Source organism: Kitasatospora sp. NPDC022785 (genome assembly GCF_055561295.1).
The window spans coordinates 1-110233 of sequence record NZ_JBVHHB010000005.1; the positions used below are offsets into that span (position 1 = coordinate 1).

Sequence of the window (110233 nt, forward strand, 5' to 3'; positions counted from 1 at the left end):
CCTTCAACCGCGACCCCAAGTAACCGCCGTGACAGCGCGGGCCGCGTCCCGCAACCCGCTCCGCCCCAGGGCGGCGTACTCCGACACCGCGTCGGTGTACGCCGCCCCGTCGGCGTCCGGGGGGAAGAGTCTCCAGGGGCAGGGCGTCCCGGGGATGAGTGTCCGGGGAGTGGTGTCCCGTCGTACGGGTGATCCAGTGGCCGGCGGGGATTTGGGCAGGTGTTCGAGTCAATGGGCCTATCTCATATGACTGTTCCCGTTCGTCGGTGGAGATCGTTGCGCAGGGGTAATGCTGAGCCGACCGGGTGGCGGGTGCTGAGAGGACCGCGGTGTGCTTCGCCGTGCCGGTCGGCCTCCTCGACACGTCCAGAAAGGCTCGCCCGGTGACTCAGCCGTTCGAACTGCCCTCCTTCTACGTGCCGCACCCGGCACGCCTCAACCCCCATCTGGAGGAGGCCCGCACCCACTCCACCGCGTGGGCCCGTGAGATGGGGATGCTGGAGGGCTCGGGGATCTGGGACCAGGCCGACCTGGAGGCGCACGACTACGGCCTGCTCTGCGCGTACACCCACCCGGACGCCTCCGCCGAGGCGCTGTCGCTGGTCACCGACTGGTACGTGTGGGTCTTCTTCTTCGACGACCACTTCCTGGAGATCTACAAGCGCACCAACGACCGTGAGGGCGGCAAGGCCTACCTGGACCGGCTGCCGCTGTTCATGCCGGCGGACCCGTCCACACCGATGCCCGAGCCCACCAACCCGGTCGAGGCGGGGCTGGCGGACCTCTGGCGGCGGACCGTGCCGACGATGGGCGAGGACTGGCGGATCCGGTTCGCCGAGAGCACCCGCAACCTGCTCAACGAGTCGCTCTGGGAGCTCGCCAACATCAACGCGGGCCGGATCGCCAACCCGGTCGAGTACATCGAGATGCGCCGCAAGGTCGGCGGCGCGCCGTGGTCCGCCGGGCTGATCGAGTACGCGGCCAACGCCGAGGTGCCGCAGGAGGTTTCGGGCTCGCGGCCGCTGCGGGTGCTGATGGACGCCTTCTCGGATGGCGTCCACCTGCGCAACGACATCTTCTCCTACCAGCGCGAGGTCGAGGACGAGGGCGAGCTGAGCAACGGCATCCTCGTACTGGAGACCTTCCTCGGCTGCTCGACCCAGGAGGCCGCCGAGGCCGTCAACGACCTTCTCACCTCGCGGCTCCAGCAGTTCGAGAACACCGTGTTCACCGAACTCCCGGCGCTGTTCGCCGAAACCGGGCTGGACCCGGCGGGCTGCGCCAAGGTGCTGGCCTACGTCAAGGGCCTCCAGGACTGGCAGTCCGGCGGCCACGAGTGGCACATGCGGTCCAGCCGGTACATGAACGACGGCGGGGCGGCCGCCAAGACGGCCGAGAGCAACTGGTGGGACCCGTACGCGATCGGCGGGGTCGGAACGTCCGCGCTGGACGTGCTCCGGCCCGGCCCGGAGCGTGCATTCCCGGGCGGGCTCGGCGAGTTGGGATCGCTGAGCGGCGCGTTCGGGATCAACACGCTGGACGGTACGCCCGGGTCGCCGGGCGGCGTCGACCCGGCGGTGCGGCGGGCCCGCTCGCACAGCCACGTGCCGTTCCAGCGCGTCGGACCTTCCCAACTGCCTGAGTTCAAACTCCCTTTCAGCGTCGACCTGAGCAGGCACCTGGACACTTCGCGGCGCAACACGCTCGCGTGGGCCGAGAAGATGGGCATGCTGGAGGCGCAGCCGGGCCTGGCCCACTCGGACATCTGGACGGCCGAGAAGGTCGCCGACTACGACTTCCCGCTCTGCTCGGCCGGAATCCACCCGGACGCCACCGCCGACCAACTCGACCTCACCTCGGCATGGTTGACCTGGGGCACCTACGGCGACGACTACTACCCGGTGGTGTTCGGGCGCTCCCGCGACCTGGCCGGCGCCAAGCTCCTGACCGCACGCTTCTCCGAGTTCATGCCGGTCGACGGCGGCCCGGCGCCGGAGCCGGTGAACGCCCTGGAGCGCGGCCTCGCCGACCTGTGGGAGCGGACCGCCGGGCCGATGGCCGCCGACGCCCGGCGGAAGTTCCGCACGGCCGTCGAGGACATGGTGGAGAGCTGGGTCTGGGAGCTCAACAACCAGGCGCAGCACCGGATCCCCGACCCGGTCGACTACATCGAGATGCGCCGCAAGACCTTCGGCTCCGACCTCACCATGAGCCTCTGCCGGCTGGCCCACGACCAGTCCGTCCCGCCCGGGATCTACGAGAGCGGGCCGATGCGCTCGCTGGAGAACGCGGCCGCCGACTACGCGTGCATGATGAACGACCTGTTCTCGTACCAGAAGGAGGTCGAGTACGAGGGCGAGGTGCACAACGCGGTGCTGGTCGTGCAGAACTTCTTCAACTGCGACTACCCGGCCGCCGTCCGCATCGTCGACGACCTGATGCACTCGCGGGTGCAGCAGTTCCAGCACGTGGTGCAGAACGAGTTCCCGGTGCTGTACGACGACTTCGAGCTGGGGCCGGAGGGCCGGGCGCTGCTGGACGGGTACGTCAAGGAGCTGGAGAACTGGCTCGCGGGCATCCTGATCTGGCACCGGGGCTGCAAGCGGTACACGGAGGACGACCTGAAGCGGCACTTCGGGCGGGAGGGGCTCTCGCCTGGGCCCGCCGTGGCGGAGGCGGCGGCGTTGGGGCCGAAGGGCCTGGGGACGTCGGGGGCGCGCGTTGCGGTGGCGGCGGCACCGGCGGGTGGGGGCGTCGGGGCGGGTGTCCCCGCGGGCGTCCCCGCGGGCGTCGGTGCGGGTGTCGGTGTGGCCGAGGCGGCGCCGCGGCCGGGGCTGGTCCCGTCCGGGCCGGCCGGCTTCGGGACGGCGGGGGCGCGGGTGCCGTTCACCGCGGCCGTTCCGGCTGGTCCGGCCGCTTCCGCCGTTCCGGGTATTCCGGGTGTTCCCGGTGTTCCCGGCGGTGCGGTGGGTGCGGCCGGGTAGCGGCTGCTCGCTCCGGGACGGCCCGCCGGTGGGTGCACCGGCGGGCCGTCGCCATCGGCGAGGTGACCCAGGCGTAGCTCGGGGCGCGGCCGGGCGGGGGACTGGCTACTGTGGCGAATCGGGGCAAAACGTCACCAATGCCACAAGAAGAGGTGCAGAGACATGGCCGCGCTACCCGAGGGCACACCCTGCTGGGCCGACGCGATGTTCGCCGACCTGGACGGCGCCAAGGCGTTCTACGGCGACGTGCTCGGCTGGACCTTCGGCGAGAGTTCGTCGGAGTTCGGCAACTACACGACGGCGTACTCCGACGGCAAGGCGGTCGCCGCCGTCGTGCCGCCGATGCCGGGCGAGGACGCGCCGCCGTCCGCCTGGTGCCTGTACTTCGCCTCGCCCGACGCCGCCGCCACCGCGGAGGGCATCCGCGCCAACGGCGGTGAGGTCCTGATGGGCCCGATGCAGGTCGGCGACTTCGGCACCATGGTGATCGGCAAGGACCCGGGCGGCGTCACCTTCGGCGTCTGGCAGGCCGGCAGCCACAAGGGCTTCGAGAAGCAGGGCGCGCCCGGTGCGTACACCTGGGCAGAGGTGCTCACCCGCGAGCCCGGCAAGGCGGACGGGTTCTTCCCCGCCGTCTTCCCGTTCACCGTCAAGAAGATGGACACCGACGAGGTGGACTACAAGATCTTCCACGTCGACGGCCAGCCCGTCATCGGCCGGATGAAGATGGGCCCGGAGGACCTCCCGCCCGAGGCGCCGTCCTACGTCAGCGTGTTCTTCGCCGTGGGTGACTGCGACGCGACCGTCGCCAAGATCACCGAGCGCGGCGGACAGGTGTACGCCGGTCCGATGGACAGCCCGTTCGGCCGGTTCGCGGCGGTCGGCGACCCGCAGGGCGCGGCCTTCGGCATCATCGACCTCGGCACGACGTCCGGGGACATGCCCGTCCTGGCGGACATCTGATGCGCGGGGTGGCCCGGTGAGCAGCGAGCGGACCGACCTGCTGGAGACGCTGGACAAGCACCGCGGCTTCCTGCGCTACACCGTCCGCGACCTCACCGACGAGCAGGCCGCCCGGCGCACCACCGTGAGTGCGCTGTGCCTGGGCGGCCTGATCAAACACGTCATGGGTGTCGAGAGCCGGTGGATGCGGTTCGCGACCGGCGGTGCGGAGGCGATGCGGAGCGAGCCCGTCGACTGGGAGGGCCAGTTCCGGATGGCGGACGGCGAGACGCTGGCCTCGCTGCTCGCCGCCTACGAGCGGGTGGCGCACGAGACCGACGAGCTGATCTCAACCCTGCCCGACCTGGACCTCGCCCACCCGCTGCCGGAGGCGCCGTGGTTCGAACCGGGCGCGAGCTGGTCGGTACGGCGGGTCCTGCTGCACATCATCGCGGAGACGGCGCAGCACGCCGGGCACGCGGACATCATCCGGGAGTCGCTGGACGGGGCGAAGACGATGGGGTGAGGGGCCGGCTCCGGCGTTGGCTCCGGGGCCGGCTGTCGGGCTCCCGGGGCCGGCGCTCGGGCCCGGCCGCAGGGGCCGGCGCTCGGGCGGCGAGCCCTCAAGGGCGGTTGTCCCGGGTGAGCCCTCTCACGCGAGCTGGAGACCGAGCAGCTCGTGCAGAGCCCGGTCGCCGTCCGCCGTCACCCGCAGGGCCCGGCCTGAACCGATCCGCTCCACCCAGGCCCGGTCCAGCGCCGTCCGGCACAGTGCAGCACCGAGCGCCCCGCCGAGGTGGGTGCGGCGCTCCGTCCAGTCCAGGCAGCCGCGCACCACCGGGCGGCCGCCGCCGTGCCCCGCCCGGGCGGGCAGCTCGATGCCGGCGCCGGCCAGCCACTCCCGCCCGCGCTCGGTGACGGCGAGCCCGGCGTCGTCCGCCACCAGGCCACGGGCCAGCGCGGCGTCGGTGACGGCCACGCCGAGGCGGCCGGCCAGATGGTCGTAGCAGGTCCGGGCGCGGGCCTCGGCGCTCAGCCGGGTGGACTCGCGCAGATTGCGCGGGGCCCTGGCGGGGGCCGTCGCGGTGGCCGCGGTCTCCGCGAAGACGGTGAGGTCCTCGATCAGCGCCGCCGCCTCCGGGCCGGCCAGCCGGACGTACCGGTGGCGCCCCTGGCGCTCCTCGGCCAGCAGGCCGCCGGCGATCAGGCGGGACAGGTGCTCGCTGGCCGTGGACGGCGCGACACCGGCGTGCCGGGCCAGCTCGCCGGCGGTCCAGGCCCGGCCGTCGAGCAGGGCGGTGCAGAAGGCGGCGCGGGTCGGGTCGGCGAGCAGTCCGGCGAGCTGGGCGAGTGGCATGGGTCCATGGTGCCCCGGGCACGGTTCGGCCGGGGCCGAAACGTTCCGCTCCTACCGTGGCGTGCATGAGCACCCCGAGTACCTCCGAGCCTGCCGAGACCTCCGAGCCTGCCGAGACCTCCGAGGCCTCCGAACAGGCCACTGATCGTGGCTTCGAGCGGCACTCCGCGCGGGCCGCCACCGTGGTCGCGCGGGCCCGCGTCGCCGAGTCGGCGTACCACGCGGGCCCGGTGGGCGACCTGCGCCCCGTTGCGGAAGAGGTCGGGCCGTGACTCCGTTCGCCGCGCTCCACCACCGCCCCGGCGAGCCGCTGCTGCTCCCCAACGCCTGGGACCACGCCTCCGCCGCCGCCCTCGCCGAGCAGGGCTTCGCCGCGATCGGCACCACCAGCCTCGGCGTGGCCGCGGCCGCCGGTCTGCCCGACGGCGCCGCCGCCACCCGCCGGGAGACCGTCCGGCTCGCCCGCCGGCTCGGGCGCGGGCGGTTCCTGCTCACGGTCGACGTCGAGTCCGGATTCTCCGACGATCCAGCCGAAGTAGCCGATCTGGCAGCAGAGTTGGCTTCGTTCGGGGTGGCCGGAGTCAACCTGGAGGACGGCCGTGCGGACGGGACGCTCGCGCCCGTCGCCGTGCATGCCGCGAAGGTCGCGGCCGTGAAGGCCGCCGCCCCCGACCTCTTCGTCAACGCCCGCACCGACACCCACTGGCTCGGGACCGCCGACCCCGGGCGGGAGACCGTCCGGCGTCTCGCCGCCTACCAACAGGCGGGCGCGGACGGCGTGTTCGTCCCGGGGCTGGCCGACCCGGCGGCCATCGAGGCGCTGGTCGGGCGGCTCCGCGTCCCGCTCAACATCCTCCACGGCCCGGCCGGCCTGCCGCTGAGCCGGCTCGCGGACCTCGGCGTCGCCCGGGTCAGCCTCGGGTCGCTGCTCTACCGGGCGGCGCTGGCCGCCGCCGTGCAGACGGCGGTGGCCGTCCGGGAGGGCGGGGCCGGACCCGTGGCGGGCGCGGTGCCGGCGTACGCGGCGGTCGCGGCGCTGCACCTCGACGACGCCGCGGGAGGGGGTGCGAGCGGCATCTGACGAGCCAATAGCTAAACCATCGACATATCCCAATGATTGACCTATGCTCCCGATCATGGGAAACCGTCAACTACAGGAGCCGACCAGGCTCGTGCTCACCGCGCTGGCCGACGCCCCGCGGCACGGCTACGCCATCGTCCAAGAGGTTCTGGCCATCTCCGGCGGCCGGACCAAGCTCCTCACCGGCACCCTCTACACCGCGCTGGACCGGCTCCTCCAGCAGGGGCTGATCCGGATCGACCACGAGGAGGTCGTCGCCGGGCGGCTGCGTCGCACCTTCGCCCTCACCGAGGACGGCCGCGGGGTGCTGGCCGAGGAGACGGAACGCCTGCGCGCCGGGGTCGTCGAGGCCGAGCGCCGGCTCGCCCTCGGCCGCCGCCCCGGCCTCCAGGCGAGCTTCATGCGGCTCGCGCCGGCCGGGGGTGCGGCATGAGCGCCTCCTCCCCCCACCTCGGCACGCCCACCCGGCTCCCGCTGCTCGGCCTCTACCCCGCCAAGTACCGGGCCGCGAACGGCGAGGAGATCGTCGCCGTCCTCGCCGAGTCCCTCCAGGGCGCCGACCGCCGCACGGTGCTGCGCGAATGGGCCACCGTCGCCGCGCACGCCGTCCGGCTGCGCACCCGGCTCAGCTCCAGCGACCCGGCCGGCCGGTTCCTCGCCGGCGCCGCACCGTTCCTGCTGGCCGGCGGGGCGGGCCTGGCCATGGTCCACCTCCTGCTCGGGCTCTTCCTGCCCGACCAGTTCGGCGACGAGGGCCACCCCGCCGCCCGGGTCGCGGTGGGGGCGGCGCAGACCGTTCCGTGGATCCTCGCCCTGGTCTCCGCGGGATCCGGCCGCTGGGGAGCGGCCCGGCTCCTCGTCCTGGCCGGCACCCTCGTGCGGACCGCGGCCGCCGCGGCCTTCTTCGCCCACGAGAGCCTGGCGCTGTTCCAGTACCTCCCCCTGGCCGGCTTCTGGCTCCTCCTCGGCGCGCTGCTCCTCGCCCCGCCGGACGGCATCGACGTCACCCGTCGTGCCCGCTCCGAGATGGTGGCCACCGCGCTCGCACTCGCCCTGCCGATGGGCGCGATCGCCGTCATCTGGCCCTGGCCGGAGGAGGGCCTGGCTGTCGACCACGTCTTCTCGGACGCCAACCGCACCCTGCTGGACGTGTCCACCGCCTGGCCGGCCGTGGTGATGAGCATCGCCCTGCTGCTCAACCTCGCCCGCCGCGACACCGACCGCGTCCGCGCCGCCGGAGTCGCGCTGGCCGTCCTGCCCTGGACGGTCATGCTGGCACCGCCCTACTACTGGCGGCCGCCGTTCAGCGGGCCCGACCTGCTGCGCAACCTGCTCGTCGTGGTCGGCCTGCTGGTCCTCACCGCCACCGTGGCCGCCACCCGTCACCGGGTCGCCGCCTCGACGGACCCGGTCGAACCGGCCTGATTGTTTCCACGGCCCGGCCGTTGCGCCGGTCCGACCGTGCCGGCGGCCTGGCCGTTGCGCTGGTCCGACCGTGCCGGCGGCCCGGCCGTGCCGGCGGCCTCCCCGCTCCCGGGCCTCGGCCCGAGCGGGAGGCCGGTGGTGTTCCGGCGGCTGCCAGGTGGCGGCGTCAGTGGGCAGCGCGCTCGTCGGTGCCGGGGATCTTGGCGGTGCTGAGGGCGATGCGGTTCCAGGTGTTGATGGTGAGGATCATGGCCAGCAGGCGGGCCAGTTCCTCCTCCGTGAAGTGGGCGGCGGCGAGGGCGTAGACGTCGTCCGGGACACCGCCCTGGCCGATGAGCGTGACGGCCTCGGTGAGGGCGAGGGCGGCGCGTTCCTGCGCGGTGAAGAAGTGGCCGGCGTCCTTCCAGACGGCGATCATGTGCAGCCGCTCCTCGCTCTCGCCGGCCTTGCGGGCGTCCGAGGTGTGCAGGTGGAGGCAGTAGGCGCAGCCGTTGAGCTGCGAGGCGCGGATCTGCACCAGCTCGACGAGGGCCGGGTCGAGGCCCTCGCGGGCGGCGGCGTCGAAGCCGATCAGGGCCTTGAAGGCCTTCGGGGCTGCGGTGGCGAAGTTGATGCGGGGGTTCGTCATGACCACGAATCTATGGGCTGACAGACCGGTGGAAAAGGGCATTTCCAGGGTGGAAGCATGGGTCAATTCCGCGTGAGGGTGAGGAGTTGCTCGTCCGGGCCGAGCGTCCGGCCGCGGGCGAAGGCGGCGTCGAAACCGCCGGCGCCGAGGCGCTCGCGGGCCCGCTCGGCGGCGCGGTCCACGTCGACGCGCTCGGCCCGGGGGAGCGGGGAGCCGACGGAGCCGGGGAGGGCGGCGGCCGTGCCGAGCAGGGCGGCGGCCTCGTAGTCCCCGGCGATCTCGGCGAGTGCGCCGAACTGCTCGGAGGCCTTCAACTGGCCCCAGCGGTCGCCGAGTTCGGCGTAGAGAGCGGCACTCCGGGCGGCGTTGCGGCGCAGCTCCTCGAGATCGCCCCGGTAGAGGGCCAGGGTGGCGCGGGTGCTGAACGCGGCGGTCCACTTCGTCCACGACTCCCTGAACGCGGGCGGGACGGCGTTCGAGGTGGTGGACTTGGCGCTCGGCCCCTTCGCGCCGTAGTCAGCGTCCGGTATCCCCGTGATCCCGCGATCCCACGGTCCCGTAGTGAGAAGCCGGCTCGCGAACCGCCGCCTGGAGCAGCCCGTAGCGGTAGTCCGTACGGGCGAGGGCCCCGACTGGGTGAGCAGTCGGGGCCCTCGTGGGGTGTTCTCGACCGGCGGCACAAAGGCCCTGGGGATCGGCTGTCGTCCTCGCACCGGTGGGCTGCCGGTGGATCGCCGACAGTCGTGACCCATGGTCAGTCGAACAGCCGCGCGCTGTCGCCCCCGAGCCACTTGTCGCTCACGATGGTGTCAGGGGGAACGACCTCCGGATAGCGGTCCGCGAGGTATTCCTGCTGGACCTCCTCGCCGGTCCTTCGATCCGCGACGGTCTTGACGCCGCTCAGCTTCATCTTTTTCAGGGTCCCGATGGACTCCCCCAGGATGAGGGCGTTGAACGCCTTGATCGCCTGAGCGGATTGCTGAACGCTGTCACGACTGACGATCCCGCGGTTCACGTTGATCATCGTGTTGGTGTACATGGCGCGCGGGTCCCGTCCGACGAATTCACGGCTGGCGTCACCGATGCTGTCGAAGAACAGGTCTGCCGCGCGCTCCGGCCAGCATTCGGTGATGATCCTGAAGGCGACAATCAGCCCCGTGGCGCTGGAATGGCACTGCTTTCCTTTGCTCACCAGTCGGAGGATCCGCTCCTCCTCGATGGGCCATTCGCCGACCAGCTGCTGCAACTGGTCGGCGGTGAGGCGCCCACTGGTCCAGCGCGTCCAGTGGACGCCGGCGGTACGGTTGGAGAGGATCTTCAGCGCCGCCCCGTAGACGTTGGCATTGCTCTGCTTCATGTCGGTGATCTGTGCGACGAAGTCGCCCGCGGTGCGGATGCGGCCGCCGTCGATTGCGGCGAAGGTTTCCGGGTCGAGGTTATACGTGACCTGCGCGATGACGGTCATACCGGTCTCGATGAGTGCGGCGGCGCGGTGCTGACCGTCGATGAGGCAGCCGTGTGAGTCGAGGGCGAATCCCTGATGCGTCGTGCGGAACTGTCCACCGCGCAGAATGCTCTTGAATTTGTCGATGTTGGACCGCTTCAGGGGGACGCGATTGCACGTCCTCTTCTCCATCCATCCTGAGCACTTTTCGGGCGTTACCTCGATGATCTCACTGTAAACGGGCAGATTCTTGCCAAGGTCCCTGGTCACGGCGCCGTCCCTCGAATGTGCATGCCGAAGCTCCTGCAGTCCCGCGGATCGCGCGCCTCTCTGCGCGTCCCACTCCGGGCACGTTAGGAGGAGGAGGTGTGGCTGGCGGCGGATGTCGCAACTTGGCCAGCATTTGATCATTTGGTCATAAGAGCCGACGTCTCTGGCCCGGCTTTCGACCGGATCTCTCTCGCGATGCCGGCCGTGCGGCGGGCCCGCGCATGCTCGCCCCGAAGCCGTCGAGGACCAAGGCGCTGGGCCGTCCGGTGTGCGGCGGTGTCCTTCTCGGACGGTGGTCCAGGACCGGTACCGACTCCAGGGTCACGGTGCTCGCTGTATCGAGCGAGGCGAGGTCCTTCCAGGTCAGGGGCGTTGGCGTCGACCGAGCGGCGGGAGCTCGATCGAGGCGACCGCGATGCTCGAGGGGCCGGCCTCGGTCAGGCGGCCGAGGCGCTCGTCCGGCGAGACGATCGGACATCTTTCCAAGACTGAAGGATATTCAGAGGATCGCTCGACCTTCCTAGAGTTGAGGACATCAGAAGCCGACCCGGCAGCGGGCCGGACGATCCGGAAGGAAGAACTCCCATGCGCGCAGTCATCCAGAAGTCCTTCGGCGGCCCCGAGGTCCTCGAGACGGTCGAGACCGAGCGTCCCGCCCCGCTCGGCGGCGAGGTGCTCGTCCGGGTGCACGCCAGCGGGGTCAACCCGGTTGACCTGGCAGTCCGTTCGGGTGCGTACCCGCTGCTCGGCGAGCCGCCCTACGGGGTCGGCTGGGACATCTCCGGTGTGGTCGAGGAGGTCGGCCCCGGGGCGCGGTTCAAGGTGGGTGACGAGGTGTTCGGAATGCCCTTCTTCCCCCGCGCCGCCACCGGATACGCCGACTACGTCGCCGTGCCGTCCCGGCAGGTGGCCCGCAAGCCCGCCACGCTCGACCACGTGCAGGCCGCCGCCATCCCGCTGGCCGCCCTCACCGCCTGGCAGGGTCTGGTCGACGCGGCGCAACTGTCCGAGGGGCAGCGGGTGTTGATCCACCGCGCGGCCGGCGGTGTCGGCCACTTCGCGGTCCAGATCGCGAAGGCCCGCGGCGCCCACGTCATCGCTCTCGCCAGCGAGCCCAAGCACGAGTTCCTGCGCGGCCTGGGCGCCGACGAGGTCATCGACTACCGGACCGTCGACTACACCGAGGTGGTGCGCGACGTCGACGTCGTCTTCGACTCGTCCTCCGAGGGGACCCGCGCCCTGTCGGTGCTGCGGCCCGGCGGCACCCTGGTCAGCATCATGGAGCACTTCAGGCTGGACCTGGCGGCCGAGATCGAGGCGGCCGGGCGGAAGTTCGCGGGCGTCTCGGTCGAGCCCGACTACGCCTCGCTGGAGGCGATCGCCGCCCTCGTCGACGCCGGCCGGATCCGTCCGCACGTCGCCGAGACCTTCCCGCTCGACGACGCAGCCAAGGCCCACGAGCTGGTCGGCTCGGGGAGGGTGCAGGGCAAGGTCGTCCTCACCGTCGCCTGAACGGGACGGGGATGGACGGGAGCGGTGCCGGACGGGATCCGACGGGGGTGGGTCCCGTCCGGCGCCGGACAGCGGTGGGGGAGTGGCGTGACGGGGGTGGGTGAGTGGCGGGGCGGGGGCAGGGTCCTAGGGTAGGGCCGAGAACGGTGAACGGGGGGAATGCCATGGACATCCTGACCGAGGCGCTCGGCTCCATGAGGACCGGACACCCCACGTCCGTCCGTACCGAGGGCCGCGCCCCCTGGGGGCTGCGTCTGCCCCCGGTCGCGGGCGCCGGCTTCCACGTCGTGCTGCACGGCACGTGCTGGCTGATCCCGCTCGGGTGCGCCTCCAGCCAGGAGCCGATCGCCCTCAGCCCCGGCGACGTGGTCTTCCTACGGGACGGCAGCGGCCACGTCCTCGCCGACCACCCCGCGACGCCCGCCGAGCCGGAACGGCCCGACCAGTACCGGCCGAGCACCCCGATCGGCACGGTCACCCTCGGCGGTGACGGCCCCCGGACCAGCCTGCTCTGCGGCAACTACCACCTGGACCAGGGGCGCCCGCACCCGCTGGTGCGCAACCTGCCCGAGGTCATCCACCTGGCCACCGGGCAGGGACGGCACCCCGAGCTGACCGCCGCCGTCCAACTCCTCGGCGCCGAACTGGAGAACCCCCGGCTCGGATCGACCGGGATCGTCCCCGCGCTGATCGACTCGCTGCTGCTGTACATCCTGCGCGCCTGGTTCGAGGACCAGCCCACCGTGACCGCCGTCGGCTGGGCCGCCGCCCTCAGCGACTGCGCCGTCGCCCCGGCCCTGGCCGCCATCCACGAGACCCCCTCGACCCCGTGGACCGTCGAGTCGCTGGCAGGCCGGGTCGGCCTCTCCCGCGCCGCCTTCGCCCGCCGCTTCACCAACCTCGTCGGCGAACCGCCGATGGCCTACCTCACCCGCTGGCGCCTCACCACCGCCGCCCGGCTCCTCCGTGAGTCCGAGGCCCCGCTCACCTCCATCGCCACCCAGGCCGGCTACGGCTCCGAGTACGCCTTCGCCAAGGCCTTCAAGCGCGAGTACGGACAGGCCCCCGGCGGCTACCGCCGCGACACCCGCGACACCCGCGTGGCCTGACCGGCCTGGGCCACGTCGTCCTCACCGTCGGCCTCGTCCTCTTCTTCACCCTGCTCGGCAAGCGCCTCAAGGCGACGGAGCCGGCCGCGGTCGACAAGGTCTGAGCAGCAGCCGGCGCCGCTCGCGGAGCGCCGGAGGCCCCGGCCGCCTGAGCTGCCGGGGCCGCCCAGGGTCACGGGACGCCGGCCGGCTCCGCCGCCACCGGCAGGGCCTTGAGCCGGCTGACGGGGGAGAGGACCAGCCCGATCACGACGAGGGCGGAGGCCGCGGCCGCCACGGTCAGCGCGTTCTCCGCACCGATCCGGCCGGCGAGCACGCCGGCGGACAGGCCGCCGAGGGCGCCACCGCCGAACAGCAGGGTCCGGAACGCCGCCGTCATCCGTCCCATCATCGCCTGCGGGGTGAGGGCCTGGCGCAGGCTGACGATGATGACCCCGGCCACGCCCAGCCCCAGGTACGTGGTGAAGAAGGACAGCACGAACATCGTGATCACCACCGGCCGGGGCCCGGCGGCGACGGCGATCAGAGTGGGCCCGAGCAGCAGCGCCGACTGGGCGATCAGATAGACCCGGCCGAGCGGGAACCGCGCGATGACCCTGCGGGAGACGAGCGCGCCGATCAGCCCGCCCACGGAGGCCGTCGCGAAGACCGCGCCGAGCGTGGCCGAGCCGAGGTGGAGGTCGTTGGTGCCGTGCAGCAGGAACATGGTCCAGACGGTGACCATGGAGAAGTTGCAGCAGAAGCCGACGAGCGCCAGGGCCCGCAGGACGCCGTCGCGCATCACCCAGCCCAGCCCGTCCCGGAGTTCGCGCACCAGGTGCCGGTCCGCGGCCGGCTCGGGGCGCGGCTCGGGGGTGCGGATCAGCAGCAGCGACACGAGGGACAGCGCGTACGAGCAGGCGTCCACGACCAGGGCCACGGGTGCGGTGAGCGCCGACACCAGGAGCCCCGCGAGCCCGGGCCCGGCAACGTCGGCGGCGGAGGAACTGGTGCCCATCCGGGCACTGGCCTCCACGTAGTGCTCGGGCTTGCGCACCAGCACCGGCACGTACGACATCCAGCTCACGTCGTAGGCCACCGACGCGATGCCGACGGCGCAGGCGATCACCAGCAGGACGGTCAGGTCGAGGGCGTGCCACCAGTACAGCAGCGGGACCAGCGCGACGAGGACCAGCCGGACGAGGTTGGCGCCGACCATGACGGGCCGGCGCCGCACCCGGTCGGTCCAGACCCCGATCAGCAGGGCCAGCCCGAGGTACGGGACGAGCTGCAGGAAGCGCAGCAGCCCGACCTGCTCGTCGGTGGCGTGGAAGGCGCGGATCGCCGTCAGCGGCAGGGCGAGGTTGGTGACCTGGGTGCCGAGCAGCGAGACCGTCTCGCCGAGCCAGAACTTGAGGAAGTCGCCGTTGCGCCACAGGCTCTCGGGTGGCGCCGGCGCCGGCGCAGGATCAGCGGTGGCGGTGGCGGTGGCGGTGGCGGTGGCGGTGGCGGTGGCGGTGGTGTCGGGGCCGGGGTCGGGGGCGCTGCCGGCCGGAGTGGGTCCGGCCGAAGTCGCGGTCATCGGGCTCCTCCCGCCAGCTCGGCGACCGTGCCGGCCACCGCGTCGACCTCGTCCTCGGTGTTGTAGTAGTGCGGCGACAGCCGCAGGCACCACTCCACGTCCTTGTCGGCGAAGTCGAACTGCGCGAACTCCCGGAAGCTCAGCGCCGAGTTGATCCCGCGCGCGTCCATCGCCGCCTTGAACGGCCGCGGCTGCCACCCGTCGATCGCGAAGGTGACCAGTGCGGCGGGGGTCGGACCACCGTCGAGCACCCGGACGCCGGGCAGCCCGGCCAGGTGCGAGCGCAGCCGCCCGGCCAGGGCGGGGGTGCGCCAGGAGATGGGCTCGATCCCCACCCGCAGTGCGTAGCGGACGGCGGCCGCGCAGCCGAGCACGGTGGCGTAGGGGAACTCCCACTCCTCGAAGCGGGCCGCGGTGTCGACCGCCCGGTAGGTGTCGGGACCGGTCCAGCGGGCGCCGTACATGTCGATGAACAGCGGCTCGTAGCCGGCCGCGAGCACCCGGTCGGAGACGTACAGGAAGCCCGAACCGCGCGGTCCGCGCAGGAACTTGCGACAGGTCGCGGTGAGCAGGTCACAGCCGATCCGCTCGACGTCGATCGGGTACTGGCCGACCGACTGGCAGGCGTCGACCAGGTACAGCAGGTCGAGTTCGCGGCAGTGGCGGCCGATCTCGGCCACCGGTTGGACCAGGCCGGAGTTGGTCGGCACATGGGTGACGGCGACCAGCCGAGGGCGTCGGGCGCGCATCAGCGCGGCCATCGCCTCGACGTCGACGCCGCTGCCGTCCGGGCGGTCGGGCGCGTGGACGACCTCCACGCCGTGGCGCCGGCGCAGTGCGAGGAAGGCGATCTGGTTGGAGATGAAGTCGTTGCGCGTGGTGAGGACGACGTCGCCGGGGCGGAAGTCGATCGCGGACAGGGCCTTGGTGTAGGCGTGGGTGGCGCTGCCGGCGAAGGCGATGTTGCCGGGCCGGGCGTTGATGAGCTCGGCGACCGAGGCGTGGAAGTCGGCGACCTCGGCGGCCCGGGCCGCCGAGGCCTCGTAGCCGCCGATGGCGGCCTCAAGGCTCAGGTGGTCGAGCATCGCGCTGAGGACCGGACGGGCCATCAGGCCGCAGCCTGCGTTGTTGAAGTGGATCACCGAGTCGCAGCCGGGGGTGTCGGCCCGCAGGGCGGCGATGTCGAGGAGCGGTTCCGTCGCTGGCGCGAAAGCGCTATCCTGGTTCTTCATGTCTGACGGTAGCAGTACTGAGACCTTGGTGGCGATCCTCCGGGCGGAGATCGCCGCACTCACCCCGGGCGACCGGCTACCCAGCAGCCGCGACCTGATCGCCCGTCACGGGGTCGGACCGGTCACCGTGTCCCGTGCGATCGCGCTGCTCGCCGCCGAGGGAGTGGTGGTCACCCGCCCCGGCAGCGGCACCTACGTCGCCGCCCGTAGAACGCCCCGCGGCGACACCGCGCCGGACACCTCCTGGCAGTCCGTCGCACTGGCCGGCCGCGACCACGATCCCGGCGCCGATCCCGGCGCCGAGTCGTCCGTGGCCGACGGAGCGTCAGAGCCTCTGCCCGCCGGGACCATCACGCTCTCCGGCGGCTACCTGCACGAGAACCTCCAGCCCACCCGCGCGCTCGGCGCCGCCCTCGCACGCGCCGCCCGCCGGCCCGACGCCTGGCACCGCGCCCCTGCGGCCGGCCTGGCGCCCCTGCGCGCGATCTTCGCGCGGCAGGCCGGCAGTGGCGTGAGCCCCGAGGACGTACTGGTCACCGGCGGTGGCCAGGGCGCGCTCTCCATGCTGTTCCGCGCCGTCGCCGCGCCCGGCAGCCCGGTGCTGGTCGAGTCGCCCACCTACCCCGGGGCGCTCGCCGCCGCCCGCGCCGCCGGTCTGCGTCCGGTACCCGTCCCGATCGACGACGACGGGGTCCGGCCCGACCTGCTGGCCGACGCCTTCGCCATGACCGGAGCCCGGCTGTTCTACTGCCAGCCGACCTTCCACAACCCCACCGGCGCCGTGCTCGCCACCGAACGCCGCCACCAGGTCGTGGACGTGGCCCGGGCCGCCGGAGCGTTCCTGATCGAGGACGACTTCGCCCGCCACCTCGGCCACGGCCGCCCGGTGCCGCGCCCCCTCGTCGCCGACGACCGCGACGGCACCGTCGTCCACCTGACCTCGCTGACCAAGCCGGCCTCACCCAGCCTGCGGATCGGCGCCCTGATCGCCCGCGGCCCCGTGATGCGGCGCCTGCAGGGGATGCGACTGGTCGACGACTTCTTCATCGCCCGCCCGCTCCAGGAGGCGGCCGTCGAACTGCTCAGCACCCCCGCCTGGGACCGCCACCTGCGGGCCCTGGCCACCGCGCTGCGCGAGCGCTGCACCGTCCTGGCCGACGCGCTCGCCCGCGAACTCCCCGACTGGACCCTCGCCCGCATCCCGGCCGGCGGCCTCCACCTCTGGCTCCGGCTCCCGCCCGCGCTCACCGACACCGCAGTCGCCGAAGCCGCCCGCGCCCACGGGGTCTCCGTCAACGCCGGCCGACGCCACTTCCCCGCCGAAGCACCCGCCGCCCACCTGCGCCTCGGCTTCGCCGCCGCCGCCGACCCCGCCGACCTCGCCACCGCCGCCCGCCGCCTCGCGACGGCCGCCCACACCCTCGCCCCCTGCGGGTGAGCCGCCTGCGGGCCGGCCACCGTTGTCGGCCGCTTCCGGTATCAATGGGCGCGGAAGCGGTCACCGGCCACGGCCGGGGCGGAACAGACGCAACAGGGGGCGGGGAAGCGAGTGACCGATCAGGAGGTGTTCGTGCTGGGTGACGACCTGCACGCCCTGGAGCCGACCGCGTTCGAGACGGAGGCGGAGTTCCAGGAGTTGCTCGCGCGCCACCCGCGGGTGCTGGACTTCGGTGCGCTGGCCGACGGCCGGCCGCTGCGTCTGGTGCTGGTGGCACGGGAGATGGGTGTCCCGACCAGCGCGGACGGCGGCCCGGCGTACCGGCTGGACCACCTCTTCGTCGACGCCGACGGCGTCCCGACGCTGGTGGAGGTCAAGCGCGCGAGCGATACGCGCATCCGGCGCGAGGTGGTGGGCCAGATGCTGGACTACGCGGCGAACGGCGCGCGGTACTGGCCCGGCGCGCTGCTCCGGCGCTCCTTCGAGGAGACCTGCCGGGCGGACGGCCGGGAGCCGGACGACGCGTACCGGGACCTGCTCGGCGACCGCTCCCCGGAGGAGTTCTGGACGACCGTCGAGGAACGGCTGGCCGCCGGGCAGATGCGGCTGCTGTTCGTCGCGGACCGGATCCCGCTGGAGCTGAGGGCGATCGTCGAGTTCCTCAACAGGCAGCTGCGGCAGACCGATGTGTACGCGGTCGAACTGACCCAGTACGGCGGCGGCGGAGACCTCCGCGTCCTCGTCCCGCGCATCCACGGCGAGGTCGCCACGGCGGCGAAGTCGCCCTCCCGCCGCGGCATCACGCAGCGGACCACGCGTGCCGACATGGACGCGGCGATACGGGCCCGACTCGCCCCGGGGCCACGGCGGATCGCGGCCGCACTGCTCGACCACGCCGCGGCCAACGGCCGCCTGGAGGGCGGCACGGCCAAGTACCCGAGCATGTCCGTCTACTATCCCGCCGCCGGCCGGCAGGTGCCGGTCTGGACGCTCTCCCTGTACGACGGCCCCGCGAAGGAGGACCTCGCCTTCAGCTTCGGATCGATCACCCACCACCTCGGCGCCGACCGCGCGGCCGCCTTCGCGGCGTCCCTGCCGGCCGTCCCCGGTCTGGCCGAGAAGCTGGAGGCGCAGCGGGGGAAGGGCTACAAGGGCTGGCCGTCGGCACCCCTGGCCGCCCTGGCGGCCCACGACGGAGCCGTCGAGGGGATTCTGGCCGCGATCCAGCAGCTCATGGACGCTCCGGAGGCGTCCTGACGAGACCGGTCAGGAACGCGCCCCACCCGCCTCGGGTGACCGGCCGTCATCGGCGCTGATGCGCACAGGACGCGGACGTGCGAAGGATCGGGCATCTCGACGGGGCCGTCCATCGAGGTCCGGACCTCGATGGACGGCCGGCGCGCGGTATGGCGGCCCGGAAGCCGGGGAAGGAGCCCCGGCGACGGAGGCCCGGGCATGCTCAGTGCTCGGTGGGTCGAGTGGCCGCGCTCCGCAGTGCGTCGAGCAGTCTGTGCAGCGCGGGTTGGGCGGATGACGGCTCCCGCACCGCTGCGTAGATCGCCCGCACCGGCTCCGGATTGCGGACCTCGCGCACGACTACGGCGGGATGGCGGTTGCCCAGTCCCATCTCCGGAATCAGGCTCACCCCGAGCCCGGCGGCGACGAATCCCTGTGCAGTGGCGTAGTCCCCGCTCTCGACGACGAAGTCCGGGCTGAAGCCGGCCGAGCCGCAGGCCTCCAGAACGGGGTCCAGACAGGGGCCCGGCTGGTCGCTGCCGACCCACGGCTCATCGGCGAGGTCGGTCAGGTCGAGCTCATGCTTCGCGGCAAGCCGGTGACCCGCGGGCAGGACGGCGACATACCTGTCGTCGGCCAGGTGCACGAACCGGATGCCGTCGACGGACACCTTGTCCCGTGGCCGGACCACGAGGGCCATGTCGGCCCGACGCTCCTTCACCTCCACCAGTGAATCCTCGGGATCACTCAGTCTGAGTTCGATCTGAACACCGGGCTGCTCGCGGCGGAGCGCTGCCACGGCGGGGGCCACCATCGTCGCCCCCGCCGAGGCGAAGTACCGGACCACCACCCGGCCCGTCCGCCCGGCCCGCAGCTCGGCGAGCGCGGTCTCCGCCTCGGCGACGTGTCTGCCGATGACGGCCGCGTACGCGGTGAGCAGCCGCCCGGCCTCCGTGGGCCGCACGCCCCGCCCGGTCCGCTCCAGCAGCCCGATCCCCGCCTCCTTCTCCAGCGCTGCCATCTGCTGGCTGACGGCGGAAGGCGTGTACCCGAGATTCCGCGCTGCCGCGGTGACCGATCCACTGGTGACCACAGCCCTCAGCACCTGCATACGCCGCATATCAAGCATGTAGAACAGCTTAACTCTGCATCCAGATCTTTTCGCTTGTCTTACGACGACCGGCGGGGCACCGTACGGGAAGGAACAACCCACCAGGAGGCGGACAGTGCTCAGCGGCTCACGCGGAACCCCCCTACGCATGGCCGTCCTGGCCCTGCTGTGGGGATCGGGCTTCCTCTGGATCAAACTCTCCCTGGCCGGCGGCCTGTCCCCGCTCCACATCACCGTCATCCGCTGCGCGCTGGGAGCGGGAGTGCTGCTGGTCCTGGCCCGCCCCGGCGTCCGGGGCCTCCCACGCGACCGCAGGACCTGGAGTCACCTCGTGGTGGCCGCCTTCTTCTGCAACGTCCTGCCGTTCTTCCTCTTCGGTATCGGCGAACAGAGCGTCGACTCGGGCGTGGCCGGCGTGCTGAACGCCACAACTCCCTTGTGGTCCTTGGCCATCGGGGTCGCGCTCGGCACGGAGCGCGGTATCCGTCCGGTCCGCCTCATCGGCCTCCTGCTCGGCTTCGCAGGTACGGTGCTCATCTTCGCCCCGTGGCAGAAGGCCGGCCTGACCGGCTGGGGCGTGCCGGCCCTGCTCGCCGCAGCCCTCAGCTACGCGGTGGCCTTCGCCTACATGGCCCGACACCTCATCGGCCGCCGGACCGCCCCGCTCGCCCTCTCGGCGGCCCAACTCCTCGCTGCGACAGGCCTGACCACCCTTGCCCTTCCCGCAGGCACCACGACCCCGTCCGCCCCCACCCTCACCGCGGTGGCCGCCGTCGCCATCCTCGGAGTCTTCGGCACGGGCATCACGTTCCACCTCAACTCCCGGCTCATCGCCGACGAGGGCCCCACCACCGCGGCGACCGTCGGCTATCTGCTGCCGGTGGTCTCGGTGGCCCTGGGCGCGATCGTCCTCCACGAACAGGTGAGCCTGCGCGTCATGACCGGCATGGCCCTGGTGCTCGTCGGCGTCGGGATGACGCGCACTCGGAAGTCCGGCCACGCCCGGTCCGGCGCCGAAGTGCCGCAGCAGAGCGCCGGCTCGGGCATCCGATGAAATCGACGACGCATGCCGATCACCCCGGCGGAAAGCCGACCGCCGATACGACCCCCGACTCGTAAGCGGCGATCACCAGCCGGGCGAGGTCGCGGGGACGAGGCATCGAGACCAGCACCCCAGGCCGGGATCAGGACCCTGCAGCCGTGCCCTTCGCTGTCCGCTCTGTCCGGTCATCGGGATGATGATCCGGTGCGCGACCATCCCGAGCGGCGCGCCGACGATCCCGCCGACCGCCCCGAGCGCGGCCACGGACGTCACCACCATGGCGATCACCTGGCGCGGCGTCATGCCGATCGACTTGAGCATCCCCAGGTCCTTGCGCTGCTCGCGGGTATTGAGGAGCACCGTGTCGAACACACCGAGGCTGGAGACGGTGATCAGCATCAGGGTGAGCGTCGACACCACGCTGATGACCCGCGCAGCGCCGGGATGAGCGCGGACAGCGCGACGAGTACCGGCATCCCGATCAGCACGACCGGATAGACCCACGTCGGGACGATCGCCTTGTCGATGACAAGATCGTTGCCGAAGAACGCCTGGTGCACCTCGAACGCCCAGATCGCCGAGGCGACGTTCATCAGCGGCGCGACCGTCAAGGCGTACGTGACGCGGCTGCCGGCGAAGCTCGATGCCCGCGACCGCGTCCACCCCGTCATCATCGCCTACGAGCACGGCCTGGTGTCGCCGACCGGATAGGTCCCGATGTCACGGCGAAGACGCCGCCCGAACCCAGAATCCCAACGGAGACCATGGAACGACGAAGGCCCGGACCGTCGGAACGGTCCGGGCCTTCTGCCGGCGGAGGATACGAGATTCGAACTCGACTTTTGCCGAGATTTGACCTGCGGCGATGCGGCAGATTTGGACAAAGGTGGAGGATCTGCATGTCAGTCGATGCCCGTTCGTGCCCCTGTGTGCGCCGCTGTGCTGACACGTCAGCACAGATGATCATGATTGCCTCAGGTCAGATTGAACGCTTCTCGCTGCGGCTGGCCGTTACAGCTAGTAGCGGTCGAGAGCTTCTCCACGGGGCGCGGGCTCGGCGTCCGTCGGCCCGGACGGCGCGCGTCGGGGCCTGAGAGCCATCTCGCCGGCCGCGCCTCGCGCGGTATGGGCTCGGCGAACAGGTGCGCGGGGTCGAATTTCCCAGTGAGGCGGAGCCGTGGAACAACGCCTCTAAACCACTCGCCCGGCCTTGCTCCCCTGACCTGGGGTATCAAGGCCGGGCGACACTCGGTAGGCAGACGGAGAAGCCCCCATCCGATCGGGTGGGGGCTTCTGTTTGGTCGGGCCGGGCGAGGTGCGGTCGGGCGAAGTCTTAGCGCGGCCGGGATGGAACCTGGAGCAGCTGTTGCACAGCAGATGCGCAGTTGGGGCAGGCGAACACGGACCATCCGGGCCCGCTGGCCCGCTCGATGGCGCCGACGACGGTCACGGCCGGGCCGGTGGTGTGGCACATGCGGCAGGCCGGCGGGATGCTTGCAGCTTTGGGTGCGGGGTTGTTCATCAGGCCACCGCTCCCGCGAGGGTGTGCGGTACGCCGCTCGTTACGGTGTCGAGCCAGTGAACCGGGTCCGGCAGGTCTAGCGCCGTGGCGAACGCTGCTGCTCGACGGTTTCGCTGGCGGGCGGCCTTGTCGGCGGCCTGCCGGGTGTAGGCGATGACGTGGGGTCGGATTGGCTCCCACCTTGGCATGAGCGTCCGTGCGACCACGTGCAGGGGGATCGGCTGCCGGATGCCGGAGCACAGGGGCAGGGTGTTCGCGGGACGCTGTGGGGTGCACTCGTCCCGGTCCCACGGCGCTCGGCGCTGTCCCACCAGGACGGGGCGGATCGGCTCGGGCTTGGGCTTTGGCGAGGGGCTGATCAGCGTGAGGGTCCGCCGGCGGACCGGGGACCAAGCTGAAGGCTTTGCCCGGCGGCCGTTACCTGGGGCGAGGAACAGTCGGAGTCGGGTCAGGATGCGGGCGATAAGCTCGATCACGTCGTAGCTCTCCAGAAGCTAGGGCCATGCCCCGGGACGTTGGCGCGTCGCCGGGGTCTTCTCATCTGTGACGGTAGCGACCCTGTATACCCCTGTCTATACCTAGCTGTGTACAGCGGGCTCTATGTGTGGTCCGGTGCTGCTGTGTACGGTTCCTGCGTGATTGAGTACGACCCCACTCGGCCCAAGTGGCAGCAGATCGCCGACGAGCTGCGGAAGCAGATCGAAAGCGGTGAGCTCGCCGAGAGCGCGCTGATTTCTGAGGTCAAGCTCGAACGAGAGTTCGGCGTGGCCCGCACGACGATCCGTAAGGCAACCGCCAAACTGCGGGACGAGAAGCTGATCATTACGACGCCTGGGATGGGCAGTTTCGTAGCCCCACGCACGGAGCAGGAGTAGCCCCTACCGGCGGTGCTGTGCCCGGTAGGGGCGTTCCCGGTCAGGGCAGTTGCGTCAGGAGTCGTCCGGACGTTCCCGGCGCTGGTAGGAACGGCTCAGCAGCAGCCGGGTGTACTCGGCTGCTTCGGGCGTGAGCTCGTCGTAGTAGGCGATCGGGTCCCCCTTGTACACCGTGTCCGCGGCGCAGCCGGCGCACCATTCCTTGCCGGTGTCGAGGTCCCGGATTGCTGGCTTGGCTCGCTTGCACCAGAAGCACTTGCCAACGAGCAGGGTCGCGGCGAGACATTCGGTACACCAGTCCTGCCGGCTCTCACGATCGTAGAAGCGCGGGCCCTCGGCGCCGCACCGATGGCAGGCTCGACGGTGCCGGCCGCGGGCGACGGACGACGGGTTGTCGGTCAGCGTCGCACTCCCAGCACTGCGAGCTGCTGGTGCATGTGGATCGGTGCGCCGGCCTGCTCGGTGTCGAGAGAGTCGAGGAATGCGCGGAGTGTGGTCCGGGCGTCCTCGACGATCCGCTCGATCGGGTGTGAGCTCAGCGCAGGTGGAAGCGCCGCGCGCAGTTCGGACCATTCGGCGGCCTGGTCGACGAGTTGCTTCAGCACCCAATGCCGAGTGAGTAGCTGCACGCCGAAGGTGATGTGCAGGGAGTGCTCGTCGCGCCCGGTGGCGCCGAAGTGGACCCAACCTCGGGGGATGTAGAGCACGTGGCCGGCGCTGAGAGTGATCGTGTCGGCGTTGTTGCGGACCTGGTCGAGCTGCTCCGAGGTGAATCCGACGGCGGTCCACCGGTGGCGGTCGAGGGGGTCCTCGACGATGGGTGGGTGCAGTCGCCATGTCTTCGAGCCCTCGACCTGAGCGAGCAGTACGTGATGCGTGTCCCAGTGGGGGCCGTAGCCGGTGGAGTCGGGCGGCGTCAGGTACACGTTCGCAGTGATCGGGTGGCCGAGCTCGGACGCGAGCTGGCGGGAAGCTTCGCGAAGTGGCGGCCAAGTGAGGTGTAGGCCGTTCAGCACGAGTGTGTCAGTGGGGTGGTCGGCGTCCGGTTGCGTGGGAGTGGGCGCACCCTGCCGCACCATGCCGAGTTCAATCGGCCGCAGTGTGGTGTCCGCGACGATGCGCCGAGCATCGTCGCGGTTGAACATCTCCGCGAGCCTGTCGCGGTCGACCGCGTAAGTGGTGGGCGCATCGGGCCATTGGGCGAGGAAACGCGACGGGTCCTCAACAAGCCTACTCAGGACGGACATTCGTTCTCCAGACGTGTCGGGCGGCCGGCTCCCCGCGGCTGCGCGCCGCCGCGGGGAGCCGGGAGGTTACCGGGCTATCAGGCGATCAGGTGGTCGAACTCGCCGGCCTTGGCGCCCTCGACGAATGCCTGCAGCTTGGTCCGCGTGGCGATCAGCGGCACCTGCGCCGGGTCGGTGGTGATGCCGATCGCGATCCGCCCCTCGGGGGTGACGGCGAGCCCGATGCTGTCGTCCAGCTGCTGCTTGTTGGAGCGGCTCGACTTGATCCAGTCGAGCCCGGGCAGCGACTCGGGGTTGTAGTTCGGGACGGAAACAGCGGTCATCTGTTCTCTCCGTTCGTGATCTGGTCGCGTGCAGGTACGCCCGCTGACCGGGGTGGTGGTGCCGTCCGGCCGGTGGCCGGTCGGGTGGTGCGAGGTGGTGCCGGTGCGCTTTCGGAGAGGTCGCAGCCGACACCGGTCCGCCCGTCGCTGTGCCTACAGGGTGACGTCGGGCGGAGTCTTAGGGGTGGGGCGATCGCGTCTGGGCCGTATCCGCAGATCGGCGTGAACGGTCTTGCCGAGCGGTTCTGGCGTCACGCCCCAGTGGCCGCCAGTGAGGCTGTGAACCAGGTGTATGCCGCGTCCGGAGGGAGCATCCGAGCCAGCGGTGATCAGGACCGGCAGTGATCGCGAGCCATCCCGGACCAGGATGCGAACGACCTCGTCGGTCATCAGGCGAACCGCTACACCCATCCGGAGCTGACAGCCGGTCTTGACTGCGTTCGTCGCAAGCTCGGACACAATCAGCTCGGCTGAGTCGACCAGGCTAGACAGGCCCCATTCCGTGAGCTTGTCACGGACGAGGCGCCGTGCCTCACTCACGGATTCGGGCTTGTAAGGCAGGAATGCCGTCGCCGGGGCCGGGGTGGTTGGCTCTGCAACGACGGTTGCTGTCGTCGCTCGCACAGGGTGAGAGAACCGTGCCGCCGCGGGGGTTCGCGGGTGCCGTTGTGGCGTTGCGCGAGTGACGGTCATGGATCCTCCGGCATCGACGGGGTAGGCCGCGCCGTCCTGACGGGGGGTACAGGGCGGCGCGGCATCCAACGTGCCGCCCGGTGGCTCCCGACAGCACCGGTTCAACGGCCCTTCGTCCGGGCGGCTCGACCAGTGAACGACCGTCAGGGATGGTTGTGTCAGGAAGAGTTCGCCCTCGTGTACTCGTCGACCACCAGAAAACTTGACCATCTCATTGCACAGCCCCCTGCACGGCAGGTGATCGCGGGGCTACGGTCGGCTCATGGGTGACAATGCCGCACTCCGCCGTCACATGGACGATCTCGGCCTCACGCAGGCCGAGTTAGTGCGATTGGTGAACGATGCGATCCAGGAGCTCACGGGGAAGCCGGGCACGGTATCAGAGCGAACGGTCTATAACTGGCTGACAGGCAAGACCCGTTGGCCGCCAGCAAAGATCCGCGCGGCGCTCCGGGCAGTATTCGGGTGTACAGGTCCAGACCTCGGATTCATCCCGCCGGCCAAGGCCAGCCCCACACCCCCGGAGATGCCTGTGAAGCGCCGCAGCTTCATCACCGCCCTTGGCGGCACAGCCCTTGCCACCACGGCCCTCCCCGCAGCCGCGCGGCACCGGGTCGGCACCGCTGATATTGAGCGGCTCAATACCCGCTTCGCTGACGTGGTCGCCAGTGACCACCGTCACGGCGGGCGGGCCAGCATTGAAGCTCAAGCCGCGGTACTTGCCGATGAAGCCTTGGATCTCCAACAGAGCGGTTCGGTGGGCCAGCGGGTCCGTTCCGGCCTCTACGCCTGCGCAGCGGCGTTCATGTCCAGTGCGATGTGGGCAGCGATCGACGGACGTCGCTTTGACGCCGCACTGCAGCATCACCAGAAAGCCGCCGCACTGGCGGCCATGTCTGGTGACTCGGCCATCCAGTTCAGAATCTGGTCCCATGCGGGCAGCCTGTATCGCCACATGGGCCGTCCCGCCGACGCCCTCGCCGCGAACGATGTGGCCCGCGGGTTGCCAATTAGCCGCCGAGATCCGCTGTTCGCCTCTCTCGGACATGCGAGGCATGCGGCCATCCTCGGCCTGACTGGCGACGCTAACGCTGTTCAGCGTCTCGTCGGCCGTGCCCAGGACGCGCTAGACCGTGCAGACCCGCAGACGTCACGGCCAGTCTGGATAACCGCACACTACGACCAAGCCGAGCTGGAATCGCTCGCTCTTGCCGCGCATCTGGCGCTCGGCCGACACGCCGATGCTGAGGCGCACGCACATCGAAGCTTGGCCCTGCTCCGGCCTCACATGCAGCGCAGCCGCGCAATTACCAGCGCACGACTTGCTCGGGCTCAGCTTGGCCAAGGGGACGTTGAACCGGCGGTTGCCACCGCCGTGGGCATCCCGGCCAACCTGACTGTCCACCCTCGTGTTGCAGGGATGCTCGAACGGTTCGGCACCCAGCTCCACGCCCTTGCCCCGGAAAGCGGGCACACACAAGTGTGGGAGGACTACTCCCGCGATGCTCGGAGGACCACCGCATGACCGAAATCGAGCTGCGCCATTACCGCAAGTTGGATCAGCCGGCGCGACAGACGCTCATCGACTTGTATGCCGATGTTCGCGCGCCGCTTCTCCACCTGCCGAACTACGCCGTGGCCACGTTCGCCGAGCGCCTCGACCGACACGCGAGCGAGCCAGGTTTCGAGGTCGTAGTCGCCTATGACCAGGACCAGCCAGCCGGATACGCCTACGGCAACACCATCGAAGGCGGCGACCGCTGGTGGACTCGCATGGCCAAACCGCTGCCCGCTGAGATCACCGCTACCCCCGCGCTCGCGTTGAAGGAGATTGGTGTCCGCATCCCGTGGCGCGGTACCGGTCTCGCTCGCCGCATACATGATTGCCTGGTCGCCGGCCGCACAGAGAAGCACGTGACGTTGATGGTCAACCCTGCTGCCGGTGACGGCAAGGTGTTGGCCCTGTACGAGTCGTGGGGGTACGAGGCGATCAACGAGGTACGGCCGTCACCAGAAGCGCCGCCCCTGATTGCGATGCTTCGCAACCTGCCGTAAGCCTGCGGGCTGGTTAACGACGAAGGCGCCCCCGTACCGGCCACAGGCCGGTACGGGGGCGCAGTTTTGTCTACGGGGGGTCGAGGTGGCGGGCGGTTCGTTGGTCGACGCGGTCGACGGCGTCGCGCAGGCTTCCGCCCGAGTTGGGGTGTAGCTCGTGCTGCACGGCGGCGAGCTTGTGCTCGATCTGGTCGAGTCGGGTCATGACGCCGGCCCGCCCGGGGACGCCCGGGCGGTCGGCGGTGCCTTGCCAGTCGTCGACGAAGTCCTCGACGCGTTGCGCGAGCCGGCGAGCGGAACGGGTAGTGCGCCAGAGCAGGCCGGCCGCGCCGGCGACGGTGACGACGGCGCCGCACCACAGCAGGACGGCGTCGAGGCTGGCGGCGCCGGTCGTCGGGTCGCTCACTCGATGGTGCCCTCGTCCGTCGGGGTGCGCAGCCACGCGGGCAGCAGCCGCTCGACGACGGGAAGCGCCATCAGTCGAGTGATCGCGCCGGCGACGGTGAGCGCGACGGCGACGCCGGGCAGGGCGTGCGGGATGCCGGCGGTGTCGACGAGCAGGGGGAGAGCGGCGAGCAGACCGAGCAGGGTCTGCAGGCCGGTGCGGATGGTGCGCCGGGTGGCGTCGGTCATGGTGAGAGTCCTCTCGGTGGTGATCAGGTGAGGGGCGCGGTCCATGCCGCGGCCCAAGTGGCGGGCCCGATGATCGAGTCCGTGTCGAGCCCCTTCTCGGACTGGAAGGCGTGGGCGACGCCGGCGGCCTGTGGGCCGAAAATCCCGTCGACGTCGATCGACCAGCCGCGGGCGCGCATTCGCTGCTGCCACTGGCGGACGTCGTCGCCGCGCATGTACGGGGAGCGCAGCGAGATGTACCTGCCGGGCCACGACGGGTAGTCCGCGGCCGGCGGCGGGGTCGGCTGCGCGGGGGTCGGCTTGCCGAGCAGCTCGGCGGCGCGGGCGAGGATCGCGCCGCGCTGGGCCTTGCGGATCTCGCCGGGGCAGTCGGGGTGCCCACCCCATGCGGCGCCGCCGGCGCCGTGGAAGGTGAGGCCGCGCTCGGTGGTGGAGTCGATGACCTGCAGGGGCCAGGCCCACAGGCTGGCGCCCCACGCGTAGATGCGGGCGACGCCCTCGATCTGCTGGGCGGTGAGCGGCTCGGACGGGTATCCCTCAGTCTCGACGCTGGCGTACGCGCGGTTGCCGGCGCCCTGCGCCCACGCGCGGTCGTTGCCGGTGTCGACGTACTGCTCGATGCGGCCGGACTTGCTCACCCAGAAGTCCGAACTTGCCTCGGACTCCTCGTCGTCGAACCAGCCGTACGGCGAGTTGTTGCCGGCCTGTACGTGCAGGACGAGGCCGCGCTGCTCGGTGCGGCCGTTGGGGGTGCGGTTGCGGACGGAGCGCCAGACGGCGCCGGGCATGCGTGCCACGGTGGTTGTCTCCAGACATGCGAAAGCCCCGGCCGGGTCGGCACGGGGCGGCGGAAGTGGGGGCGGGGTGGCTTACCGGACGGTGAAGCCGTGCCGGGTGCCGAGCTCGGTCAGGGAGGCGCGGCCGGGGATGCCGTCGGCGCCGGCCCCGGAGTAGCCGAGCCGGCGCTGCCACGCGGCGTAGGCCGCCACCGTGCGGGAGCCGAACGAGCCGTCGCCGGCGTAGCTGTCGAGCAGCCCCTCGTCGGCGAGCGCGGCCTCGACCGGGCGCACCGCGGCCGGGTAGGTGGTGCCGCCCTGCGGCAGGTCGGGATCGCGCTGCGCCGCGGCGATCAGCTCGTCGAGGTCGACGACCGTCTGCTCGCCCGGCAGAGTGCCGCCGAGCAGGCGCCGCAGTGACTGCTCACCGGGCACCCCGTCGGCGTCGCTGCCGGTGTAGCCGAGCTGCTGCTGCCACTCGGCGTAGTTGAGGGTGTCGGGGTCGCGCCAGTCCTCATCCGGCCCGACCGCGTAGTGCGAGCCGTGGCCGGCCGCGACGAGCGCCTCGCCGACCTGCCGCACATGTGGGCCGTGCGCGCCGTAGCCGTACTCAAGGCCGGCGATCGTCACGCGGTAGCGGGCCGGGGTCGCCGGCTGCTCCGGCGCGGGGGACGGCTGCGGGTCCGGGGCGGGCGTGGTGCCGGTGGCCCGGGCCACGATCGCGGGGAACACGACGTCGCGCCACTGCTCGATTCGGGCCGGCCCGGGGCAGGCGGTGCCAGACGTCGACCACGCCCGGAACAGGCCGTGATACCCGTACCCGGGGTCATCCGGGGTGCGGCAGATCCGCAGCGGGATGCCGTGCTCGCGGTGGAGCCACACGCCGAGCTGCACGATCTGCTCGACCTGCGCCGGCGTCCACGGGTCCGAGTGATCGGTGTTGCTCGCGGACTCCAGCGACACGGCGCCGGTGCCATCGCTGCGGCGGTTGGCCGCGGCATTGGCGTCGGCTCGCGTCTCGGTGCCGATGAACTGCGCGAGCGATCCGTCGAAACCGACCGCGAAGTGACTTTCGAGGTTGGTCGAGTCGCGCCAGTACTCGAACACGCGGCCCGGGGACCAGGGGGCGGCGATCGAGTGCACGATGAACTGCGTTGGGGCGATGGCCGGTTGCTGGTCGCTCTCGGGCTGCAGCTCCATGCGCTGTGCGGCGGGATACCAGGACAAGGGGTTTCCTCCGGGCATGCGAGAGCCCCGGGGCCGGCCGGCCGCGGGGCGTGAACGTGGTTGCTGTGGTGGTGGGTTAGGACTGAACGCCAACGGCGCCGACCGGGCAGGCGTAGACGGTGCCGCCTCCACCGGTGCGCCATGCCTTGATCTCGACCGTCACCACGCTGGCGAAGTCTCCGGGGCAGGGTGCGGCGCCGTCGCTCCAGTGGAACCACGCGCCGTCGCCGATGTTGTGGGCTTCCCCCCACGGCGAGCCGTTGACGTAGACCTGTACGACGCCGGTCGTGCCCTGGTCGGCCGCGGCGAAGCCGGATACGACGAGCTTCGGGTGATACCGGATGTGTGCGGCGGTCCACATGCTGTCGGGGCTGCCGCTGTCGGTCGTGGCGTACCGGTCGAGCTTGTAGGCGGGGTAGAACGGCGAGTGCAGGTAAGGGACGGCCAGGCCGCCGGCGACCCGGTCCTCGGTGAAGATGGTGTTGCCGCGGCTGTCGTCGATGGTGATGCCTTGCGGCATGGTGCCATCGGATGCCATCGACAGGGCCAGTGACCCATCCTCGCGGCTGATCAGTACGCCGTACTGGCCGCTACCGTCGGCGTGCGCGGGGGAGATACCGCCGATGTACACGAGGTCTTTTCCCGAAGGGGTCTGAACGGTGAGGGTTCCGCCCTCTCCGATGACGACCTGTCCGTGCTGGATCTTGTCGAGTGCCGGCCGGGTCTGTGCGCGGCCGGATAGCTCGCGCACCTGGCGTTCGAGCGTGCGGATTCGGTCGAGCAGGTCCTGCGGGATCGCTGCCATCAGGCGGCCTCCAGGGTGAGTTTTGCGGTTTCGGGTCGGCCGCGTTCGGGCGGTGAGATGGCGATGCCGACGATGCGGTATCGCGCGGTCATGCCTTCGGGCCACCACAGATCGGTGATCCGCAGACGCACGGCGGCGCCGAGCATGGCGGGGCTGATCTGTCCGTCGAGCCGCACCGTGATCTCGGGGATGGTGAGCGGCCGGAGGCGGGCGGCGGCGTCCGCCCGGGCGTGCGCGTCGAGGGTGGTCTGCTGCTCGACGGTCTGATAGTCCGAGCTTCCGTCGAGGCGCGGCCAGCCGGCCTCGATGTCCGCTGTGTTGGTGATGTGCTCGGACATGAGCGGTGACGAGTTCGCGGTCTGGTTGCGGTTGGTCGAGGCGCCCCTCGACTGCCAACTGTTCGCCTGCCCGGTGGCGTCGACGGCCCACGTGTAGGACTCGATCGGGCCGGGCCGGGTGAGAACGATCTCGCGGGCGCCCGCGGTGATGCGGGGGTATCCGAGCTGCAACTGCTTGATCCGGCGGCCGGTGTCCGAGTCACGGTACGAGCCGATGCGCCACTCGAACCCGTTCTCGACCCTGGACAGGGCGTCGATGATGTCCCGGACGTACGGGAGATCGAACCGGGAATAGAACCGGTCACGGGTCACACCCGAGACGTCGGTGCCGGCCTCGATGCCGATGTCGCCGCCGGGCTGCTCGGCAACGTAGGCGAGCAGGTTCCGCACGATGTCGAACTGATCGACGCCGGTCGCCTGTTGGCTGTCGTAGAGCATCCGGCGGTTGAGGTAGCTGTCCCAGGTGGCGGCCTGCAGGCTGAGCGCGAGATACCCGCGGGCGTCGCTCGCCAGGCTGGTTGTCCACAGGATGCCGCCCCACCAGATGTCGCCGCCGCGCTCCACCCACAGCGCGGTGCGCCCCGGTACGAGGGACGCGCGGGCCCGGGCGGCGAGCTCGGCCGTGACGATCCGCACCGTGCCCTGCAGGGCACCGGTTTTGCCGATGTAGTCGTCGAGGCTCACGCCCCACAGCGGCAGGACATCGAGCAGCTGATCGGACCGCAGATCGCAGATCAGCACCCGGTACGGGGTGTGCGCGCTCATATGGACTCGTACGAGAGCTGCACGCGCATGGTCGAGTTGCCGTTGCCCCAGTAGTAGCCGGCGCCGCCGGGGCTGACCCATCCGAGATCGGACTGCCGGTAGGCGAAGACTGTCGCCGCTGTGCCGGAGCGCTCAACCACGGGGACGAGCGACTTCCATGCGTTCCCGCCACCGTCGATGTATCGGCCGGTTCCCTGCCACCCCCACGGGGCGCTACTCGGGTTGGCCGCGGTGAACGGTAGCGACACGGTGATGCTGCCGGTGCCGAGCGAGCCGCCGGTGCCCCAGTTCAGCCACGCGACGACGTCGACCCGCTTTCCGATCCGGCAGTACCGGCCGCCAAAGGTGGACGCGCCAAGCACGTCCAGGCCGCTCCACGTGGGGGTATACGACTTCCAGCCGCCAAGTGGAATCCACGCCGAGCCGTCCCAGCGGTCGAGCCCTGTCGCGCTGTCGCGCCACTGACCGACGTACCCGCCAGTGAACGAGAGCGCCGGCGCGATGCCCCCGATGCCGGACGGGTAGTCGACCCACTTCGAGCCGCTCCACCGCTCCAAGCGGCCGTTGTTGTCGCGCCACTGCCCGACGTAGGCGCCCGGATCGGTGGACTTGTCCGGGCGGATGCCACCGGCGGACACGGTGTAGGTCCGCACGTCGGTAACGGCGGTCGCCCAGGTGATGCCGCCCGTTCCGGCCGACGCGCCGACCGGCACGCGCACCTGCCACAGCGGCAGCGAGCAGGCCGGCGCCGCGGGCGCGACCGGTGCCGACGCCGGGGTGCCCGGGATGATCTCGACCGCGGCCAGCGTCTGGCCGGAAGTGTCGAACAGCTGGTCATAGACCCGGAGCACGACGAGGTCGATCCGGTCGTACTGTGTGTGTCCGGGCGCGAACGTGAGCGACTCGGGGGCGGTGACCGTGACCGGGTAGGCCCCCTGCAGGGTGCTGCCCTGCACGACGGCCCGGCCGATGCCGAGCTGCGCCTGCATGGCGGCGGTGCCGGTGAGGCTGAGGGGGTCGCCGCCGGGAATGACGCCGGGGGCGGTGGTGGCTGGGCCGGCGGGGGTCATGGTGCCGATGGGAGCGGCGCGGGTGTCGGCCCGGGTCTGTCCGGCCGGCGGGAGCCAGGCGGCGCGCACGGTCATGCGGTTCTCTCCTCCTACCAGTAGGCGTGTCGCCAGCGCAGGACGGCGCGGGCGGCGGGATCGGGCATGGACTCGGCGGCGCCGCGGAACGCGAACGAGCTCTCGCCTGGCGGGATGACGAGCAGCTGCTCGGGCGCCGAGAGCGGCGTCGCGGTGTAGATCCGGGAGGCACCGGCCAGGGTGACCGTGCCGGCCGCGGCGTCGACGAGCAGCTCGTCGCCGGCGCCGAGCTCGATGTCGTAGGCCCAGGTCCGGCCAGTGCGCACGCAGGTAACCGAGGGGCTCACTACGGGCCCACGGATGGCCAGGACGGCAGGGGCGGGTGCGTCGCCGGCGTTGACGGCGGTAAGGGTGCCGGTCGAGCTGGCCGTGCCCCAGTCCAGCGCGAGCAGACTCTCGCCGTACGGGCTCGGCACGGTCAGAGTCGAGCCGCCGATCGGCACTGTCGCCGGCGTTGGGATGGCCTCCCATTCCATGATCGGCCGCACGTAGACGGCGCCGGCCGGCGCGGTCGCCGTTACCTGACTGCTGCTCTGGCCGTACGACGTCGACAGGTAGTCGCCGCCGGCGTTTGCCCACTCGACATTGACCGTGGCGCCGGCCGGTAGCTGCAGCGCCCGGAAGGTCACGGCGTCGCCGGGCCGGACGGGGAAGGCAGTGTTCCCGCCGGCCGGACCGACCCACGCGACTTGTGCAGGGTCGTTGCTGCTCGCTGCGGTCACTGTCACCGTGGCGGCGCCGGCCGCGGTGCCCAGGGTGAGCCCCTGCAGCGCCCACCATGCGGTGAGCGGCGGCTGTCCGGCGGCCTGCGCCTGCGGCAGCACCTGCACCGGGGCGGATGGGTTCACGTGCCAGTCGAGGCCGGCCTCATCCCGCGGCAGGCCACTCTCGGCACTCTGCTCGACGAGCGAGTACCTGCGAGGGTCGGACGCCTCGAACAGCAGCGCAGCGCCCGCGATCGTCCCCGTGCGGTATCCCTTCCCGACCGGGACAGCTCGACGCAGACAGCGCGCCCACACCACGAGCGGCCCACGGTCGTCGAGGTGGACGACGAGCGGCTGCTCGGCGTCCATCGACGACGCGCCCGCGCCGAACCACCGCACGGTCTCGCCGAGTTGAGAAACGGGTGCCCGGATGGTGATGCCCTCGACGGTGATCGTCCGGGGCTGCGCCCAGAGCTCACCGGGGTAAGCGCCGTGCCCGGCCGGCCGGTTGACCGTGCCGGAGTCGAGCGGTGGTGAGTCTTCCCACCCGGTGAGCGAGCGCCACCGGTGGGCGGTGCCCGGGCCGAGCAGCAGCTGCTCGCCGAACTGGATGTGCCCGGGGAGGGTGACGCGGTCGCCGGCCGCCATGGTCACCCCCTTCGCTTGAGCTCCCAGCCGAGTGCCGCGGCCGTCTGGTCCGGCGACATGCCGCCGGCGTGGAAGTTGTCGATGTGCAGCAGCGGCCCGGCCGGGCCGAACTGCCCTGTTCCGCCGCTCCCGTAGGCGCCGGCGGTGGCCGGCACGGGCGCAGGAGCGACGCGCACCGCGGCAGTCAAAGCCGGGGTGTCGGGGACGTCGACGAGATCGCGCATGGTGCGGGCGAGCGCGGGCTGCCCGCCCTCGATGCCGCTCACGATGCCGGCGGGAATCCAGCGGCCGATATCGCGCGCCATGACGCGCGACGGCGAATGGATGCCGAGCGCCTTAGCGATCGGCCCGGGAATCAAATTCTTGGCCCAGCCCATCAGGGTGTCTTTCAGCCATGAGCCCATGGACTTGATTCCCTCCCACAGGCCGCGCACGACGTCGCGCCCCTTGTCGAGCAGGAGAGAGCCCAGGTTTCCGATTCCGTCCGCTATGCGGCCCGGGAGTCCGCGGACATAGTCGATCAGGCCCGTTGCCTTATCGACCACGCCGGATTTGATCGAGTCCCAATGCTTGATGATCAAGCCGACCAAAGTCCAGTTGAGGAAGAAGTCGACGAGTCGCTGCGGGATTGCCTTTACGAAATCCACGACAGCATTCCACGCGGTTGACGCCCCGTTCTTGATTGAGTCCCAATGCTTGATCAGGAGTCCGGGCAGCGTGAAATTCATGAAGATGTCGACGAGGAATCCGGCGACGGCCTTGATCTTGGACCAGATCCAATCCCAGGCGGCGGCCGTCGCGTTGCGGATCGTGTCCCAGTTGGCCACGACGAGCGCGACCAGGGCGACCACGGCGGCGATGATCCAGCCGACCGGGCCCATGGCGAGCACCCACGCGGCAGCCATCCGGGCGGCCTGCAGCAGGCTCTGTGTGCCCATGAGCACCCACGACGCGACGACTCGCACCGCGGCGGCGCCGGCCGCGACACCCTGCGACACCCAGCCGGCCAAGATGCCGACGTTGGTCGCGAGGAAGGTAGCGCCAGAGCGGATCGCGGCGGCCGACTGAGCAGCCCAGCCCGTGACGGTGGTCGCTGTCGTGGTGGCGGCCTGTACCGCCAGCGATACCAGGGTCGGCAGCATAACTGCCGTGATGACGCCGGCCGCGATCGAGAACGCCGTGCTGTGCTCGCGCACAAACCCTGTCGCCGTGCCGATCTTGCTGCCGAGCGTGCCGACCCAATCCGCGGCCACGAGTAGCGCGGGCACGACCTTGGAGCCGAGCACCTCGACGAGCCCCTGCTGCAGTCCGCGAGTGAACTCGGTAAGGCGGGTGCTCGCGTTGTCGCGCATCGTGTCGCCGGCCTTCGCGGCTGCCCCGTCGACGGCGCCCAGACCGGCGACCGCGGACGACGGGTCCATCGAGAAAAGAGCTTTCGACAGGTCCTCGGCCTGAGTTCCCAGAAGCGCGAAAGACAGCTTCGAGCGTTCCGTCGGATCTTTGACCAGCCGCAGTCGATCCATGATCTGATCAAGCGCAGCGTTCGCCGCCGGCCCGCCCTTGTTGAAAGCCGCGGCCATCGCATCGGCATTCAGCCCAAGCGACTTGAGGCCGTCGGCGGCGCTCCCATCCTTAACTCGGATGTTGAGTTCCTTGAACGCATCGGCGACGATATCCGCATCGCGCGCACCGGCCTGCAAACCCTGCTGAATAAGGCCCATGGCTTGCTTGCCGTCAATGCCGAGGTCCCGAAATTGGGTCGGATATTCGTTTAGGGTGTCGAGCAAATCCTCGGCCTTATTGGCGCCGAGCTGCGTGCCGCGCACGAGAATGTCGAATGCCTCGTCGGCATTCTTCGCCATTCCCGTTTTGAGCATCTGGCCGACAGCATTCGCGGTCGGGCCGACGTCCTCGCCCATGATGTCGGCGACCTGCTGCAGCCGACCACCAACCTTGGTCAGCTGCTCGGACGTTGCATCGGCCGGTACGAGCCCCTGCTGCCAAAGCCCCTTCAATGCGTCGTTGGCGGCCTCTACAGAGTCCGTGTAGCCCTTGGAGTACAGGGCGCCGGCGGCCTTGCCGAGCTCGGCGGCCTGCTGCGGCGACGCGCCGACCTTGGCGGCGAGTAGGTCGTTCTGCTTGTCCTGGTCGATGGCCTCGTGCAGACCGGCCATGACGGCGGCGCCGATCGCGCCGCCGATCAACGCGCCCTTGACCTTGCCGAGCGCGTCGGCGATGCCGGCGCCGGCCTTGTCGGCGCCGTGCTCGGCCTCGTCGGCGAGCGAGTCGCCGAGCTCGCGCCCGGCCTGCCGGCCGCCGCGCCGGGCCTCGTCCTCGACGACCTGCGCGGTACGGCGGATGCCGGCCTCGACACGGTGCAGGCCCTGCTCGGCGCCGGAGTCGTCGACGTCGATTACGGCGAGCAGCTCGCCGACGGTGAGCGCCAAGAGTGCTCACCCCCTCGGCCGGCCTACCGTTCGGTGGGTAGTCCGGTGATCGCTGCGATATCTGAGGGGTCCTCGACGACACGGGGCGTGCGGGCCCAGAGCTCACGGAACCGCGAGTGTTCGTCGAGCCCGCCGAGCAGCACCACGAACCGCCGCTCGGAGAGGGCGGCGACCTGCTCGGCGGTGAGGTGGTACGTGCGAGCGAGATCGGACTCGACCGCAGCCCAGTGCGTCAGGACGGCCGACCAGAGCCCGGCCGCCCCTTGCCCTTCTTCGTGCGCCGCGCCGCCCGGTTCGGAGCCGGCGCCGGGGCTTTTCCCTCGGCCTTCGCGGCAGACTGCTCGTCGTGGAGCTCGGCCGCCCGCTGCATGCTGACGCTGCCGGGCCGGCGGACGTTGGCGGCAGCATAGATCAGCACGATGCCGAGCTGCCGGTCGGTCATGCCGCGCTCGGCCCAGTGATCGAGGGCATCCTCGCCCACCAGGGTGCGCAGGATCGTCCGGATGTCGTTCGGGTTCTCCGAGTGCTGCAGGCGCTCCATCTGCAGCGTGAACAGCAGCGGCAGTGCGTCGGGCAGGCGATACTCGCGCCCGTACAGGCGTAGGACGGAGCCGGGCCGGGCAGTCTGCTCGGCGAAGAACGCATCGAAGTCTGCGACGTCGACGTGCTCGACCTGGTCGTGCTCCTCGACGTCGAGCTGCTCGTCGGGGTAGGTCACGAGCCACCCCCGGCCGGCGGGGTCACGGCCGCGGTGGTGGGCTTGCCGCACCGGGTGATCGTGGCCGACCAACTCGTCTTCTCAGTGGTTCCGCCTCCCTGCTCGCCGGGGGTCACGGTGGCATCCCACACAACCCACGTGGTCTGTGTCCGATGCCGCCAGCGCACCGGGTTACGGGAGTCAACGCCGAGCCGGTACGCCCACACGGCGTCGATGTACGCCTGCCCGGCGTCCTGCTTGCCGGCCTTGTCTGCGGCGTACCTCGACTCAAGCTCGATGGTCGCGCCGCGCTGCATGACGTCCTGCTCGAAGAAGCCTTCCGAGTCGAAACTCGTCGTGTCCTCCGTCTCCTCGTTCTCGCCCGGATTGTGCGAGAAGCTTGTCAGCAGGCCGATACGCAGCCATGTTTCGGTGCTGGCGCTGATGTCCTGCACCTCGAACAGCCAGCCGCGCGCATCGATCGGCCGGGGTGTGGTTGCGGTGGGCACAAGTCACCTCCTAGGTAGGGCGGTTGGCGGGTGCCTCGATGTCGAGGCGGTAGTTCGTGGTGTGCTCGTGCCGGCCGGTGGCGTCGACGCCGAGCGGATAGGGGGTCTGCTGCGCGACGCACAGCACGAGCCATGTGTCGTCGGGGAGTTCGATGCCGGCGAGCCCGTGCAGAGCGGCATAGATCGCCTCTGCGCGGGCCCGGGAGACACGGGGATCGGCGGTACCGCGCACCCGGACCTGCAGGGCACGCTCGTCCCAGGGGTTGAGCGGGTCGGGCTCGCCGGCGCCGTACAGGGAGAGCTGCACCGCTCGGTCGGGCGCCGGCGGCATGGTCTCGATGAACGTGTCGCCGCGGGTGCCGGTGGGGTCGTAGGTGAGCAGGCCGGCGGCCTGCAGGTAGCGGGCGAGGCCGTCGAGTAGGTCAGCCACGCAGCGCCCGCCGGACTGCCGCGGCGATGATCTGCTCGACCGTCCCGGCCTCTTCGACGAGAGGGCGTTCGAGGTATTTCGCGCTCCGGCCGGCGTCGTGTCGGGCGGTCATGTCCTCGTGCACCCTGGCCGCATACGGGGTGTCGTACGACACGGCGGCGGTGAGCTGCTCCTCGTCGACGGATGCGACGCCGGAGCGTTCGAGGGTGCCCTCTTCGATGGGCACGAGCTCGCGCGACCGCTGCAGCACGTGCTCAGCCGCGGCAAGCAGCCCCCGGGCAGCGCCGGCGCGCTCGGCCTGCAGGACGGCGTCGCCGGTCCACGTGATCCGGCCGCGGCGGGGGGTCATTCGCACATCACCTCCGTGTGGGCGGGCACGGGTAGGCCCGGGGCGTCGATGGGTGAGATAGAGATCGGGGTCGTGATGCGGCCGGACGGCAGGGTGATCCGGGAGCCGGCCGGCACTGCGGTGTCGGGGTCGAGCACAAGCTGCGCCAAGCTGACGACCTGCCGGCCGTCCGCGGCCCGTACGAGCCGCACGGACTCGGCGACCAGGGCCGGCACGTCGACCAGCGGTGGGCCGTAGACGGGCCCGTACGCCGAGTCCCCGAGGTATGGCTCGACCGTGATGCGGTGGCGCAGCAGCCACCCCGGTACGCGCCTCACCACGGGTGCACACCGTGCCCGGTCAGGCCGGCCCGCTGCAGCGCGCGGCGGGCCCGCGGCGCCAAGTCGACGGCGCCGCCGGCCGGGCCGGGGCTGCTCGCCGACAGGCTGATCGAGCCGGCCGACACGCTCGACCAGCGCGCAGACGCGCCGGTGCCGTCCTCACCCGCGGCGAGCTGATACTCGACCTGCGCACAGACGGCGTCGGCGAGCGCAGCCGCGTGCACGGGATCGGCCGGGGCGCCGGTGGAGTCGACCGGATAGCAGGCGGTGAGCAGCGCGGCGTCGACGTCCTCGGCCGCTCGGGCGAGCAGCCGCTCGGCGTCCGACGGCGCCGGCCGGCCGAGCCACGCGGCGAGCTGCTCCGGGGCAGCGTACGTGCCCACGGTCACCCCCTCTACTTGGCGCGGGCGGTGCGCCCCTTGGACGCGGAAGGGGCCGGCGAGCTCTCGCCCGCCGGCCCCGTGCCGGTGTCCTCGCTGCCTGTGCCGGCCGGGTCGTCGTCGAGCTGCTCGACCTCGTAGCCGTGGCGCCGGAAGTACAGCAGCGCCCCCTCGTCGGGGTCGGTGGCGGTGGCGCGGCCGGCGGCGAAGTGGACGCCGGCGATCGACTCGTCGTCCGCGGTCGGCGCGGTGATCGAGTACCGCATCACTGCACCTTGATGTTGCGCAGGACCGCGCCGGCACGGGTGGCCTTGAGGGCGACCGCCACCGGGCCGAGCTCGACCTCACCAGTCTTGACGGCGCCACTCGTCGAGAAGTCGGGCAGCCACTGCCGCACGATCGCGTTGCCGGTCGTGCTGACGCCGTGGAAACCGTCGAGGCCCAGCCGGACCGCGTACAGGTCGGTAAGGCCCGTGATCGCGGCACCGGGGCCGGCGCCGTCAACGTCGCGGGACTCGATCGGGATCACGGGGTTGGAGCTGCCGGCGACCGCGCCCAGGTCGACGAACGGGACGCCGTTGTAGCTCTCGATCGTCTGCCCGAACGCGTTCTCGGTGCGGCTGTAGTAGCCGGCCCGACGCGCCAGGCTGCGCACGCGGGCAATGGTCTTCTTGTTGCCGAGCAGGCCCGACGGGGTGCCGTCGAGCAGCCCAAGGAACTCGTCGAGGACGTCGAGCGCGGCGTGAATCTTGCCCTGATCGGTGCCGAGCGTGGCGCCGGTCCAGTCGAGGGACGCGCCGGCGCCCATCTCGGTGGAGCTTCCGGCGAGCGCGCGGTCGAGGCCGTCGAAACCGGCCTCAGCGCCCGGGGTCGCGATCCGCTTGCCGTTGATCACCTGGTCGGAGAAGAACGCGTTCGCGCTCTTGATCGTCTGGTCCATCTGGAACGCGACTTCCGCCGTGGCGGCGGGGCCCAGGTTGGCGAGCGTGCGGTCGATCTCGAAGCTACCGCCGAGCGGCGACAGGTCGACCGTGTATCGCTGCCGCTTGGCCTGCTGCTTGGGGTACTCGGTGCCGATCGGGCGGAACTGCGCGCCGCGCTCGGCCACGAGCCGCGTGTATCCGTAGGTGAGAGTCGCGCCGCCACCAGCGGGGTTCACGACGTTGTCGAAGCTGAGGTTGTCGAGCAGCCAACTCGACTTCCGGAACTCGTCGATCACCTGCATGTCGACGTCGTCCTGCGCGTTGAGCCGCGCGTCGGCCAGGGTGATAGCCATAAGGCGGGTGCCTCCTTACTTGGTGAGCCGGGCCGAGATCGCTTCGAGCAGCGACGCCGGCTGTGGTCGGGTGGTGGGGGCGCCGCGGAACTCGCCGCCGGACCGGGCCGGCGCGGTGGTGGCGCGGTAGAGCTCGGGGTCGCTCTCGACAGCGGCCGTGATCGCGGCCTGCAGCGCCGTGTCGAACTGCGCGTCGCCCGGATCGAGGGCCGACAGCGCGGCGACGAACGCCCGGGAGTTGAGCAGCCGGTCGGGTCGGGCGCCGGCGGCCTCGGCCGCCTTGTGCGCGGCGAGCTCGACCCGCGCGGCGCGCAGCTGCTCGCCCAGGTCGGCGAGCTGCCGGTCACGGTCGGCCACGGCGGCGGCGAGCTGCGCCGGATCGGACTCGTCACCCGCGCCGGCGTCCGGGTTGATCGCCTTGTTGATCGCGTCGAGGGCGGCCTGCAGCTGGTCGCGCTGCTCGGCCGCCTCGGTGGCCTGGCGCTGTGCGTCGGCGAGCTGCTCCGGGGTCGGGCCCGGCGCGGCCGGCGGGGCGGTGGGCGGGTTGGTCGGGGGCTGCGCCGGCGGGGCGGCGGGGTCGCCGGCCGGCGGGGCGGACGGGGCGGGGGCGCCCGGGTGCGGGCCACCCTCACCAGAGCCGCCCAGGACGGGCCAGATGGGGCGGCCGTCGCGGCGCAGGCCGATCGCCTGCAGGCTGGTGTACGGGTGCGTCGGAAGCGCCTTTGCGGGCATGGCGGTTGAGTCCTCCGGGGTGTCGGGCATACGAAAGGGCCCGCTCCCGGGTGGGGTGCGGGCCTGCATGTAGCTGATGCGGCAAGTGGGTTGGACTGCCGTTGATGATGTACCGATGTGCGAGCAGCTACTCAGGGGCGGAAGCTGGAAGAGCAGGGCCTATGCGGCTGTATCTGCCTGGGAGGTGTCTTGGTATGCAAGTGCCCATCGAAAGGGTGAGGCCCGGGATGCGTATTGGCCTTACACAAGTGGTCACGAGAGTGGAGCAGGTCGGCCCCGATGAATACGAACTGGAGACGCACATAGGTGAACTTCAGAGCAGCTTCGGGATGCCGCCCGCGACGCGGACCTACCCCCGAGGCAAGCTGATCTCAATCGAGGATGAGAGGGATTAGCGCCACGGAAGCGACTTAGCTCTCCTCACTGATCAGCCTGGGATCGCTGCCTAGTCGGTAGCCGCGTAGCCACGCGGCCCGCAGAAGATCCTCGCGGTCGTATGGGCACACCGTGATCCGCTGCCCATCCTGGGCGGCGTCGCGGCCTGCTGCCGCGGCGCGCACGGCGTCGCCTCGGAATCCCATGGCACCCCCTGTCAGAAGCGGTTGCGGACGTCGGCGCCCGTCTTGCGGGCGGTGTCGGCGGCGGCCGAGCGAACGCCGGTGAGCTGCTCGGTGTACTCGGCGAGCGTGGTCCGGGGGGACACATCGGCCCAATACCATTTGAGCTCCTCGGACGCCCGGGCGTAGGCGACGTGCGACGGCCCGCTGAACAGCGAGAGGGGGTCGACTCCGTCGCGCTCGGCCTTCTTGGTGAGCAGGTAGCCGCGGCAGTGTTCCTCAGCGTCGAGCCACTGCTGATAGACGTACTCGTCGTACATCTGCCGCACCTGCTCGCGGCTGAATGCGCTGCGGTTGCCGGCCTCCCTCCACTCCCGTTTGGTGAGCCATCGTTCGGCCGCTGGGAGCCGGTCCCATGGGTGTTCGTCGGGCGCCTGGTCGATCCATGACCAGTCGTCCATCCGGGAGCCCGGGCGCAGCGCGTCGTCGAGGGCGGCCCGGTTGGCGAGCTGCGCCTCGACGCCGTGCCCGGTCGCCGGGGCGGGCGGCGTGATGGGGTATCGGCGGTCGAGCTCGTCGGCGATGCGCGCGGCCCCGTCGGGGTCGGTGTAGCGCATTGCCCAGCCGAGCACGTCGTCGGCCACGGCGGACAGGTCGTCGCGCAGCCGGCTGCCGGGGAACACGTCGGCGAGCAGTTGCCGGCGGTCGGCTTCCGCGGCCAGGGCGGCGAGCTCGTCGCCGGTGGCGTGCCGGGCCCGTTCGGCGAGCTGCCGCTCGGACATGGTGATCAGGTCGCGGCGGGCGCCGGGCAGGGCGGCGTCGATGTCGCGCCGGTCCAGCTCGGCCGCGATCCGGAGCACGCCGCGGTCGTCGAGCAGCGGCAGCGCGCGGGCGAGCTCGTCGTCGCCGAACTCGACGAGGTTCTCTGCGAGCCGGCCGCCGGGCCGGATGCGGTCGAGCAGCTGCTGCTCGTCGCGCCGGGTGGCTTCGGCCTCGATGCGGGCGCGGTCGCGCTCGTCGAGGGTGCCGTGCCGCATGGCGGCGCCGAGCTGCTCGTCGCTCATCTCGGCCGGTGTCCGGTGGTCGCCGGCTCGCACCTTCGCGGCCTCGACCGCATCCGGGTCGAGCGGCCGGCGGGGCTCGGGCAGGTTGCCGGCCCCGGGCTGCTCCCGGTACCGGAGTCGTTTCAGGTCGGGGTGGGCGGCGAGATGCTCGCGCATCCGGCCCTGCCAGTCGCGCACCCGCTGCTCGGCGATCTGCCGGGCTTCGGGGGTCATGGCGCCGGCGGCGCGGTTCTTGTACTTGCGGATCTGCCGTTCGATCGCGCGCTGCCTCTGGCCGGCCTCGTAGCCGGTGCCGTCCGAGCGCATCGGCGGCCGGATCGACGTCACGCCAGGGGTGTACGCGCTGAGAGAGTGCCGGCAGTTGGGGTGCTGGAAGCCTGCTTTGCGGGCCTCTTCGACGCTGCCGGCGACCCACACGCGCAGCATGCGGCCGTCGTCAGTGGCGTGCTCGACCTCGACCTCGTGGCGCCCGTCAGGGCCGGACAGGGTCAGCAACTTGCCCTCCCACTTGCGGCACAGCGGGCACTCGCGGGGGGCGTTGGACACGATGACCAGGTCGACGCCGGCGGCCTGTAGCCGGTCGGTTTGGCCGGCGACAGCGGCCCGGCCGACGGCGGTCCGCACGGCCATCTCTGCATAGCTCGTCATCTGCCAGGCACGGCCGGATCGGTCTACGAAGCTCTTGAGTCCGCGGTCGGCGAACCGTTCCATGGCGCGGGCGGCGGCCTGGCGGCGGGTGTCGATGCCGAGCAGGGGAGTAGCGGCGACCTCGGAGACGACCTGTCGGTATCCGTCCTCGACGCCGCGCAGGATGCCGCGATGGGTGGCGGTGACGAGCTCGATCGTCTCGGCGGCGAGCCGGTCGACGGCGCGGCCGGCCGGCGTCGACTCCGCGATGCGCGCGGCGTCGACGTCGGCCAGGGCGCCGAGCTCGGCCAGGCCCGTACGAGCGCCCCGGTTGAAAGCTTCGGCAACCAGGTCGTGTACCTCGGTCGTCATGGCGGTGCCGAGCGCGTCGACGACGCCCTGCGCCGCGCGACGCAGCGGCTGCACGCCGGCGAGCTTCTGCACTGCCCACCCGGGGGCCTCGAATCCGTCGGTGAGCTGCCGCGCGACGATGCCGAGTAGGCGCTGCTCGGCATCGGCGTACAGGTCGCGCACACGGTCGGCGAGATCCTCGGCCATCCACGGGGACACCGGCACGCGATCACCCCCCGACGGCCAACGGCGTTGTCAGCGCGGCCCGATACGGTCGGGCCATGACGAATGCGCCTGCCGAGTTCAAGCTCGGACAGATCGGTACTCGCCCGGAGATCTGCGCCGTCTACGGAGGTAGCCGGAACAGTGGCGGGATCGTGCCCTCTGTCGAGCCGAAGAACATCACTCTGTTCTCCGATCACGAGGTCGGGGTTGTTTTCGGGTACCACGACGGATGGCTCGCCGAAGAGGACGAGTTCGGGCCGATCTTCGAATACACGGGCGCGGGTAAGAAGGGACACCAGACCTTCACCGGCAAGTACGGCGGCAACAACGCTGCTGTCCGGGACCACGTTGCGGCCGGACGTCGCCTGCACCTGTTCGTGGCGGTGGACACCGTGCCGGGCACCGGTACCAAGCGGCACCGGTACGTCGGCGAGTTCACCCTCGACACGGCAAAGCCCTACGTCGTCCGTGAATCCCTCGACGAGGACAAGCAGCCGCGCCGTGCGATCGTTTTCCGGCTGCGCCCGGTCGGCACCGTGCAGCGCGTCGCCGAAGACGAGATCCCGGCGGCGACGGTCACCGGCGGGAAGCTCGTAGCCGCGGCCATCACCGTGTGCAAGCTCATCGAGCCGGAGAAGAACACGAAGAAGAAGGCCAAGCGGTCCGCCGTGCCGGAAGTCGAGGCGCAGCGCCGTGAGGCGGACCTCAGCGACGCGTTCGAGGCGTACCTCACCGCGCAGCAGCACATTGTCGGCCGCTTCCAGATCAAGATCAAGGGTCGGACGTCGATCCTGCTCACGGACCTGTACGACGAGACCGACCACGTGCTGTACGAGCTCAAGGGCACCAACACCCGTGAGGCGGTTCGCATGGCGCTCGGCCAGCTGCTCGACTACGGCCGGTATGTGAAGACTGACGGGCACCCCGAGATGCCGCGGCGCGTAGTGCTCCTGCCTTCTCTGCCCGATGAGGACCTGCAGGAGCTGCTGGCCGATCACGGGATCGGCATCGCGTACCAGGACGGCGACACGTTCATCGGTGTGCCGCCGTCCCTCAGCTGACGAACGCCGGGACCGGGTCGGGCATGCCCTGTCCGGTCTCGGCGTGGATGCGTTGGACCTCGGCCGCGACGGCGTCGGCGTCCCAATCCGGGTGCACGGTGCGGACTTTGGTCTCGGTGCTGATCGCCTGCGCCTGCGCCAACAGGGACAGGGTCTGAGCGGTCGACGTCGGGTCTTCGGCCACGGCCGGCCCGAAAGCGACCGCCGGCCGCTCCGCGGTGAGGGTAGAGAAGCCGAGCGCGCGGTCGAGTTGCAGGAGTGCCTCGGTGATATCCGCCAACGCGGGTGAGGCGTAACGGACTTTGGCTTTGCGGGTCACCATGCTGTCGTGCGCGCGGGCCTCGACTTCGGTCGCGGTCGCGGCCGGCCCGCCGTCGAGTCCGAACGTGGACGGGCTGTAGCCGGCGGCCTCGACGATCTGCCGCACCAGGGCATCGCTGGTCGCCTTGTGTTCCTCGACCCGGATCGCGAATTGGTTCATGGTGATGCCGGCGCCGGTCTCGGTCGGCGGGATGTCCAGCGTTGCCCAGACTTCCCGATCCTCGTCGAACGCTGCTCCGAGTCCGGGGCCGCGGTCGCGCAGGTATCCGGCGGGGACGATGAGTCGGGCGCGGGCGAGCCGGATGTCGCGCATCCAGCTCGACCACGTCTCGTCGAGGGCGTCGCACAGATCGCGGGCCGGGCCCTGCAGGTCGGAGCGGCCGAGCGGCGAGCCCCGGTGAACGCGGTTCGGGCCGATGTTCGGCCAGTAGGCCGCGGTCAACTGGGGGATGCCGGTCTCGACCGCGCCGGACGGGCCGAGCGAGTCGACCACGGCGGCCGTGGTCGGGTGCTCGGTGAGCGGCACGGCCCGGCCAAGATTGTCGGCGGTGCCCAGGTACAGGCCGTGCTCGATCCGGCCGCGCTCGTGCCGCTCCAGCCGGCGCAGCACGGTCGCGCCGGTGCGCTCCAGTTCCTCCCAGAAGGTGACGGCGACCATGCGGCCGTATCGGAATTCGGGCAGCGCGGCATCGGCGTGCACAGAGGTGAGCAGCGGGCGGGGGCCGAGCTCGGCATCCCACGCGGCGACCAGGTACACCCCGCCGAGCGCGGCGGACACCTCTGCGGACTCCAACAGCACGCGGTCGGCGTGCTCGTCGAGCAGGTCGTCGAGGCGGCCCTGCAGGGCGGTGTCGGACACGGTCAGCCGCGGGGACTCGCTGAACAGCAGCGCGGCACTCTTGCGGGCGACGTCGGCCGGCATGGGGATGTGCAGCCGGTTCTCGCGCTGGCCCGGGGCCGGCGTCCGGTCGCGTCCCCACAGCCGGCGCCGCCCGTCGCTGCGCTGCGCCTGGTTGCGGTAGACGGTGGCGAGCTGCTTCGGGTCGCCGGAGTACCACGCGTCATCGACGGCCATCTCGGCGAGTGCGGGCGCCCACTGCCGGGGTGGCCACGGTGTCCCGTTGTCAGGCAGCGGCATCGGTTGTCACCTCCGGTCGCGGTAGTAGGTGGCGCCACTCGTGCGCGGTGGAGTGGACGGCGTACCGCAGCGCGTCGCAGCTGTGATCCCCGCGCTTGAGTGGGCGGTCTTCGCCGGCCGCCGCGGCGGCGGCATCCCACACGTAGTCGGGCAGCTCGCCGAGCAGGCCGGCACACGAGCGGTGGACGCGCAGCAGGCCGGCGCCGAACGCGGTCGCCACCGACCGGATGCCGTCGAGTACTTCGTTCTTGGCCCGGGTCACCCCGGGGTGCCCGTCCTCCCACAGCTGCGCCATCATCGACGCCGCGCTCGGGTCGAGGAACGTCCACTCCGGTTCGACGCCGAGCCCGCCGAGCCACCCCTGCAGGGCGGCCGAGTACTGCGCATCGGTCATCTGCCGGCGCCGGGCACGGGAGTCGTATCGCCACTCTGCGCAGGCGTAGAGCAGACCGTCATCGCCGAGCCCGAGCAGGATCGCCGACAGCGGGTTCGTGGTGCCGTAGTCGATGCCCACCCAGTAGCGGGACATCGGCGGCAGCTCGTCGACGACGTGCAGCTGCTCGTCGAACATGTCGTAGATCGAGCCCTCGGCCACGACCCACGCGCCGTCGATCATCCGCCGGCGCCATAGCCCGACGTACTCGGCCGACAGGGACGCGACGTAGGCCGGCGACAAGCTCGGGTTGTCGGCGAGCTTGAAGTGCCAGGCACGCAGATCAAGTTCGGCTGCGCGGTCGAGGTAGCCGACCTTGAGCCAGTGGGCCGGCGAGTCGGGGTTCGTGGTCGCCAGCAGCCGCGCGCCGTCCACGCTGAGGCGGGCGAGCAGCTGCACCCAGAACGGCTCGGGCAGCAGCGTCGCCTCGTCCACGTACGCCAACGCGGCCGTCAGACCTCGCAGGCGCCCCTCGGCCCGGGCGTCCGCCGCGCCGATCAGGTGGACGGTGCGGCCGAGCACGGTCGCCGTGGTGGCGCCGCGGGTGTGCCGGATCTGAGCCGCGACCGGACCGAACAGCGCAGCGTCGCAGAGGGGTTCGAGCACGTTGCGCTCGATCGTCTGCAGCGACCTGCCGCAGACGATGATCAGGCCGGACGGCGGCGCCTCAGCAACGGCCAGCAGGAACGCGAGCAACGACGCGACGGTCTTCCCGCTGCGCACCGCGCCGTGCCAGATGTTGATGCGGGCCTGCGCTCGGGCGACGCTGCGCAGCTGTTTGCGGGACAGGGGGAGGGCGGAGAGCACGCCTCACCCCCCGTCCGCGGCCCCCTCGTCCTCGTCGGACGCGAAGGCGTCGCGCAGGCCGCGGGCAAGGTCGGTCAGCATCGACCGCACCTCGTGCCCGGACGTGCCGGCGTCGATCTCGGCGAGCCGTGCCGCGCTGGTCAGATATCCGCCGATGGCCTGCGAGTGGTGGCGCTCGTCCGCGGCCGGCGGGTCGTCCGAGACGACGTCGACCGTGTCGCCGGTCGGCAGCAGCTCGACGCGCACGTACGTGCCGGCCTCGATCCGGTCGAGGTTCGCCGCGGCCCGCCGGTACAGGCGGGCCGTCAGGTCACGGCGCAGCGCGGCGAGATCCTCCTGCCGGGCCGCGGTCGCCGGCGCCACCCGGGCGCCGCCGGTGAACGCGAGCCCGAGCTCGGCCGCGATCTTCGACACGGTCGAGCTGCTGCGTCCGATCTCGGCGGCGATGGTGTTGCGGGACAGGCCGTCGGCGTGCAGGCGGCGGACCTGGTCGCGGTCGTCGTCACTGATGGGCTCGCGCATTGGGGTTCACCTCCCAGCATTGGGCACAGGGTCATGGCATGGGTGCGCCCATAAGCGTTGCTTTGGTCACGGCTGCTGATCTCAAGCCGAATTAGCGGTGATTTCGTCTCCTACAATTCGCGCGCCTTGGGTGTCAGACTCGTTGCCGGAGCGGCGCCGCCCGTTACTTGCGAAGGCTAGGAAGGGTGCTCTGTGGGTGACTTGGAACGCAAGCGGGCTGATGAGCTGCCTGCTGCGCGATGGGGGCCGGCCGATGTGATCGAACTGACCCGATCTTCTCTGGCGGCGGGTGTCATGGTTGTCATCCTGATCAGGCATCCACAACTGGATGCCGCAGCGATGACACTTCTCGGCACGGGGTTCGCTGCGATCGCTGTGCCCGTACGGCGTGCTGGCGGTCGGCGGTAACAACAACGGTCCGCCACCGGGGGGAGGGTGGCGGACCGTCAGTCTTGGTGTTCCGGGCACGCCGGAAGCGCCTCCAACTCTAGGTCACGGAAAGGTAACGGCGCAAGCCCTGTTGGGCTTCCTCTGTCGATGCGCCCAGCGGTGGGTGTTGACGCCGCGCAAGGGTGAAAGCCTTACCGCCAGATTCCGTGGTCGGCTAGGCGGCCGGCGTCTCCGACAAGTGGCCTGCGCATGTATTTCCGACGAGATCGCTATTCTTTCCGTCCGGGCATGTCGTGTTGCGCCAGATGGTGCCCTTGATCGAGGCGCCATGAATATCTGCCCCTGTAAGGTCGGCGCCCGTGAGGTCTGCGCCATCTAGCTTCACGTTTTTCAGTTCGGCGTCTCGCAAACTTGCATTGACTAATTTAGCTCCGGCCAGATTTGCGGATTCAGGCTTTTCGGCGGGGGGATTTGACGCCCACGCAAACGCGACAATGCCGCCTGCCGCAAAGAATGTGGCGATCAGGAGTGGTCGGAGTGAGCTCTTAAACTGCCCCTGTAGAACCTGGGTTTGGGCCATGGCTTCGATGTCCATGGCTCGACTATTGACGTCGGAGAGCTCGGACTTTAGCTGCGTCCTTGCTGCGGCGTCATCCGGTGAATCGCTGAGTGCGTTCAGCTTCTCGTCCGCTGCCCGTCGAACGGCAATGAGATCATCTGGGTCGCTGAAGCCTTGAAGATAGATGTCTTGCCCCTTGAAGAAATCTACCGCCGGAATCAGATTCTTCTTTCTATCCTTCCCCTGTTTCCCCCACTCGTTCGCCAGCTCTTGGATCGTAACCGATACTGGCAGTAGCAGGCCGACAGCGATCCAAATCGTGCACACCACGGCAATGAGCCCAACGGTGGCTCCGCCGATTGCAAACCAGAGTCGACCGCCATTGCTTAGCCTGCCAATGTTTGATAGCTGACTTCCTGCGATCAGGGCTGCGCCGACTGCGGCGGAGCTGGCAACTAGCCATTTGGCGGCATCCCTAATCGCCTTGTTCGCCGGCTGTAGGTTCTCGTCGGCGGACGGCTCTCTGGGTGGAATGTCAACGTTTCCCATTAGTGGCTCGGTCGGATCGCTACTCTCGGCGGAAGGTTCTGAATGTGGAGCGAAACATTTCCGCTCTCCCACCGATTTCGCCGACTTCCTACCTTTCCCACTGCTTGGCTGCGGTCAAGGATTTTGACGTCGGGCTCATCGAAATGTTGGGCGATATTTCGACTCTCCCCCATGGTCAGGACAGAATCTTCGTCGGCGGTGGGTCCGCTCTCGATTTGGCTGATTCGGTAGGGAACGGTGAGCTCGCTACCCTCGATCGATGCTCTCGCAATTGGGATAACGAACTGATCGGTCGATTCTTCCGATTTCACCTGAGCAAAGATCGCGTCCTCGCCCTGTGCGTGGATTGCGGCCAGTTGACCTACCGTCTTCCCGTCCTTGGATTTCACAATAATGGCCTGATCTGAGGTGAGCTGCGAAATCTTCATGGTGGTCTTGGTCTCCGGCTTCAAGAACGGGCATGGGAGAGTACTGGCCACTTCATTTTGAGCGAGGTGCAGAAGTTTGGCAGCATGGCGGAGCCGTTTGGGTGTGTCTTCTCCTAGGCGGCGCACGACGCGCAGCGCGGGAGCTTGAATCACTGCGCGTTCAACTCTCATTAAGTGCAAAGACAAGACTGAGCAACTCTGCCACGCCCCATACACGTTGCCTGCGATCGTCGAGCGGCACGGGTGCCGAGCAGGCCGGCCCGGTGCTGCAGGTGACCCATGGGACGTCGTTCGGCTGGGTGTGCAGGGTGAGCTCGCCGGCGCACCACGGGCACGGCCGGCCCTCGATCACCTGCTCGCGAGGGTCGAGCTGCAGGGCGCCGAGCACGACCCGCTCGGCCTGGCCGGCGACGAGTACGGCCTCGCGCTGCAGGTGCTCGGGCAGCAGGCCGAACAGCGCTGGCCCGCGGGTCCGGTCGCCGCGCGGCTCGGGTTCAGTGTCCTCGTCGAGCAGCCGGCCCTCGACGAACAGCGCGGCCCAGTGCAGGCCGTGCCGGCGGCTTCCGGGGTCACTCGGGCTGCGGTAGGTCCAGCGGCGGGGGTCGCCGGCGTCGACCTCGTCGAGCGCCCACACCGCGGGCCGGCCCGGGCTGGACATGCGGCGCCGGCCGATCGGCCGCTGCACCGCGGCGGCGAGCGTGTCGGCGCAGTCGAACAGCAGCCCCTCGACGCGCACCGCGGCGTCGAGCGCGGTCAGGTTCGCCGGGGCCGGGTACTGGCGCAGGGTGAGCGGAACCCGGTCGGCGACGAGCAGCTCCACCTCGTCGGCAGCCTGGCGGGCAAGGTGGGTGGAGAGCTGCGCAGGCGGCCACGCGGGGGCCGGCGGGGTTTCGATCGCGACGAGCAGAGCGCCCCAGTGTTCGCGCACGGTGCGCAGCTGCTCGACCGCTCGACGGATGTGGGCGGATGGGTACACGGTGTCTCCCCCAAAGGTGTTGCAGTGATGGTGAGCTGGTGGGCCCGGCGCCCCTCTCGCGGTAGGGGGCGCCCGGGCTGGTCTAGGTGCCCGGCTGCTGTGCCCCCGTGGGGGCGGGGAGGCGGGCGGCGGCGCGGGCGAGCGCCCACCCGTCGACGAGCTCGGCGGCGAGCAGGGCCTCGTACGCTGCTCCGTCCGACTCGACGGCCGCGTGCCGGCCGTCGTCGAGGGTGTCGAGGCGGGCATGCAGGCGCGCGAGCTCGACCTCGGCGAGCCGGCCGCGCTGCGCCCGGGCGAGGGCCCGCTGCAGGGCGCGCAGCCGCTGATGCGCGATGCGCCGCAGCCGGCCGTGCATCCGGGACCACTCGTTGCACCACTCCCGGTACACGGACAGGTCGACGAGTCCCGCGCGCAGCAGCTCGGCCTCGGCCGGCAGCAGGGCGCCACGCTCGGCGCGGGCGACCAGGTGCAGCAGCTGCTCGACGTCCGGCCGTGCGCCGGCGGCCGGGGCGCTCACTGCTCACCCCGGGGGGCGACCAGGTAGGAGACGACGAGCAGTCCGTGCTCGTCGAGGCGCAGCTCGGCGTCGGCCGCGGCACGGCCCGCGGTGCGTAGCTCGGAGCGGACCAGGTCGAGCAGCTCGGCAGCGTCGGGCAGGGATACGGGGACGTCGAGCACGCGCTCGGCACGGGTCACGGAGACGAGACGACGGGGAGGGACGGACACGGGTTGTGACCTTTCGGAAGGGTGGGCGCGGACACCCGCGCGCGCATGGGGGGCGCATCGACCGGTCGCGGCGGGGAAATCACCGAATTCCCTTACCGTGAGCGACAGTTCGGGCCCTCGGGCTGCCTCCGTTGCGTGGCACGGGCGGCTGCATAATGAGGGCCTCGACGGCGGCGAGTTCGCGCTGCCGCTCTGCGAGCAGCAGCTCGGCTGCTTCGACCCGGGACGGGTGAGCGGTCGCCCGGCGGTGCCACGTACCGGCCCGATCCGGCCCGGTGTGCGTCCTGCGCCGGCACGGCTCTCCGGCCGGCGCCCGACACCACTCGCACACCACAGCCAGAGCATCCGCACGCCCAGCCCGTGCAGCAGCCTCCCGTGCCGCTCGCACCGGCCGGAACGGCGCGAGCTGCTCGGCCGCCCCGGCGGGCAGTGCGCGGCCGGCCGCGAGTCGGCCGGCGAGTGACGGGTGCGGCCCGCCGGTCAACTGCCGCGAGCTGCTCGGCGCGGCCTGCCCCGTGGCAACCGCGTGCCGCTGCGCCCGGATCGCAGCCTGGTACGCCTCGACGTTGTCGGGGTCGACGGCCGGCCGCGGGTCGGTGTGCCGGGCGAGCAGGGCCCGGCGGTGGGCGGCCCATTTGCGGGTGATGTCGACGGGCAGGATCGGATAGGGCGAGCCCGTGATGTGGGCGCGCGCGACGGCGGCGGCGTCCCACCTGTCGGGGGCGGTCGCGGGCACTTCGCGCAGCAGGTCGGCCCAGTTGGCGAGTTGGCCGGCGGCCTCGGCGGGGTCGAGCTGGGCGGCCCGGGGGTCGAGCCGCCCGACGTAGGCGAGCAGGGCGGCGCACTCGTCGGGGGTCACGCGCTGTCCTCCTGGTTGCTGGTGTTCATCTGGTCGAGGGCGGCCTGCAGTGCGGCGGCGTGCTGCTCGGCACGGGTTGGTCGGTGACCGGTGGGCGGTACGGCCTGCAGGTGGCGCTCGGCCGGGGGCTGCTCGGGCCTCTCCCGGTTGATCCACTGCTGCCAGTCGAGCCGCCACTGCTGCACGGTCCGCGCGGGCCCGGTAGCCCGGTGGGTCCGCCATTTGGCGGTGGCGTGGTCGATGCCGTCGAGGCCGAGCCGCTGTAGGTGGCCGGACGCCGCGGCCCAAGCGAGCAGCGCGTCGTCGGGTTCCCAGGTGGCGGCGAGAGCGCAGAGAGAGCTCGCCGCGGGTGCGCCGTTACGACCTGCACTCTCTCTACTACCCCCGCCACTCTCACCGGGTCGGGTCGGGTCGGGCCGGGACCACCCGGACGCGCCCGCCCCGTCCGGCCCGGACGCGGGCCCGTGGCCTGCGCTTTCGCCGAAATCGGGGGGTGGTTCCGGATCGAAATCGTCCGCGGGGGCGCCCGGATCGTCGTCGAACGGCGGCGGATCGGCCGGCGAATCGCGCTTCGATCGCTGCGAGTTGCGCCCGCGCCGCTTGCGGTCGGCCTCCCGTTGCCGCACCCCTTCGACGCTCGCGCGGGTCGGGTTGTAGCGCAGGAAGTCGTGCATCAGGAACTCACCCGCGGCCACCGGCGGGCAGCGCGGGCAGGTGTGCCCTGGCTCGTGCCACAGGCCGGCCCGCACGAGTCGCGCGGTCTGAGGCCCGGTGCCGAACAGCCCGGCGACCACACTGGGGATGCGTCCCTCGGTCAGATGCTGGGCGGTGTAGGCGCCGCAGCGCAGCCACAGGCCGAGCGCGGCATTCCCGGCCTTGAGCAGCTTCGGGTGCGAGTAGGCGGTGTCATCAACCTTGAACCACGTCACGGCAGTTCTCCCTCGGTGGTAGCGGAATGGATGGCGGTTCGGGGCGGTGGGCGACCGCGGCGGGCGAGTGTGAGTCGCAGCGCGGCCCGCATGGGTACGGGCGAGCAGGCCGGCCGCACGGGGTGCGGCCGGCCGCGCAGCTTCCGCTCACGAGGTGATGTCGAGTCCGTCGAGCTGCCCGGGTCCCGGGGTGGGGCGGGCCTCGACGACCGGCCGCGCCGCCGGCCGGCGGCGCGGCCGAGCAGGCTCGACCGTGGTCGGGTACGGGTGGGCGGTGCCGTCGACAGCGAGCTGCAGCGGCGCCTCGACGACGCCCTCGACGGCGGTCGTGCCGCTCACGCGACCGCCCTCGACGACTCGCCGGTGCTGGCATGGCGGCGACCGATGCGCGCGATCAGGTCGAGGTACCACTGCGGCTCGCCAGCGGCCTGCGCTGCCCGCCATGCATGCCGCACGCCGTCGACGTCATCGGCAGCGACAGCGGCAGCCAGGAACAGCGGGCGCGACCGCGGCAGCGCATGCACGCTCACGTGTCGCACTCCAGTTCGATAGGGCGGCGGCCGGCGACCGTGCACGCCGCAAGCTGCTGCAGCTGCTCGCCAAGCTCGACCGCGGCCCGGTAGGACAGATCGGCGGCGAGCAAACCGTCGCCGGCCGGCAGCACGTCGACGAGCTCGGCCCGCCGGCGCCGGACGACCGCAGCACGCCGGCGCCGGTGAATCCAACACAGCAGCGCGGCCCGCACTCCAGCACGGGCACGCCCGCGGGAGGCGTCGAGCGCGGCGCCGGCCCAATCGAGGCGGTAGTCGCTCCCGTCAGGGTCAAGGGCCCGGGCCCGGTGATGGGTGGCCGCGGCGGCGAGCTCACGCAGCCGCTCGGCGACGAGCTGCTCGTCAGCCGCGAACGCGAGCGCGACCAGGTCGAGCAGCCGCTCGGCCCCGTCGGTCACATCGAGACGCACCGTGTACCCGTCCGGGTGTAGCGTCGCGCGGATCACCTGAGCCTCACATACAGGCGCAGACGGCCGTCGGTCTCCGGGTAGGTCTTGGAGACTCGCGCGATCGAAACGGACGGGTCCGCCCGGAGGATGGCGAGTACGGCGTCGATGAGCGCGGGATCGGCAATGATCCGCAGGTGCCCTGCGCGGGGCTTGTTCATCGAGCACCCCGCGGAACGAGGTTGGCCGGGCCGCAGGCGGGGCGGGCCGCCGGCAACACCTGGTGCATGGCCCGGATTGCTTCGAGGTGTTCAGGACCGAATCGGACGTACTTGCCGTACTTCTCGTGGGGAATCCGGTTGATGTTCCGGCGCAGCCACGTCTCGGGCAGGGATAGAGCTTCTGCGGCGCCGGCGTAGTCGTGCAGGAGGGTCATGCGCGCTCCTTCGCGTCAGTTCATGTCGCTTCCGTTCTGCTTCGTGACGCTACATCTGCGCATTCGCGAACGCGAATGATTTCTGCGTCCGCTGGCGACAGGGCGCCCGGGCCCGCGTCGAGCCTGGGTTGGCGTGTTCGCGCAATGTTGGCCCGCACCGATATGGGATTGCGGGTTTCTGGCTGTTAGCCTCGTTCGCGAACGCGGCAGGGCGTTGTCTAGGCCCCACCGTCAGTACTTTGGCGCCGCGCATGGCGCCGAAGGAAGCGTGCGAAGGGAACCGGGGATGTCCGAGAGCTCAGCGGGCAGTGATGCCCTTACGCAGATGGTGCGCGCCGCGCTAGACCGGCCTGGCATGTCCTATCAAACCCTTGCAGCCATCGCGATTGATCCGCAGAGCGGCGAGGGTGTAGGCGCCACCTGGCTGCACAAGCTGGTGAAGGGCAACGTGGCCCGCGCACCGGAAGCGCGGGTCCTTCGGGCCCTGGCCGCTGGGCTCAAGCTTCCGCTGTCAGAGGTCCAGCGGGCGGCGGCCGAGCAGTGGCTGCAGTACACCAGTACCGAGCTGTCGGGACTCCCGGAAGACGTGCGGGTCATCCTCGGTCACCTGGAGGGCATGGCACCGGAGGACCTGTCCCGCGCGCGGGCCGTGATCGAGGCGCTGACCGCAGGGGCGAACGGCTCTTCGTCGGATGCGTCCTAGTTAGTCCCTATACACGCCTCTCACAAGATCGGATCATCCTCGCCCCAACCGCTACTCGGGCGTAGGGTCGAACAAGCTTTTGGGCAGGTGGGTGCAGCAACGGGGGCCGACCTTGTGCTGCTCGAAAGAGGGGGTTGCGTGGACAGTGTCACCCACGAGCTGGCGGAACTCGACGAGGGCGTTCCGGTCATGCTGGTGGTGCTTTGCGGCACGCTCGTGCTCGTGGGAGACCCGCGCGTCGTGTCGGCTGATCACCTGGCGCGGCACACGGCGGACGTTCAGGCATGGATGGCCGGCGCTGAAGTCGACGCCAACCGGGCCGCGGATGTGCTGGCCGGTCAGATCGAGTGCCTGATCAAGGGTGAGTCCCTCGCACTGCCTGCTAGGTAAGTCGGCGGACGAGTGCCCCCGGACCGATCACGGGTCCGGGGGCACTGTGCTGCCAGGGATCAGGCCGCCGCGGCGACCTCCTCGCGGGCCAGCAGGACGTCAGCCGGGGCGCCGGCCTGAGTCAGGGTGAACGCATGGTCGACGGCGGCGATCACCTCGTCGTCGAGAATGTCGAGCAGATGCCCGTACCGGTCGACGGTCGTCTGAATCGACTCGTGGCCCAACCGCGCCTGGATCGCCGGAAGGGGAATCCGGGCGGCGATCATCCATGAGGCGTGAGTGTGCCGGAGGTCGTGAGCGCGCGGGGTCTTGGTCAGCCCCTCGTCCTGGGCTTTCGCGATGGCGGGCAACCACCGCTGGCGGCGGAACGTCGCCGGCAGCCACGCGCCCCCCTCGGGCGCCGGAAACAGCAGGTCTTCCGTGGCCTTGCCCCGGGCCGCACGCTGGACAATTGCGCTGAGCCGGGGCGTCAGCACGATGGTGCGCCGCGACCTCTTGGTCTTCGGTGGCCCCATGTACCGCTTGCCGTGCTCGTCGAGCTTCCATGTCCGCTGAATCCGCACCGCGGGGCGGCCGTTGCGGCGAACTATGTCCCGCTTCTGCAGGGCGGTCAGCTCGCCCCACCGCATTCCGGTCCCGACCGCGAGTTCGACGATGTCGGCAGCGTCGGCCTTCAGGTGCTTATGGACGAGGGCGTACTCCCAGTGCTCCAGGAAGCACATTTCGTCGCTGTCGGTGTCGTCCGGGCGCGGCAGCCGGGTGCCCACGCAGGGATTGGTCGCGCGCTTCTCGCCCAGCACGGCCGCCTGCAGGATGCTCGACAGCAAGCCGTGGTTGTCCCGGACTGTCTTGGCCCGGTACTTGCGGCGCTTGCGCGCGTCCTTGGGCGGATACGGCCCCCACCGGCCCGCCTCCAGATCGTTGACCCACAGTTTGATGGCGTCGCCGGTGATGGACTCCGGCCCGTCGGCGACCGAGAAGTCCCGGAACCACGGGACCATGTTGCACTCGATCATCTGCCGGTACTTCGCCTTAGTGCCGCCCTGAACGCCGGTCAGCAGTTCGACGAAGTTGAGCGCGTACGCCTCGAACATCGTGTCGGGGGCGGTCTCGGGCTCGGCCGCCTGCTCCTCGACGAACCCGCGGCCCTTGACCCACCCGGGCGGCCACTGCTCGCCGTGCCCCTTCACGAGGTCACGGAAGCGTTCGGAGCTCTTGAGGTCGTCGAACTTCTCGGACTCCTGCTTGCCTGTCCGGGCGCCGCCGTCACGCCAGGTAACCGTGTACGTGGTGCCACCGTCTTTGCGTTCGCGAACGCGAATGGATGCCATGTGGCGACCGTATCCCGATCCGTGCTGACACGGTGCTGCAATTTCACCTGGGCAAACACAAGGGGCTGACCCGTTTTCACAGGTCAGCCCCTTGGTGGTGCTGGCGGAGGATACGAGATTCGAACTCGTGAGGGTTTTATCCCAACACGCTTTCCAAGCGTGCGCCCTAGGCCTCTAGGCGAATCCTCCGTGGGAGAGCTTAGTACATGTTCAGGGGTGGTCGCGACCACGTATCTCGTAGGCGAGGGCGGGGTGTGACCTGCGGATCGGGATGGTGGAGGTGGGGGTGGGGATCGGGTACTGTTGGGGGCAGCCCCTCGTGTGGCGTCATCTTTCTGAACTCCCCCAGGGCCGGAAGGCAGCAAGGGTAGGAGAGCTCTGGCGGGTGCGCGAGGGGTCTTTGCGTTCCCGGGGCCCGGTGGCCCGGTTGAGGGGCGACGCGTTTGTCGGCCCGTCCCGATATCGTCGGTGGTGTGTCCCTAGCCCTGTACCGCCGCTATCGCCCCGAGACTTTCGCCGAGGTCATCGGGCAGGAGCACGTGACCGCTCCGCTCCAGCAGGCCCTGCGCAACAACAGGGTCAACCACGCGTACCTGTTCAGCGGCCCGCGAGGCTGCGGGAAGACGACGAGCGCGCGCATCCTGGCCCGCTGCCTGAACTGTGAGCAGGGGCCGACGCCGACCCCGTGCGGGGAGTGCCAGTCCTGCCGGGACTTGGCGACGGGCGGGCCCGGGTCGATCGACGTGATCGAGATCGACGCCGCGTCGCACGGTGGTGTGGACGACGCGCGTGAGCTGCGGGAGCGGGCCTTCTTCGCGCCGGTGCACAGCCGGTACAAGATCTTCATCCTGGACGAGGCGCACATGGTGACCTCGGCCGGCTTCAACGCGCTGCTGAAGGTGGTGGAGGAGCCGCCGGAGCACCTCAAGTTCATCTTCGCGACCACGGAGCCGGAGAAGGTGATCGGGACGATCCGCTCCCGCACGCACCACTATCCGTTCCGGCTGGTGCCGCCGGGGACGCTGCGCGACTATCTGGCGGAGGTCTGCGGGCGGGAGCAGATCCAGGTGGAGGACTCCGTCTTCCCGCTGGTGGTGCGCGCCGGTGCCGGGTCGGTGCGTGACTCGATGTCGGTGATGGACCAGCTGCTCGCCGGCGCCGGCGAGGGCGGTGTGACGTACCAGATGGCGACCGCGCTGCTCGGGTACACCGACTCGGCGCTGCTGGACGAGGTGGTGGACGCCTTCGCCGCGCACGACGGGGCGACGGTGTTCCAGGTGATCGACCGGGTGGTCGAGGGCGGGCACGATCCGCGCCGGTTCGTGACGGACCTGCTGGAGCGCCTGCGGGACTTGGTGATCCTGGCCACCGTGCCGGACGCCGGGGAGAAGGGGCTGATCGACGCCCCGGCCGACCGGGTCGCGATCATGCAGGCCCAGGCGGACGTCTTCGGGGCGGCCGAGCTGAGCCGGGCGGCGGACATCGTCAACACCGGGCTGACCGAGATGCGGGGGAACGCGGCCCCGCGGCTCCAGCTGGAGCTGATCTGCGCCCGGGTGATGCTCCCTGGCGCGTACAGCGACGAGCTGTCGTTGCAGGCGCGGCTGGACAAGCTGGAGCGCCGGGCCTCGGCCGGGGGCTTCGCGGCTCCGGCGGCCGGGCAGATGGCGCCGATGGCACCGATGGCACCCGCAGCGCCGATGGCACCCGTGACGCCCATGCCGGCGATGCCCGCGGCGCCCGTGCAGGGCGCCCCGGTGCCGGTTGAGGCCGCACAGCCCGCACAGCCGGCACCGGTCGTGCAGGCCGCACCGATGCAGGCACCCCCCGTCCAGCCCGCGCCGGCCCCGGCCGGGCCCGCGCCCGGCGCGTGGCCGATTCCGCGCAGCTTCCCGCCGGCCGGTGGCGCGCCCGCGCCCGCCCAGCCGGCGCCCGTGCAGACCCCGCCGCAGCCGATGCCCGCGCCCGTCCAGGCCCCCACCCCCGTCCAGGCCCCCGCGCCCACGGCGGCCCCGGCAGCGGCCCCGGCCGGCGGGCAGCCGTCGGGTGCCGCACAGCAGGGCGCCGCACAGATCCGGCAGATGTGGCCGCAGATTCTGGAGGCGGTGAAGAACCGCCGCCGCTTCACCTGGATCCTGCTCAGCCAGAACGGTCAGGTGGCCGGGTTCGACGGCAGCGTGCTCCAGGTGTCGTTCATCAACGCGGGCGCCCGGGACAGCTTCGTCGGCAGCAACAGCGACGACGTGCTGCGCCAGGCGCTGTCGGACGCGCTCGGTGTGGACTGGCGGATCGAGTGCATCGTCGACCCGTCGGGCGGCTCGTCCGGCGGGGTCGCAGGTGGCGGAGGCGGCACCGCCCCGGCGGCCGGCGGCAACTTCGGCGGCGGTGGCGGTGGCGGTGGCGGCGGTTGGGGTGCACCCCCGGCGCGTCCGGCGGCGTCCGCGCCCCCGATGCAGGCTTCCGCACCGGCGTCCGTCCCGTCTCCCGCGCCCGCACCCGTGGCCGCACCACCGTCGGCACCGGTCGCAGCGGCCGCCCCGACGGCGCCGGCTCCGCCCGTGCAGGCCCGGCCGGCCGCGCCCGCCGCTCCGGCGGTCGCCCTGGAGGACGACATCCCGGAGGAGGACGATCCGGACCTCAAGGAGGAGACGTTCTCCGGCCAGGAGCTGATCATCCGCGAGCTGGGGGCGACGGTCCTGGAGGAGATCCGCCACAGCGGCGGCTGACGGGCGGGCACCACGTAGGCTCGTGGCGAAGACGTCGGACGACAACGTCGGGCGACGACGCAGACGAAACCCGAACGCAAGGGAGTGAGCCGTGTTCCCCGGTGGTGGCCAGCCCAACATGCAGCAGCTGCTCAAGCAGGCGCAGAAGATGCAGCAGGACCTCGCCAAGGCCCAGCAGGAGCTCGCCGAGACGCACGTGAACGGTTCGGCGGGCGGCGGCCTGGTCGAGGCCACGGTGACCGGTGCCGGTGAGCTGGTGGCGCTGACCATCGCCCCGGCGGCCGTCGACCCGGACGACACCGAGACCCTGGCCGACCTGATCCTGGCGGCGGTCCGGGACGCGAACCAGTCCGCGCAGAAGATGCAGGCCGAGCGGATGGGCCCGCTGACCCAGGGCCTGGGCGGCGGCATCCCGGGCCTGCCGTTCTGACCTGCGGAACTTCCCCGAGCGGTCGGGAAAGTCCGAGGTCATGATGGTCTGAAGGTCAGACGATAGACCTGTGTGATTTATGCGGGAGTAGGGCGTCGGGCGGTGCGCCCGGCGCCCGATTCGTTGGATGATGGCACCGGAGTACCCCGCGCGGGTGCCCCACCGACCGGCCGAGACCGACCAACCCGACGGAAGGCGCGACGTGTACGAGGGCGTGGTTCAGGACCTGATCGACGAACTGGGCAGGCTGCCCGGCGTCGGGCCCAAGAGCGCGCAGCGGATCGCCTTCCACGTCCTGCAGGCCGACCCCACCGACGTGCGCCGGCTGGCGCACGCGTTGCTGGAGGTCAAGGACAAGGTCCGGTTCTGCGCGGTCTGCGGCAATGTCGCGGAGGCCGAGCAGTGCCGCGTCTGCCTCGACCCGCGCCGCGACCTCGCGGTGATCTGCGTGGTCGAGGAGCCCAAGGACGTCGTCGCCATCGAGCGCACCCGCGAGTTCCGCGGCCGCTACCACGTGCTGGGCGGCGCGATCAGCCCCATCGAGGGCGTCGGCCCGGACGACCTGCGGATCCGCGAGCTGCTGGCGCGCCTCGCGGACGGCACGGTCACCGAGCTGATCCTGGCCACCGACCCCAACCTGGAGGGGGAGGCGACCGCCACCTATCTGGCCCGGCTCTGCAAGCCGATGGGCCTGAAGGTGACCCGGCTGGCGAGCGGTCTGCCCGTCGGCGGGGATCTGGAGTACGCGGACGAGGTCACCCTCGGTCGCGCCTTCGAAGGGAGACGACTGCTCGATGTCTGACCGGACGCTCAACCAGCAGCCCCACACGCCCCACCAGGGCGGCCCCCACCAGGCCGGCCCGCACCCGGCCGACCCGCAGCAGGACCGGCACGCCCCGCACATCCACGCGCACGGCTCGGAGCCGGACGACTTCGCGGTGCAGATCGCGGACTCGGTGGAGAGCTTCGTGCTCGCCGTCACCGAGGTCGCCAAGGGCGACGAGCCCGGCAGCGCGGTCTCGCTGCTCCTCCTGGAGGTCTCGCAGCTGCTGCTGGCCGGCGGCCGGCTCGGCGCCATCGAGGACGTCGTCCCCGAGGACCGGTTCGAGCCCGACGCCGGGCCGGAGCCGGACGGTGAGCAGCTGCGGGAGCGGCTGGCCGAGCTGCTGGCGCCGATCGACGTCTACCACGAGGTCTTCGACCCGTACGGGCCGCCGGAGAAGCCGAACGCGTTCCGGATCTCGGACGACCTGGCCGGCGTGGTCAGCGAGCTCCAGCACGGGCTCACCCACTACCGCGAGGGGCGGGTCAGCGAGGCGCTCTGGTGGTGGCAGTTCTCGTACCTCTCCAACTGGGGCACGACCTGCTCGGCGGTGCTCCGGGCGCTGCAGTCGCTGATCGCCCACGTCCGGCTGGACAGCCCGATCGGGGCGGTGCCGGACGGTGCGGACACCGACGACGACGGGCTCACCGACGAGCAGCTGGAGCAGCAGGCCGGTGACCTGATGGCCGCCGAGCTCGGTCTCGGACGGTAGGGCCGCGGCAGGGGAGGGCGGGCTGTGACGCACGTCTCAGGCTCCGGGGCCGGAAGGGAAAACCCCGGGGTCGCGTCCGTTCGTCCGCCGATTCTCCGGGGCCGCCCCGGATGCCCCGCAGACCTGCCGGTGTCCGGTCCCGTACCGCCGCCCACCTGCTGAAACGGGCGTCTCATCATATGGAAAGCGACAGTCGCGGCACCCCTGCTCGGTAGACTGGCGCGGACCGCACAACCCCCGCCACCCGGGGGTGCGGGGGCCCCGGGCCCCCGGAAACGACACAAGTCGAGGAGCGCACGTGGGCCTTGTCGTGCAGAAGTACGGCGGCTCATCCGTTGCGGATGCCGAGGGCATCAAGCGCGTGGCCCGTCGAATCGTTGACGCCAAGAAGGCCGGCCATGAGGTCGTCGTCGTGGTGTCCGCGATGGGCGACACGACGGACGAGCTCATCGAACTCGCGGAGCAGGTGTCACCCATCCCTGCCGGCCGTGAGTTCGACATGCTGCTGACCGCTGGAGAGCGCATCTCCATGGCCCTGCTGGCCATGGCGATCAAATCCCTGGGGCACGAGGCCCAGTCCTTCACGGGCAGCCAGGCCGGTGTCATCACCGACTCCGTCCACAACAAGGCGCGCATCATCGACGTGACGCCGGGCCGCATCCGCACCGCCCTGGACGAGGGCAACATCGCGATCGTGGCCGGCTTCCAGGGCGTCTCGCAGACGAGCAAGGACATCACCACGCTCGGCCGCGGCGGCTCGGACACCACCGCCGTCGCCCTCGCCGCGGCGCTCAGGGCCGAGGTGTGCGAGATCTACACCGACGTGGACGGCGTCTTCACCGCCGACCCGCGTGTGGTGAAGAAGGCTCGCAAGATCGACTGGATCGCGTACGAGGACATGCTGGAGCTGGCCTCGTCGGGTTCCAAGGTGCTGCTCGACCGCTGCGTGGAGTACGCGCGGCGCTACAACATCCCGATTCACGTACGCTCGTCCTTCTCGGGCCTTCCCGGGACGATCGTCAGCAACGACAACCCGAACAAGCCCGAAGGGGGCGAGATGGAGCAGGCCATCATCTCCGGAGTCGCCCACGACACGTCCGAGGCCAAGGTCACGGTCGTCGGCGTGCCGGACAAGCCGGGCGAGGCGGCGCGCATCTTCCGCGCCATCGCCGACGCCGAGGTCAACATCGACATGGTGGTGCAGAACGTCTCCGCCGCGTCGACCGGCCTGACCGACATCTCCTTCACCCTGCCGAAGAGCGAGGGCCAGAAGGCCATCGACGCGCTCGGCCGGGTCAAGGAGGGCATCGGCTACGAGTCGCTGCGCTACGACGACGCGATCGGCAAGATCTCCCTGGTCGGCGCCGGCATGCGCTCCAACCCGGGTGTCACCGCGACCTTCTTCGAGGCGCTCTCCGAGGCCGGCGTCAACATCGAGCTGATCTCCACCTCGGAGATCCGGATCTCGGTCGTCACCCGTGCCGACGACGTCAACGAGGCCGTGCGCGCCGTCCACAGCGCCTTCGGGCTGGACAGCGAGTCGGACGAAGCGGTCGTCTACGGCGGCACCGGGCGATGACCCGGCGGCCGAACCTCGCCGTCGTCGGCGCCACCGGCGCGGTCGGCGAGGTACTGCTCGGCCTGCTCTCACTCCGTCAGGACATCTGGGGCGAGGTGCGCCTCGTCGCCTCCCCGCGCTCGGCCGGCCGCAAGCCGGTCGTGCGCGGGGAGCCCGTCGAGGTCCTCCCGCTCGCCGAGGAGGTCTTCGACGGGATCGACGTCGCCCTCTTCGACGTACCCGACGAGGTCTCCGCGCGCTGGGCGCCGATCGCGGCCGCCAAGGGCGTCGTGGTGGTCGACAACTCCGCGGTGTTCCGGATGGACGACGCCGTCCCGCTGGTCGTCCCCGAGGTCAACGCCGCCGCGGCCCGGATGCGCCCGCGCGGCATCGTCGCCGGCCCCAACTGCACCACCCTCACGATGATCGCGGCGCTCGGCGCGCTGCACGCCGAGTACGGGCTCAGCGAACTCGTCGTCGCCTCCTACCAGGCCGCCTCCGGCGAAGGCCGGGCCGGCGTGGATACGCTGCGCGAGCAGGTCGGGCTGGTCGCCGGCACCGAGGTGGGCGAGCACACCGGCGACCTCCGCGCGGTGATCGCCGACAACGGCCCGTTCGCCGCCCCGCTCGCGCTCAACGCGGTGCCGTGGAGCGGCTCGCTGATGGACGGCGGCTGGTCGTCCGACGAGCTGAAGATCCGTGACGAGTCGCGCAAGATCCTCGGCCTGGCGGGCCTCAAGGTCTCCGCGACCTGCGTCCGCATCCCGGTGGTGCGCACCCATGCGCTCGCCGTGCACGCCGTCTTCGAGCGCGAGGTCACCCAGGAGCACGCCCAGGAGCTGCTCCGGGACGCCCCCGGTGTGGTGCTCTACGACGACCCGGAGGCGGGCGAGTTCCCCACTCCCAACGACGTGGTCGGGACGGACCCGGTCTGGGTCGGCAGGGTCCGCCGGTCGCTGGACGACCCCGCCGCGCTGGACCTCTTCCTCTGCGGTGACAACCTGCGCAAGGGGGCGGCGCTCAACGCCCTGCAGATCGCCGAACTGGTCGCGGGCGAGCTGCCCGGCTGAGGTCGCCGCCGGCGTTCGCGCTGACGTTGCGTCGGCCCTTCCGTCCGACGCTTCGTCCGGTCTTCCGCCCTGGCGCTCTCGGCCGGTGTTTCGTCCGGGTTTGGGGTGGACCGGCCGAAGCTGTCCGGACGGGCCGACCCAGTATCCGGACAGCCCGCTCACGGAATCCGCCCGAATCCCCTGGAGGCGGCTTCGGCCCATGGGCGAGAATGTCCCGTGGGCTGGGCAACCATGACAGGGGATCGAGTGTCCAACGGGCGTGGCGAACGTGATGGTGGGAGCAGGGGCGGGCATCTCGGCAACGGCCGCGGTGACGTTCCCTCCGCGCGCCCAGTGGCCTGCGGATAGGCCGGAAGATAGCCAGATGACGGCGGTCGCACCCGGCCCGGCGGACTCCGGTGCCGGTACCAGCGCGGGCACCAGCGAGGATCTGCTCACCGAGACCTATCAGGCCCACTACCGTTCGCTGCTCCGGTTGGCGGCGTTGCTCCTCGACGACCTCTCGACGTGTGAGGACGTGGTCCAGGAGGCGTTCATCCGGGTCCACGCGGCCCGGCGCCGGGTTCGCGAGCCCGAGAAGACGCTCGCCTATCTGCGGCAGACCGTCGTCAACCTGTCCCGCTCCACTCTGCGGCGCCGGATCCTCGGCCTGAGGCTGCTGCCGAAGCCCATGCCTGACATGGCCAGTGCAGAAGAAGGCGCCTACGATGCGCTGGAGCGCGATCAGTTGAAGGCCGCGCTACGGGGTCTGCAACGCCGTCAGCGGGAGGTTCTGGTGCTGCGTTACTTCGTGGACATGACGGAGGCGCAGGTCGCGGAGACCCTGGGCATCTCGCTCGGTTCGGTCAAGGCGTACGGCTCGCGGGGGCTGGCCGCGCTGCGGGTCCAGATGGAGGCCGGGCATGGCTGACGACAGGGGAGGCCTGCTCGGCGCGGGCGGGCCGAACCCGGGCGGGCCCGGCGCGGACGGGCTGAACGCCGAGGAGCGGCTGGTCCGCGAACTGATGCAACGCGCGGTGTCCGATCTCCAGCCCGACCCGGGCGGACTGCACCACATCCGCCGCGCCGTACCCCGCCGGCGGGCCGCCGTACGCGGAGCCTGGACCGGCGCCGCCGCACTGGCGCTCGCCTTCGCCATCGCGCTGCCCACCCTGCACGACACCGACCACCTGGACCTCTCCGGCGGCCCCGGCTCGCCCGGCGCCCAGGGGGGGACGACCTCCGCCTCGACCGGAGGCACCACGGCCGTCGGCGAGCCGGCCGGCCCCAACCAGACGCCGCACGCCGGCACGAGCGGGACCGGCGCCGGCGCCGGTCCGTCCGGCTCCGCCGGCGCCTCGCCCAGCCCCGGGGCGACCACCCCCGACGCGGGCCCGGGTGGGGTCACCCCCGCCACCGCGCCCAGCACCGGCGGCGGCGTACTGGTGCCGCTCTGCACCCGCGGCGACCTCGGGCAGGGCACCGCCCAGGTCGGCACCGCCGACGCCGACGGGCGGATCTACGGATACTTCACCGTGCTCAACACCTCCGGGCAAGCCTGCCGGCTCGGCGGCCCGGGCGCGGTCTCCGTCGTCGCCGTCACCGGGACGGACGCCGCCCGGATCCGGGTGACCGACCACACGGCCGGCGACCCGGCGACCGGCCTGCCCGCCGCCGGAACGGGCGCCGGCGCCTCGGCCGCCGCCGTCGACGGGGCCGTCCAGGGGCTGCTCCTGGCGCCGCGGACCGGGTACCGGGTGGACTTCGGCTGGGTGCCGGACGCCGGCGGCTGCCCCGCCCCGGGTGGTTCCTCGCCCAGCGCGACGGCCGGCCAGGGTGGATCGGCCCTGGCAGCCGGGTCGGGCCAGGGCCGCACCTCGGGCGCGCAGGTCGGAGCCTCGGGCGGTCCGGGCGGTCCCGGTGGCTCGGGCGGCCCGGGTGGCTCGGGCCTGGCGGCCGGCTCCTCGGGGGCATCCAGCGCCGCGCCCCCGGCGACGACCACGCCGACGGCCGGCCCGACCACGGCCACGAGCCCCACGGCCACCCCGACCACCGGTCCCAGCGCGCCGCCGCCCACCGTCACCCTCGCCCACACGCCGGCCCCGGGCAGCCCGTCCACCGCGACGGCCGGCCTCCCGGGCGCCTGCGCGGGCACCGTCTACCGCACCGCCCCCCAACCCCTCCAGGCCCCGCCCGCGCCCACCGTGACCACCTCCCCGTCGGCCGGCTGAACCCGGGCGCACCTGGCGCGCCCCGCGCCCAGGAAGTCGGACGGGCCGACTTCTCGGGCGGCCGGCGGACCCCTGTGGTCGGGACGGGCGTGAGGAATGGTTACCGTGGGGGTGTGTACCGGTTCCTCCTGACTCCGCGCTGGCTGAGCGGCACCGCGCTGGCCGTCGCGGCCGTGGCGGTGTGCGTCTGGCTCGGCACCTGGCAGCTCGGCCGGTTCGAGGACAAGGTCTCCTCGCACCAGGAGATCAGCAAGTCGGTGGACGACGCCGGTACGGCCAGGCCGCTCGGCGAACTGCTCGGCGCCGACCGGCCGCAGGTCACCACCGACACGGTCGGCCGGGCCGTGACGGTGTCCGGCACCTTCGACCAGGAACACCAACTGCTCGTCCCCAACCGGGTGCTGGACGGCAAGCAGGGCTACTACGTGCTCACCCCGCTGCGCACCGGGGACGGCCGGACCGTCGCCGTCGTCCGGGGCTGGGCGCCGGGCACGCCCGCCGCCGGCGGCACCACCACCGCCTCGGCGGCGCCCGCGGGCGAGGTCACGGTGACCGGGCGGCTCCAGGCCGGCGAGACCAGCGGCAGCAACGGCGCGGTGGCCGGCGGCCTCCCGGCCGGACAGCTCGGCACGATCAACCAGGCCGCGCTGGTCAACAAGCTCTCCTACGACGGCTGGTACGACGGCTGGGTGTCCGCGGACGCGGCGCCGGCCGGGCTGACCACGGTGCCGACCGTGCAGCCCCAGGGCGGCAACGGGCTCACCCTGCGGGCGTTCCAGAACCTGGGCTACACGCTGGAGTGGTTCGTCTTCGGGGGCTTCGTCGTCTTCATGTGGTTCCGCCTGGCGCGCCGCGAGGCGGAGGCCGAGCAGGACCGGGCCCTCGGGCTGGACCCGGTCCTGGAGTAGCCCCCTCGGCGGGGGCTCAGCGCGTCGGCTTCGCCGGCGGCACGGACGGCACCACCGGCCGGGACGGTGTCGAAGGCTTCGCCGGTGTGGCCGACAGGGACGGGGACGGCGAACCGGACGGAGACGAGGACGGCGAACCCGACGGCGGCGGGTCGCACCGCCTGCTGCTGTTGCCGTTCCCGCTGCCGTCGTCGTCATCGTCGTGGTCGGTGTGGTGGCGCACCTTGCGTCCGCTCTTGGAGCTCTTCGAGCCCTTCGACCCGGACGACTTCGACCCGGACTTGGCGAGTACGACCACGCCGTCGTCGCCCTCGCCGTCCTCGACTGTGCGGTAGGCGGCCTGCAGGGCGAGGCTTCCCGCCGGAGCGCCGCCCGTCGTCGCTCCCCCGAAGGCCGACGCCCTGACCGAAGCCGAAGCGGTGGCCGAACCCGAGGCCGAAGCGGTGGCCGAAGCGGTGGCCGAGGACGTGGCCGACGCCGTCGGCTGCGTGGACGGTGACGCGGGCGGCGGGCAGGCCGCTCCACTGTCGCTGTCCTGACCCGAGCAGCCGGTGAGCACCAGGGCCCCGGCCACCCCCACCCCCACGATCGCCAGCAGACGTCTCACCCGGTCCCCCCGTCCTCCGGTGCGGCGTCCGCCGCCCCCTCGGCCCGATTCTCCCCGGCGGCGTCCGCGCCGAGGTGGCGCCGGACGAAGTCGATCTCCAGCCGCAGCTGCTTGATCCGCTCCTCCACCACCAGCGAGCCGTGCCCGGCGTCGTAGCGGTAGACCTCGTGCGGCTTGCCGAGCTGCTCGAGCCGCTCTACGTAGTTCTCGATCTGCCGGATCGGGCAGCGCGGGTCGTTGACCCCGGCGCTGATGTAGACCGGCACCCGCACCCGCTCGACGTAGGTGAGCGGCGAGGAGGCCGTCCAGCGCTCGGGCACCTCCTGCGGGGTGCCGCCGAAGAGCGTGCGGTCGAGCGACTTCAGCGCTTCCATCTCGTCGTCGTACGCGGTCAGGTAGTCCGCGACGGGGACGGCGGCGACGCCGAGCGACCAGTTCTCCGGCTGCACGCCGAGGCCGAGCAGGGTGAGGTAGCCGCCCCAGGAGCCGCCGGTGAGGACGAGCCGGCCCGGGTCGGCGAGCCCGCTCGCCACCGCCCACTCGCGGACGGCGCCGATGTCCTCCAGCTCGATCAGGCCGACCCGCTCGCGTAGGGCGTCCGTCCAGGCCTGGCCGTAGCCGGTGGAGCCCCGGTAGTTGACCCGGACCACCGCGAAGCCGTGGTCCAGCCAGGCGGCCGGCCCGGCGGCGAAGGAGTCGCTGTCGTGGTGGGTCGGCCCGCCGTGGATCTCGAAGACGGTCGGGAACGGGCCGTCGCCCCGGCCGGCCCCGGCCGGCCGCTGGACGAGCGCGTGCACCCGCCCGCCGGGACCGTCCACCCAGACGTCCTCGACCGGCACCGAACCGGGCGGCACCGAGCCGGGGGCCCGCAGTACGACCGTGCCGGCGGTGGAGCGGACGGCGGACGGCTCGGCGGCGGAGGACCAGAGGAACTCCACCGTGCCGTCCGGGCGCGGGGTGGCGCCGCCGACGGTGCCGCGCGGGGTTTCCAGCCGGGTCAGGCGGCCGCCATCGCCCGGGGCTTCCTCCAGCGAGAAAGAGAACAGCTCGCTGCGCGCCTCGTACTCGTGCTCGACCAGCAGCGCGGTCGCGCCCGGCCGCCACTGCGCGGAGACGTCGCCGGGCAGCTCGCGGCCCTGCTCGTCGCGGAGCGGCAGCGCGGTCTCGGCGCCGGTGGCGACGTCCCAGATCATCGGCTCCCAGCGGCCGGTGCGCTGGTGGGCCACCAGCAGCCGGGTGTCGCCCTCGACCGGGGCGAAGCCGAGGCAGGCGACCCCGCGCGGGTCGTCGCGGCCGGTGACCTCGTCCAGCTCGGCGACGGTCGCGCCGTCCGTGAGCCGGACGATCCGGATCGCCGAGTGCATCGCGTCGCCGTGCTCGGTGTGGTCGATGGCGAGCAGCGTGCTGTCGTAGCTGAGGTCGCCGACGCCGCCGTACTCCTCGTGCCGGTAGATCTCCACCGCCTCCGCCGCGCCCGGGCGGCGCAGGTGCAGGGTGGTGCCGTGCTCGTCGGTGGAGCGGCCGACCACCACCGTGCCGTCCCGGCCGAGGGCCAGGCCCGCCGAGTAGGAGGCGGCCAGACCGGGCACGGCCTCCTCGTCGGGGCCCTCCGCGCCGTCGGGCCGGCCGGCGAAGGGCTGGCGCCGCCAGATCCCGAACTCGTCACCGTCGTTGTCGTCGAACCACCAGACCCAGGCGCCGTCGGGGGACAGCTCGGCGTCGGTGGTGCCGTTCGGGCGGTCGGTCACCCGGCGGTGGGTGTCGTCGGCGCGGTCCCAGGCGTACACCTCGTAGGTGCCGGTCGCGTTGGACACGTACAGCGCCCGGTCGGGGGCGTCCTCCGCCCAGTCCGGAAGGGAAACCCGGGCCGCCCTGAACCGCTGCTCCCACGCCGGTACGGCGCTCTTCTCCTCGCTCATCCACCCATCCAACCCGATCGGGGGGAGGGAACGGAACGGGCGGGTGGGCCCGGAGGCCCACCCGCCCTGCTGTTCCTCGCCGGCCGCCCCCTGGGCCCGCGGCCCGGCCGACGGCTCCGCGGTCTCGTCCGTCCGGCCCTCGGCCTACCCGGCGGTGCGGCGGTCTCGTCCGTCCGGCCCTCAGGCCGCCCGGCGGGGCAGCAGCTGCACCAGACCCGCCAGCAGCAGCTCCAGCACCGTCAGCACCGCCAGGCTTCGGCCGAAGGCCACGGCCGGGTCGGCGGCGCCGTAGTAGACGATGCCGATCAGCGCGATCCCGAGCGAGCCCGCGACCTGCTGGACGGTGGCCACCACCCCCGCCGCCGACCCGGCCAGCTGCGGCTCCACCCCGGCCAGCACCACGGAGGTCACCGGCGCGATCACCAGGCCCATGCCGAGACCGTCCACGAAGAGGCCCGGCGCCAGCCACCAGACGCTGCCGGTCGTCCCGGCGGCGTGCACGGCGAGGCCGAGCAGGCCCAGCCCGGCCGCCATCAGCAGACCGCCGAGCGCGACCGCCTGGCGGCCGAGGCGGGCGGCGACGCGGTGCGCGGTGGTCGAGGTGAGCAGGTAGCCGACGCCGATCGCGGTGAAGACGAGACCCGCGCCCAGCGCGTCCAGGCCCCGGCCGGGCTGCAGGTAGAGGGCGAGCACCAGGAAGAACGACGACTGGCCGAGCCAGAAGGCGAGCTGGGCGAGCAGCCCGGCGGCGAACGAGCGGGTCCGGAACAGCCGGGTGTCGACCAGCGGCGAGCCGGTGGCGCGGGAGCGGTGCTGGTGCACCGCGAAGGCGGCGAGCAGCGCGACGGAGCCGGCCAGGCAGAGCCAGGTCCAGAGCGGCCAGCCCTGCTCGCGGCCCTGGATCAGCGGCAGCACCAGGCCGGTCAGTGCGACGGTGACCAGCAGCACGCCCACCGGGTCCAGACCGGGCCGCTGCGGCGCGCGGGACTCCGGCAGGCAGCGGCGGACCAGCGCCAGGGCGGCCAGGCCGACCGGCAGGTTGATCAGGAAGCAGCTGCGCCAGTCCAGCCCGAAGAGGTCCGCCCGGATCAGCACCCCGCCGATCAGCTGGCCGAACACCGCGCCGACGCCCATCGTCAGCCCGTACATCGCGAACGCCCGGGCCTGCGCCGCGCCGCTGAACGCCGTCCGCAGGATCGCCAGCACCTGCGGACCCATCAGCGCCGCCGCCAGGCCCTGGGCGACCCGGGCGCCGACCAGGGCGGCCGCCGTCGGGGCCAGGCCGCAGCCGGCCGAGGCCAGCGTGAACAGGGCCAGGCCGAGGGCGAACACCCGGCGCCGGCCGTAGCGGTCGCCCAGCCGGCCGGCGGTGATCAGGCCGGCCGCGAGCGCCAGGCTGAAGCCGGCGATCACCCACTGGACGGCCGAGGGCCCGGCGCCCAGGTCGGCCTGGACGGAGGGGACGGCGACGTTGACGACGAAGACGTCGAGGGCGGTCATGAAGGTGGCGGTCAGGACCACCGGCAGCAGGCCCCAGGTGGAGGATCCCGTCCCGGTGGGGGCCTGCCGGGCCTTCGGGGCGGCCGTACGGGTGGGCAGGGCGGTGCTCATCTGGGGTGCTCCTCACGGGGTCGGCGGGGCGGGCCCGGGGTCGGGGCCCGCCCGTGCGGCTCGGTGGCCCCGGCGGCCGGGCCGGCTCTGCGGTCGGTCCGGCCCGGGGCCCGGTCGTGCGGGGTGCGACTTTCCCGGCGCCGGCTCAGGCGCCCGGGACGCGGTCCAGGAAGCCGAACACCGAGGCGATCCGGCCGTCCGGGCCGGCCACCAGGACGTCGAACCCGATCACCAGCGGCTCCTCGCCGGCCGGCCCGAGGTTCCAGGTGAAGCGGGCGATGTCGTGGTGCGCGTCGACCGCGCCGAGGGTGAACTCCAGGCCGGGGAACTGCGCCTGGGCGGCACCGATCAGGGCGTCCACGCCGTCCCGGCCGGTGACGGCGGCCAGCGGGTCGGTGTAGCTGCCGTCCTCGGCCCACGCCTCGTCGATCAGCTTGCGGCGGGCGGCCGGGTCGGTCTCGTTCCAGACGGCGAGGTAGCGCTCGGCGAGCTGCTGGAGGTCGGTCGCCTGGACGGTGGTCTGCCGGATGTCGGTCATGGTCTTCTCCCGTGTTCCGCTGGGCTGTTCGGCGGGTCGTTCCCGCTGGTCATGAAGGTACGGACGGCGGGCGGCGGGCGAATCTGTCACGGATAGGTACAGGGACGCGCAACGACGTAGGTAGGTCGCGCCAGTAGGGTCGGAGGATGGGGATGCTCTACGGGCGGGAACAGGAGCAGGCCGTCGTCGACGCGCTGCTCGACGGGGCGCGGGACGGCCGCAGCGGGGTGCTGGTGCTGCGCGGCGAGCCGGGCATCGGCAAGACCGCGTTGCTGGAGTACGCGGCGGCAGCGGCCGGCGACGCGTTCCGCGTGGTCCGGGCCACGGGCGTCGAGTACGAGGCCGAACTCCCGTTCGCCGGGCTGAGTCTGCTGCTCGCACCCGGCCTGGACCGGCTCGCCGCGCTGCCCGGCCCGCAACGGCGCTCCCTGGAAGGCGCATTCGGTCTGAGCGACGACGCGGCGCCGGCCGGTGCGCCCGGCGACCGGCTGCTCACCGGGCTCGCCACCCTCGGGCTGCTCGCCGAACTGGCCGCCGAACAGCCGCTGTTGTGCATCGTGGACGATGTGCAGTGGCTGGACCGGGCCTCGCTGGACGCGCTGTTGCTCGCCGCCCGCCGGCTCCAGGCGGAGGGCGTCGCCCTGCTGCTCGCCGTTCGCGACGCGGGCGCGTCGGGGAGTGCCGCGGGCAGTGGGGGTGCCGGGGGTTCGGCGGGCCCCGGGGGCGGCGCCCTGCCGCTCGCGGGCCTGCCCGAACTCCGGCTCGCCGGCCTCGCCGAGCCGGCGGCCGCGCAACTCCTCGACGCCCGAGCGGCATCGGGGCTTGCGGGCGGAGTCCGCCGCCGACTGCTCGCCGAGGCCGCCGGCAACCCGCTGGCGCTCACCGAACTGCCTGCCACCGTCGAGGAGTCCGCCGACTCCGCCCCCGGTGCGCTGCCGCTCACCAGCCGCTTGCAGATCGCCTTCCACGGCCAGGTCACCGGCCTGCCACCGGCCACCCAGAACCTGCTGCTGGTCGCCGCCGCCGAGGAGAACGGCGACCTCGACGTCGTCCTCGCGGCCGCGGCCACCCTCGGCGCGACCGCCGAACACCTCGCCCCCGCCGAGGAGTCGGGCCTGGTGGCCGTGGACGCGGAGCGCCGGCTCGCCTTCCGGCACCCGCTGCTGCGCGCCGCCATCCTGCAACGCGCTCCACTGCAACAGAGGTTGACGGTCCACCGCGCTCTCGGCGAGGCGCTGGAGGACGGCGACCGCCGGACCTGGCACCTGGCCCTCGCCGCCACCGCACCGGACGCCGAACTCGCCGACGCGCTGGAACGCACCGCCCTCCGCGCCGAAGCCCGTGGCGGCCACGGCGGCGCCGCCGCCGCGTACGAGCGCGCCGCCCGCCTCACCCCGGACCGCGACGGCGCCACCCGTCGCCTCGTCCTGGCTGCCGAAGCCGCCACCGAGGAAGGAAAGTTGGAGCAGGCCGAGGCGCTCGCCGAACGGGCCGGCGCCCGGACCGACAACGTCTTCGCGCACGCCCTGCTCGACCACGTCCGGGCCACCGCGCACTTCTGGCGCGGCTCCTACCCCACCGCCTACCGCCTGCTGCTGGACGCCGCCGGCACCGGCATCGAGCCGCCGCACGCCGCCCGGATGCTGTTCCAGGCCTTCCACGCCGCCTGGTACGCGGGCGAGGAGCCGGTGGTCGCCGTCCTGGACCGGCTCGCCGTCGTCCTGGCCGAACTCCCGGAGGACGACCCGCTCACCCCGCTCGCCCGGCACCTGCCCGCCGCCGTCCTGCCCGCCCTCGGACGCCCCGCCGTGCCGCTGCCCGCGGCGCGGGACACCGCGGCGGCGGCCCGCCGGGCGGGCGCCGAGACCCCGAGCGACCTGGTCCAGCTCTGCGGTGCGACGCTGATCCTCGGCCGGGACGCCGAAACCGTCGAACTCGCCGCCGAACTCGTCGCCGAGGCCCGCGCCAAGGGCACCGTCGGCGTGCTGCCCACGCTCCAGTTCTTCCTCGCCGAGGCCGAGTTGTTCCACGGCCGCCACCGCGACGCCGAGGTCACCGCCACCGAGGCGCTCGCCCTCGCCCGCGACACCGGGCAGCACCAGTGGGTCAGCCAGCTCAGCGCCCTGCTCGCCTGCCTGGCCGCGCTCGCCGGCGACGCGGAGCAGACCACGGCGCTCACCGCGAAGGCACGGACGGCGACTGCGCTGACCACGACGACGCCGACCGCGACGACGCCGAGCACGACCACGCCGGCCAGCAGCGCGGTGGGCGCCGCCCCCGCCCCCGGCGAGCCGTGGGCCCAATGGGCGCTCGGCCTGCTCGACCTGGGCCACGGCCGGGCCGGTGACGCCGTCGACCGGCTCCATGCCCTCGCCACGGGCCCCTACCGGCACCACGTCAGCGGCACCCGGTCCGTCCCCGACCTGGTCGAGGCCGCCGTCCGCCTCGGCACCCCCGAGCGTGCCGCCGGCCCGTACGAGCGGTTCGCCCGCTGGGCCCGCGCCGCCGACGTGCCGTGGGCCGAGGCGCTACGACTGCGCTGCCAGGCCCTGCTCGGCCCGGACGAACTCGCCGAATCCGCCTACCTCGCCGCCCTCGACCTGCACGACGGCACCCACCGCCCGTTCGAGCAGGCCCGCACCGCGCTCCTCTACGGCGAGTGGCTGCGCCGCGAACGCCGCCGCACCGACGCCCGTCCGCACCTTCGCGCCGCCCTGGAGACCTTCGAACTCCTCGGTTCCCGCCCCTGGGCCGACCGCGCCCGCACCGAGCTCACCGCCACCGGCACCAGCGCCCCCGCCCCGGCCGACGCCCCCGCGGGTGCGCTCACCGCGCTCACCCCGCAGGAGCTCCAGATCGCCCGGCTCGCCGCCCGGGGCCTCACCAACCGCGACATCGCGGCACAGCTCTTCCTCAGCCCCCGCACCGTCGGCCACCACCTCTACAAGGCCTACCCCAAGCTCGGGATCGCCTCCCGGACGGACCTCCCGGCGCTGTTCTGAGGCGGCACCGACCCGAGCGGCACCGACCCGAGGCAGCACCGACCGAGGTGGCACCGCTCCGAGGGGCCGGGGGGCCGCCGGCTCCTCCGCTCAGGCCCGGTTCGCGTGCGCGGCGAGGGTGGCCCGCAGCGATGCCACGGTGGGCGCGGTGGCGATGCCGGGCAGCAGGTACCACCAGAGCCGGACGATCCGCTCCGGCAGGTCGGCCCGGTCGCTCCGCAGGTGGGACATGATCTGCGAGCCGGTGTACGCCGCGACCAGGAGCTGCGCGACCTGCGCCACATCGACGCCGGGCAGCAGCTCGCCCGCCTGCCGCGCTGCCTCCAGCTCCGCGCGGAACTGGTCCGCCCACATCTCGTACGGTCCGAATTCGCGCAGCCCGAGCTGCCCCTGCTCGACGGCGAGCGTCACGCCCGCGCGCAGCAGTACGTTCGCCTTCAACTCATCGGCCAGATAGAGGTTCAGGGCGACGAGTTGGCCCAACCCGGTCGCCTCCGTCGGGAGTTCGAGGTCCGACGCCTGCTCGTCGATGACCGCCTTGGCCAGCTCCTCCTTGGACCTGAAATGGAAGTACATCGCCCCCTGCGTGGTCCCCGCCCTGGCGATGATCCGGCTGACGCTCGACCCGTTGAACCCGAACTCGTCGAAGACGTGGGCGGCGGCCCGCAGAATCGTCTCGCGCGTGCGTACGGCCCGGTCCTGCTGGGCTCTCGCCACCGGTGGCTCCCAAGGTCCAACAGACAAAAAAGAACGACCTCAATGTTATTCGCCCCCGGAGCACCACCGACGCGGGCACCGGCCCGCGCCCTCCACCCGACCGCGGACCCGGAGCTCGCGGCGCGGACCGCCTCAACCAGCCAGCAGGATGTTGATCGGGCAGACGTCCGGACGCAAGCACCGAACAGTGTGCTGCCTTGCCGCGGTGTCGGGTCTACAGTTCAGGGTCTTCGATAGGTCCGTGCCAAGCGACGGCGTGATGCTCCCGGTGGTAGGCCAGGTACTCGCGTCCGATTTGATGGGCTGGAACTTCGCGCAAGCGGCCGATGACGGACCCGGTGGACCGGTCGGAGATGGTCAGGTCGTCGGCAATGCTCAGCATGCCGAAGTCAAACAAGGTGTGGTGGTTGGGGCATAGGCAGAGCACGTTGGAGGCACGATCCGGGCCGTTGTGCGGGCGCCCAAGCCCACGAATGTGCGCGGCTTCCGCGTAGGCATTGGTGGGTGTGAGCAGCCGCGTTCCGCACACCTGGCAGGTGTAGTCGTGCACCCGCTTGACGTAGTTGGCCACCGCGGTGCTGCGAACGATGCGCTGGACAACAGCCTCTAGGCGCGTGAGGGTCTCGCGCCCCTCAGGCTCCCGAAGTGCCGGACGGTCAGGCGCGCTCGGACTCTCTGCATCGCTGAGCTGGACGAGCCGGTACCGCCACACGAGGTGGCCCGACTGTCCGTGATCGGACCAGTATTCGTCGACACGGAAGAGTCCGTCGTAGCGATAGCCGGCCTTGGGCGAGTGGTTCGGGTCGCCCCCGGCCCCCCGCACCACACGGACGGGGGCACCGGTGGTCAGGCTGGTGACCAGCGCGGCGTTTCCGAGGGTGAGTTCTTGATCGCTGACCTGCTGGCCAGTATTTGGATCGCGACCACCTTGTCCGGTGTAGATGATGACGTTGCCGAAGTCTTCATCGTCCTCGTAACCGCCCGAGACGACGATGGACTCAGCCCCGCGATCTCTGGTTCCGCAGATGCCGCCCTGGGTTTGCCGGTGCAAACCTGCAGCATGGGCCGCCTTTCGATCCGAAAAGGCATGTCCTACTTCGATCCCGGGAACCTCTCCAAACCCGTCGAAGACCGGACCGGCCAACGAAGTGTCTCGCATCAACTCGTTGGACCTCTCAGAGTCAAAGAAGCGACTCAGAAGCCGATCGACCACCCGCTGCCGGATCGCAGGGTCGGAGGCCATGAGGTCGTAGAACGGGAGGGTGAGTCCACCACGTGGATTGGTGGCCTTCAGCCAGCGTTGTACGCCCGAGCCACGGGCTATCGGGATCTCGCCAGCGGCGCCATCGAGCTCCCACAGGCCTGACCGGCTCAGGGCAACGAACGGGTACTGCGGTGATGGGTCCGAACCGGGTCGCCCGTACCGCTTGAGCAGTGGCTGGAGCTCCCTGCGTGCATCCACCCAGGGCACCAGCCTTGACTTCCCCATCGCGGCCCGCCCGATCGCCCACAGCAAGGTGATCGGCTGGTGACGAGCAGGCTGACCAGAGGACTGGTCGACCCGCAGGGCATCGATTGATGAGCAGATTTCATCCCCATGACTTACCCCCGCCATCGGAGCCTCCTGATCCGCTCGGCGATCTTCGTAGGACGGAACGCACCGAGGCCGCGGCTGGTTCCGCCTTCATCCCGCGTGCCAACCGCCAGTCGGAAGCCCTTCGGTGGGGGCGAGCACCTTCTGCCCCGCCTGACCAGCGCACTCACTCGGTCACCGCGCTACGCGAGAACTGTTGGGTCCTACGCGGAATTTCCTCTCATTGACCCCTACTATCCGGCGTAGTACGTTTGCTGTCACTTGCCTGACGAATCGTCTGTTTCCGTGGGGGGAACCTTCGTTGGCTTGATGGGAGGGCACGCATGCCCAAGATTCAACTTCCAGTCATCGGCTACATGCAGGGGAGTCGGCGGATGATGACCACTGCGATGTGCGCTCCCGACTTGGTGTCCATGGTGTCCAAGCCCGCCCCCTGGAACCCGGCCAAGACCGATGCTCACGGCAACCGGCCCCGCGACACGACCCACCTCAAGGCCATCGTGAACTACGTAGAGGGTGTTGAGGACTTCGTGCTCGGCGCCGCCGTTCTCTACCTCACCTCGCGGGAGGCTCACTTTGAGCCTGTCCAACTCCCCGGTGTCACGACCGACTTCGATGCTGCTCAGTTTGGCGTGCTGTCCATCGACATCTCCGCGAAGTTCGACATTGGCGATGGTCAGCACCGCATCGGTGCGTACGAGCACATCGTGCAGAACCGAGACGAGGACGACGACCCGGTGATGGAGCGCCTGCGGACCTCCGGTCAGCCGCTGATCATTGTTATCGACGACGACCACAAGCGCCGCGCTCAGGACTTCGCCGACCTCCAGCGCAACGTCAAGGCCCCCACCCAATCCCTCGGTCAGTCGATGGACCGGCGGCAGCCCATCAACCGAGCCCTATCCGACTTGTTCGAGACGGTGCCGCTCTTCGAGGAGCGGGTGGAGTACCTGAAGGACAACCCTGGAAAGCTCTCGGCCAAGCTCTTTAGCTTCAAGACGATCCGCTACGTCTCCGGGCTGCTGCTTGTCGGAAACAAGTACCGCTCGCCCGCGACGATGGACAAGGCGGTCACTGAGTACTTCGAGCGTGGCGACGCCGCCGAGGAGGAGCTGGCTGCGTTCTGGAATGCTCTCGGGGAGAGCCCGGCATTTGCCGACGTCATCGATGGCGAGGTAACCGCGGCTGAGGTCCGTGACGCCACCTATCTGACTTCTGCCGGTGTGCTCTATGCCATTGCGTTTGCGGTTTACACCACATCGGCGATCATTGCTCAGCTCCTGAAGGACACCGAGGACGAGGAGCTGGCTGCCTTCCGTGACAACGCAATCGAGCACGCCGTGCGGGCCATGGATGACGTCGACTTCTCCCGCGTCCTCGAGAAGCGCCTGGCGACGGCTGGAGAAGACCCGCTGACCGAGGAGGACAGCATCTTCGCCGGGAATCTGCTCGACCCGCACTCCGGGAAGCTGGTCGCCGGGCGCAACGCGTGGGAAGCCGCCGGCACCGCCCTCGCTCGCCACATCTCGGCCAGCGAGGCCATCCGGGAGCACATCCAGATCATGTAGTGCTCGCAGGGCCCCTGCCGTTCATACGGCGGGGGCTCTACGCATGCCGCTGGCTGAGCCGAAAGTCCTACATCGAGCGGCGCCAAGGGCCCTCGGCTGTCGACGGCCTCTCAGGGCTCCCGAGGGGTCGCTGCACTTCGTCGCTGCCGTGCAATGCCGGAGGCCCACCGGGTCTCCTCGATGGGGCCCTCTGAACCGGGCCGGGGTAGCGGGATTAGAACTCACGCCTCTTGGTCCCGAAGCAACCTGGGTGCCCAGGCGACGGACGGCGACAAGTCCGTGACCGGTCTCTCGCCACGGACTAGCCATGAAGGCCTCGGTGGCCACGCGGTCCCGGAGTACTTGAACCGGCCCCATGGCTTCGAGCCCAAGCTCCCTGTCAGTACCAAGTCCTATGCTAGAGGCCATGCTTAAGGGAATGATCACCCGCGAGTCGGTGCTCAATGCAGTAGATGAGTACGAGCGAGTGGGCCAGGCTGCGTTCCTCTCCACGTACGGATTCGGTCAGGCTCGAAACTACCTGCTCGTTCATGAGGGCAAGGAATACGACTCCAAGGCCATCGCCGGCGTGGCCCACCGATACGAGCACGGCAGGGCATTGCTGCCTACTGAGTTCCACGGCGGCACAGGGGAGGCTGTCGTGTGGCTTGAGCGGCTTGGCTTCACGGTCAAGTCTGTTCGCAATCCCGACTGGGCGTGGGATGAGCTCGTTCTGGCCTGCGCCATCACGGCAGCGAACGACTGGAAAGGGTTGGGCGCCACTGACCCTCGCGTCGTGGAGCTGTCCGGCCTGCTCCAGCTCCTCCCGATTCACGACTCCTCGTCCCGAAACGACACGTTCCGCAATGCCAACGGGGTTGCTCGCAAGACCTTCGACATCGCTACGCGTCATCCCGACTACCGAGGTAAGGCCACGAACGGGGGCGCCATGGACCGCGCCGTCCTACAGGCGTTCCTGGAAAGCCCGCTGGAGATGGCCGCGTCGGCACAGCTGATTCGAGCGGGCATCCTCACTGGTGACTTGCGGATGCCGGCGACCGTCGAAGACCAGGAAGACTTCGACGCTCCGGAAGGTCGCCTTCTGCTGCGCCAGCACCTCTCCCGCGAGCGGGACCGCACACTTCGCCGTCGGAAGATCGACTCAGTAGTGGGCCGAGGTCAGCGCCTCGCCTGCGAAGTGTGCGACTTCGACTTCCAGTGGGCATACGGCGAGCGTGGTGCGGGATACATCGAGTGTCACCACGTGGTCCCCTTGCACGAGGCAGGCGAGAGTCGAACGAAGCTATCGGACCTCGCCTTGATCTGTGCGAACTGCCACCGGATGATCCATCGCCGTGCTCCGTGGCCGACGCCAGAGGAGCTTCGATCCTTGATGTTGAAGGTCAAGGAGCGGGACACCCAGCAGACCAAGGTCTGATCAAGCATCGGGCTGGCCAGCGGTGGGGACCCACCCGCCACCCCGTTGACCAGCCCGCCCGTATGCCATCACCGGTGGTGTCGTGGACGACCTGTTCGTGCAGGATCCCCTGAGGCTTGGTCACGCAGGTGGTCACGCACAACGAATCAGGGCCCTACCGGATTTCTCCGGCAGGGCCCTGAACTCGTACTACTGGGTCGGGGTGGCGGGATTTGAACCCACGGCCTCTTCGTCCCGAACGAAGCGCGCTACCAAGCTGCGCCACACCCCGGTCCTGCTGTTTGTCGCTCCGTCTCCTTCGCGACGAGTAGAACTCTACCGGACGCTCGCCGAGAGACGAAATCCGATTCCCGGCGGGCGTCCGGTGCAGGTCAGGGGGCGGGTGTGAGGGTGAGGAGGGTGGCCTCGGGGGGGCAGGCGAAGCGGACCGGGGTGTAGCGGTTGGTGCCGCAGCCGGCGGAGACGTGGAGGTAGGAGCGGCGGCCGCCGGCCTGGTGGGTGGAGAGGCCCTTGACCCGCTTGGCGTCGAGGTCGCAGTTGGTGACCAGGGCGCCGTAGAAGGGGACGCAGAGCTGGCCGCCGTGGGTGTGGCCGGCGAGGACCAGCGGGTAGCGGTCGGCGGTGAAGGCGTCCAGGACGCGGAGGTAGGGCGCGTGCACGACGGCGAGTGAGAGGTCGGCGTCGGGGGAGGGGCCGCCGGCGACCTCGCTGTAGCGGTCGCGGCGGATGTGCGGGTCGTCGAGGCCGGTGAACTCGAGGTCGAGGCCGCCGATGGCGAGCCGGCCACGGGCGTTGGTGAGGTCGAGCCAGCCGGCCGCGTCGAAGCCGTCGCGCAGCTTCTCCCACGGGTTGTGGACGGCGCCGGTGATGCCGCGCCGCGCGGTGCCGTCCGGGTTGTTCATGCCGTGGGCGCCGCTGCGCATCGCCTGGAGGTAGCGGGCGGGGTTCTTGCGGGCCGGGCCGTAGTAGTCGTTGGACCCGAAGACGTAGACGCCGGGGAACTCCATCAGCGGTCCGAGCGCGTCGAGCGTGGCGGGGACGCCGAGCGGGTCGGAGAGGTTGTCGCCGGTGTTGACCACCAGGTCGGGGCGCAGGCCGGCGAGGCTCTGCAGCCAGCGCTGCTTCTTGCCCTGTCCGCTCACCATGTGGATGTCGGAGACCTGGAGGACACGGATGGGGCGGGCGCCCCGGGGCAGGACGGGGATGTCCACCCGGCGGAGCCGGAAGGAACGGACCTCGTACCCGACGGAGTAGGCGAGGCAGGCGGCGCCGGTGGCGGCGATTCCGAGGGGGACGGAGTACAGCGGTCGCATCGCTCCATGCTCTCAGACGGCGGATCAGCCGGTGAACGGCCGGGCGGTGCGGAGGGACACGCCGGCTTGCTCCGTACGCTCCCGGTGCAGCGCGGGCTCGGCGGCGACGGGGTCGGTGCGGCGCCCCGGTGCTCGCGCTGTCGGGCGCGTTCCACGGGGTCGTCGGGCCGCTCCTGGCGGAACCGGAGCACGGTGCCCGCCGCGAGGTCAGCGGGGATCGTCGGCGGCCCGGTCGGCGGCCCGGTCGTCGGCCCTGTCACGCCGGGCCCGCAGTGCCCGGACCTTGTGGCGGTTGCCGCAGCGTTCCATCGAGCACCAGCGCCGTCGTCCGGGTCGTGAGGTGTCGACGAAGATCAGGGAGCAGTCGTGGGCGCCGCACTCGCGGACCCGGTCCGCGTACGGGCCGGTGAACAGGGCGATCGCGTCGCGCGCGACGGTCGAGGCGAGCTGGTCCCCGTCGGCCGGCAGCGGTGGTGCCGCGGTGCCGTCCGAGCCGATCTGCGGGACCAGCGGCGGGTGGGCGGCGGCCCGGTTGAGTTCGGCGTAGTCCGCGGCCGCCCCCGTCCCGCCGTGCGCGCGAGCCGTCGCGAGCCGCCGGAGCGCGTCCCGCAGGGTCCGTACGGCGGCCAGCTGCTCCGGGCTGATGCCGACGTGCGTGCCGGTGGGAAGCCGCAGCCGGGACTGTCCGAGCCAGTCCGCGAGGTCCCGGGGCCGGTGCAGGACCTCGTACCGTGCGTACGCGCCGGGGCCGCCGGTGGTGAGGAGCTCCAGGCAGAGCGCCCCGGGGTCGAAGAGGTACCGCGTCCCCTCGGGGGAGTGCAGGACCAGCCCGGCGCAGGGCTCCTCGACATCGGTCATGTAACCACTATAAGTAGTTACCCGATGGTGGAAAAGTCCCGGTACCCGGAAATGCCCCCTTGCGTTAATGGCGGGCAGCCGAACGCCGCAGGTGGGAGACTCAGGGCCATGACCACGCTCAAGGAGCAGCTGCAGGAGGACCTCACGGCTGCCATCAAGGACCGGGACGAGCTGCGCTCGTCCACCATTCGGCTCACGCTTTCCGCTGTCACCAGCGAGGAGGTGGCGGGCAAGGCCAAGCGGGAGCTGTCGGACGCCGAGGTGCTGAAGGTGCTCGCCCGTGAGGCGAAGAAGCGCCGGGAGGCCGCCGAGGCGTTCGACGGCGCCGGTCGGACCGACCAGGCCACCCGGGAGCGGGCCGAGGGCGAGGTGCTGGCCGGCTACCTGCCCAAGCAGCTCTCCGACGAGGAGCTGGCGGCGATCGTGGCCGCCGCCGTCGCCGAGAGCGGCGCGACCGGGCCGCAGGGCATGGGCGCCGTGATGAAGCTGGTCAAGCCGAAGGTGGACGGCCTGGCCGAGGGCGGCCGGGTGGCCGCCGCCGTGAAGGCCGCGCTCACCGGCTGACGCGCACCGACGCGTAGGACCCGCACCGAGGCGTAGGACCCGCACCGAACGCACCACCCGCACCGGCACCGTGTGCACAGCAGCAGACACAGGGGCGCCCCCCGAGCGATCGCTCGGAGGGCGCCCCTGTCGTCGCGCGTCGGCCTCGGCTAGTGCCGGCCGCCGCCGTTGCCGTTGCCGTTCCCGTTTCCGTTCCCGCCGATGATCCCGGGCGGGAGAGTGAACCCGCCGCCGATCATCCCGCCGGGGTTGCCCGCGGGGTTGCCCCCCGGGGTTCCGCCGGGGTTGCCGCCCGCGGCGGCCGCGTCTCCGCTCGGCGGCGTGGCGGCGCCCGACGGCGTGGCGTTCGGGTCCGGCTTGGGCGCCGGGTCCGGGATGTCGAGGGTGGGCAGCTTCTCCATGGGGGCGCCGCGCAGGGCCTGGTTCATCGCCAGCTGCCAGATCGGGCCCGGGCCGGTGGCGCCGAAGACGCCGTCGCTGCCGTAGTAGGTGTCACCGATCTTGATGTTCTTCATCTTCACGCCGCCGGCCGGGCCGCCGAGCCAGACGGAGGTGGCGACCTGCGGGGTGTAGCCGCTGAACCAGGCGGCCTTCTTCTCGTCGGTGGTACCGGTCTTGCCGGCGATCTGACGGCCGCCCTCCAGGCCGAGGGAGGCGCCGGTGCCCTTCTCGGTCACGTTGAGCAGGACGGTGTTGAGGTTGTCCGCGGTGGTCTCGGAGTAGGCCTGGTTGCAGGTCGACTGCGGGACCTTGACGTCCTTGCCGTCCACGGTGGTGATCTTGTTGATGGCGATCGGGGTGCAGTACTTGCCGCGGGCGGCGAAGGTCGCGTAGACGTTCGCCATGGTCAGCGGGGACAGCTCCAGGGTGCCCAGGACCATCGAGGGGACCTCGACGAACGGGTCGCCCTTGGCCGTCTGGCTGATGCCGAGCTTGTTGGCCATCTGCTTCATCGCGCAGAGGCCGACCTGCTGCTCCATCTGCACGAAGTAGGTGTTGACCGAGAGCGCCATCGCCTGCTTCAGCTCGTACGGGCCGACCTCGCTGGGCGACTCGTTGCCGACGCTGCGGTCCTTGCCCTTGGCGGTGTTCTTCCAGGTGCCCGAGCAGGTGGACATCGTGGGGTAGTCGATCCTGTTCTCGGACGGGAACGGCTGGGTGGGCGACATGCCCGACTCCAGCGCGGCCGCGGCCAGGACCGGCTTGAACGTCGAACCGGTCTGGAAGCCGTTGCCGCCGCCCATCGCCGCGTCGACGTTCAGGTTGACGACGGTCTGGTTCTTGTTCGGGTCCAGGCCGTACGGGCGGGTCTGGGCCATCGCCAGGATCTTGCCGCTGCCGGGCTCCATCATGGTGGCGGCGGCCGACACCGGGTCGGTGACCTTCACCTTTGAGGTCACCGCGTTCTGCGCGGCGGCCTGCTTGTCCGGGTCGAGGGTGGTGTAGATGTTCAGGCCGCCCTGGTCCCAGAACTTCTTCCGGTCGGCGACGTTCTTGCCGAACACCGGGTCCTGCTTGACCACGTGGCGGACGTAGTCGCAGAAGAAGCCCATGCCCGCCTGGGCGGTGATGCAGCCGTTCTGCGGGTCCTTGTACTTCAGGCCCAGCGGGGCGGCCTTGGCCTCCTTGGCCTGGTCCGCGGTGATGTGCTTGTTCTCGACCATCTTGTCGATCACGATGTTGCGGCGCTTGACCGTGTTCTCCGGGTAGCGCACCGGGTCGAACGACGAGGGGTTCTGCACCATGCCGGCCAGGGTGGCGGCCTCGGCGACGGTGAGGTCCTTGTTGTTCTTGCTGAAGTACCGCTGGGAGGCGGCCTCGACCCCGTAAGCCTGGTGACCGTAGAAGGTGATGTTCAGGTAGTTGGTGAGGATCTGGTCCTTCGTCAGGTCCTCCTCCAGCTTGATCGCGACCTTCAGCTCCTGGATCTTGCGGCCCAGGGTCTTGCGCTGGGCCTCCAGGACGGCGGCCTGGTCGTCGCCGGCCTTCTCGACGTTGACGTTCTTCACGTACTGCTGGGTCAGCGTCGAGGCGCCCTGCGAGGCGGTGCCGCTCTCCGCGTTCTTGCTGACCGCGCGGAGCACGCCCTTGAGGTCGACGGCGCCGTGCTCGTAGAAGCGGGCGTCCTCGATGTCCACCTGCGCCTGCCGCATGAACGGCGACATCTGGTCGGCGGCGAGGACGGTACGGTCGCGCTCGTAGACCTTGGCGATCAGCCCGCCCTTGGCGTCGAAGATCTGGGTGGCCTGGGTCAGCGGCGGGGTCTTGAAGTCGTCCGGGATGTTCTCGAAGCTCTCCGCCGTGCTCTTGGCGGTCAGTCCGAGCGCGCCGACAGCGGGCAGGGCCATGCCGGCCAGCAGGACTCCTGAGAGCACGCTGACGCCCAGGAACTTCACTCCGTGTCCCGCGAAGTCGAGCGGTGACCCGCGGCGCCGGCCGCGCGGAGCTCCGGTGTTGCCTGGGGGCTGGGGTGCCTGGGGGCGCTTCGGTGCCATGAGGAGAACCCTACGTCGCCGATTCCCCTCCGCCGGGGCAGGTGTTCGCCTAGGCTTGTCACAAGCTTGCGACAGCTTCGGTACGTCAACATCATTCACTCTTGTGAGTGATGAGCTTTGCCCGAATTGCCCCCTGTGTAGTGATTTTGAGGTAGCTGTCGCCCGTTGTACCCCTGCTTTTGGTGGCACTCCGTGACCACGCGCGTGGCGAGAGTGGCCCCGGTGTTCCTGGCAAGGCTTGCGACCTGCAGTCACTCCAACGAGTGAGCTGACCGATACCCATAGTCCAATCGGGTCATGCGAGATTGAGCCCGAAGGGGCTGTTGCAAGCTGTCGTTCTTCCGTAACGTCCTCAACTGGCAACGGTGAATATGCCGTTGCCGCCGTGGGGGAGCCTCGATTCGGGAGAGGACGGCGCCGGCATGGGCTGGGTTGACGACTGGAGTGCGCAGGCCGCCTGCCGCACTAGTGATCCGGACGAATTGTTCGTCCAGGGGGCGGCGCAGAATCGCGCCAAGGCGGTGTGCAGTGGGTGCCCCGTTCGCACGGAGTGCCTGGCGGACGCGCTGGACAACCGGGTGGAGTTCGGGGTCTGGGGCGGGATGACGGAGCGGGAGCGCCGGGCGCTGCTGCGCCGCCGGCCGACGGTGATGTCGTGGCGGCGGCTGCTGGAGACGGCCCGCACCGAGTACGAGGAGTCCCTCGCCACCGGCGTGATACTGACGGACTACGCCCAGGCGGGCTGAGCACCGGGCCAGGCGGGTCCACCACCCGAGCACCGGACCAGGCGGGCCCACCGCCCGAGCACCGAGTCGCCGAGGCCGAGCGCGGAGGCCGGGCCCGGCGGGCCGAGCCACCGCCCGCCCGGTGCGGCCGAGCTACACGACACCGCTCAGACGGTCGCCGATGGCCCGCAGCCCCTCCAGGTCGTGGACGTCCCCGGGCAGCGCGCCGACCTCGACGATCGGCACGTCCGGGTAGACCGAGACGAAGCGGTCGCGGGTGCGGCGCTCCCGCACCATGATCTGCATCCGCTCCGCGTGCAGCCGCAGCAGTCCGGCCGCGAGCAGCTCGGCCTCGGGGGAGGCGTGCTCCGCGCCGTTCTCCTCCAGTGCCTCGGCCGCCGCCAGCGCACGTTCCGCGGTGAGCTGCGGGGCGCCCGTTCCGTGCACCCGGTTGAGCACCAGCCCGGCCAGGGGCATCCGGTCGGCGGCCAGCCGGTCGACGAAGTACGCCGCCTCGCGCAGGGCGTCCCGTTCCGGTGCGGCCACCACCAGGAACGCCGTGCCCGGTGCCTTGAGCAACTGGTACGTCCGGTCGGCGCGTTCGCGGAAGCCGCCGAACATCGAGTCCATCGCGCTGACGAAGGTCTGCACGTCGGTCAGCAGCTGGGCGCCGAAGATCTTGCCCAGGGTGCCGGTGAGCAGGCCCATTCCCACGTTGAGGAACTTCATCGCGCTGCGCCCGCCGACCTTGGCCGGCGCGGTCAGGATGCGGATCACCTTGCCGTCCAGGAAGGACCCGAGCCGGTTCGGCGCGTCCAGGAAGTCCAGCGCGGAGCGGGACGGCGGGGTGTCGACGACGATGAGGTCCCACTCCTCGGCCGCCCGCAGCTGGCCGAGCTTCTCCATCGCCATGTACTCCTGGGTGCCCGCGAAGCCGGCCGAGAGCGACTGGTAGAACGGGTTCTCCATGATCGCCTTGGCCCGTTCGGGTTCGGCGTGGGCCAGCACGACCTCGTCGAAGGTCCGCTTCATGTCGAGCATCATGGCCTGGAGCTCGCCGTCGCCGGTGACGCCCTTGACCACCCGTGGGGTGTTGTCCAGCTCGGTCAGGCCCATCGACTGGGCGAGCCGGCGGGCCGGGTCGATGGTCAGCACGACGACCTTGCGGCCGCGCTCGGCCGCCCGCAGCCCGAGCGCCGCCGCGGTGGTGGTCTTGCCGACACCACCCGAGCCGCAGCAGACGATGATCCTGGTCCTCGGGTCGTCGATCAGCTCGTCCACGCCGAGCCGGCTGCCGCTCCCGCGGACCCCGTTGCCGCCGCCGTTCACGCCGCCACCGTCGCTCACGCCGCCGTCGCCGCTCATGCCGCCGCTCACGCCGCCCCCTGACGCTTCAGTTCGGCCGCCAGCCGGTACAGCCCACCGAGGTCCACGCCCTCGCCCAGCAGCGGAAGTTCGTAGGTGGGCAGCTTCAGCTGCTGGAGGTCGGCGCGCTGTTCGCGTTCCAGCTCCACCCGCTCGGCGTGCTCCCGGGCCTGCTCCAGCAGCGGGTCGAGCAGGGGGTCCACGGCCGCCCGGACGGTGTCCGGCCTGCGCGAGCGGCCCCCGAGGCCCGCCTCGCCGAGGGCCAGCGCGACCTCCTCGCGGTGGTCTCCGTCCACCGCGGCCACCGCGGCCGCGTCCAGGACCGGCGGCCGGACCATGTTCACCATCACCCCGCCGACCGGGAGGGCGGCCTCGCGCAGCTCGGCGAAGCCGTCGACCGTCTCCTGCACCGGCATCTCCTCCAGCAGGGTGACCAGGTGCACCGCGGTCTCCGGCGATCTCAGCACCCGCATCACGGCCTGCGCCTGAGTGTGGATCGGGCCTATCCGGGCGAGCCCGGCCACCTCGGAGTTCACGTTCAGGAAGCGGGTGAGCCGGCCGGTCGGCGGTGCGTCCATCACCACCGCGTCGTACGCACGCCGCCCGTCCGGGCCCTTGCGCCGGGCCGCCTCGCAGGCCTTGCCGGTGAGCAGTACGTCCCGGACGCCGGGGGCGACGGTGGTGGCGAAGTCGACGAAGCCGACCTTCTGCAGGGCCTTGCCGGCGCGGCCGAGCTTGTAGAACATGTCGAGGTACTCGAGCAGCGCCTGCTCGGTGTCGATGGCCAGCGCGAAGACCTCGCCGCTGGTGGCCTCGCCGCCCGGCCCGGCCGCGGGCAGGCCCAGCTGTGCGCGCGAGACGGACGCGATCCGCCGCTCCTCGTACGGCAGCGCGGCGATCCCGAACAGCTCGGCGATGCCCTGGCGGCCCTCCACCTCGATCAGCAGGGTCCGCCTGCCCTCGGCGGCGAGGGCCAGTGCCAGTGCCGCCGCCAGGGTGGTCTTCCCGGTGCCGCCCTTGCCGCTGACCACGTGCAGCCGGACGCCCTCCCAGTCGGGATCGCGCCGGGCCGCCTGGCCGGGGGTGCGTGCCACGCTCCGTCTCCGTCCGTCTTCGAGGGCCGGGGGCCACTGCGGGCCGCCACCGCTCGGGTGCCGTCCCACAGGTGCTCTCCCACAGGGGCCCTCACACAGGTGCCCTCCCGCGAGGGTAACCAGGGACCGCGCCGGATGCCGGGAGCATCAGGGGGGCCAGGCCTGAATCATGCCCGGTTTGTGGGCCACCTCACACGCGTGCCCGCGGGCCGCACGGCTCGCCGGGGCCGCTCGTCTAGAGTCTGGCCATGACCAAGTGGGAATACATGACGGCGCCCCTGCTCGTGCACGCGACCAAGCAGATTCTGGACAACTTCGGCGAGGACGGCTGGGAGCTCGTCCAGGTCGTGCCCGGCCCCAACCCGGAGCAGCTGGTGGCCTACTTCAAGCGGGAGAAGAACGCATGAGCAAGGTCGAGGAGAAGCTTGCCGAGCTGGGCCTGAGCCTGCCGCCGGTGGCCGCGCCGGTCGCCGCCTACGTGCCGGCCCTGCGTTCGGGCGAGTTCGTGTTCACCTCCGGCCAGCTGCCGATGGTGGGCGGCAAGCTGCCGAGCACCGGCAAGGTCGGCGCAGAGGTCACCCCGGAGGAGGCCAAGCAGCTCGCGCAGACCTGTGCGCTGAACGCGCTGGCCGCCATCAAGTCGGTGATCGGCGACCTGGACCAGATCGAGCGGGTCGTGAAGGTGGTCGGCTTCGTCGCCTCCGCCCCGGACTTCACGGGCCAGCCCGGTGTCATCAACGGCGCCAGCGAGCTGCTCGGCCAGGTGCTGGGCGAGGCGGGCGTGCACGCCCGCAGCGCGGTCGGCGTCACGGTGCTGCCGCTGGACGCGCCGGTCGAGGTCGAGCTGCAGGTCCGGGTCAAGGCCGGGGTCTGACGCACTGATCGGAAGAGGCGGGGTTGGGCCTGTCCAACCCCGCCTTCGTGCGCTTAGCATCCGGGCATGGACCATCGAGCAACGACGCTCCCGATGCCGCCCGGTTGGCCTGCCCGGATCCGGGCGGTCGACGCCGGCGAGCTGACCCCGCCCGTGCCCAGGCCCGCCGCCACCGTGGTGCTGCTGCGGGACGCGGCCGCCGGGCCGGAGGCCTACCTGCTGCGCCGTCGCACCTCGATGGCGTTCGCCGCGGGCATGTACGCCTACCCGGGCGGCGGGGTGGACCCGCGCGACGCCGAGGCCGAGCTCGGCTGGGCCGGTCCGGGCCCGCAGGAGTGGGCGGAGCGGCTGGGCGTGGACGCCCGGACCGCGCAGGCGGTGGTCTGCGCCGCCGTCCGCGAGACCTTCGAGGAGGCCGGAGTCCTGCTGGCCGGCCCGGACGCCGACAGCGTCGCCGAGCCCCGGGACTGGAGCGCCGAGCGCGCCGCCCTGGAGGCCCACGAGCTCTCCTTCGCCGACTTCCTCCGCAAGGAGGGCCTGCTGCTCCGCAGCGACCTGCTGGCCGGCTGGGCCCGCTGGGTCACCCCGGAGTTCGAGGAGCGCCGGTACGACACCTGGTTCTTCGTCGCCGTTCTGCCCTCGGGCCAGCGCGCCGCGCTGGAGGTCGGCGAGGCGGACAGGGTCACCTGGCTGACCCCGGCCGAGGCGGTCCGCGGTCACGAGGAGGGCCGGTTCGGCATGCTGCCGCCCACCGTCACGGTGCTGCGCGAGCTGCTGCCGGTGCGCAGCGCCGCCGAGGCGCTGGCCGCCGCGGCGGGCCGGTCGCTGGACCCGGTCCTCGGCCGCGCCGAGGTCCGGGGTGATCGAATGACGGTTCGATGGCCTGGGTATGAAGAGCTGACCATCGACGGAGAATTTCCCGAAGCCGACTGACCCGCGAGGATCACTGCGGCCCGAAGCCCACCGACCCACCGACACACCGACCCACCGACCCGCGGAACGGCTGACGCCCGAAGCCCACCGACCCGTGGAACCGCTGGGCCCCTGAGTCCCTGAGCCCACTGACCCGCGAACCCCACGGACCTTCGGAGACCGCCGGGTTTCCGAAGAGCACTACCCCGCACTCGCCTCCAAGGAAGGACCGACGCCCGATGACCCACAACGACGTGGCTCGCCGGACGGCGCGCACGATGCCGGCCCGCAGCCTGACCGCCCGCACCCTCGCCTGTGACAGCGCCGTCCCCTTCCCGGAGATCGTGCAGCGCGCCCTCGTCCGGGCCGTTCCGTCGCGCGTCCTGCATCGGGTCAGCGAGGGCGGCCGGTGAGCGGACTCCTGCCGGGTGACCCCGCCGCCGCCATCGGCGGCGAGGCCACCCCCCGGGCACTCTGTGTGCTGGCGCCCAACCCGTCCCCGATGACGCTGGACGGCACCAACACCTGGCTGCTCTCCGAGCCCGGCTCGGACCTCGCGGTGGTCGTCGACCCCGGCCCGCTCCACGAGGGCCACCTGCGCCGGGTGATCGAGACCGCCGAGCAGCAGGGCAAGCGCATCGCGCTCACCCTGCTCACCCACGGCCACGCCGACCACTCCGAGGGCGCCGCCCGGTTCGCCGAGCTGACCGGGACGGAGGTCCGCGCCCTGGATCCGGCGTACCGGTTCGGTTCCGAGGGCCTGACCAACGGGCAGCGGCTGGACGTCGGCGGCCTCGACCTGCGGGTGGTCGCCACCCCCGGCCACACCTCGGACTCGCTCACCTTCCACCTGCCGGCCGACGGCGCGATCCTCACCGGCGACACCGTCCTCGGGCGCGGCACCACGATGGTCGCCCACCCCGACGGCCGGCTCGGCGACTACCTGGACTCGTTGCGCCACCTGCACACCATGGCCTCCGAGCACGGCGTACGCACCGTGCTGCCCGGCCACGGGCCGGTGCTCGCCGACGCGCTCGGCGCCGTCGACTACTACCTCGCGCACCGGGCCGGCCGGCTCGCCCAGGTGGAGACGGCGGTCGAGGCCGGCCTGCGGACGGCGCCCGAGGTGGTGGCCCGGGTCTACGCGGACGTGGACCGCTCGCTCTGGCCGGCCGCCGAGCTGTCGGTCCAGGCCCAGCTGCAGTACCTGGAGGACCACGGGCTGATCTGACCCGCCGCGGGCACGGACCGGTCCGACCCGGTGCACGGCGCGCGCCGATCCGACCCGACCCGGCATGCGCGAGGGCCCGTACACCGTCCTCGGTGTACGGGCCCTCGGCGTCGGACGGGGCGCGCTCGCAGTGAGCTCGGGGTGATCAGCGCGAGCGGCGGGAGAGCCGCTCGACGTCCATCAGGACCACCGCGCGGGCCTCCAGCTTCAGCCAGCCGCGGCCGGCGAAGTCGGCGAGCGCCTTGTTGACCGTCTCGCGGGAGGCGCCGACCAGCTGGGCCAGCTCCTCCTGGGTGAGGTCGTGGGCGACGTGGATGCCTTCCTCGGACTGCACGCCGAAGCGGCGCGAGAGGTCCAGCAGGGCCTTGGCAACGCGCCCGGGCACGTCGGAGAAGACCAGGTCGGACATCACGTCGTTGGTCCGGCGGAGCCGGCGGGCGATGGCCCGCAGCAGCGCGATCGAGACCTCGGGGCGGGCGTGCAGCCAGGGCTGGAGGTCGCCGTGGCCGAGGCCGAGCAGCTTGACCTCGGTCAGCGCGCTGGCGGTGGCGGTGCGCGGGCCCGGGTCGAACAGCGACAGCTCGCCGATCATCTCACTGGGGCCGAGGACGGCGAGCATGTTCTCGCGGCCGTCCGGCGAGGCGCGGTGCAGCTTGACCTTGCCCTCGGCGACGACGTACAGCCGGTCGCCCGGGTCGCCCTCGTGGAACAGCGACTCACCGCGGGCGAGGGTCACCTCGGTCATGGAAGCGCGCAGCTCGCCGGCCTGTTCGTCGTCGAGTGCCGCGAAGAGTGCGGCGCGCCGCAGAACGTCGTCCACGTGCTTCCTCCTTCTCGGCCGTCGGGCTGTCAAGCCCGTCGGCGCAAGTTCGTACAGTGCTCTGCATCACCAAGCATGGCGCATGTCGCTCCGATCATATGAGGAGGGGGTGCGCCGAGGTGCGCTGCGCGGGGCCATTCGTACCGCCAGGGCGGCTTTTATCCGCGCGAGGATTCGGTCTCAGCTGAATCAATTGAGCCGACAGTGCCCGGGCAACAGGATTCACGTCGACAGCCCGACCGCACGAAAGACGGTGACTCCGCATGTCCTCCGAGACCCGCACCAGCACGTCGCCCACGCCGCTCACGCCGCTCAGCTACGGCGCGTCCCCCACGTCGCCCACGCCGCTCACGCCGCTCAGCTCCGGCGCGTCCCCCACGTCGCACACATCCCTCACGTCGCTGCGGGAGCGGGCCCTGCGGCTGCGGGCGCTGGTGGCCGACGGGGCACCCGGTGAGGCGCCCGGTGGGGCGCTCGTCCTGCCGAACGCCTGGGACGCCGGCAGCGCCGCCGTGATCGCCTCGGCTGGTGCGGCCGCGATCGCCACCACCAGCGGCGGCGTCTCCTGGTCGCTGGGCAGCGGCGACGGCCAGCAGCTCGGCCGGTCGGAGGCCGTCGAGGCGGCCCGCCGGATCGCCGCCGCCGTCGACCTGCCGGTCACCGTCGACGCCGAGGGCGGCTACGGCCCGAAGCCCGCCGACGTCGCCACCACCGTCCGGGCGCTGATCTCCGCGGGCGCGGCCGGTGTCAACCTGGAGGACTCGGCGGCCCCCGGCGGCCCGCTCTTCACGGTGGCCGAGCAGGCCGCGCGGTTGCGGGCCGCCCGGGAGGCCGCCGCCGGGGCGGGCCTGCCTGAGCTCGTGGTCAACGCCCGGACGGACGTCTTTCTGTTCGGGATCGGCCCGGCCGAGGGCCGGTCCGACGACGTGCTGGCCCGCGCGGCGGCGTACGCGGAGGCGGGCGCGGACGGCCTCTTCGTCCCCGGGCTGCTCGACCTCGACGCGCTGGCCCGGCTCTGCGCCGCGTCCCCGCTCCCGGTGAACGCGATGGCGGTGGCGGGCGGGCCGACCGTGGCCGAGCTCGCCGCCGCCGGGGTGCGGCGGATCAGCGTCGGCACCGGCCTGGCCCAGCTCGCCTACACCGCCGCCCGCCTGGCCGCCGCCGAACTGCTCGGCGCGGGCACCCTGACGGAACCGGATGGCGCGCTGGGCTTCGGAGAGCTGGACGCGCTGTACCGGCGCTGAGCCAGGACCGCTGCCGACGGGCGCACGGGGGCGTGCGCACGGGGGACGGGCGGGACGGGTGGGCGGGGGTGCACCGGCGCTCGCAGGGGAGGCGCCGGTGCGCGCCCGCCCACCCGTCCCGAGCCCTCAGAAGCCGCCCGGCTCCGGCAGCGCGGCCAGTTCCGGTCGCCCCTCGGGTGCGGCCGGCAGCCCGAGCAGGCGCCGCATCGCCCACCGGGTGCGGTCGGCGGCGGCGTGGTCCCGGTAGAGCCGGAGGGCGTGGTTGAGGGCCAGTACCTGCCCGGTCAGCTCGAAGACGACCTGCTCGGCGTCCGGCTCGGCCGGCAGCCGGCCCGCGGCGATCGCCAGCCCGGCCTGGTGCCGCAGTTCGCGCTGCCAGACCGCGTTCTTGGCGGCCACCGCAGACCGGACCGGCCCGCTCTCCCGGTCGTCGAACTCCGCTGTCACGGCGGTGAAGAAGCAGCCGCCGGGCAGCAGGTCGCGCTCCAGGTAGGAGACCCACGCCTCGCACTGGACGAGCAGCCGGGGCAGCCCGGGCGCCGCGCCGGCGGCGGCCGCGCGCCGAACCACCTCACGGACGAACAGCCCCACCGCCTCGTCGACGACGGCGAGCTGCAGGCTCTCCTTGGTGCCGAAGTGGCCGAGCACGCCGGACTTGCTCATCGACAGGTCGGTGGCGAGCCGGCCGATCGTCAGGCCCTCCAGCCCTTCGACCGAGGCGACGTCCAGGCCGCGGCGCAGGATCGCGGTGCGGGTCCGGCGGGCGTCGGCGACGGATCTCCTCGGGCTCACCGCGTCAGTGTAGTCAGCGGAAGCGCTATGGCATCCGACCGTTCGGACGCTGTAGAGCCGGCGTGACACCCCGTCGCGGGGGCGCCCCCGCCGGCCACGCCGGACCGGAGGGTGGTGCCCGTGCAAGGGCCACACCTGCCCGGTCGCGCCCGGGTGGTGATCAGCGGTCGCCGGAGGAGGCGGGGCCCACGGCCGTCCTGATCAGCTCGCCGATCCGCGCCTCGGAGGCGGCGGTCAGCTCCGTCAGGGCGTAGGTGGTCGCCCACATGGTGGCTTCGTCGAGCACCGCCTGGTCACTGAAGCCGAGCGTGGCGTACCGCGAGTTGAACTTCTGCGCGCTCTGGAAGAAACAGACGACCTTGCCGCCCTTGGCGTACGCGGGCATCCCGTACCAGAGCTTCGGCGAGAGGGCCGGCGCACTGGCCTTGACGATGGCGTGGATCCGCTCGGCGATGACGCGGTCCGCCTCCTCCATTTCGGCGATCTTCGCGAGCACCTCGACCTCCGGGTCCGGCTTGGCCGCGCGCGATCCGCGCCGTGCGGACGCCTTCAGCTCCCGGGCGCGCTCCTTCATCGCGCTGCGCTCCTCAGCCGTGAACCCGTCGTACCTCTCGTCGGCCGGGCCGGTGCTCTTGGCGGACGTCTGCGTGCTCGTCATGGCAGGTTCCTCTCGCGCGGGGTTGGCAGGACTTGCGGGAATTCCGGGCCTTGCGGGCCTTGCAGGACGCGGGCCTGAGCGGGCCGGATCACGCCGATTGCAGCTCGGGGGCGGGCACGTGCCGGGTCCTGACCGGCCTGCTCACCTGCTTGGCCACGCAGGACGGAATCCCCGGGGCGGCGTCCGCCGCGCGGCGCTGGTAGACGCTGGGCGGCATGCCGACCAGTTCGGTGAAGCGGGTGCTGAAGGTGCCCAGCGACGAGCAGCCGACCGTGAAGCAGACCTCGGTGACAGTGAGGTCGCCACGGCGAAGCAGTGCCATCGCGCGCTCGATGCGACGCGTCATCAGATAGGCGTACGGGGACTCTCCGTAGGCGAGCCGGAACTGGCGGCTGAGGTGCCCGGCCGACAGGTTCGCGCCTCGGGCGAGCGCCTCGACGTTCAGCGGCTGCGCGTACTCGCGGTCGATCCGGTCGCGGACGCGGCGCAGTCGCGTGAGGTCGTTCAGACGCTGCGCCGCGGTCAGTGCGCGCGCCCATGCGGGACGGCACATGCAAGAACTCCTTCCATCGGTGTCCGCGAGCACCCGGGTGACTGCCGGGGCAGGCACGGGGTGCTCGCCGGTGGGTGCGGAGCGGGCGGCGGCCGGGGAACGCCGGCCGCCGCATGCCTCGCGGGTGGTGACGCCGGCGATCACGGCCTCACCGGCTGCCGGACGGCTCAGCGCACCTCCTGGATGCGGACCAGGTTGCCCGCGGGATCGCGGAAGGCGCAGTCGCGGACGCCGTACGGCTGGTCGGTCGGCTCCTGGACCACCTCGGCGTCACCGGCCTGCAGCTTCTCGAAGGTGCCGTCGAGGTCAGGAGTGGCCAGCAGGATCCAGCCGTAGGTGCCCTTGGCCATCATCTCGACGATGGTGCGGCGCTCCTCCTCGGTGATGCCCGGGTCGGCGGCCGGCGGTGCGAGAAGGATGGACGTACCGGGCTGCCCGACGGGGCCGACCGTGATCCAGCGCATCTTGCCCTGTCCGACGTCGCTGCGGACCTCGAAGCCGAGGGTGTCCCGGTAGAAGACCAGGGCGGCGTCCGGGTCGTCCTGCGGGAGGAAGGTCGTGTGAATGGTGATGTCCATGGCCGTCACGCTAGCCGCGGCCCGAAGGCGGGCGCTTCTCGATTCCTGACCGGTCCGGCCGCCCGGGGAGGACGTCCCCGGCGCAGCCTCGGACCCGGCCTCCGACACAGCCCCCGGCCCGGTCCCCGGCACGGCCCCTGCTGCGAGCGCCCGCCTGCGGACGGACCGTCGGGGGCCCCGGCGGCCGGGGCGGGGAGGGCGGCGGTGGGCCCGCCGGGCCCGTCCTCGCGCCGGCACGATCAGTTCGGCGCCCGGTAGTTCGATCGAGGCGGCCCGGCGGGATCCCCCCTGAAGACGATGCCCGTGGGCGTAGCCTTCGTGCATGGCAGAGAGCAAGGTCCGGAAGGCAGCCGCGCCGAAGGCGAAGTCCGCGGTGAAGCCGAGGAAACCGGAGTCGCACCTGGCGATGGTGCGGCGGGCGCGGAAGATCAACCGGGAGCTGGCGGAGCTGTATCCGTACGCACACCCGGAGCTGGACTTCGACAACCCGTTCGAGCTGCTGGTGGCCACCGTGCTGTCGGCGCAGACCACCGACCTGCGGGTGAACCAGACGACGCCCGCGCTGTTCGCGAAGTATCCGACGCCGGAGGACATGGCGGCGGCGGTTCCGGAGGAGCTGGAGGAGATCATCCGGCCGACCGGCTTCTTCCGCGCGAAGGCGAAGTCGCTGATCGGCCTCTCGATCGCGCTGCGGGACACCTTCGGCGGGGAGGTCCCCGGCCGGCTGGAGGACCTGGTCACCCTCCCGGGCGTCGGCCGGAAGACCGCCAACGTGGTCCTGGGCAACGCGTTCGGGGTCCCGGGGATCACCGTGGACACCCACTTCGGGCGCCTGGCGCGGCGGTTCGGGTGGACGGCGGAGGAGGACCCGGAGAAGGTCGAGGCGGCCGTCGCGGAGATCTTCCCTAAGGCGGAGTGGACGATGCTCTCGCACCGGGTGGTCTTCCACGGCCGGCGGATCTGCCACTCCCGCAGGCCGGCCTGCGGTGCCTGCCCGATCGCGCCGCTCTGCCCGTCGTACGGGGAGGGCGAGCTGGACCAGGAGAAGGCGAAGAAGCTGCTCAAGTACGAGATGGGCGGGCAGCCCGGCCAGCGGCTGCGGCCGCCCGCCGACTTCCCGGGGGAGGCGGCGGCGCGGGCCGATGCCGCCGCGCACCAGGGACACGTGGCGGACCTGGCGGTGGCCGAGTGACCACGAGGATCGAACGGGACGGCCTCCCGGGGTGGCTGGAGCCGGTCCGGGACGCCGCCGAGCGGGTGCTGCCCGAGCAGCTGAGCCGGTTCCTGCCGCCCGCCGAGGGCGGCCGCGCCGCTGCCGTCCTGATGCTCTTCGGCGAGGGTGCGGCCGGGCCGGACCTGCTGCTGATCGAGCGGGCCCGGTCGCTGCGCTCGCACGCCGGCCAGCCGTCCTTCCCCGGCGGCGCCCTGGACCCGGAGGACGGGGACCCGGCGGGGCCCGGCCCGGTCGCGGCGGCGCTGCGCGAGGCGTGGGAGGAGACCGGCCTGGACCCGGCCGGGGTGCAGGTCTTCGCGGCGCTGCCCGCCCTCTACATCCCGGTCAGCCGGTTCGTGGTGACCCCGGTGCTGGGCTGGTGGCGCAGGGAGTCGCCGGTGCGGCCGGTGGACGCGGGCGAGACCGGTGCGGTCTTCCGGGTGCCGCTCGCCGAGCTGACCGACCCGGCCAACCGGGTCCGGCTGCGCCACCCGTCCGGCCACCTCGGCCCGGCCTTCGCGGTCGGCGGCCGGCTGGTCTGGGGCTTCACCGCTGGGGTGATCGACCGGGTGCTGCACCACAGCGGCCTGGAGCTGCCCTGGGACACCTCCCGGACCGTCGACCTCTCGGAGGAGGCGATCGAACTGGCGCAGGGCGACCGCGACCGCTCCCGCGCGCTGCTGGGCGGCGACGCCAGGCAGACATGACCGGCCGCCCCCACGGCGGTTCGTGCGGCGGTCGGTGCGGCGGTCCGTGCGGCGGGCCGTTCCGCGGTCGGTACGGCGGCCCGTGCAGCGGTCCGCACGGCCGACCGTGCGGCGGTCGGCAGGAACGTCCGTACGGCTCTCGGCGCGGCCGCCCGGCCGGTCGTGGGAGGGTGTCGGGGTGAACGTCCTGGATCTGCTGCTGATCGCCGCCGCCGTGGGATTCGCCGTGTCGGGCTACCGGCAGGGCTTCGTGGTCGGCATCATGTCGGTCCTCGGCTTCCTCGGCGGCGGCCTGGTCGCCGTCCAGCTGCTGCCGCTGCTGCTCGACCACCTCAGCCCCGGCACCACCGCCTCGGTGATCGCCGTCGTGGTGGTCATCGTGCTGGCGGCGGTCGGCCAGGCGATCACCACCCACTTCGGCTGGAAGCTGCGCGGCCACATCGACCGGCGCCCGGCCAAGGCGCTGGACGCGGCCGGCGGCGCCGTGGTCAACGTGATCTCGATGCTGCTGGTGGCCTGGCTGATCGGTTCGGCGCTCGCCGGAACGTCCCTGCCGACCGTTTCCAAGCAGGTCCGCAGCTCGGCCGTGCTCGGCGGCGTCCAGGACGCCCTGCCCTCGGACGCGCCCAACTGGTTCTCCGACTTCTCCAAGGTGCTCGCCCGCAACGGCTTCCCGCAGGTCTTCAACCCCTTCGAGCACGAGCCGATCACCCAGGTCGACACCCCCGATCCGGCGCTGGCCGCCAGCCCGGCGGTGGCCAGGGCCAGGCAGAGCCTGGTCAAGGTGGTCGGCACCGCCACCTCCTGCGGCAAGACTCTGGAGGGCAGCGGCTTCGTCTACGCCCCGCACCGGGTGATGACCAACGCCCACGTGGTCGGCGGCGTGGACGAGCCCACCGTGCAGATCGGCGGCGTCGGCCAGCTCTACGACGCGACCGTCGTCCGCTACGACTGGCAGCGCGACATCGCGATCCTGGACGTGCCCAAGCTGAACGCGCCGGTGCTCGCCTTCGCGGGCGAGGCGAAGACCAACGACAGCGCGATCGTGGCGGGCTTCCCCGAGAACGGCGCCTTCAACGTCCAGCCGGCCCGTATCCGCGGCCGGATCCAGGCCAACGGCCCGGACATCTACCACCGCGGCCAGGTGGTCCGGGACGTCTACTCGGTGCGCTCGGTCGTCCGCCAGGGCAACAGCGGCGGCCCGCTGCTCACCCCGGACGGCCAGGTGTTCGGCGTGGTCTTCGCCAAGTCGCTGGACAGCGCGGACACCGGGTACGTGCTGACCGCCGCCGAGGTGCGCGAGGACGCCGTCCAGGGCAGCACGGCGACTGGCAGGGTGGACACCCAGGGCTGCGCGCTCTGACACCGTCCCCCCGGGGGGCCCACCGGTCAGGCGAACCCACGGCCACGCACCGCACCCACGGCCACGTACCGCACGCACGGCCACGTACCGCACGCACGGCCACGTACCGCACCGGCCGAACCCACCGCACCGGCCGATGCCCGGCGTGCGGTCGGGCCCGGCTGATAGCGTCGGCCGCGCTCACCCGTTCGGCTCAATTGGGCGCCGTCCCGGGCTGGGCCGGGCGGAGGTCGGCGAGGTTCGATGATGGGTCACTCGCACGCGGTCAGCGGGGCGATGCTGTACGCGGCCTCCGCGCCGTTCCTGCCGTCGTTGCTGCTGGACACCACGCTCCAGCCGGCCGACATCCTGATGGGCACGGTGCTGTGCGCGGGCGCCGCCCTGCTGCCGGACCTCGACCACCACGACGGGACGATCGCCAACTTCCTCGGCCCGATCTCCAGGGTGCTCTGCCGCCTCGTGGCCTGGGTCTCCGGGGGCCACCGGCACGCCACCCACTCGCTGCTGTTCGTCGCCCTGACGGGCGGCGGCACCTGGGCCGGGGTCACCTTCCTCGGCCGCGACTTCACCCTCGGGCTGACGTTCTTCCTGCTGGCCCTCGCAATCCGGGCCCTGCGGCTGCACCCGCCGGGGGACGGCCCGACGATGTGGATCACCATCATCGGCCTCGCCGCGCTGGGCACCGCCGGGATGAACACCTGGATGCCGAACGCGCCGGGCTGGCTGCCGTACGCGGTGGCGCTGGGCACGCTCGCGCACCTGTTGGGCGACTGCCTGACGAAGAAGGGCGCGCCGCTGCTCTGGCCGCACAAGGAACGCTACGAGGTGGTGCTGATCAAGCGCAGCGGCAACGACATCGAGACCAAGGTGCTGGTACCGATCATGTCGGTGGCGACCTTCGTGCTGCTCTGGTTCACGGCGCTGTCGCCGACGGTGGTGAACTGACCCGTCCGGTGAGCCGATCCGTCCGGTGGTCTGGGCCGGGCTGGTGAGCCGATCCGACTCAGGAACGGCCCGACTCAGGAACGGCCCGCTGCGAGGGGGATCCGCCCGGGGAGCGCGGTGCGAGGCCTCAGGTCTCGCGCCGTAGCCGAGCGCCCACCCAGCGGGCCCGGCGGCCGAGGATGCGCGGGATGCCGAGCTCCCGCTGAGCCGAGCGCTGACGGCGGTCCACGCCGTCGTATCCGAGGTCGTCCGTCCAGTCGGGGCGGTGGCCGGACCTCTGCGAGCTGTTGTGGCTTCGGCCGCGCGGAGCGCTGCCGCGATCGGGCATCCAGGTCATACCGCAATGGATGCCCCTGGGCCGGTCGGCGTAACCGCTCGCGCACGAGGCAACTTGTCCTATGCGTTTGTCATATGAGCGGACTGTAAGGGGAGTTGGGGTCCGAAGTCCCACCGGCGGCCGGTCCCGCACTCATCCCGTCGGCGGGCCAGGCCGCCCGGGCAGCCGAATCCCGGGGCGACCGAGGGCGGCGGTTTCCGGGCCCCGCGGCGACCGAGGGCGGCGGTTTCCCGGCCCCGCGGCGACCGAGGGCGGCGGTTTCCCGGCCCGCGGTGGCCGGTGCCGGCGGTGAAACCGCCCCGCGGTGACCGGCGCCCGCCGCTTCCGGGCTCCGGCGGCTCAGTCCTTGTGGCGGCCGATCCAGTCCAGCAGCTCGGCGGTGAACTCCTTCGGCGCCTCCTCGTGCGGGAAGTGCCCGACCCCCGGCATCAGCCGCCAGCGGTACGGCGCGGCCACGTACTCGCCGCCGCCGAGCGCGGTGTGCGACAGCAGCACCGGGTCCGAGGCGCCCTGGACGTGCAGGGTGGGCGCGGTGACCGGCTTCTTCATCCGGCGGGCGAACTGGATGCCGTCCGGTCGGGCCATCGACCGCAGCAGCCAGCGGTACGGCTCGACCGAGCAGTGCGCGGTGCTGGGGATCTGGATCGCCTGCCGGTACGCGGCCACCGCCCCCCGGTCCAGCTGGTTGTGTCCGGTCCAGGCGTCCAGGTAGCGGCCGACCAGCGCGGCGTCGTCGGCCACCAGGCGGCGTTCCGGTATCCACGGCCGCTGGAAGCCCAGGACGTGGTCGAAGGCGGCGATCTGGCGACGGTCGGTCAGCAGTGCCCGGCGCAGGTCGCGCGGGTGTGCGGCGGAGACCACGGTGAGGCTCTGGATCACCGACGGCCGCATGACCGCCGCCACCCAGGCCAGCGTGCCGCCGGAGGCGTGGCCCACCAGGTGGGCCCGGCGTTCGCCGAGCGAGCGGATCACGCCGGTGATGTCCAGCGCGAGGTTGCCGGGGTCGTACCCGCGCGGGGTGCGGTCGCTGCCGCCGACGCCCCGCAGGTCGAGGGCGACGGCCCGGTACCCCGCCTCGGCGAGCGCGGTCAGCTGGTGGCGCCAGGCCCACCAGTACTCCGGCCAGCCGTGCACCAGCAGGACCAGCGGGCCCTTGCCCAGCTCGGCGATGTGGAACCGGGCGCCGTTGGCAGCTAGGTCGCGGTGCGTCCAGGGGCCCGTCTGCCGGACGTCCCAGACGGACTCGGGCACGGCCGCCGCGGTGCCGTCCTCGGCGACCGCGGTCGCGCTGTCGGCCGCCTCGTCAACGGCGTCCTGGCCGCCGGCGCGGTCGGGGCCGGAGTCGGCGGACGGCTGCGCGGGCACGGGCTTCTGGTCGAGCGGCATACCGAGAGCGTGTCACATCCGTACACCGGACACGCGCCCGGCACTCGGTCTCGGTGCGTCAGGCCATGCCAGGGCTGCCGTCCGTGCACCGCCCGAGGCCCGCCGGCCGACCCGCCGCCCGGCCCCGGTCCGGGCCGTCGTCCGGGGCAGCGCCCGGCCCGTTGTCCGAGGTGGCCGCCCGGCCCGTCGTCCGGGGCGGCGCCCGGACGGCAGCGGTGCGTGCCGATGGGGGGCGGCCGGCGTGCTGCCGGGCTTACGGGATGCGACCCAGGGCCCGGTCGATCTCCTCCTGGGTGGCGGGGCGCGGGCGGGCGTTCTTCAGCACGTCGGCGGTCTTCTGGGCGCCCTCGATGGTGCGGTAGGGCTTCTCGATCCGCTTGAACGAGCGCAGCGCCAGCAGCCCGAGCACCACCGCCAGCAGCAGGTACGCGCCGGCGACGATCAGGAACGACCAGCCGAGCGAGAGGCCCAGCGCGTGGATCCCGAACGCCGCAGCGGCGCTGAGCATCGGAACGGCGGCCAGTGCCACCACGCCGGCGACCGTCAGCGAGACCCCGCCGGAGACGCCGCGCTTGACGTCCGCGCGCAGCTCGGCCTTGGCGAGCGCGATCTCGTCGTGGACCAGGGCGGACAGGTCGGCGGTGGCCGCCGCGAACAGCTGCCCCACCGAACGCTCGCCCTCGTAGGGCGCCCGGCCGTTGCTGGACGGGTCTGCGGCTCCTGCGGGCATCAGCGGTTCTCCTCTGCGGCTGTGCGGCGTGACGCCGCCGTGCGGTGCGGTTCCGGGGGCCGGAGGGGGCCCGGAGGCGTCTGTGGACTGTCGACAGCTCAGAATCATGCCCCCAGCGGTCAGTCACACACCACTCCGGGGCCCCGCCGGAGGGATGTGTCCCCCTGCTCCCCGTTGCTCTCCCCCCGCCTCCGGCGTGGCGGAGCCGTGCGTCTCAGCCGCGGGCGGCCGGTCCGGACGGGGCGTCACCGTCCGGACCGCCCTCCGTCGGATGGTCGGCCAGCTTCGTCACCCGGGCCTGCCAGGCCGGATCGTCCTGCTGGTAGACGTCGGGGACGCCGTCGTGGTCGAGGTCGCGGTCCTCCTCCTCGCACAGCTCGCGGTAGTGCCGGTTGCGCAGCTTCAGCAGCACGGTGGCGACCAGCGCACAGAGCAGCGAGCCCACCAGGACGGCGGCCTTGGACCGGTCGGCCAGCGCCTGGTCGTCCGGGAAGGCAAGCTCGCTGATCAGCAGCGAGACGGTGAAGCCGATGCCGGCCAGCACCGAGACGGCGAACATGTCGGCCCACTTGAGCTGCGGGTTCAGCTCGGCGCGGGTGAACCGGGCGGTCAGCCGGGTGCCGCCGAAGATGCCGACGGTCTTGCCGACGAACAGGCCGAGGATGATCCCGAGCGGGGTGGCCTGGGTGAACACCTCGCCCAGCGCCGGCCCGGTGATCGTCACCCCGGCGGCGAACAGGGCGAAGACGGGGACGGCCAGCCCGGCCGAGAGGGGGCGGACCTGGTGCTCGATGTGCTCGCCGGGGGAGTACTTCTCGTCGCCGACCGTGTGGCAGCGGAGGATCAGGCCCATCGCGACGCCCGACACCGTGGCGTGCACACCGCTCTCGTGCATCAGCGCCCAGATCACGAAGGCCAGCGGCACGTACAGGTACCAGCCGTGCACGTTGCGCCGGTGCAGGAACCAGAACAGCACCAGGCCGGCGAAAGACAGACCGAGCGCCCAGAACTTGATGCCGGAGCTGTAGAAGATCGCGATGATCAGGATCGCGATCAGGTCGTCCACCACGGCGAGGGTGAGCAGGAAGGCCCGCAGCGCGGAGGGCAGGTGGCTGCCGACCACGGCCAGCACACCGAGGGCGAAGGCGATGTCGGTCGCGGTCGGGATCGCCCAGCCGCCCGGGTGCCCGCCGCTGCCGGAGTTGACCACGGCGAACAGGATCGCCGGCAGCGCGACGCCGCAGAGGGCGGCTATGACGGGTAGCAGGGCGGCGCTGGGGCTGCGCAGTTCACCGGCCACGAACTCGCGCTTGAGCTCGATGCCGGCCACGAAGAAGAAGATCGTCAGCAGGCCGTCCTTGGCCCAGGCGTCCAGGGTGAGGTCCAGGTGGAACGGGGTGGACGGCCCGATGGTGTAGTCGAGGACGCTCTCGTACGACTGCGGCCAGGCATTGGCCCAGATCAGGGCCGTCACGGCGGCGAGGAGCAACAGGATGCCGCCGACCGTCTCGGTGCGCAGGGCGTCGGTGATGTAGGTGCGCTCGGGGAAGGACAGCCTGCCGAGGAGCTGGCGGCGGCGGGTCGTCGGCTCGTTGACGGGCGGCTGGCTGGCCACGCGTGACCTCCTGGGGCGGGGAACGGTGTACGGATGCACCTGTGGTGCAGTGCCGACCAGACTTCCCGGCGCGCCCTGTGACGCAGTGGATTCCGTGGTGGATCCGGGAGGTCTTCCCTGGACGTTCCGACGGGGATCTTGATGCGTCTTTGACATTCTAGCCGGAAGCACAAGCGGGCATGCTTCTTGTCATATTTCAGGACTTAAGACCTGGCGGCCTGTTCTGCTTCGACGCGTGGCGTCCGGCCGCAGCCGATGACACCCGAATGGAGCCGGCCGCATGCAGACGGGTGAACGCCTCCCTATCGTCGATCGCAGGCGCTGCCCGTCCCGGCGGCGCGATTCCCCGTTCCCGCCGCGGCGTGGCCGCTGCGCAGCCGTGTACTGGAGGCACGACGATGCCCAGACCGCCCCTCTTACCGCCCACCCTGTCCGCGTGGCCGCCCCGGGCGGAGTGCGGACCTTCGACGCGGCACCGAGGTCCGCCGGAGCGCCGAGACCCGACGAAACACGGACACCTGTCGGAGCACGGACACGTGTCGGAGCGCGGAGCCTCGGTGGAGCGCGGAGCCTCGGTGGAGTGCGGACCGATGAACGGTTCAGCCCTTCGTCCTGTTGCCGACGCCCCGGCCGCCGAGCCGGGCCCGGACCTCGACCACCTGCTCCGCCCGCTGTTCCATGCCGCCGCCCCGGGCGGAGGCGCCGCCGTCGTGGTGATCCGCGGCGACGAACGGACGGTCGCCTGTCGCGGCCACTCCGACCGCTCCCGTGAACGCCCCGTCCGGGCCGACACCAGATTCGAGCTCGGCTCCGTGACCAAGACCTTCACCGGGCTCCTGCTCGCCGAGATGGCCGCCCGGGGCGAGGTCGGCTACGACGATCCGATCGACCGTTACCTGCCGGTCGACGCCGCCCCCGGCTACCCGCACGAGCGGCCGATCACCCTGCTCCACCTGGCCACCCACACCTCGGGACTGCCCCGGCTGCCGGTCGGCCTGCTGCCCGCGATGGCCCCGCGCTGGTTCACCAGCCCGTACGCCACCTTCGGCCCAGCCCACCTGGGTGTGAACGGCGCCGGTGTGAACGGCGTCGGTGTGAACGGCGGTGCCCCGGACGGTCCGACCGCCCGGGGCACCGCCGTTCACGGCGTACGTCAGCCCTGGCTGCCCGCGGGCGGGAGCTGGGACTGGATCAGGTTCATCACGGTGCTGTCGGCCAGCGTGGTGGTGTCGCCGACCTCGCGGCCCTCGGCGATGTCCCGCAGCAGGCGGCGCATGATCTTGCCGGAGCGGGTCTTCGGCAGTTCGCCGACCACCTTGATCTGCTTCGGCTTGGCGATCGGGCCGAGCGTGCGGCTGACGTGCGCCCGCAGCTCGTCGACCAGCTCGGGGCTGTCGGTGGCGGTGCCGCGCAGGATCACGAAGGCGACGATCGCCTGGCCGGTGGTGGCGTCGGTGGCGCCGACCACGGCGGACTCGGCGACGGACGGGTGGCCGACCAGGGCCGACTCGACCTCGGTGGTCGAGATGTTGTGGCCGGAGACCAGCATGACGTCGTCGACCCGGCCGAGCAGCCAGATGTCGCCGTCCTCGTCCTTCTTGGCGCCGTCACCGGCGAAGTAGCGGCCCTCGAAGCGCGACCAGTAGGTGTCGATGTAGCGCTGGTCGTCGCCCCAGATGGTGCGCAGCATGGACGGCCACGGCTCGGTGAGCACGAGGTAGCCGCCGGAGCCGTTGGGGACCTCGCGGGCTTCGTCGTCGACGACGGTGGCGGCGATACCCGGGAGGGCGCGTTGGGCGGAGCCGGGCTTGGTCTCGGTGACGCCCGGCAGCGGGCTGATCATGATCGCGCCGGTTTCGGTCTGCCACCAGGTGTCCACGATGGGGGTCTTGCCGGCGCCGATGTGGTCGCGGTACCAGATCCAGGCCTCGGGGTTGATCGGCTCGCCGACGCTGCCCAGGATCCGCAGCGAGGAGAGGTCGAACTTCGCGGGGATGTCGTCTCCCCACTTCATGAAGGTGCGGATCGCGGTGGGTGCGGTGTAGAGGATCGTGACGCCGTACTTCTGGACGACCTCCCAGAACCGGCCCTGGTGGGGGGTGTCCGGGGTGCCCTCGTAGATGACCTGGGTGGCGCCGTTGGAGAGGGGGCCGTAGACGATGTACGAGTGGCCGGTGACCCAGCCGATGTCGGCGGTGCACCAGTAGACGTCGGTCTCCGGCTTGAGGTCGAAGACGGCGTGGTGGGTGTAGCTGGCCTGGGTGAGGTAGCCGCCCGTGGTGTGCAGGATGCCCTTGGGCTTGCCGGTGGTGCCGGAGGTGTAGAGGATGAAGAGCGGGTGCTCGGCCTCGTGTGCCTCGGGGGTGTGCTCGGTGGACTGACGCCCGGTGATCTCGTGCCACCAGACGTCGCGGCCCTGGGTCCAGGAGATGTCCTGGCCGGTGCGGCGGATGACCAGGACGTGCTCGACTCCGTCGGCCTTGGTCAGTGCCTCGTCGATGGCGGGCTTGAGTGCGGACGGCTTGCCGCGGCGGTATCCGCCGTCGGCGGTGATGACCAGCTTGGCCCGGGCGTCCTGGATGCGGGAGGCCACGGCGTCGGCGGAGAAGCCGCCGAAGACCACGGAGTGGGTGGCACCGATCCGGGCGCAGGCGAGGATCGCGACGACGGCCTCGGCGATCATCGGCAGGTAGATCGCGACCCGGTCGCCCTTGGCGACACCGAGTTCCAGCAGTGCGTTGGCGGCCTGCGAGACCTCGTCCTTGAGCTGGGCGTAGGTGATCGAGCGGCTGTCGCCGGGCTCGCCCTCGAAGTGGATGGCGACCCGGTCGCCATTGCCCGCCTCGACGTGACGGTCGACGCAGTTGTACGCCACGTTGAGCCTGCCGTCGGCGAACCACTTGGCGAACGGCGGGTTGGACCAGTCCAGCGTCTCGGTGGGCTCGACGGCCCAGCTGAGGCGGCGGGCCTGCTCGGCCCAGAAGCCCAGGCGGTCCTCGGAGGCCTGCGCGTACGCGGCCGCGGTGACGTTGGCGGCGGCGGCGAGCTCTGCCGGCGGGGCGAATCGCCGCTCCTCCTTGAGCAGGTTGGCCAGGCTCTCGTTGCTCAACGCGCACTCCTCATCGAGTCATGATCGGGGTCAGTCCCGTGCGTGGGGATTGTCCCGTGTGTCCCAGCGCACAGCTCACCAGGCGAAGCGGTCACTTGACAAGAGGCTCCGGAGAATTGGTGTAGACCTTTGATCGAGAGTCGAACGGTCTGCTCGAAGAAACGGTCGAACGGTGAGGTGGGCCCGCACCCCTGCCCGCCAGGTAGGGCACGGGCCCCGCTCTCAGGCGGCCAGTCGGGGATCACCCCCGCCGGCGGCCGTACCAGCGGCCTCCAGCTCCGCCGCGGAGATCTGTTCGATTTCGTTCACCCGCTCGGGCGTGTCGCAGGGCGCCGACCCGGTCGCACCGGCGCCGAGCGCCTCGACCGGACTGAACTTGCCGCTCTCGTGGTCCAGCACGTAGGCCTGGGCGGTGGCGAAGTCGAAGTACATGCCAACCAGCCGTAGCGTGCCCTCGGCGACCCGGCGCTCCACCGCGGGGTTCGCCAGCAGCTGGTCCAGTTGCTGGACCACGTTGGTGATGCAGAGCTGTTCGACCAGGTCGACCACCGGACGGGCGGTGAACTCGGCGGGGGCACGGCGCAGCCGGTCGAGCGCGCCGCGGCCGTTGCGCAGCCAGCGGGCCAGCGGGGTCGGCGGCCCCGGGCGCTCGTGCAGGCCGTCCAGCAAGGCCTTCATCGCGCCGCAGCCGGAGTGCCCGCAGACCGTGATGGACCGCACCTCCAGCACCTCCACGGCGTACTGCACCGCGGCGGCCACCGAGTCGTCGGCGGCGCCCGGCTCGAACGGCGCGGGCACCAGGTTGCCGACGTTGCGCACGGTGAAGAGGTCGCCCGGGCCGCTGTTGGTGATCATGCTGGTGACCATCCGCGAGTCCGCGCAGGTCAGGAAGAGCTGGGAGGGCGTCTGCCCCTCCCGGGCCAGCCGGGCCAGCTCGGGGCGGATCAGCGGGGCGGTGTGCAGCTGGAACCCGCGGAGGCCGTCCAGCAGCCGGCCGTGCGGATCCTCCTGCTGCTCGATGCAGTGGTGGCCGACCCAGGGTGTCCATGCCCGGCAGCGGTGCGGACCGGGAGAGCTGCCCGTCCGGATCGTCCCGTCCGGGTCGAGGACCTCCTCGTCCTGGCGCCGCGTCGTCATCGACACCCGACCGCCGGTCGCCTGGTGGCCCGTCCGCCAGCTGTGCAGCGTCTCGTACGCCGCGTGGTCCAGGAAGGAGCCGTCGTGGACGACCGTCACGTCGGCCGTGGCGGGGATGCCGGCCAGCGCGCGGCTCAGCCGGGGCACCGCGGTGAAGGTGAGCGGGCCGTGCGTCTGTACCGTGACGGATCCGTCCGGGCCGGACAGGACGTCCACGTGGGCGCGGGTCAGGCGGTAGAGCGCGAGCAGCACGGCCGTCGCGGCGCCCAGTGCCACGCCCAGCAGGACGCCGAGCAGCACCACGCCGAGGACGGTGGCCAGGTAGACCGGGAACTCGCGGTGCCGGTGCACCTTGCGGATGTGCGCGAAGCTCACCATCTGCAGGCCGACGACCAGGACCAGGGCGGCGAGTGCGGAGAGCGGGATCTTGCGCAGCCCGCCGGTGAGCGCCAGGGCCGCGGCGAGCACCCAGACGCCGTGCAGGATCGAGGCCCAGCGACTCTGAGCCCCGGCCCTGACGTTGGCCGTGCTGCGTACCGCGCCACCGGCGATCGGCAGCCCGCCGAGCAGGCCGCTGACCATGTTGGCGATGCCCTGGCCGCGCAGCTCGCGGTCGAG

Annotated in this window: 113 protein-coding genes, 2 tRNA genes, 1 other RNA gene and 2 pseudogenes (1 of these 118 cut by a window edge); 46 read left to right on the plus strand and 72 right to left on the minus strand. The window is 71.7% G+C overall.

Going from position 1 to position 110233, the window contains the following annotated elements; translation table 11 throughout:
• The first annotated feature begins 383 nt into the window (after positions 1-383).
• The 3 genes from ACZ3YO_RS10025 (at position 384) to ACZ3YO_RS10035 (ending at position 4452) form a co-directional block, all read left to right on the plus strand.
• On the plus strand, positions 384-2984 hold the full coding sequence (locus ACZ3YO_RS10025) for a terpene synthase family protein (RefSeq protein ID WP_465567247.1): 2601 nt from the start codon (positions 384-386) through the stop codon (positions 2982-2984).
• A gap of 162 nt (positions 2985-3146) precedes the next feature.
• Positions 3147-3947 (plus strand): VOC family protein, encoded by an 801-nt coding sequence (locus ACZ3YO_RS10030; protein WP_465567250.1) that lies wholly within the window; start codon positions 3147-3149, stop codon positions 3945-3947.
• 16 nt (positions 3948-3963) lie between these two features.
• Positions 3964-4452 (plus strand): DinB family protein, encoded by a 489-nt coding sequence (locus ACZ3YO_RS10035; RefSeq protein WP_465567253.1) that lies wholly within the window; start codon positions 3964-3966, stop codon positions 4450-4452.
• Positions 4453-4578: 126 nt separating this feature from the next.
• On the opposite strand, the gene ACZ3YO_RS10040 is transcribed toward ACZ3YO_RS10035, so the two are convergent.
• The gene (locus ACZ3YO_RS10040; RefSeq protein WP_465567255.1) at positions 4579-5283 is read right to left on the minus strand and encodes an ArsR/SmtB family transcription factor; all 705 of its coding nucleotides are present in this window, start codon (positions 5281-5283) and stop codon (positions 4579-4581) included.
• A 65-nt stretch (positions 5284-5348) separates the two neighbouring features.
• On the opposite strand from ACZ3YO_RS10040, the gene ACZ3YO_RS10045 reads away from it, so the two are divergent.
• From ACZ3YO_RS10045 to ACZ3YO_RS10060, 4 genes are read left to right on the plus strand one after another with little or no spacing between them, the layout of a single operon-like run.
• On the plus strand, positions 5349-5555 hold the full coding sequence (locus tag ACZ3YO_RS10045) for a hypothetical protein (protein WP_465567258.1): 207 nt from the start codon (positions 5349-5351) through the stop codon (positions 5553-5555).
• Entirely contained in the window at positions 5552-6364 is an 813-nt protein-coding gene (locus ACZ3YO_RS10050; protein ID WP_465567261.1) for an isocitrate lyase/PEP mutase family protein, read from the plus strand. Before ACZ3YO_RS10045 ends, ACZ3YO_RS10050 begins: the two co-directional genes overlap by 4 nt.
• A gap of 55 nt (positions 6365-6419) precedes the next feature.
• Positions 6420-6797: a PadR family transcriptional regulator gene (locus tag ACZ3YO_RS10055; RefSeq protein WP_396324038.1), complete on the plus strand. Its 378-nt coding sequence runs from the start codon at positions 6420-6422 to the stop codon at positions 6795-6797.
• The gene (locus tag ACZ3YO_RS10060) at positions 6794-7789 is read left to right on the plus strand and encodes a hypothetical protein (RefSeq protein WP_465567264.1); all 996 of its coding nucleotides are present in this window, start codon (positions 6794-6796) and stop codon (positions 7787-7789) included. The genes ACZ3YO_RS10055 and ACZ3YO_RS10060 overlap by 4 nt, the downstream gene beginning before the upstream one ends.
• A 166-nt stretch (positions 7790-7955) precedes the next feature.
• Here ACZ3YO_RS10060 and ACZ3YO_RS10065 read toward each other — a convergent pair whose 3' ends face one another.
• The 4 genes from ACZ3YO_RS10065 to ACZ3YO_RS10080 form a co-directional block, all read right to left on the minus strand.
• Positions 7956-8417, minus strand: a complete 462-nt coding sequence (locus ACZ3YO_RS10065; protein WP_465567267.1) for a carboxymuconolactone decarboxylase family protein — start codon at positions 8415-8417, stop codon at positions 7956-7958.
• Between the two features lie 62 nt (positions 8418-8479).
• Positions 8480-8731, minus strand: a complete 252-nt coding sequence (locus tag ACZ3YO_RS10070) for a hypothetical protein (RefSeq protein ID WP_465567269.1) — start codon at positions 8729-8731, stop codon at positions 8480-8482.
• Between the two features lie 440 nt (positions 8732-9171).
• Positions 9172-10131 (minus strand): hypothetical protein, encoded by a 960-nt coding sequence (locus ACZ3YO_RS10075; protein WP_465567272.1) that lies wholly within the window; start codon positions 10129-10131, stop codon positions 9172-9174.
• A 363-nt stretch (positions 10132-10494) separates the two neighbouring features.
• On the minus strand, positions 10495-10617 hold the full coding sequence (locus tag ACZ3YO_RS10080) for a hypothetical protein (protein WP_465567275.1): 123 nt from the start codon (positions 10615-10617) through the stop codon (positions 10495-10497).
• Between the two features lie 99 nt (positions 10618-10716).
• Here ACZ3YO_RS10080 and ACZ3YO_RS10085 point away from each other — a divergent pair, with 99 nt between their 5' ends.
• On the plus strand, positions 10717-11643 hold the full coding sequence (locus ACZ3YO_RS10085) for an NADP-dependent oxidoreductase (RefSeq protein WP_465567278.1): 927 nt from the start codon (positions 10717-10719) through the stop codon (positions 11641-11643).
• A 164-nt stretch (positions 11644-11807) separates the two neighbouring features.
• On the plus strand, positions 11808-12752 hold the full coding sequence (locus tag ACZ3YO_RS10090) for an AraC family transcriptional regulator (protein WP_465567281.1): 945 nt from the start codon (positions 11808-11810) through the stop codon (positions 12750-12752).
• A gap of 172 nt (positions 12753-12924) precedes the next feature.
• Here ACZ3YO_RS10090 and ACZ3YO_RS10095 read toward each other — a convergent pair whose 3' ends face one another.
• Together ACZ3YO_RS10095 and ACZ3YO_RS10100 are read right to left on the minus strand one after the other, a co-directional pair.
• On the minus strand, positions 12925-14313 hold the full coding sequence (locus ACZ3YO_RS10095; RefSeq protein WP_465567284.1) for an MFS transporter: 1389 nt from the start codon (positions 14311-14313) through the stop codon (positions 12925-12927).
• Positions 14310-15545 (minus strand): aminotransferase class V-fold PLP-dependent enzyme, encoded by a 1236-nt coding sequence (locus ACZ3YO_RS10100; RefSeq protein ID WP_465567287.1) that lies wholly within the window; start codon positions 15543-15545, stop codon positions 14310-14312. Before ACZ3YO_RS10100 ends, ACZ3YO_RS10095 begins: the two co-directional genes overlap by 4 nt.
• On the opposite strand from ACZ3YO_RS10100, the gene ACZ3YO_RS10105 reads away from it, so the two are divergent.
• Both ACZ3YO_RS10105 and ACZ3YO_RS10110 read left to right on the plus strand, forming a co-directional pair.
• Positions 15544-16983, plus strand: a complete 1440-nt coding sequence (locus ACZ3YO_RS10105; protein ID WP_465567289.1) for an aminotransferase-like domain-containing protein — start codon at positions 15544-15546, stop codon at positions 16981-16983. The genes ACZ3YO_RS10100 and ACZ3YO_RS10105 overlap by 2 nt on opposite strands.
• A gap of 111 nt (positions 16984-17094) precedes the next feature.
• The gene (locus ACZ3YO_RS10110; protein ID WP_465567292.1) at positions 17095-18240 is read left to right on the plus strand and encodes a hypothetical protein; all 1146 of its coding nucleotides are present in this window, start codon (positions 17095-17097) and stop codon (positions 18238-18240) included.
• Positions 18241-18442: 202 nt separating this feature from the next.
• Here ACZ3YO_RS10110 and ACZ3YO_RS10115 read toward each other — a convergent pair whose 3' ends face one another.
• A complete protein-coding gene (locus ACZ3YO_RS10115) occupies positions 18443-19348 on the minus strand; it encodes a LysR family transcriptional regulator (protein ID WP_465567295.1) in 906 nt (301 codons plus the stop codon).
• Between the two features lie 130 nt (positions 19349-19478).
• On the opposite strand from ACZ3YO_RS10115, the gene ACZ3YO_RS10120 reads away from it, so the two are divergent.
• Entirely contained in the window at positions 19479-20384 is a 906-nt protein-coding gene (locus ACZ3YO_RS10120) for a DMT family transporter (protein ID WP_465567298.1), read from the plus strand.
• A 72-nt stretch (positions 20385-20456) separates the two neighbouring features.
• Here the strand turns inward: ACZ3YO_RS10120 and ACZ3YO_RS10125 are convergent, their stop codons facing one another.
• Positions 20457-20771 (minus strand): FtsX-like permease family protein, encoded by a 315-nt coding sequence (locus ACZ3YO_RS10125; RefSeq protein ID WP_465567300.1) that lies wholly within the window; start codon positions 20769-20771, stop codon positions 20457-20459.
• A gap of 162 nt (positions 20772-20933) precedes the next feature.
• Here ACZ3YO_RS10125 and ACZ3YO_RS10130 point away from each other — a divergent pair.
• Positions 20934-21083: pseudogene (locus ACZ3YO_RS10130) on the plus strand (response regulator transcription factor); the annotation flags it as partial.
• 1446 nt (positions 21084-22529) lie between these two features.
• Positions 22530-22769 (plus strand): GntR family transcriptional regulator, encoded by a 240-nt coding sequence (locus ACZ3YO_RS10135; RefSeq protein WP_097240127.1) that lies wholly within the window; start codon positions 22530-22532, stop codon positions 22767-22769.
• A 398-nt stretch (positions 22770-23167) separates the two neighbouring features.
• Here the strand turns inward: ACZ3YO_RS10135 and ACZ3YO_RS10140 are convergent, their stop codons facing one another.
• From ACZ3YO_RS10140 to ACZ3YO_RS10150, 3 genes are all read right to left on the minus strand, one after another.
• On the minus strand, positions 23168-24016 hold the full coding sequence (locus ACZ3YO_RS10140) for a JmjC domain-containing protein (protein ID WP_465567304.1): 849 nt from the start codon (positions 24014-24016) through the stop codon (positions 23168-23170).
• Positions 24017-24093: 77 nt separating this feature from the next.
• Entirely contained in the window at positions 24094-24339 is a 246-nt protein-coding gene (locus ACZ3YO_RS10145) for a DUF397 domain-containing protein (protein WP_097237081.1), read from the minus strand.
• 153 nt (positions 24340-24492) lie between these two features.
• A complete protein-coding gene (locus ACZ3YO_RS10150; RefSeq protein ID WP_465567308.1) occupies positions 24493-25242 on the minus strand; it encodes an ATP-binding protein in 750 nt (249 codons plus the stop codon).
• Between the two features lie 52 nt (positions 25243-25294).
• Here ACZ3YO_RS10150 and ACZ3YO_RS10155 point away from each other — a divergent pair, with 52 nt between their 5' ends.
• Together ACZ3YO_RS10155 and ACZ3YO_RS10160 are read left to right on the plus strand one after the other, a co-directional pair.
• Positions 25295-26557, plus strand: coding sequence for a helix-turn-helix domain-containing protein (locus tag ACZ3YO_RS10155; protein WP_465567311.1), 1263 nt, complete (start codon positions 25295-25297; stop codon positions 26555-26557).
• A complete protein-coding gene (locus ACZ3YO_RS10160; RefSeq protein WP_465567314.1) occupies positions 26554-27087 on the plus strand; it encodes a GNAT family N-acetyltransferase in 534 nt (177 codons plus the stop codon). The genes ACZ3YO_RS10155 and ACZ3YO_RS10160 overlap by 4 nt, the downstream gene beginning before the upstream one ends.
• A gap of 70 nt (positions 27088-27157) precedes the next feature.
• On the opposite strand, the gene ACZ3YO_RS10165 is transcribed toward ACZ3YO_RS10160, so the two are convergent.
• The 20 genes from ACZ3YO_RS10165 to ACZ3YO_RS10260 all read right to left on the minus strand — a co-directional run bounded on the left by ACZ3YO_RS10165 (position 27158) and on the right by ACZ3YO_RS10260 (position 44074).
• On the minus strand, positions 27158-27493 hold the full coding sequence (locus ACZ3YO_RS10165) for a hypothetical protein (protein WP_465567316.1): 336 nt from the start codon (positions 27491-27493) through the stop codon (positions 27158-27160).
• Positions 27490-27720 (minus strand): hypothetical protein, encoded by a 231-nt coding sequence (locus ACZ3YO_RS10170; RefSeq protein ID WP_097240128.1) that lies wholly within the window; start codon positions 27718-27720, stop codon positions 27490-27492. Before ACZ3YO_RS10170 ends, ACZ3YO_RS10165 begins: the two co-directional genes overlap by 4 nt.
• 23 nt (positions 27721-27743) lie before the next feature.
• Positions 27744-28508, minus strand: coding sequence for a peptidoglycan recognition protein family protein (locus tag ACZ3YO_RS10175; protein ID WP_465568041.1), 765 nt, complete (start codon positions 28506-28508; stop codon positions 27744-27746).
• A gap of 81 nt (positions 28509-28589) precedes the next feature.
• The gene (locus ACZ3YO_RS10180) at positions 28590-29723 is read right to left on the minus strand and encodes a peptidoglycan-binding protein (RefSeq protein WP_465567319.1); all 1134 of its coding nucleotides are present in this window, start codon (positions 29721-29723) and stop codon (positions 28590-28592) included.
• A 76-nt stretch (positions 29724-29799) separates the two neighbouring features.
• Positions 29800-30528, minus strand: coding sequence for a hypothetical protein (locus ACZ3YO_RS10185; RefSeq protein WP_465567322.1), 729 nt, complete (start codon positions 30526-30528; stop codon positions 29800-29802).
• Complete coding sequence (locus ACZ3YO_RS10190; RefSeq protein WP_465567325.1) at positions 30528-31631, minus strand: hypothetical protein; 1104 nt, start codon at positions 31629-31631, stop codon at positions 30528-30530. Before ACZ3YO_RS10190 ends, ACZ3YO_RS10185 begins: the two co-directional genes overlap by 1 nt.
• Positions 31628-32776 carry a hypothetical protein gene (locus ACZ3YO_RS10195; protein WP_465567328.1) on the minus strand — a complete coding sequence of 383 codons (1149 nt, stop codon included), beginning with the start codon at positions 32774-32776 and terminating at the stop codon, positions 31628-31630. Before ACZ3YO_RS10195 ends, ACZ3YO_RS10190 begins: the two co-directional genes overlap by 4 nt.
• Positions 32777-32790: 14 nt before the next feature.
• Complete coding sequence (locus ACZ3YO_RS10200) at positions 32791-34128, minus strand: phage tail family protein (protein WP_465567331.1); 1338 nt, start codon at positions 34126-34128, stop codon at positions 32791-32793.
• A gap of 2 nt (positions 34129-34130) precedes the next feature.
• Complete coding sequence (locus ACZ3YO_RS10205; RefSeq protein WP_465567333.1) at positions 34131-36575, minus strand: phage tail tape measure protein; 2445 nt, start codon at positions 36573-36575, stop codon at positions 34131-34133.
• A gap of 232 nt (positions 36576-36807) precedes the next feature.
• Complete coding sequence (locus ACZ3YO_RS10210; RefSeq protein WP_465567336.1) at positions 36808-37293, minus strand: hypothetical protein; 486 nt, start codon at positions 37291-37293, stop codon at positions 36808-36810.
• A complete protein-coding gene (locus tag ACZ3YO_RS10215; RefSeq protein ID WP_465567339.1) occupies positions 37290-37781 on the minus strand; it encodes a phage tail tube protein in 492 nt (163 codons plus the stop codon). Before ACZ3YO_RS10215 ends, ACZ3YO_RS10210 begins: the two co-directional genes overlap by 4 nt.
• A 10-nt stretch (positions 37782-37791) precedes the next feature.
• The gene (locus tag ACZ3YO_RS10220; protein WP_465567342.1) at positions 37792-38211 is read right to left on the minus strand and encodes a minor capsid protein; all 420 of its coding nucleotides are present in this window, start codon (positions 38209-38211) and stop codon (positions 37792-37794) included.
• On the minus strand, positions 38204-38560 hold the full coding sequence (locus ACZ3YO_RS10225; protein WP_465567345.1) for a hypothetical protein: 357 nt from the start codon (positions 38558-38560) through the stop codon (positions 38204-38206). Before ACZ3YO_RS10225 ends, ACZ3YO_RS10220 begins: the two co-directional genes overlap by 8 nt.
• Positions 38557-38880, minus strand: a complete 324-nt coding sequence (locus ACZ3YO_RS10230; protein WP_465567348.1) for a hypothetical protein — start codon at positions 38878-38880, stop codon at positions 38557-38559. The genes ACZ3YO_RS10225 and ACZ3YO_RS10230 overlap by 4 nt, the downstream gene beginning before the upstream one ends.
• Positions 38874-39263 carry a hypothetical protein gene (locus ACZ3YO_RS10235; protein WP_465567351.1) on the minus strand — a complete coding sequence of 130 codons (390 nt, stop codon included), beginning with the start codon at positions 39261-39263 and terminating at the stop codon, positions 38874-38876. Before ACZ3YO_RS10235 ends, ACZ3YO_RS10230 begins: the two co-directional genes overlap by 7 nt.
• An 11-nt stretch (positions 39264-39274) precedes the next feature.
• Positions 39275-39526, minus strand: a complete 252-nt coding sequence (locus tag ACZ3YO_RS10240) for a hypothetical protein (protein ID WP_465567354.1) — start codon at positions 39524-39526, stop codon at positions 39275-39277.
• Positions 39526-40536 carry a major capsid protein gene (locus tag ACZ3YO_RS10245; RefSeq protein WP_465567357.1) on the minus strand — a complete coding sequence of 337 codons (1011 nt, stop codon included), beginning with the start codon at positions 40534-40536 and terminating at the stop codon, positions 39526-39528. The genes ACZ3YO_RS10240 and ACZ3YO_RS10245 overlap by 1 nt, the downstream gene beginning before the upstream one ends.
• Positions 40537-40551: 15 nt before the next feature.
• Positions 40552-41268, minus strand: a complete 717-nt coding sequence (locus tag ACZ3YO_RS10250) for a hypothetical protein (protein WP_465567360.1) — start codon at positions 41266-41268, stop codon at positions 40552-40554.
• Positions 41269-41678: 410 nt separating this feature from the next.
• Positions 41679-41849, minus strand: a complete 171-nt coding sequence (locus tag ACZ3YO_RS10255; RefSeq protein WP_465567362.1) for an Rmf/CrpP fold protein — start codon at positions 41847-41849, stop codon at positions 41679-41681.
• An 11-nt stretch (positions 41850-41860) separates the two neighbouring features.
• Positions 41861-44074 carry a phage minor capsid protein gene (locus ACZ3YO_RS10260; RefSeq protein WP_465567365.1) on the minus strand — a complete coding sequence of 738 codons (2214 nt, stop codon included), beginning with the start codon at positions 44072-44074 and terminating at the stop codon, positions 41861-41863.
• Between the two features lie 74 nt (positions 44075-44148).
• Between ACZ3YO_RS10260 and ACZ3YO_RS10265 the strand changes: the two genes are divergently transcribed.
• Positions 44149-45153 carry an SRA domain-containing endonuclease gene (locus ACZ3YO_RS10265; protein WP_465567368.1) on the plus strand — a complete coding sequence of 335 codons (1005 nt, stop codon included), beginning with the start codon at positions 44149-44151 and terminating at the stop codon, positions 45151-45153.
• Here the strand turns inward: ACZ3YO_RS10265 and ACZ3YO_RS10270 are convergent.
• From ACZ3YO_RS10270 to ACZ3YO_RS10340, 15 genes are all read right to left on the minus strand, one after another.
• Entirely contained in the window at positions 45146-46396 is a 1251-nt protein-coding gene (locus ACZ3YO_RS10270) for a phage capsid protein (protein WP_465567371.1), read from the minus strand. The two genes, ACZ3YO_RS10265 and ACZ3YO_RS10270, sit on opposite strands and share 8 nt — an antisense overlap.
• 202 nt (positions 46397-46598) lie before the next feature.
• Positions 46599-47852, minus strand: a complete 1254-nt coding sequence (locus tag ACZ3YO_RS10275; RefSeq protein ID WP_465567374.1) for a PBSX family phage terminase large subunit — start codon at positions 47850-47852, stop codon at positions 46599-46601.
• 3 nt (positions 47853-47855) lie between these two features.
• Positions 47856-48374, minus strand: coding sequence for a helix-turn-helix domain-containing protein (locus tag ACZ3YO_RS10280; protein WP_465567377.1), 519 nt, complete (start codon positions 48372-48374; stop codon positions 47856-47858).
• 604 nt (positions 48375-48978) lie between these two features.
• Positions 48979-49872 (minus strand): pentapeptide repeat-containing protein, encoded by an 894-nt coding sequence (locus ACZ3YO_RS10285; RefSeq protein ID WP_465567380.1) that lies wholly within the window; start codon positions 49870-49872, stop codon positions 48979-48981.
• Complete coding sequence (locus ACZ3YO_RS10290; RefSeq protein WP_465567383.1) at positions 49872-50471, minus strand: hypothetical protein; 600 nt, start codon at positions 50469-50471, stop codon at positions 49872-49874. The genes ACZ3YO_RS10285 and ACZ3YO_RS10290 overlap by 1 nt, the downstream gene beginning before the upstream one ends.
• On the minus strand, positions 50461-51276 hold the full coding sequence (locus tag ACZ3YO_RS10295) for a hypothetical protein (RefSeq protein WP_465567386.1): 816 nt from the start codon (positions 51274-51276) through the stop codon (positions 50461-50463). Before ACZ3YO_RS10295 ends, ACZ3YO_RS10290 begins: the two co-directional genes overlap by 11 nt.
• A gap of 82 nt (positions 51277-51358) precedes the next feature.
• Positions 51359-51793 (minus strand): hypothetical protein, encoded by a 435-nt coding sequence (locus ACZ3YO_RS10300; protein ID WP_465567389.1) that lies wholly within the window; start codon positions 51791-51793, stop codon positions 51359-51361.
• Positions 51790-51972 (minus strand): hypothetical protein, encoded by a 183-nt coding sequence (locus tag ACZ3YO_RS10305; protein WP_465567391.1) that lies wholly within the window; start codon positions 51970-51972, stop codon positions 51790-51792. The genes ACZ3YO_RS10300 and ACZ3YO_RS10305 overlap by 4 nt, the downstream gene beginning before the upstream one ends.
• Positions 51973-52081: 109 nt before the next feature.
• Positions 52082-52861, minus strand: coding sequence for a zinc finger domain-containing protein (locus ACZ3YO_RS10310; RefSeq protein WP_465567394.1), 780 nt, complete (start codon positions 52859-52861; stop codon positions 52082-52084).
• On the minus strand, positions 52858-53790 hold the full coding sequence (locus tag ACZ3YO_RS10315) for a mucin-2 (RefSeq protein WP_465567396.1): 933 nt from the start codon (positions 53788-53790) through the stop codon (positions 52858-52860). Before ACZ3YO_RS10315 ends, ACZ3YO_RS10310 begins: the two co-directional genes overlap by 4 nt.
• 147 nt (positions 53791-53937) lie before the next feature.
• A complete protein-coding gene (locus ACZ3YO_RS10320; protein ID WP_465567398.1) occupies positions 53938-54129 on the minus strand; it encodes a hypothetical protein in 192 nt (63 codons plus the stop codon).
• The gene (locus ACZ3YO_RS10325) at positions 54126-54320 is read right to left on the minus strand and encodes a hypothetical protein (protein WP_465567400.1); all 195 of its coding nucleotides are present in this window, start codon (positions 54318-54320) and stop codon (positions 54126-54128) included. Before ACZ3YO_RS10325 ends, ACZ3YO_RS10320 begins: the two co-directional genes overlap by 4 nt.
• Positions 54317-54787 carry a hypothetical protein gene (locus tag ACZ3YO_RS10330; protein WP_465567403.1) on the minus strand — a complete coding sequence of 157 codons (471 nt, stop codon included), beginning with the start codon at positions 54785-54787 and terminating at the stop codon, positions 54317-54319. Before ACZ3YO_RS10330 ends, ACZ3YO_RS10325 begins: the two co-directional genes overlap by 4 nt.
• Complete coding sequence (locus ACZ3YO_RS10335; protein WP_465567406.1) at positions 54784-54948, minus strand: hypothetical protein; 165 nt, start codon at positions 54946-54948, stop codon at positions 54784-54786. The genes ACZ3YO_RS10330 and ACZ3YO_RS10335 overlap by 4 nt, the downstream gene beginning before the upstream one ends.
• A complete protein-coding gene (locus ACZ3YO_RS10340) occupies positions 54945-55163 on the minus strand; it encodes a helix-turn-helix domain-containing protein (protein ID WP_465567409.1) in 219 nt (72 codons plus the stop codon). Before ACZ3YO_RS10340 ends, ACZ3YO_RS10335 begins: the two co-directional genes overlap by 4 nt.
• Positions 55164-55518: 355 nt before the next feature.
• Between ACZ3YO_RS10340 and ACZ3YO_RS10345 the strand changes: the two genes are divergently transcribed.
• Both ACZ3YO_RS10345 and ACZ3YO_RS10350 read left to right on the plus strand, forming a co-directional pair.
• Positions 55519-55866: a hypothetical protein gene (locus ACZ3YO_RS10345; protein WP_465567412.1), complete on the plus strand. Its 348-nt coding sequence runs from the start codon at positions 55519-55521 to the stop codon at positions 55864-55866.
• Between the two features lie 138 nt (positions 55867-56004).
• Positions 56005-56256 carry a hypothetical protein gene (locus ACZ3YO_RS10350; RefSeq protein ID WP_465567415.1) on the plus strand — a complete coding sequence of 84 codons (252 nt, stop codon included), beginning with the start codon at positions 56005-56007 and terminating at the stop codon, positions 56254-56256.
• A 59-nt stretch (positions 56257-56315) separates the two neighbouring features.
• Here the strand turns inward: ACZ3YO_RS10350 and ACZ3YO_RS10355 are convergent, their stop codons facing one another.
• Positions 56316-57587, minus strand: coding sequence for a tyrosine-type recombinase/integrase (locus ACZ3YO_RS10355; RefSeq protein ID WP_465567418.1), 1272 nt, complete (start codon positions 57585-57587; stop codon positions 56316-56318).
• Between the two features lie 101 nt (positions 57588-57688).
• A tRNA-Ser gene (locus ACZ3YO_RS10360) sits at positions 57689-57776 on the minus strand.
• 119 nt (positions 57777-57895) lie between these two features.
• Here ACZ3YO_RS10360 and ffs point away from each other — a divergent pair.
• The 11 genes from ffs (at position 57896) to ACZ3YO_RS10415 (ending at position 68359) form a co-directional block, all read left to right on the plus strand.
• Positions 57896-57992, plus strand: an RNA gene (ffs, locus tag ACZ3YO_RS10365) — signal recognition particle sRNA small type.
• A 68-nt stretch (positions 57993-58060) separates the two neighbouring features.
• Positions 58061-60313, plus strand: a complete 2253-nt coding sequence (locus ACZ3YO_RS10370; protein WP_465567421.1) for a DNA polymerase III subunit gamma and tau — start codon at positions 58061-58063, stop codon at positions 60311-60313.
• Positions 60314-60404: 91 nt separating this feature from the next.
• Positions 60405-60743, plus strand: coding sequence for a YbaB/EbfC family nucleoid-associated protein (locus ACZ3YO_RS10375; protein ID WP_465567424.1), 339 nt, complete (start codon positions 60405-60407; stop codon positions 60741-60743).
• 202 nt (positions 60744-60945) lie between these two features.
• Positions 60946-61545, plus strand: coding sequence for a recombination mediator RecR (gene recR, locus ACZ3YO_RS10380; RefSeq protein ID WP_030246467.1), 600 nt, complete (start codon positions 60946-60948; stop codon positions 61543-61545).
• On the plus strand, positions 61538-62278 hold the full coding sequence (locus ACZ3YO_RS10385) for a DUF5063 domain-containing protein (RefSeq protein WP_396324021.1): 741 nt from the start codon (positions 61538-61540) through the stop codon (positions 62276-62278). Before recR ends, ACZ3YO_RS10385 begins: the two co-directional genes overlap by 8 nt.
• A gap of 298 nt (positions 62279-62576) precedes the next feature.
• Positions 62577-63857 carry an aspartate kinase gene (locus ACZ3YO_RS10390; protein ID WP_465547774.1) on the plus strand — a complete coding sequence of 427 codons (1281 nt, stop codon included), beginning with the start codon at positions 62577-62579 and terminating at the stop codon, positions 63855-63857.
• Positions 63854-64906 carry an aspartate-semialdehyde dehydrogenase gene (locus ACZ3YO_RS10395; protein WP_465567427.1) on the plus strand — a complete coding sequence of 351 codons (1053 nt, stop codon included), beginning with the start codon at positions 63854-63856 and terminating at the stop codon, positions 64904-64906. Before ACZ3YO_RS10390 ends, ACZ3YO_RS10395 begins: the two co-directional genes overlap by 4 nt.
• A 364-nt stretch (positions 64907-65270) precedes the next feature.
• Positions 65271-65816 (plus strand): SigE family RNA polymerase sigma factor, encoded by a 546-nt coding sequence (locus ACZ3YO_RS10400; RefSeq protein ID WP_360181438.1) that lies wholly within the window; start codon positions 65271-65273, stop codon positions 65814-65816.
• Positions 65809-67116 carry a hypothetical protein gene (locus ACZ3YO_RS10405; RefSeq protein ID WP_465567430.1) on the plus strand — a complete coding sequence of 436 codons (1308 nt, stop codon included), beginning with the start codon at positions 65809-65811 and terminating at the stop codon, positions 67114-67116. Before ACZ3YO_RS10400 ends, ACZ3YO_RS10405 begins: the two co-directional genes overlap by 8 nt.
• 113 nt (positions 67117-67229) lie before the next feature.
• Complete coding sequence (locus ACZ3YO_RS10410) at positions 67230-68024, plus strand: SURF1 family protein (RefSeq protein ID WP_465567433.1); 795 nt, start codon at positions 67230-67232, stop codon at positions 68022-68024.
• 86 nt (positions 68025-68110) lie between these two features.
• Entirely contained in the window at positions 68111-68359 is a 249-nt protein-coding gene (locus tag ACZ3YO_RS10415; protein WP_465567436.1) for a hypothetical protein, read from the plus strand.
• Positions 68360-68627: 268 nt separating this feature from the next.
• On the opposite strand, the gene ACZ3YO_RS10420 is transcribed toward ACZ3YO_RS10415, so the two are convergent.
• From ACZ3YO_RS10420 to ACZ3YO_RS10430, 3 genes are all read right to left on the minus strand, one after another.
• Positions 68628-70550, minus strand: coding sequence for a S9 family peptidase (locus ACZ3YO_RS10420; protein ID WP_465567439.1), 1923 nt, complete (start codon positions 70548-70550; stop codon positions 68628-68630).
• Between the two features lie 180 nt (positions 70551-70730).
• On the minus strand, positions 70731-72161 hold the full coding sequence (locus tag ACZ3YO_RS10425) for an MFS transporter (protein ID WP_465567442.1): 1431 nt from the start codon (positions 72159-72161) through the stop codon (positions 70731-70733).
• A gap of 145 nt (positions 72162-72306) precedes the next feature.
• Complete coding sequence (locus ACZ3YO_RS10430; protein ID WP_465547767.1) at positions 72307-72699, minus strand: nuclear transport factor 2 family protein; 393 nt, start codon at positions 72697-72699, stop codon at positions 72307-72309.
• A 146-nt stretch (positions 72700-72845) separates the two neighbouring features.
• On the opposite strand from ACZ3YO_RS10430, the gene ACZ3YO_RS10435 reads away from it, so the two are divergent.
• Positions 72846-75701, plus strand: coding sequence for a helix-turn-helix transcriptional regulator (locus tag ACZ3YO_RS10435; protein WP_465567445.1), 2856 nt, complete (start codon positions 72846-72848; stop codon positions 75699-75701).
• A 90-nt stretch (positions 75702-75791) separates the two neighbouring features.
• On the opposite strand, the gene ACZ3YO_RS10440 is transcribed toward ACZ3YO_RS10435, so the two are convergent.
• Both ACZ3YO_RS10440 and ACZ3YO_RS10445 read right to left on the minus strand, forming a co-directional pair.
• Positions 75792-76418 (minus strand): ScbR family autoregulator-binding transcription factor, encoded by a 627-nt coding sequence (locus tag ACZ3YO_RS10440; protein WP_465567448.1) that lies wholly within the window; start codon positions 76416-76418, stop codon positions 75792-75794.
• A gap of 214 nt (positions 76419-76632) precedes the next feature.
• Positions 76633-78033 carry a YDG/SRA domain-containing protein gene (locus ACZ3YO_RS10445; RefSeq protein ID WP_465567450.1) on the minus strand — a complete coding sequence of 467 codons (1401 nt, stop codon included), beginning with the start codon at positions 78031-78033 and terminating at the stop codon, positions 76633-76635.
• A gap of 302 nt (positions 78034-78335) precedes the next feature.
• Between ACZ3YO_RS10445 and ACZ3YO_RS10450 the strand changes: the two genes are divergently transcribed.
• Both ACZ3YO_RS10450 and ACZ3YO_RS10455 read left to right on the plus strand, forming a co-directional pair.
• A complete protein-coding gene (locus tag ACZ3YO_RS10450; RefSeq protein WP_465567453.1) occupies positions 78336-79580 on the plus strand; it encodes a DNA sulfur modification protein DndB in 1245 nt (414 codons plus the stop codon).
• Positions 79581-79998: 418 nt separating this feature from the next.
• Positions 79999-80997: an HNH endonuclease gene (locus tag ACZ3YO_RS10455; RefSeq protein ID WP_465567456.1), complete on the plus strand. Its 999-nt coding sequence runs from the start codon at positions 79999-80001 to the stop codon at positions 80995-80997.
• 197 nt (positions 80998-81194) lie between these two features.
• Here ACZ3YO_RS10455 and ACZ3YO_RS10460 read toward each other — a convergent pair.
• The 3 genes from ACZ3YO_RS10460 to ACZ3YO_RS10470 form a co-directional block, all read right to left on the minus strand.
• Positions 81195-81268, minus strand: a tRNA-Pro gene (locus tag ACZ3YO_RS10460).
• Between the two features lie 100 nt (positions 81269-81368).
• Entirely contained in the window at positions 81369-82310 is a 942-nt protein-coding gene (locus tag ACZ3YO_RS10465) for a metallophosphoesterase (protein ID WP_396324009.1), read from the minus strand.
• Between the two features lie 207 nt (positions 82311-82517).
• Positions 82518-83168, minus strand: a complete 651-nt coding sequence (locus ACZ3YO_RS10470; protein ID WP_465567459.1) for a CGNR zinc finger domain-containing protein — start codon at positions 83166-83168, stop codon at positions 82518-82520.
• 108 nt (positions 83169-83276) lie between these two features.
• Here ACZ3YO_RS10470 and ACZ3YO_RS10475 point away from each other — a divergent pair, with 108 nt between their 5' ends.
• Entirely contained in the window at positions 83277-83732 is a 456-nt protein-coding gene (locus ACZ3YO_RS10475) for a GatB/YqeY domain-containing protein (RefSeq protein WP_405360384.1), read from the plus strand.
• A 149-nt stretch (positions 83733-83881) separates the two neighbouring features.
• Here ACZ3YO_RS10475 and ACZ3YO_RS10480 read toward each other — a convergent pair whose 3' ends face one another.
• The gene (locus ACZ3YO_RS10480; protein ID WP_465567462.1) at positions 83882-86128 is read right to left on the minus strand and encodes a transglycosylase domain-containing protein; all 2247 of its coding nucleotides are present in this window, start codon (positions 86126-86128) and stop codon (positions 83882-83884) included.
• A 521-nt stretch (positions 86129-86649) separates the two neighbouring features.
• Here ACZ3YO_RS10480 and ACZ3YO_RS10485 point away from each other — a divergent pair.
• Positions 86650-86973, plus strand: coding sequence for a WhiB family transcriptional regulator (locus tag ACZ3YO_RS10485; RefSeq protein WP_033333275.1), 324 nt, complete (start codon positions 86650-86652; stop codon positions 86971-86973).
• 132 nt (positions 86974-87105) lie between these two features.
• On the opposite strand, the gene bagB is transcribed toward ACZ3YO_RS10485, so the two are convergent.
• Together bagB and bagA are read right to left on the minus strand one after the other, a co-directional pair.
• Complete coding sequence (gene bagB / locus ACZ3YO_RS10490) at positions 87106-88317, minus strand: ATPase BagB (RefSeq protein WP_465568046.1); 1212 nt, start codon at positions 88315-88317, stop codon at positions 87106-87108.
• Between the two features lie 8 nt (positions 88318-88325).
• A complete protein-coding gene (gene bagA, locus ACZ3YO_RS10495; protein WP_465567465.1) occupies positions 88326-89411 on the minus strand; it encodes an ATPase BagA in 1086 nt (361 codons plus the stop codon).
• Between the two features lie 248 nt (positions 89412-89659).
• On the opposite strand from bagA, the gene ACZ3YO_RS10500 reads away from it, so the two are divergent.
• The 5 genes from ACZ3YO_RS10500 to ACZ3YO_RS10520 all read left to right on the plus strand — a co-directional run bounded on the left by ACZ3YO_RS10500 (position 89660) and on the right by ACZ3YO_RS10520 (position 92428).
• Positions 89660-89818, plus strand: a complete 159-nt coding sequence (locus ACZ3YO_RS10500) for a DUF4177 domain-containing protein (protein WP_094743074.1) — start codon at positions 89660-89662, stop codon at positions 89816-89818.
• On the plus strand, positions 89815-90285 hold the full coding sequence (locus ACZ3YO_RS10505) for a RidA family protein (RefSeq protein WP_396326002.1): 471 nt from the start codon (positions 89815-89817) through the stop codon (positions 90283-90285). Before ACZ3YO_RS10500 ends, ACZ3YO_RS10505 begins: the two co-directional genes overlap by 4 nt.
• A 66-nt stretch (positions 90286-90351) precedes the next feature.
• Positions 90352-91218 carry an NUDIX hydrolase gene (locus ACZ3YO_RS10510; protein ID WP_465547745.1) on the plus strand — a complete coding sequence of 289 codons (867 nt, stop codon included), beginning with the start codon at positions 90352-90354 and terminating at the stop codon, positions 91216-91218.
• 218 nt (positions 91219-91436) lie between these two features.
• Entirely contained in the window at positions 91437-91610 is a 174-nt protein-coding gene (locus tag ACZ3YO_RS10515) for a hypothetical protein (protein ID WP_396326004.1), read from the plus strand.
• Complete coding sequence (locus ACZ3YO_RS10520; RefSeq protein WP_465567470.1) at positions 91607-92428, plus strand: MBL fold metallo-hydrolase; 822 nt, start codon at positions 91607-91609, stop codon at positions 92426-92428. The genes ACZ3YO_RS10515 and ACZ3YO_RS10520 overlap by 4 nt, the downstream gene beginning before the upstream one ends.
• A gap of 145 nt (positions 92429-92573) precedes the next feature.
• Here ACZ3YO_RS10520 and ACZ3YO_RS10525 read toward each other — a convergent pair whose 3' ends face one another.
• Positions 92574-93248 (minus strand): Crp/Fnr family transcriptional regulator, encoded by a 675-nt coding sequence (locus ACZ3YO_RS10525; protein ID WP_030240972.1) that lies wholly within the window; start codon positions 93246-93248, stop codon positions 92574-92576.
• A 263-nt stretch (positions 93249-93511) separates the two neighbouring features.
• On the opposite strand from ACZ3YO_RS10525, the gene ACZ3YO_RS10530 reads away from it, so the two are divergent.
• Positions 93512-94492 (plus strand): isocitrate lyase/PEP mutase family protein, encoded by a 981-nt coding sequence (locus ACZ3YO_RS10530; RefSeq protein ID WP_465567473.1) that lies wholly within the window; start codon positions 93512-93514, stop codon positions 94490-94492.
• Positions 94493-94618: 126 nt separating this feature from the next.
• Here ACZ3YO_RS10530 and ACZ3YO_RS10535 read toward each other — a convergent pair whose 3' ends face one another.
• The 4 genes from ACZ3YO_RS10535 to ACZ3YO_RS10550 all read right to left on the minus strand — a co-directional run bounded on the left by ACZ3YO_RS10535 (position 94619) and on the right by ACZ3YO_RS10550 (position 97073).
• Positions 94619-95284, minus strand: coding sequence for a TetR/AcrR family transcriptional regulator (locus ACZ3YO_RS10535; RefSeq protein ID WP_465567476.1), 666 nt, complete (start codon positions 95282-95284; stop codon positions 94619-94621).
• Positions 95285-95444: 160 nt separating this feature from the next.
• A complete protein-coding gene (locus ACZ3YO_RS10540; RefSeq protein WP_465567479.1) occupies positions 95445-95942 on the minus strand; it encodes an iron chaperone in 498 nt (165 codons plus the stop codon).
• An 88-nt stretch (positions 95943-96030) separates the two neighbouring features.
• Positions 96031-96495: a helix-turn-helix transcriptional regulator gene (locus ACZ3YO_RS10545; protein WP_465567481.1), complete on the minus strand. Its 465-nt coding sequence runs from the start codon at positions 96493-96495 to the stop codon at positions 96031-96033.
• A 167-nt stretch (positions 96496-96662) separates the two neighbouring features.
• Positions 96663-97073: a VOC family protein gene (locus tag ACZ3YO_RS10550; protein ID WP_465567484.1), complete on the minus strand. Its 411-nt coding sequence runs from the start codon at positions 97071-97073 to the stop codon at positions 96663-96665.
• Between the two features lie 322 nt (positions 97074-97395).
• Between ACZ3YO_RS10550 and nth the strand changes: the two genes are divergently transcribed.
• From nth to ACZ3YO_RS10570, 4 genes are all read left to right on the plus strand, one after another.
• A complete protein-coding gene (nth, locus tag ACZ3YO_RS10555; protein ID WP_465547739.1) occupies positions 97396-98265 on the plus strand; it encodes an endonuclease III in 870 nt (289 codons plus the stop codon).
• Positions 98262-98993: an NUDIX hydrolase gene (locus ACZ3YO_RS10560; RefSeq protein ID WP_465567488.1), complete on the plus strand. Its 732-nt coding sequence runs from the start codon at positions 98262-98264 to the stop codon at positions 98991-98993. Before nth ends, ACZ3YO_RS10560 begins: the two co-directional genes overlap by 4 nt.
• 178 nt (positions 98994-99171) lie before the next feature.
• The gene (locus tag ACZ3YO_RS10565) at positions 99172-100356 is read left to right on the plus strand and encodes a MarP family serine protease (RefSeq protein WP_465567490.1); all 1185 of its coding nucleotides are present in this window, start codon (positions 99172-99174) and stop codon (positions 100354-100356) included.
• 243 nt (positions 100357-100599) lie between these two features.
• A complete protein-coding gene (locus tag ACZ3YO_RS10570) occupies positions 100600-101301 on the plus strand; it encodes a metal-dependent hydrolase (protein ID WP_465567493.1) in 702 nt (233 codons plus the stop codon).
• Positions 101302-101428: 127 nt separating this feature from the next.
• On the opposite strand, the gene ACZ3YO_RS10575 is transcribed toward ACZ3YO_RS10570, so the two are convergent.
• The 5 genes from ACZ3YO_RS10575 to ACZ3YO_RS10595 form a co-directional block, all read right to left on the minus strand.
• Positions 101429-101638 (minus strand): hypothetical protein, encoded by a 210-nt coding sequence (locus ACZ3YO_RS10575; RefSeq protein WP_465547737.1) that lies wholly within the window; start codon positions 101636-101638, stop codon positions 101429-101431.
• Between the two features lie 339 nt (positions 101639-101977).
• Positions 101978-103024 (minus strand): alpha/beta fold hydrolase, encoded by a 1047-nt coding sequence (locus ACZ3YO_RS10580; protein ID WP_465567495.1) that lies wholly within the window; start codon positions 103022-103024, stop codon positions 101978-101980.
• A 253-nt stretch (positions 103025-103277) separates the two neighbouring features.
• Positions 103278-103754 (minus strand): phage holin family protein, encoded by a 477-nt coding sequence (locus ACZ3YO_RS10585; RefSeq protein WP_396326017.1) that lies wholly within the window; start codon positions 103752-103754, stop codon positions 103278-103280.
• A gap of 214 nt (positions 103755-103968) precedes the next feature.
• On the minus strand, positions 103969-105525 hold the full coding sequence (gene nhaA / locus ACZ3YO_RS10590) for a Na+/H+ antiporter NhaA (RefSeq protein ID WP_465567498.1): 1557 nt from the start codon (positions 105523-105525) through the stop codon (positions 103969-103971).
• Between the two features lie 443 nt (positions 105526-105968).
• Positions 105969-106124 (minus strand): hypothetical protein, encoded by a 156-nt coding sequence (locus ACZ3YO_RS10595; RefSeq protein WP_465568074.1) that lies wholly within the window; start codon positions 106122-106124, stop codon positions 105969-105971.
• Between ACZ3YO_RS10595 and ACZ3YO_RS10600 the strand changes: the two are divergent.
• Positions 106083-106298 (plus strand): annotated as a pseudogene (locus ACZ3YO_RS10600) (serine hydrolase domain-containing protein); the annotation flags it as partial. The gene ACZ3YO_RS10595 and the pseudogene ACZ3YO_RS10600 sit on opposite strands and share 42 nt — an antisense overlap.
• Positions 106299-106522: 224 nt before the next feature.
• Here the strand turns inward: ACZ3YO_RS10600 and acs are convergent.
• Complete coding sequence (acs, locus tag ACZ3YO_RS10605) at positions 106523-108478, minus strand: acetate--CoA ligase (RefSeq protein WP_465567501.1); 1956 nt, start codon at positions 108476-108478, stop codon at positions 106523-106525.
• Positions 108479-108700: 222 nt separating this feature from the next.
• Positions 108701-110233: the 3' portion of a SulP family inorganic anion transporter gene (locus ACZ3YO_RS10610; RefSeq protein ID WP_465567504.1), read on the minus strand. It continues 876 nt past the right edge of the window; 1533 of the gene's 2409 nt are visible here — the last part of the coding sequence; its start codon lies beyond the right edge, outside the window; it ends in the stop codon at positions 108701-108703.

What these genes read in the sequence shown, in the direction of transcription:
- ACZ3YO_RS10190 (WP_465567325.1), bottom strand. Translation starts at nt 31,631, where the DNA reads ATGAGCGCGCACACCCCGTACCGGGTGCTGATCTGCGATCTGCGGTCC.
- ACZ3YO_RS10175 (WP_465568041.1), bottom strand. Translation starts at nt 28,508, where the DNA reads ATGCCCGGCGCCGTCTGGCGCTCCGTCCGCAACCGCACCCCCAACGGC.
- ACZ3YO_RS10540 (WP_465567479.1), bottom strand. Translation starts at nt 95,942, where the DNA reads ATGACGAGCACGCAGACGTCCGCCAAGAGCACCGGCCCGGCCGACGAG.
- ACZ3YO_RS10465 (WP_396324009.1), bottom strand. Translation starts at nt 82,310, where the DNA reads ATGCGACCGCTGTACTCCGTCCCCCTCGGAATCGCCGCCACCGGCGCC.
- ACZ3YO_RS10430 (WP_465547767.1), bottom strand. Translation starts at nt 72,699, where the DNA reads ATGACCGACATCCGGCAGACCACCGTCCAGGCGACCGACCTCCAGCAG.
- ACZ3YO_RS10485 (WP_033333275.1), top strand. Translation starts at nt 86,650, where the DNA reads ATGGGCTGGGTTGACGACTGGAGTGCGCAGGCCGCCTGCCGCACTAGT.
- ACZ3YO_RS10285 (WP_465567380.1), bottom strand. Translation starts at nt 49,872, where the DNA reads ATGGGAAACGTTGACATTCCACCCAGAGAGCCGTCCGCCGACGAGAAC.
- ACZ3YO_RS10090 (WP_465567281.1), top strand. Translation starts at nt 11,808, where the DNA reads ATGGACATCCTGACCGAGGCGCTCGGCTCCATGAGGACCGGACACCCC.
- bagB (WP_465568046.1), bottom strand. Translation starts at nt 88,317, where the DNA reads ATGAGCGGCGACGGCGGCGTGAGCGACGGTGGCGGCGTGAACGGCGGC.
- ACZ3YO_RS10575 (WP_465547737.1), bottom strand. Translation starts at nt 101,638, where the DNA reads ATGACCTGGATGCCCGATCGCGGCAGCGCTCCGCGCGGCCGAAGCCAC.
- ACZ3YO_RS10270 (WP_465567371.1), bottom strand. Translation starts at nt 46,396, where the DNA reads ATGCCGGCCGACGTCGCCCGCAAGAGTGCCGCGCTGCTGTTCAGCGAG.
- ACZ3YO_RS10580 (WP_465567495.1), bottom strand. Translation starts at nt 103,024, where the DNA reads ATGCCGCTCGACCAGAAGCCCGTGCCCGCGCAGCCGTCCGCCGACTCC.
- ACZ3YO_RS10055 (WP_396324038.1), top strand. Translation starts at nt 6,420, where the DNA reads ATGGGAAACCGTCAACTACAGGAGCCGACCAGGCTCGTGCTCACCGCG.
- ACZ3YO_RS10100 (WP_465567287.1), bottom strand. Translation starts at nt 15,545, where the DNA reads ATGAAGAACCAGGATAGCGCTTTCGCGCCAGCGACGGAACCGCTCCTC.
- ACZ3YO_RS10145 (WP_097237081.1), bottom strand. Translation starts at nt 24,339, where the DNA reads ATGACCGCTGTTTCCGTCCCGAACTACAACCCCGAGTCGCTGCCCGGG.
- ACZ3YO_RS10225 (WP_465567345.1), bottom strand. Translation starts at nt 38,560, where the DNA reads ATGACCCCCCGCCGCGGCCGGATCACGTGGACCGGCGACGCCGTCCTG.
- ACZ3YO_RS10585 (WP_396326017.1), bottom strand. Translation starts at nt 103,754, where the DNA reads ATGCCCGCAGGAGCCGCAGACCCGTCCAGCAACGGCCGGGCGCCCTAC.
- ACZ3YO_RS10040 (WP_465567255.1), bottom strand. Translation starts at nt 5,283, where the DNA reads ATGCCACTCGCCCAGCTCGCCGGACTGCTCGCCGACCCGACCCGCGCC.
- ACZ3YO_RS10445 (WP_465567450.1), bottom strand. Translation starts at nt 78,033, where the DNA reads ATGGCGGGGGTAAGTCATGGGGATGAAATCTGCTCATCAATCGATGCC.
- ACZ3YO_RS10125 (WP_465567300.1), bottom strand. Translation starts at nt 20,771, where the DNA reads ATGCTGATCACCGTCTCCAGCCTCGGTGTGTTCGACACGGTGCTCCTC.
- ACZ3YO_RS10045 (WP_465567258.1), top strand. Translation starts at nt 5,349, where the DNA reads ATGAGCACCCCGAGTACCTCCGAGCCTGCCGAGACCTCCGAGCCTGCC.
- ACZ3YO_RS10355 (WP_465567418.1), bottom strand. Translation starts at nt 57,587, where the DNA reads ATGGCATCCATTCGCGTTCGCGAACGCAAAGACGGTGGCACCACGTAC.
- ACZ3YO_RS10405 (WP_465567430.1), top strand. Translation starts at nt 65,809, where the DNA reads ATGGCTGACGACAGGGGAGGCCTGCTCGGCGCGGGCGGGCCGAACCCG.
- ACZ3YO_RS10200 (WP_465567331.1), bottom strand. Translation starts at nt 34,128, where the DNA reads ATGGCGGCCGGCGACCGCGTCACCCTCCCCGGGCACATCCAGTTCGGC.
- ACZ3YO_RS10150 (WP_465567308.1), bottom strand. Translation starts at nt 25,242, where the DNA reads ATGGTCAAGTTTTCTGGTGGTCGACGAGTACACGAGGGCGAACTCTTC.
- ACZ3YO_RS10515 (WP_396326004.1), top strand. Translation starts at nt 91,437, where the DNA reads ATGACCCACAACGACGTGGCTCGCCGGACGGCGCGCACGATGCCGGCC.
- ACZ3YO_RS10570 (WP_465567493.1), top strand. Translation starts at nt 100,600, where the DNA reads ATGATGGGTCACTCGCACGCGGTCAGCGGGGCGATGCTGTACGCGGCC.
- ACZ3YO_RS10255 (WP_465567362.1), bottom strand. Translation starts at nt 41,849, where the DNA reads ATGGGATTCCGAGGCGACGCCGTGCGCGCCGCGGCAGCAGGCCGCGAC.
- ACZ3YO_RS10170 (WP_097240128.1), bottom strand. Translation starts at nt 27,720, where the DNA reads ATGACCGACGCCACCCGGCGCACCATCCGCACCGGCCTGCAGACCCTG.
- ACZ3YO_RS10455 (WP_465567456.1), top strand. Translation starts at nt 79,999, where the DNA reads ATGATCACCCGCGAGTCGGTGCTCAATGCAGTAGATGAGTACGAGCGA.
- ACZ3YO_RS10260 (WP_465567365.1), bottom strand. Translation starts at nt 44,074, where the DNA reads ATGGCCGAGGATCTCGCCGACCGTGTGCGCGACCTGTACGCCGATGCC.
- ACZ3YO_RS10395 (WP_465567427.1), top strand. Translation starts at nt 63,854, where the DNA reads ATGACCCGGCGGCCGAACCTCGCCGTCGTCGGCGCCACCGGCGCGGTC.
- ACZ3YO_RS10400 (WP_360181438.1), top strand. Translation starts at nt 65,271, where the DNA reads ATGACGGCGGTCGCACCCGGCCCGGCGGACTCCGGTGCCGGTACCAGC.
- ACZ3YO_RS10505 (WP_396326002.1), top strand. Translation starts at nt 89,815, where the DNA reads ATGAGCAAGGTCGAGGAGAAGCTTGCCGAGCTGGGCCTGAGCCTGCCG.
- ACZ3YO_RS10335 (WP_465567406.1), bottom strand. Translation starts at nt 54,948, where the DNA reads ATGAACAAGCCCCGCGCAGGGCACCTGCGGATCATTGCCGATCCCGCG.
- ACZ3YO_RS10290 (WP_465567383.1), bottom strand. Translation starts at nt 50,471, where the DNA reads ATGAGAGTTGAACGCGCAGTGATTCAAGCTCCCGCGCTGCGCGTCGTG.
- ACZ3YO_RS10550 (WP_465567484.1), bottom strand. Translation starts at nt 97,073, where the DNA reads ATGGACATCACCATTCACACGACCTTCCTCCCGCAGGACGACCCGGAC.
- ACZ3YO_RS10450 (WP_465567453.1), top strand. Translation starts at nt 78,336, where the DNA reads ATGCCCAAGATTCAACTTCCAGTCATCGGCTACATGCAGGGGAGTCGG.
- ACZ3YO_RS10425 (WP_465567442.1), bottom strand. Translation starts at nt 72,161, where the DNA reads ATGAGCACCGCCCTGCCCACCCGTACGGCCGCCCCGAAGGCCCGGCAG.
- ACZ3YO_RS10420 (WP_465567439.1), bottom strand. Translation starts at nt 70,550, where the DNA reads ATGAGCGAGGAGAAGAGCGCCGTACCGGCGTGGGAGCAGCGGTTCAGG.
- ACZ3YO_RS10530 (WP_465567473.1), top strand. Translation starts at nt 93,512, where the DNA reads ATGTCCTCCGAGACCCGCACCAGCACGTCGCCCACGCCGCTCACGCCG.
- ACZ3YO_RS10265 (WP_465567368.1), top strand. Translation starts at nt 44,149, where the DNA reads ATGACGAATGCGCCTGCCGAGTTCAAGCTCGGACAGATCGGTACTCGC.
- ACZ3YO_RS10345 (WP_465567412.1), top strand. Translation starts at nt 55,519, where the DNA reads ATGTCCTATCAAACCCTTGCAGCCATCGCGATTGATCCGCAGAGCGGC.
- ACZ3YO_RS10250 (WP_465567360.1), bottom strand. Translation starts at nt 41,268, where the DNA reads ATGCCCGCAAAGGCGCTTCCGACGCACCCGTACACCAGCCTGCAGGCG.
- ACZ3YO_RS10500 (WP_094743074.1), top strand. Translation starts at nt 89,660, where the DNA reads ATGACCAAGTGGGAATACATGACGGCGCCCCTGCTCGTGCACGCGACC.
- ACZ3YO_RS10545 (WP_465567481.1), bottom strand. Translation starts at nt 96,495, where the DNA reads ATGTGCCGTCCCGCATGGGCGCGCGCACTGACCGCGGCGCAGCGTCTG.
- nth (WP_465547739.1), top strand. Translation starts at nt 97,396, where the DNA reads ATGGCAGAGAGCAAGGTCCGGAAGGCAGCCGCGCCGAAGGCGAAGTCC.
- ACZ3YO_RS10095 (WP_465567284.1), bottom strand. Translation starts at nt 14,313, where the DNA reads ATGACCGCGACTTCGGCCGGACCCACTCCGGCCGGCAGCGCCCCCGAC.
- ACZ3YO_RS10105 (WP_465567289.1), top strand. Translation starts at nt 15,544, where the DNA reads ATGTCTGACGGTAGCAGTACTGAGACCTTGGTGGCGATCCTCCGGGCG.
- ACZ3YO_RS10160 (WP_465567314.1), top strand. Translation starts at nt 26,554, where the DNA reads ATGACCGAAATCGAGCTGCGCCATTACCGCAAGTTGGATCAGCCGGCG.
- ACZ3YO_RS10065 (WP_465567267.1), bottom strand. Translation starts at nt 8,417, where the DNA reads ATGACGAACCCCCGCATCAACTTCGCCACCGCAGCCCCGAAGGCCTTC.
- ACZ3YO_RS10240 (WP_465567354.1), bottom strand. Translation starts at nt 39,526, where the DNA reads ATGCGGTACTCGATCACCGCGCCGACCGCGGACGACGAGTCGATCGCC.
- ACZ3YO_RS10340 (WP_465567409.1), bottom strand. Translation starts at nt 55,163, where the DNA reads ATGACCCTCCTGCACGACTACGCCGGCGCCGCAGAAGCTCTATCCCTG.
- ACZ3YO_RS10155 (WP_465567311.1), top strand. Translation starts at nt 25,295, where the DNA reads ATGGGTGACAATGCCGCACTCCGCCGTCACATGGACGATCTCGGCCTC.
- ACZ3YO_RS10475 (WP_405360384.1), top strand. Translation starts at nt 83,277, where the DNA reads ATGACCACGCTCAAGGAGCAGCTGCAGGAGGACCTCACGGCTGCCATC.
- ACZ3YO_RS10030 (WP_465567250.1), top strand. Translation starts at nt 3,147, where the DNA reads ATGGCCGCGCTACCCGAGGGCACACCCTGCTGGGCCGACGCGATGTTC.
- ACZ3YO_RS10435 (WP_465567445.1), top strand. Translation starts at nt 72,846, where the DNA reads ATGGGGATGCTCTACGGGCGGGAACAGGAGCAGGCCGTCGTCGACGCG.
- ACZ3YO_RS10470 (WP_465567459.1), bottom strand. Translation starts at nt 83,168, where the DNA reads ATGACCGATGTCGAGGAGCCCTGCGCCGGGCTGGTCCTGCACTCCCCC.
- ACZ3YO_RS10185 (WP_465567322.1), bottom strand. Translation starts at nt 30,528, where the DNA reads ATGGCAGCGATCCCGCAGGACCTGCTCGACCGAATCCGCACGCTCGAA.
- ACZ3YO_RS10195 (WP_465567328.1), bottom strand. Translation starts at nt 32,776, where the DNA reads ATGACCGTGCGCGCCGCCTGGCTCCCGCCGGCCGGACAGACCCGGGCC.
- ACZ3YO_RS10510 (WP_465547745.1), top strand. Translation starts at nt 90,352, where the DNA reads ATGGACCATCGAGCAACGACGCTCCCGATGCCGCCCGGTTGGCCTGCC.
- ACZ3YO_RS10115 (WP_465567295.1), bottom strand. Translation starts at nt 19,348, where the DNA reads ATGCTTGATATGCGGCGTATGCAGGTGCTGAGGGCTGTGGTCACCAGT.
- nhaA (WP_465567498.1), bottom strand. Translation starts at nt 105,525, where the DNA reads ATGTCAAAGACGCATCAAGATCCCCGTCGGAACGTCCAGGGAAGACCT.
- ACZ3YO_RS10120 (WP_465567298.1), top strand. Translation starts at nt 19,479, where the DNA reads ATGGCCGTCCTGGCCCTGCTGTGGGGATCGGGCTTCCTCTGGATCAAA.
- ACZ3YO_RS10060 (WP_465567264.1), top strand. Translation starts at nt 6,794, where the DNA reads ATGAGCGCCTCCTCCCCCCACCTCGGCACGCCCACCCGGCTCCCGCTG.
- ACZ3YO_RS10085 (WP_465567278.1), top strand. Translation starts at nt 10,717, where the DNA reads ATGCGCGCAGTCATCCAGAAGTCCTTCGGCGGCCCCGAGGTCCTCGAG.
- ACZ3YO_RS10140 (WP_465567304.1), bottom strand. Translation starts at nt 24,016, where the DNA reads ATGTCCGTCCTGAGTAGGCTTGTTGAGGACCCGTCGCGTTTCCTCGCC.
- ACZ3YO_RS10245 (WP_465567357.1), bottom strand. Translation starts at nt 40,536, where the DNA reads ATGGCTATCACCCTGGCCGACGCGCGGCTCAACGCGCAGGACGACGTC.
- ACZ3YO_RS10280 (WP_465567377.1), bottom strand. Translation starts at nt 48,374, where the DNA reads ATGCGCGAGCCCATCAGTGACGACGACCGCGACCAGGTCCGCCGCCTG.
- ACZ3YO_RS10385 (WP_396324021.1), top strand. Translation starts at nt 61,538, where the DNA reads ATGTCTGACCGGACGCTCAACCAGCAGCCCCACACGCCCCACCAGGGC.